This window comes from Streptomyces sp. H27-C3, from assembly GCF_030063415.1.
In the GTDB taxonomy this organism is placed as follows: Bacteria; Actinomycetota; Actinomycetes; order Streptomycetales; family Streptomycetaceae; genus Streptomyces.
In genome coordinates, this window is record NZ_JASITA010000005.1 from 169,498 (window position 1) to 266,302 (window position 96,805).

83 protein-coding genes and 2 pseudogenes (1 of these 85 cut by a window edge) are annotated in these 96,805 nt (G+C 70.4%); 43 read left to right on the forward strand and 42 right to left on the reverse strand.

Features of this window, described 5'->3' with window-relative positions:
* From QMK30_RS06875 to ctaC, 4 genes are all read right to left on the reverse strand, one after another.
* Nucleotides 1-314, reverse strand: partial view of a L,D-transpeptidase gene (locus tag QMK30_RS06875; RefSeq protein WP_283516267.1) — the 5' end (the start) only. The gene continues 940 nt to the left of window position 1, outside the view; only the first 314 of its 1,254 coding nucleotides appear in the window; the start codon lies at nt 312-314; its stop codon lies beyond the left edge, outside the window.
* 111 nt (nt 315-425) lie between these two features.
* Nucleotides 426-824 (reverse strand): cytochrome c oxidase subunit 4, encoded by a 399-nt coding sequence (locus QMK30_RS06880; RefSeq protein WP_283516268.1) that lies wholly within the window; start codon nt 822-824, stop codon nt 426-428.
* Nucleotides 821-2,557 carry an aa3-type cytochrome oxidase subunit I gene (gene ctaD / locus QMK30_RS06885; protein WP_283516269.1) on the reverse strand — a complete coding sequence of 579 codons (1,737 nt, stop codon included), beginning with the start codon at nt 2,555-2,557 and terminating at the stop codon, nt 821-823. Before ctaD ends, QMK30_RS06880 begins: the two co-directional genes overlap by 4 nt.
* A complete protein-coding gene (gene ctaC / locus QMK30_RS06890; RefSeq protein WP_283516270.1) occupies nt 2,554-3,522 on the reverse strand; it encodes an aa3-type cytochrome oxidase subunit II in 969 nt (322 codons plus the stop codon). Before ctaC ends, ctaD begins: the two co-directional genes overlap by 4 nt.
* A 274-nt stretch (nt 3,523-3,796) precedes the next feature.
* Between ctaC and QMK30_RS06895 the strand changes: the two genes are divergently transcribed.
* Entirely contained in the window at nt 3,797-5,188 is a 1,392-nt protein-coding gene (locus QMK30_RS06895; RefSeq protein ID WP_283516271.1) for a cysteine desulfurase/sulfurtransferase TusA family protein, read from the forward strand.
* Between the two features lie 17 nt (nt 5,189-5,205).
* Here the strand turns inward: QMK30_RS06895 and QMK30_RS06900 are convergent, their stop codons facing one another.
* Nucleotides 5,206-6,180, reverse strand: a complete 975-nt coding sequence (locus QMK30_RS06900) for a carbohydrate kinase family protein (protein ID WP_283516272.1) — start codon at nt 6,178-6,180, stop codon at nt 5,206-5,208.
* 180 nt (nt 6,181-6,360) lie between these two features.
* Between QMK30_RS06900 and QMK30_RS06905 the strand changes: the two genes are divergently transcribed.
* Both QMK30_RS06905 and QMK30_RS06910 read left to right on the forward strand, forming a co-directional pair.
* Nucleotides 6,361-6,570 (forward strand): hypothetical protein, encoded by a 210-nt coding sequence (locus QMK30_RS06905; protein ID WP_283516273.1) that lies wholly within the window; start codon nt 6,361-6,363, stop codon nt 6,568-6,570.
* 109 nt (nt 6,571-6,679) lie between these two features.
* Nucleotides 6,680-8,149 (forward strand): hypothetical protein, encoded by a 1,470-nt coding sequence (locus QMK30_RS06910; protein ID WP_283516274.1) that lies wholly within the window; start codon nt 6,680-6,682, stop codon nt 8,147-8,149.
* Nucleotides 8,150-8,287: 138 nt separating this feature from the next.
* On the opposite strand, the gene QMK30_RS06915 is transcribed toward QMK30_RS06910, so the two are convergent.
* A complete protein-coding gene (locus QMK30_RS06915; protein ID WP_283516275.1) occupies nt 8,288-8,644 on the reverse strand; it encodes a HesB/IscA family protein in 357 nt (118 codons plus the stop codon).
* A 243-nt stretch (nt 8,645-8,887) separates the two neighbouring features.
* Between QMK30_RS06915 and nadA the strand changes: the two genes are divergently transcribed.
* Complete coding sequence (nadA, locus tag QMK30_RS06920; RefSeq protein ID WP_283516276.1) at nt 8,888-10,075, forward strand: quinolinate synthase NadA; 1,188 nt, start codon at nt 8,888-8,890, stop codon at nt 10,073-10,075.
* 168 nt (nt 10,076-10,243) lie between these two features.
* Entirely contained in the window at nt 10,244-10,636 is a 393-nt protein-coding gene (locus QMK30_RS06925) for a YciI family protein (RefSeq protein ID WP_283516277.1), read from the forward strand.
* Nucleotides 10,637-10,716: 80 nt separating this feature from the next.
* On the opposite strand, the gene QMK30_RS06930 is transcribed toward QMK30_RS06925, so the two are convergent.
* From QMK30_RS06930 to QMK30_RS06950, 5 genes are all read right to left on the reverse strand, one after another.
* The gene (locus QMK30_RS06930) at nt 10,717-13,878 is read right to left on the reverse strand and encodes an efflux RND transporter permease subunit (protein ID WP_283516278.1); all 3,162 of its coding nucleotides are present in this window, start codon (nt 13,876-13,878) and stop codon (nt 10,717-10,719) included.
* A 147-nt stretch (nt 13,879-14,025) separates the two neighbouring features.
* Nucleotides 14,026-14,724, reverse strand: a complete 699-nt coding sequence (locus QMK30_RS06935) for a response regulator (RefSeq protein ID WP_283516279.1) — start codon at nt 14,722-14,724, stop codon at nt 14,026-14,028.
* Complete coding sequence (locus QMK30_RS06940) at nt 14,721-15,950, reverse strand: sensor histidine kinase (protein WP_283516280.1); 1,230 nt, start codon at nt 15,948-15,950, stop codon at nt 14,721-14,723. The genes QMK30_RS06935 and QMK30_RS06940 overlap by 4 nt, the downstream gene beginning before the upstream one ends.
* A gap of 132 nt (nt 15,951-16,082) precedes the next feature.
* The gene (pspAA, locus tag QMK30_RS06945; protein WP_283516281.1) at nt 16,083-16,361 is read right to left on the reverse strand and encodes a PspA-associated protein PspAA; all 279 of its coding nucleotides are present in this window, start codon (nt 16,359-16,361) and stop codon (nt 16,083-16,085) included.
* A 24-nt stretch (nt 16,362-16,385) separates the two neighbouring features.
* Nucleotides 16,386-17,162 (reverse strand): PspA/IM30 family protein, encoded by a 777-nt coding sequence (locus tag QMK30_RS06950; RefSeq protein ID WP_283516282.1) that lies wholly within the window; start codon nt 17,160-17,162, stop codon nt 16,386-16,388.
* Between the two features lie 267 nt (nt 17,163-17,429).
* Here QMK30_RS06950 and QMK30_RS06955 point away from each other — a divergent pair, with 267 nt between their 5' ends.
* A complete protein-coding gene (locus QMK30_RS06955) occupies nt 17,430-18,023 on the forward strand; it encodes a DUF3043 domain-containing protein (protein ID WP_283516283.1) in 594 nt (197 codons plus the stop codon).
* Nucleotides 18,024-18,247: 224 nt separating this feature from the next.
* A complete protein-coding gene (locus tag QMK30_RS06960) occupies nt 18,248-19,006 on the forward strand; it encodes a class I SAM-dependent methyltransferase (RefSeq protein WP_283516353.1) in 759 nt (252 codons plus the stop codon).
* Between the two features lie 296 nt (nt 19,007-19,302).
* On the opposite strand, the gene QMK30_RS06965 is transcribed toward QMK30_RS06960, so the two are convergent.
* Nucleotides 19,303-19,512 carry a hypothetical protein gene (locus QMK30_RS06965; protein ID WP_283516284.1) on the reverse strand — a complete coding sequence of 70 codons (210 nt, stop codon included), beginning with the start codon at nt 19,510-19,512 and terminating at the stop codon, nt 19,303-19,305.
* Between the two features lie 99 nt (nt 19,513-19,611).
* Between QMK30_RS06965 and QMK30_RS06970 the strand changes: the two genes are divergently transcribed.
* From QMK30_RS06970 to QMK30_RS06985, 4 genes are all read left to right on the forward strand, one after another.
* Nucleotides 19,612-20,808: a bifunctional adenosylcobinamide kinase/adenosylcobinamide-phosphate guanylyltransferase gene (locus QMK30_RS06970; RefSeq protein WP_283516285.1), complete on the forward strand. Its 1,197-nt coding sequence runs from the start codon at nt 19,612-19,614 to the stop codon at nt 20,806-20,808.
* 223 nt (nt 20,809-21,031) lie between these two features.
* Nucleotides 21,032-22,132: a nicotinate-nucleotide--dimethylbenzimidazole phosphoribosyltransferase gene (cobT, locus tag QMK30_RS06975; RefSeq protein WP_283516286.1), complete on the forward strand. Its 1,101-nt coding sequence runs from the start codon at nt 21,032-21,034 to the stop codon at nt 22,130-22,132.
* Nucleotides 22,133-22,247: 115 nt separating this feature from the next.
* Nucleotides 22,248-24,014: a phosphatidylglycerol lysyltransferase domain-containing protein gene (locus QMK30_RS06980; RefSeq protein WP_283516287.1), complete on the forward strand. Its 1,767-nt coding sequence runs from the start codon at nt 22,248-22,250 to the stop codon at nt 24,012-24,014.
* Nucleotides 24,011-24,715 carry a hypothetical protein gene (locus tag QMK30_RS06985; RefSeq protein ID WP_283516288.1) on the forward strand — a complete coding sequence of 235 codons (705 nt, stop codon included), beginning with the start codon at nt 24,011-24,013 and terminating at the stop codon, nt 24,713-24,715. Before QMK30_RS06980 ends, QMK30_RS06985 begins: the two co-directional genes overlap by 4 nt.
* Here the strand turns inward: QMK30_RS06985 and QMK30_RS06990 are convergent.
* Nucleotides 24,664-25,419 (reverse strand): hypothetical protein, encoded by a 756-nt coding sequence (locus QMK30_RS06990; protein ID WP_283516289.1) that lies wholly within the window; start codon nt 25,417-25,419, stop codon nt 24,664-24,666. The genes QMK30_RS06985 and QMK30_RS06990 overlap by 52 nt on opposite strands.
* Nucleotides 25,420-25,487: 68 nt before the next feature.
* Between QMK30_RS06990 and QMK30_RS06995 the strand changes: the two genes are divergently transcribed.
* Entirely contained in the window at nt 25,488-26,270 is a 783-nt protein-coding gene (locus QMK30_RS06995; protein WP_283516290.1) for an adenosylcobinamide-GDP ribazoletransferase, read from the forward strand.
* Nucleotides 26,271-26,392: 122 nt separating this feature from the next.
* The gene (locus QMK30_RS07000) at nt 26,393-26,569 is read left to right on the forward strand and encodes a hypothetical protein (RefSeq protein WP_283516291.1); all 177 of its coding nucleotides are present in this window, start codon (nt 26,393-26,395) and stop codon (nt 26,567-26,569) included.
* Nucleotides 26,570-26,709: 140 nt separating this feature from the next.
* Here the strand turns inward: QMK30_RS07000 and QMK30_RS07005 are convergent, their stop codons facing one another.
* The gene (locus QMK30_RS07005) at nt 26,710-28,734 is read right to left on the reverse strand and encodes a hypothetical protein (RefSeq protein WP_502963082.1); all 2,025 of its coding nucleotides are present in this window, start codon (nt 28,732-28,734) and stop codon (nt 26,710-26,712) included.
* Nucleotides 28,735-29,056: 322 nt separating this feature from the next.
* Here QMK30_RS07005 and QMK30_RS07010 point away from each other — a divergent pair, with 322 nt between their 5' ends.
* From QMK30_RS07010 to QMK30_RS07035, 6 genes are all read left to right on the forward strand, one after another.
* Nucleotides 29,057-30,595 (forward strand): leucyl aminopeptidase, encoded by a 1,539-nt coding sequence (locus QMK30_RS07010; RefSeq protein WP_283516292.1) that lies wholly within the window; start codon nt 29,057-29,059, stop codon nt 30,593-30,595.
* A 309-nt stretch (nt 30,596-30,904) separates the two neighbouring features.
* Nucleotides 30,905-32,293 carry a dihydrolipoyl dehydrogenase gene (lpdA, locus tag QMK30_RS07015; RefSeq protein ID WP_283516293.1) on the forward strand — a complete coding sequence of 463 codons (1,389 nt, stop codon included), beginning with the start codon at nt 30,905-30,907 and terminating at the stop codon, nt 32,291-32,293.
* 51 nt (nt 32,294-32,344) lie between these two features.
* Nucleotides 32,345-34,228, forward strand: coding sequence for a 2-oxoglutarate dehydrogenase, E2 component, dihydrolipoamide succinyltransferase (gene sucB, locus QMK30_RS07020; protein ID WP_283516294.1), 1,884 nt, complete (start codon nt 32,345-32,347; stop codon nt 34,226-34,228).
* A 130-nt stretch (nt 34,229-34,358) separates the two neighbouring features.
* Nucleotides 34,359-34,982, forward strand: a complete 624-nt coding sequence (locus tag QMK30_RS07025; protein WP_283516295.1) for a GntR family transcriptional regulator — start codon at nt 34,359-34,361, stop codon at nt 34,980-34,982.
* Between the two features lie 209 nt (nt 34,983-35,191).
* Nucleotides 35,192-37,867 carry a pyruvate dehydrogenase (acetyl-transferring), homodimeric type gene (gene aceE / locus QMK30_RS07030; protein WP_283516296.1) on the forward strand — a complete coding sequence of 892 codons (2,676 nt, stop codon included), beginning with the start codon at nt 35,192-35,194 and terminating at the stop codon, nt 37,865-37,867.
* Between the two features lie 102 nt (nt 37,868-37,969).
* Nucleotides 37,970-38,935, forward strand: coding sequence for a helix-turn-helix transcriptional regulator (locus tag QMK30_RS07035; RefSeq protein WP_283516297.1), 966 nt, complete (start codon nt 37,970-37,972; stop codon nt 38,933-38,935).
* A gap of 30 nt (nt 38,936-38,965) precedes the next feature.
* Here QMK30_RS07035 and QMK30_RS07040 read toward each other — a convergent pair whose 3' ends face one another.
* Genes QMK30_RS07040 through QMK30_RS38435 form a run of 3 tightly spaced genes read right to left on the reverse strand, consistent with a single transcriptional unit; the run spans nt 38,966 to nt 40,867 of the window.
* Nucleotides 38,966-39,889: an SDR family oxidoreductase gene (locus QMK30_RS07040; RefSeq protein WP_283516298.1), complete on the reverse strand. Its 924-nt coding sequence runs from the start codon at nt 39,887-39,889 to the stop codon at nt 38,966-38,968.
* Complete coding sequence (locus QMK30_RS38430; protein WP_349362046.1) at nt 39,886-40,422, reverse strand: hypothetical protein; 537 nt, start codon at nt 40,420-40,422, stop codon at nt 39,886-39,888. Before QMK30_RS38430 ends, QMK30_RS07040 begins: the two co-directional genes overlap by 4 nt.
* On the reverse strand, nt 40,406-40,867 hold the full coding sequence (locus QMK30_RS38435; protein ID WP_349362047.1) for a hypothetical protein: 462 nt from the start codon (nt 40,865-40,867) through the stop codon (nt 40,406-40,408). Before QMK30_RS38435 ends, QMK30_RS38430 begins: the two co-directional genes overlap by 17 nt.
* A 282-nt stretch (nt 40,868-41,149) precedes the next feature.
* Between QMK30_RS38435 and QMK30_RS07050 the strand changes: the two genes are divergently transcribed.
* Nucleotides 41,150-41,668 carry a DUF4240 domain-containing protein gene (locus tag QMK30_RS07050; RefSeq protein WP_283516355.1) on the forward strand — a complete coding sequence of 173 codons (519 nt, stop codon included), beginning with the start codon at nt 41,150-41,152 and terminating at the stop codon, nt 41,666-41,668.
* Nucleotides 41,669-41,862: 194 nt separating this feature from the next.
* On the opposite strand, the gene QMK30_RS07055 is transcribed toward QMK30_RS07050, so the two are convergent.
* Nucleotides 41,863-43,011, reverse strand: coding sequence for a PP2C family protein-serine/threonine phosphatase (locus tag QMK30_RS07055; protein ID WP_283516299.1), 1,149 nt, complete (start codon nt 43,009-43,011; stop codon nt 41,863-41,865).
* A gap of 136 nt (nt 43,012-43,147) precedes the next feature.
* Nucleotides 43,148-43,675 (reverse strand): GNAT family N-acetyltransferase, encoded by a 528-nt coding sequence (locus tag QMK30_RS07060; RefSeq protein ID WP_283516300.1) that lies wholly within the window; start codon nt 43,673-43,675, stop codon nt 43,148-43,150.
* A 56-nt stretch (nt 43,676-43,731) separates the two neighbouring features.
* Here QMK30_RS07060 and QMK30_RS07065 point away from each other — a divergent pair, with 56 nt between their 5' ends.
* Nucleotides 43,732-44,622, forward strand: a complete 891-nt coding sequence (locus QMK30_RS07065; RefSeq protein WP_283516301.1) for a TIGR01777 family oxidoreductase — start codon at nt 43,732-43,734, stop codon at nt 44,620-44,622.
* A gap of 228 nt (nt 44,623-44,850) precedes the next feature.
* On the forward strand, nt 44,851-46,155 hold the full coding sequence (locus tag QMK30_RS07070; RefSeq protein WP_283516302.1) for an NAD(P)/FAD-dependent oxidoreductase: 1,305 nt from the start codon (nt 44,851-44,853) through the stop codon (nt 46,153-46,155).
* 168 nt (nt 46,156-46,323) lie between these two features.
* On the opposite strand, the gene QMK30_RS07075 is transcribed toward QMK30_RS07070, so the two are convergent.
* Complete coding sequence (locus tag QMK30_RS07075; RefSeq protein WP_283516303.1) at nt 46,324-47,763, reverse strand: NsdA family TPR-like regulatory protein; 1,440 nt, start codon at nt 47,761-47,763, stop codon at nt 46,324-46,326.
* A gap of 232 nt (nt 47,764-47,995) precedes the next feature.
* Here QMK30_RS07075 and lipB point away from each other — a divergent pair, with 232 nt between their 5' ends.
* From lipB to QMK30_RS07095, 4 genes are all read left to right on the forward strand, one after another.
* Nucleotides 47,996-48,850 carry a lipoyl(octanoyl) transferase LipB gene (gene lipB / locus QMK30_RS07080; protein WP_283516304.1) on the forward strand — a complete coding sequence of 285 codons (855 nt, stop codon included), beginning with the start codon at nt 47,996-47,998 and terminating at the stop codon, nt 48,848-48,850.
* Nucleotides 48,851-48,961: 111 nt separating this feature from the next.
* Nucleotides 48,962-49,927 carry a lipoyl synthase gene (locus tag QMK30_RS07085; RefSeq protein WP_283516305.1) on the forward strand — a complete coding sequence of 322 codons (966 nt, stop codon included), beginning with the start codon at nt 48,962-48,964 and terminating at the stop codon, nt 49,925-49,927.
* Nucleotides 49,928-50,168: 241 nt separating this feature from the next.
* A complete protein-coding gene (locus QMK30_RS07090; RefSeq protein WP_283516306.1) occupies nt 50,169-50,372 on the forward strand; it encodes an SCO2195 family GlnR-regulated protein in 204 nt (67 codons plus the stop codon).
* A gap of 19 nt (nt 50,373-50,391) precedes the next feature.
* A complete protein-coding gene (locus QMK30_RS07095) occupies nt 50,392-51,087 on the forward strand; it encodes a DUF4191 domain-containing protein (protein ID WP_283516307.1) in 696 nt (231 codons plus the stop codon).
* 76 nt (nt 51,088-51,163) lie between these two features.
* On the opposite strand, the gene QMK30_RS07100 is transcribed toward QMK30_RS07095, so the two are convergent.
* Nucleotides 51,164-51,631, reverse strand: coding sequence for an RDD family protein (locus QMK30_RS07100; protein WP_283516308.1), 468 nt, complete (start codon nt 51,629-51,631; stop codon nt 51,164-51,166).
* Between the two features lie 198 nt (nt 51,632-51,829).
* Here QMK30_RS07100 and glnA point away from each other — a divergent pair, with 198 nt between their 5' ends.
* On the forward strand, nt 51,830-53,239 hold the full coding sequence (gene glnA / locus QMK30_RS07105; RefSeq protein ID WP_283516309.1) for a type I glutamate--ammonia ligase: 1,410 nt from the start codon (nt 51,830-51,832) through the stop codon (nt 53,237-53,239).
* A 78-nt stretch (nt 53,240-53,317) separates the two neighbouring features.
* Here the strand turns inward: glnA and QMK30_RS07110 are convergent, their stop codons facing one another.
* From QMK30_RS07110 to QMK30_RS07120, 3 genes are all read right to left on the reverse strand, one after another.
* Nucleotides 53,318-55,144 (reverse strand): choline/carnitine O-acyltransferase, encoded by a 1,827-nt coding sequence (locus QMK30_RS07110; protein WP_283516310.1) that lies wholly within the window; start codon nt 55,142-55,144, stop codon nt 53,318-53,320.
* Nucleotides 55,141-56,004 (reverse strand): class I SAM-dependent methyltransferase, encoded by an 864-nt coding sequence (locus QMK30_RS07115; protein WP_283516311.1) that lies wholly within the window; start codon nt 56,002-56,004, stop codon nt 55,141-55,143. Before QMK30_RS07115 ends, QMK30_RS07110 begins: the two co-directional genes overlap by 4 nt.
* A gap of 117 nt (nt 56,005-56,121) precedes the next feature.
* Nucleotides 56,122-56,991 carry a HalD/BesD family halogenase gene (locus QMK30_RS07120; RefSeq protein ID WP_283516312.1) on the reverse strand — a complete coding sequence of 290 codons (870 nt, stop codon included), beginning with the start codon at nt 56,989-56,991 and terminating at the stop codon, nt 56,122-56,124.
* A gap of 401 nt (nt 56,992-57,392) precedes the next feature.
* On the opposite strand from QMK30_RS07120, the gene QMK30_RS07125 reads away from it, so the two are divergent.
* Nucleotides 57,393-57,863 (forward strand): alpha/beta fold hydrolase, encoded by a 471-nt coding sequence (locus QMK30_RS07125; protein WP_283516313.1) that lies wholly within the window; start codon nt 57,393-57,395, stop codon nt 57,861-57,863.
* On the opposite strand, the gene QMK30_RS07130 is transcribed toward QMK30_RS07125, so the two are convergent.
* Nucleotides 57,785-58,432, reverse strand: a complete 648-nt coding sequence (locus QMK30_RS07130; protein WP_283516314.1) for a hypothetical protein — start codon at nt 58,430-58,432, stop codon at nt 57,785-57,787. The two genes, QMK30_RS07125 and QMK30_RS07130, sit on opposite strands and share 79 nt — an antisense overlap.
* A gap of 191 nt (nt 58,433-58,623) precedes the next feature.
* Nucleotides 58,624-58,905, reverse strand: coding sequence for a hypothetical protein (locus tag QMK30_RS07135; RefSeq protein ID WP_283516315.1), 282 nt, complete (start codon nt 58,903-58,905; stop codon nt 58,624-58,626).
* A 120-nt stretch (nt 58,906-59,025) separates the two neighbouring features.
* On the opposite strand from QMK30_RS07135, the gene QMK30_RS07140 reads away from it, so the two are divergent.
* Both QMK30_RS07140 and QMK30_RS07145 read left to right on the forward strand, forming a co-directional pair.
* Nucleotides 59,026-59,385, forward strand: coding sequence for an arsenate reductase family protein (locus QMK30_RS07140; protein WP_283516316.1), 360 nt, complete (start codon nt 59,026-59,028; stop codon nt 59,383-59,385).
* A 141-nt stretch (nt 59,386-59,526) separates the two neighbouring features.
* Nucleotides 59,527-60,201 carry an SCO2207 family protein gene (locus tag QMK30_RS07145; protein ID WP_283516356.1) on the forward strand — a complete coding sequence of 225 codons (675 nt, stop codon included), beginning with the start codon at nt 59,527-59,529 and terminating at the stop codon, nt 60,199-60,201.
* Nucleotides 60,202-60,317: 116 nt separating this feature from the next.
* Here QMK30_RS07145 and QMK30_RS07150 read toward each other — a convergent pair whose 3' ends face one another.
* Both QMK30_RS07150 and QMK30_RS07155 read right to left on the reverse strand, forming a co-directional pair.
* Nucleotides 60,318-61,211 (reverse strand): DUF1963 domain-containing protein, encoded by an 894-nt coding sequence (locus QMK30_RS07150; RefSeq protein ID WP_283516317.1) that lies wholly within the window; start codon nt 61,209-61,211, stop codon nt 60,318-60,320.
* Between the two features lie 177 nt (nt 61,212-61,388).
* Nucleotides 61,389-62,297 (reverse strand): Gfo/Idh/MocA family protein, encoded by a 909-nt coding sequence (locus QMK30_RS07155; protein ID WP_283516318.1) that lies wholly within the window; start codon nt 62,295-62,297, stop codon nt 61,389-61,391.
* 337 nt (nt 62,298-62,634) lie between these two features.
* Here QMK30_RS07155 and glnII point away from each other — a divergent pair, with 337 nt between their 5' ends.
* A complete protein-coding gene (gene glnII, locus QMK30_RS07160) occupies nt 62,635-63,672 on the forward strand; it encodes a glutamine synthetase (RefSeq protein WP_283516319.1) in 1,038 nt (345 codons plus the stop codon).
* 332 nt (nt 63,673-64,004) lie between these two features.
* Nucleotides 64,005-64,622: a winged helix-turn-helix domain-containing protein gene (locus QMK30_RS07165; protein WP_283516320.1), complete on the forward strand. Its 618-nt coding sequence runs from the start codon at nt 64,005-64,007 to the stop codon at nt 64,620-64,622.
* Nucleotides 64,623-64,681: 59 nt separating this feature from the next.
* Here the strand turns inward: QMK30_RS07165 and QMK30_RS07170 are convergent, their stop codons facing one another.
* Together QMK30_RS07170 and QMK30_RS07175 are read right to left on the reverse strand one after the other, a co-directional pair.
* Entirely contained in the window at nt 64,682-66,130 is a 1,449-nt protein-coding gene (locus tag QMK30_RS07170; RefSeq protein WP_283516321.1) for a PepSY-associated TM helix domain-containing protein, read from the reverse strand.
* Between the two features lie 49 nt (nt 66,131-66,179).
* Nucleotides 66,180-66,878: a hypothetical protein gene (locus QMK30_RS07175; RefSeq protein WP_283516322.1), complete on the reverse strand. Its 699-nt coding sequence runs from the start codon at nt 66,876-66,878 to the stop codon at nt 66,180-66,182.
* A gap of 204 nt (nt 66,879-67,082) precedes the next feature.
* Between QMK30_RS07175 and QMK30_RS07180 the strand changes: the two genes are divergently transcribed.
* Entirely contained in the window at nt 67,083-68,348 is a 1,266-nt protein-coding gene (locus tag QMK30_RS07180) for a sensor histidine kinase (protein ID WP_283516357.1), read from the forward strand.
* Nucleotides 68,349-68,498: 150 nt separating this feature from the next.
* Nucleotides 68,499-69,161 (forward strand): response regulator transcription factor, encoded by a 663-nt coding sequence (locus QMK30_RS07185; protein WP_283516323.1) that lies wholly within the window; start codon nt 68,499-68,501, stop codon nt 69,159-69,161.
* A gap of 355 nt (nt 69,162-69,516) precedes the next feature.
* On the opposite strand, the gene QMK30_RS07190 is transcribed toward QMK30_RS07185, so the two are convergent.
* The gene (locus QMK30_RS07190) at nt 69,517-69,756 is read right to left on the reverse strand and encodes a winged helix DNA-binding protein (RefSeq protein ID WP_502963080.1); all 240 of its coding nucleotides are present in this window, start codon (nt 69,754-69,756) and stop codon (nt 69,517-69,519) included.
* 143 nt (nt 69,757-69,899) lie between these two features.
* Between QMK30_RS07190 and QMK30_RS07195 the strand changes: the two genes are divergently transcribed.
* Nucleotides 69,900-71,450, forward strand: a complete 1,551-nt coding sequence (locus tag QMK30_RS07195) for a DUF1996 domain-containing protein (protein ID WP_283516324.1) — start codon at nt 69,900-69,902, stop codon at nt 71,448-71,450.
* 75 nt (nt 71,451-71,525) lie between these two features.
* On the opposite strand, the gene QMK30_RS07200 is transcribed toward QMK30_RS07195, so the two are convergent.
* Complete coding sequence (locus QMK30_RS07200; protein ID WP_283516325.1) at nt 71,526-71,984, reverse strand: hypothetical protein; 459 nt, start codon at nt 71,982-71,984, stop codon at nt 71,526-71,528.
* A 566-nt stretch (nt 71,985-72,550) separates the two neighbouring features.
* On the opposite strand from QMK30_RS07200, the gene QMK30_RS07205 reads away from it, so the two are divergent.
* From QMK30_RS07205 to QMK30_RS07220, 4 genes are all read left to right on the forward strand, one after another.
* Entirely contained in the window at nt 72,551-74,500 is a 1,950-nt protein-coding gene (locus QMK30_RS07205) for a hypothetical protein (protein ID WP_283516358.1), read from the forward strand.
* 381 nt (nt 74,501-74,881) lie between these two features.
* The gene (locus tag QMK30_RS07210; protein WP_283516326.1) at nt 74,882-75,790 is read left to right on the forward strand and encodes a metal-dependent hydrolase; all 909 of its coding nucleotides are present in this window, start codon (nt 74,882-74,884) and stop codon (nt 75,788-75,790) included.
* 1 nt (nt 75,791) lies between these two features.
* Nucleotides 75,792-76,871 (forward strand): PDR/VanB family oxidoreductase, encoded by a 1,080-nt coding sequence (locus QMK30_RS07215; protein ID WP_283516327.1) that lies wholly within the window; start codon nt 75,792-75,794, stop codon nt 76,869-76,871.
* Between the two features lie 35 nt (nt 76,872-76,906).
* Nucleotides 76,907-77,626, forward strand: coding sequence for a TetR/AcrR family transcriptional regulator (locus tag QMK30_RS07220; protein ID WP_283516328.1), 720 nt, complete (start codon nt 76,907-76,909; stop codon nt 77,624-77,626).
* Here the strand turns inward: QMK30_RS07220 and QMK30_RS07225 are convergent.
* The 9 genes and pseudogenes from QMK30_RS07225 to QMK30_RS07265 all read right to left on the reverse strand — a co-directional run bounded on the left by QMK30_RS07225 (nt 77,605) and on the right by QMK30_RS07265 (nt 92,000).
* The gene (locus QMK30_RS07225) at nt 77,605-78,291 is read right to left on the reverse strand and encodes a DUF4230 domain-containing protein (protein WP_283516329.1); all 687 of its coding nucleotides are present in this window, start codon (nt 78,289-78,291) and stop codon (nt 77,605-77,607) included. The two genes, QMK30_RS07220 and QMK30_RS07225, sit on opposite strands and share 22 nt — an antisense overlap.
* Nucleotides 78,292-78,349: 58 nt before the next feature.
* A complete protein-coding gene (locus QMK30_RS07230) occupies nt 78,350-78,700 on the reverse strand; it encodes a 5-carboxymethyl-2-hydroxymuconate Delta-isomerase (protein WP_283516330.1) in 351 nt (116 codons plus the stop codon).
* Between the two features lie 158 nt (nt 78,701-78,858).
* Complete coding sequence (gene pulA, locus QMK30_RS07235; RefSeq protein ID WP_283516331.1) at nt 78,859-84,156, reverse strand: pullulanase-type alpha-1,6-glucosidase; 5,298 nt, start codon at nt 84,154-84,156, stop codon at nt 78,859-78,861.
* Nucleotides 84,157-84,230: 74 nt separating this feature from the next.
* Nucleotides 84,231-85,610, reverse strand: a pseudogene (locus QMK30_RS07240) (alpha-amylase); the annotation flags it as partial.
* Nucleotides 85,611-85,994: 384 nt separating this feature from the next.
* On the reverse strand, nt 85,995-87,053 hold the full coding sequence (locus tag QMK30_RS07245; RefSeq protein WP_283516332.1) for a LacI family DNA-binding transcriptional regulator: 1,059 nt from the start codon (nt 87,051-87,053) through the stop codon (nt 85,995-85,997).
* Nucleotides 87,038-88,717, reverse strand: a complete 1,680-nt coding sequence (locus tag QMK30_RS07250; RefSeq protein ID WP_283516333.1) for a glycoside hydrolase family 13 protein — start codon at nt 88,715-88,717, stop codon at nt 87,038-87,040. The genes QMK30_RS07245 and QMK30_RS07250 overlap by 16 nt, the downstream gene beginning before the upstream one ends.
* A gap of 80 nt (nt 88,718-88,797) precedes the next feature.
* On the reverse strand, nt 88,798-89,604 hold the full coding sequence (locus tag QMK30_RS07255; RefSeq protein ID WP_502963083.1) for a sugar ABC transporter permease: 807 nt from the start codon (nt 89,602-89,604) through the stop codon (nt 88,798-88,800).
* Nucleotides 89,605-89,687: 83 nt separating this feature from the next.
* Nucleotides 89,688-90,698, reverse strand: a complete 1,011-nt coding sequence (locus QMK30_RS07260) for a carbohydrate ABC transporter permease (protein WP_283516334.1) — start codon at nt 90,696-90,698, stop codon at nt 89,688-89,690.
* A 24-nt stretch (nt 90,699-90,722) separates the two neighbouring features.
* Nucleotides 90,723-92,000, reverse strand: a complete 1,278-nt coding sequence (locus tag QMK30_RS07265; protein ID WP_283516335.1) for an extracellular solute-binding protein — start codon at nt 91,998-92,000, stop codon at nt 90,723-90,725.
* 336 nt (nt 92,001-92,336) lie between these two features.
* Here QMK30_RS07265 and QMK30_RS07270 point away from each other — a divergent pair, with 336 nt between their 5' ends.
* From QMK30_RS07270 to QMK30_RS07285, 4 genes are all read left to right on the forward strand, one after another.
* Nucleotides 92,337-93,938 carry a glycoside hydrolase family 13 protein gene (locus QMK30_RS07270; RefSeq protein ID WP_283516336.1) on the forward strand — a complete coding sequence of 534 codons (1,602 nt, stop codon included), beginning with the start codon at nt 92,337-92,339 and terminating at the stop codon, nt 93,936-93,938.
* Nucleotides 93,939-93,963: 25 nt separating this feature from the next.
* Entirely contained in the window at nt 93,964-94,983 is a 1,020-nt protein-coding gene (locus tag QMK30_RS07275) for a LacI family DNA-binding transcriptional regulator (RefSeq protein ID WP_283516337.1), read from the forward strand.
* Between the two features lie 103 nt (nt 94,984-95,086).
* Entirely contained in the window at nt 95,087-95,983 is an 897-nt protein-coding gene (locus QMK30_RS07280; protein ID WP_283516338.1) for a phosphatase PAP2 family protein, read from the forward strand.
* Nucleotides 95,984-96,053: 70 nt separating this feature from the next.
* Entirely contained in the window at nt 96,054-96,215 is a 162-nt protein-coding gene (locus QMK30_RS07285; RefSeq protein ID WP_283516339.1) for a carbohydrate-binding protein, read from the forward strand.
* Nucleotides 96,216-96,491: 276 nt separating this feature from the next.
* Here QMK30_RS07285 and QMK30_RS07290 read toward each other — a convergent pair.
* Nucleotides 96,492-96,701: pseudogene (locus QMK30_RS07290) on the reverse strand (amidohydrolase); the annotation flags it as partial.
* Nucleotides 96,702-96,805 lie beyond the last annotated feature (104 nt).

A 96,805-nucleotide genomic window follows, 5' to 3' on the forward strand; every position in this document is an offset into this window, starting at 1 on the left:
GCCAGCGGGGCGGTGCTGTGCCAGCGGGCCCCGTCGACGGAGAGTTCACCCGCCAGATAGCGTCCTGCGGCGTCGGTGGCCGTCACGTCGGTGATCCGGCCGTCCTTGCTCTTGGCCATGACCTCAAGGGGCTTGTCCGGGTCGACCTTCGCCTTGCCCGCGGCTCCGTTGAAGGAGATCTGGCTCGCCGCGTCGTAGGGCTTCGCCGAGAGCGGATGACTGTCGGACTCGCCGCAAGCGGTGACTCCCGCCCCGAGGGACGCGACCAGCAGGGAGCAGCTCAGGACCGTCCGGATTCGGGGTGAATTGGTCATGATGACACGTTATGAACATAAGCCGGATCCGGCGCGCCGGGAGAGTGCAAACGAGGGGCCCGGCCACCTGAAGTACAGGTGGCCGGACCCCTCGCGAATGCCGCGGTGGTGCTACTGGTTCTGGTCTTCGCCTCGGTAGTACTCGAAGACCCAGCCGAAGAGGCCGATCAGGAGCAGCGGCGCCGAGAAGTACAGCAGCCACCACCCCATGGCGACGGCGAGGAACGCGAACGCCCCACCGATGGCCAGCGCGAGCGGCTGCCAGCTGTGCGGGGCGAAGAACCCCACCTCACCGGCCTCGTCCGCGACGTCGGCCTGCTTGTCGTCCTGAGCCATCGAGTCGGCACGCTTGGCCGTGAAGGCCAGGTAGAAACCGATCATGATGCTCAGGCCGAAGGCGAGCACGAGGGCCGTGGTGCCCGCGGGCTCCTTCGACCACACGCCGTAGGTGATCGCCATGGCCGCGATGAAGACGCTCAGCCAGATGAAAAGCTGTCCCTGGACCTTCACTTGCCGACCTCCTTGCCGCCGAACAGCGCGGTGTCCTTCTGCCCGTGATTCTCGAGCTGGTCGAGAGCCGCGATCTCCGGGTGGTGCAGGTCGAACGCCGGGGATTCGGAACGGATCCGCGGCAGCGTGAGGAAGTTGTGCCGCGGGGGCGGGCAGGACGTTGCCCATTCGAGCGAACGGCCGTAGCCCCAGGGGTCGTCGACCTCGATCTTCTTGCCGTACTTCGCGGTCTTCCAGACGTTGTAGAAGAACGGCAGCACCGACAGACCCAGCAGGAACGAGCTGATCGTCGAGATGGTGTTCAGCGCGGTGAAGCCGTCGGCGGCGAGGTAGTCCGCGTAACGCCGCGGCATGCCCTCCGCACCGAGCCAGTGCTGGACCAGGAACGTGCCGTGGAAGCCCACGAACAGCGTCCAGAAGGTGATCTTGCCGAGCCGCTCGTCCAGCATCTTGCCGGTGAACTTCGGCCACCAGAAGTGGAAGCCGGAGAACATCGCGAAGACCACGGTGCCGAAGATGACGTAGTGGAAGTGCGCGACGACGAAGTACGAGTCGGAGACGTGGAAGTCCATCGGGGGCGAAGCCAGGATGACGCCGGTCAGACCACCGAAGGCGAAGGTGATCAGGAAGCCGACGGCCCAGAGCATCGGTGTCTCGAAGGACAGTGAGCCCTTCCACATCGTGCCGATCCAGTTGAAGAACTTCACACCGGTCGGCACCGCGATCAAGAAGGTCATGAACGAGAAGAACGGCAGTAGGACGCCGCCAGTGACGTACATGTGGTGTGCCCACACCGTGACCGAGAGGCCGGCGATCGCGATCGTCGCGCCGATGAGGCCGATGTAACCGAACATCGGCTTGCGGCTGAAGACCGGGATCACTTCGGAAATGATCCCGAAGAATGGCAAAGCGATGATGTACACCTCTGGATGGCCGAAGAACCAGAAGAGGTGTTGCCAGAGAATCGCCCCGCCGTTGGCCGAGTCGAAGATATGCGCACCGAATTTCCGATCCGCCTCCAGCGCGAACAGCGCGGCGGCCAGTACCGGGAAGGCGAGCAGGACCAGCACACCGGTCAGCAGCACGTTCCAGGTGAAGATCGGCATCCGGAACATCGTCATGCCGGGCGCGCGCATGCAGATGATCGTGGTGATGAAGTTGACCGAACCGAGGATCGTACCGAAGCCGGAGAAGGCCAGACCCATGATCCACATATCGGCGCCGACACCCGGCGAGCGGACCGCGTCCGACAGCGGGGAATAGGCGAACCACCCGAAGTCGGCCGCACCGTTCGGGGTGATGAAGCCGGCCACCGCGATGATCGAGCCGAGCAGGTACAGCCAGTACGCGAACATGTTCAGCCGCGGGAACGCCACATCGGGCGCGCCGATCTGCAACGGCATGATCCAGTTCGCGAACCCTGCGAACAGCGGCGTCGCGAACATCAGCAGCATGATCGTGCCGTGCATCGTGAACGCCTGGTTGAACTGCTCGTTCGACATGATCTGCGTGCCGGGACGGGCGAGCTCGGCGCGCATGAAGAGTGCCATCACGCCGCCGACACAGAAGAACACGAACGACGTGATCAGGTAGAGCGAGCCGATCGTCTTGTGGTCAGTGGTGGTGAGCCACTTCACCACCACGTTCCCCGGCTCCTTGCGCCGTACCGGCAGCTCGTTCTCGTACGAGTCGTCTGCTGCCTCGGCACCCTGGGGTTGGTTGAGGATGCTCACAGTTTGTTCGTCTCCGCATTCCTGGCCGGGTCCGTCTGCTCGATACCGGCCGGGATGTAGCCGGTCTGGCCCTTCTCCGCCAGCTCCTTGAGGTGCTGCTGGTAGCGCTCCGGAGAGACGACCTTCACATTGAAGAGCATCCGGGAGTGGTCGGCACCGCAGAGCTCGGCGCACTTGCCCATGAAGGTGCCCTCACGGGTGGGGGTCACCTCGAAGGCATTGGTGTGGCCCGGGACCACGTCCTGCTTCATCAGGAACGGCACCACCCAGAAGGAGTGGATGACGTCGCGCGAAGTAAGAACGAAGCGGACCTTCTCGCCCTTCGGCAGCCACAGGGTCGGACCCGGGTTGCCGTTCTGCGGGTTCTCCTCGCCCGGGGTACCGAAGGCGTAGACGCCCTCGGCCCCTTCGGGGAACTGCTTGGTGAACTTGTTCGGGATCGCGTCGAGCTCCTTGGGGAGCTTCCCGCCCGTGGCGGCATTGCCGTCCACGTTCTCCACGTAGTTGAAGCCCCAGCTCCACTGGAAGCCGACCACATTGATGGTGTGGGCCGGCTTGTCGTCGAGCTTGAGAAGCTTCGACTCGTCGCGGGCGGTGAAGTAGAAGAGCACCGAGACGATGATGAGGGGGACCACGGTGTACAGCGCCTCAATGGGCATGTTGTACCGGGTCTGCGGAGGTACCTCGACCTTGGTGCGGCTACGCCGGTGGAAGATGACGCTCCACAGGATCAGACCCCATACCAGCACACCCGTGATGAGCGCTGCCGCCCACGAGCCCTGCCAGAGGGAAAGAATGATCGGAGCCTCTTCGGTGACCGGGGTAGGCATCCCGAGGCGGGGGAAGTCCTCCCATGTGTACGAGCAACCAGAGGCGGTCGCCAGGACCACGCCCACGGTCAGCACCTGGAGCAGCTTCCGCCGCATCGGGCGCCGCGACGAGCGGTCGGAGCCGTTGGGACTCACGTAGCGCCTTCCCGAGAGTCTCGCCCGCGCGGTCGGTTGTGCGGCCGCCTCGCTGGTCGGTCGCCGGCCCTGACGCGGGCAGGGGTTTGGATGTTTATGCGGACCAAACCCTACTGGACGCTATTTGGGGTCGCGCGGGGAGGGTGCCCAACGCGCCGCAGCGCTCCCCGAAGGGATGGAATCTCGGCGGAATACGGGCCTCCGGGGCTTTCCTGACGGCCCCTCCCCTGTCGGCGGGACGCCGGTCCGCCGGGGTGGGGACTAGCGTGGCGGCGTGCCCTACTTCGACGCCGCCTCCTCCACCCCCCTGCACCCCGTCGCCCGACAGGCCCTGGTGGCCTCGCTGGACGAGGGATGGGCCGATCCCGCCCGGCTCTACCGCGAGGGGCGGCGGGCCAGGCTGCTGCTCGACGCCGCGCGGGAAGCCGCGGCCGACGCGGCGGGATGCCGCCCCGACGAGCTGGTTTTCACCTCTTCGGGCACCCGCGCGGTGCACTCCGCGATCTCCGGCGCCCTCGCCGCCCGTCGGCGAGTCGGCGGCCATCTGGTGGTGTCGGCCGTCGAGCACTCCTCGGTGCTCCATTCGGCGGCAGCACATGAGGCCGCAGGCGGTACGTCGACCGAGGTGGCGGTGGACCGGACCGGCGCCGTGTCCCCCGATACGTACGCCCGCGCCCTGCGGGCGGACACCGCGCTGGCCTGTCTGCAGTCCGCCAATCACGAGGTCGGCACCGAGCAGCCGGTGGCCGAAATCGCACAGCAGTGCCGGGCAGCGGGTGTGCCCCTGCTGGTGGACGCGGCGCAGTCGCTGGGCTGGGGAAGGGTGGCGGGCGAATGGTCGCTACTCGCCGCGAGTGCCCACAAATGGGGCGGTCCGGCCGGAGTCGGGCTGCTGGTCGTCCGTAAGGGCGTGCGATTCGCGCCTCAAGGCCCGGCCGACGAGCGCGAGTCGGGGCGGGCGGCCGGCTTCGAGAATCTGCCCGCGATCGTGGCGGCGGCGGCCTCCCTGCGCGCCGTACGGGCCGAGGCGGACCGGGAGGCGGTGCGGCTGCGGGCGCTGGTCGACCGGATCAGGACCCGGGTACCCGAGCTCGTACCTGATGTCGAGGTGGTCGGTGATCCGGTGCGGCGGCTGCCGCATCTGGTCACCTTCTCCTGTCTCTATGTCGACGGGGAGACACTGCTGCACGAGCTGGACCGGGCCGGTTTCTCCGTTTCCTCCGGGTCCTCCTGCACGAGCAGCACCCTGACGCCCAGCCATGTGCTGCGGGCGATGGGAGTGCTGTCGGAGGGCAATGTCCGGGTGTCGCTCCCGCTCGGGACCAGCGCGGAGGACGTCGAGCGTTTCCTCGATGTCCTGCCCGGCGCGGTGAGCGGGGTGCGCGAGCGGCTGGGCGCGCCGGTGAACGTCGCCCCTGTCCGGACCGAAGAGAAAGCTGACGTGTCGCTCGTCGTGGACGCGCTCGGCAGGCGGTGCCCGATCCCGGTGATCGAGCTGGCGAAGGTGATCGGCGACGTCCCGGTCGGCGGGACCGTGACGGTCCTGGCGGACGACGAGGCCGCGCGGCTCGACATCCCGGCGTGGTGCGTGATGCGCGACCAGGAGTACGTGGGTGAGCAGCCGGCGGACCGTGGCTCCGCCTATGTGGTCCGCCGGCGCTCATGACACCCGTGCCGCGCTGATCAGCCGAGGTGCGCCGCGACCTCGTCGCCGGCCTTGTCGCCGTACGCCTTGACGAAGCGCTCCATGAAGCGGGCGCGGCTCAGCGTGTACTCCTGCGTGCCGAGGGTCTCGATGACCAGGGTCGCCAGCATGCAGCCGACCTGCGCGGCGCGCTCCAGGCCGACGCCCCAGGCGAGGCCGGAGAGGAAGCCCGCGCGGAAGGCGTCGCCGACGCCGGTCGGGTCGACCTTCGCGTCCTCCTCCGCGCAGCCCACCAGGATCGGCTCGGCGCCGACGCTCTCGATGCGCACTCCGCGCGAGCCGAGGGTGGTGACGCGGTGACCGACCTTGGCGAGGATCTCCGCGTCGGTCCAGCCGGTCTTGGACTCGATGAGCCCCTTCTCGTACTCGTTGGAGAAGAGGTACGTCGCGCCGTCGAGCAGGGTGCGGATGTCGTCGCCGCTCATCCGCGCGATCTGCTGCGAGAAGTCCGCGGCGAACGGGATGGACCGGGCCTTGCACTCCTCGGTGTGGCGGAGCATCGCCTCGGGGTCGTCCGCGCCGATCAGCACCAGGTCGAGGCCGCCGACCCGGTCGGCCACCTTCTTGAGCTCGATCTGGCGGGCCTCGCTCATGGCGCCCGTGTAGAAGGAGCCGATCTGGTTGTGGTCGGCGTCGGTGGTGCACACGAAGCGGGCGGTGTGCAGGACCTCGGAGATGCGCACCGATTCGGTGTCGACACCGTGCCGGTCGAGCCAGGCGCGGTACTCGTCGAAGTCGGAGCCCGCGGCACCGACCAGGATCGGTCCGGTGCCGAGCTGGCCCATCCCGAAGCAGATGTTGGCGCCCACACCGCCCCGGCGTACGTCGAGGTTGTCGACGAGGAACGAGAGGGAGACCGTGTGCAGCTGATCCGCGACCAGCTGGTCGGCGAAGCGGCCGGGGAAGGTCATGAGGTGGTCGGTGGCGATGGAGCCGGTGACTGCGATACGCACGGCGTGGCTGCTCCTGCGGAGGGCGACGGGGGGACAGTTCACGCTATCGGGTCACCGGCCCTCACACGAAGAGGCAAAACTACCCGATAGTAGGGCTTTTTTCCTGCAACCCTGCCTGCATACGGTGCCAGCACGAGGGTTCGCGTCGATGCGGCCCCGAAAGCCACGGGAGCAGCCCGCATGCAAAAGCACAGCGTCACGGTCCCCGCACCGGTCGAGCTGGACGGCGGCATGGAGGAACTGCGCGGCGACTGCGCCCGCATGGTTCCGCACTGGGCGGTACCCGCGGCGGCGGCGCCCGCTCCCGTGCCGGCCTCCCTGATCCACGGCGTCACCGTGCCGCCGGCGTCCGCCCGGCTGGTGGGCGGGATGTCGGAGTACGGCGGCTGAGCCCGGCGCTCGCGGGGAACCGTGCGCTCCTCCGCTCCGTCCCACCGGTGTCCCCCGTAAATGGGGTGACGGCATACGGCACGGGCCGAGCAGGCGAAGGAGCGATGCGGTGAGCACCGAGCGACCGGACAAGGACGCGGTCAACGCCCCGAGGCGGCGGTCCCCGCTGATCGCCGCCTCGGTGGCCGCAGCGGTGCTGCTGGCCGGGGGCGGCGGCGCGTACTGGGCATCGACCGCCGGGGACGGCGCGGAGGGCGCGAAGAACACCAGCGCGCCCGGCGGTGACGGCGATCCGCCCCCGCTGGCCCTCGACGGCCATACGGAGGGCGACGCACCGGGCATCGCGCCCGGCGAGCCCGACCCGAACGGGGTGACCTACCGGGCCGACGGCGAGCTGCCCGACGGGCCCGACTCCGCTTCCGTGTACCGGGTTTCGGGCGCGGTCACCGAGTCCGACGTGGCGCGGCTGGCCGAGGCACTCGGTGTGGCGGGCGAGCCGCGCATCGAGAGCGGGGCCTGGAAGGTCGGGGTCAGCAAGGACGGCTCCGGGCCGGTGCTGCGGGTCAACAAGGAGGCGCCCGGCACCTGGACCTTCGCGCAGTACGGTCCCGGTCGCGGCGACAACTGCGCCAAGGGCGAGAAGTGCGGCGGCACTTCGGTGGCGCCCGGCGGCCAGGGGAAGCCGGTGAGCGAGGAGGCCGCGAAGGAGACCGCCGCTCCGGTGCTGAAGGCGCTGGGGCAGGGCGACGCCGAGCTCGACGCGGGCCAACTGATGGGCGCCGTACGGGTGGTGAACGCCGACCCGGAAATCGGCGGGCTGCCGACGTACGGCTGGGCGACCGGGCTGCAGATCGGCTCCGACGGGAAACTGGTCGGCGGCAGCGGGCAGTTGAAGGAGCTCAAGAAGGGCGCCGAGTATCCGGTGATCGGCGCCGACGAGGCCCTCAAGGAACTGAACAGGGCCGGCTCGGCGGGCAATGGCCGGATCGGCATCGGCGGCTGCGCCACGCCCGTACCGCACGGGGACAAGGCCGAGGGAGAGATCAAGCCCGAGGCCCCCTGCGAGCCGGACGGCAGGAAGGTACCCGCCTCCCCCGAGCCGGTGGCCGTGGACGGCGCCGCCTTCGGCCTCGCGGCGCAGTACGTCGACGGGCGGCAGGCACTCGTGCCGTCGTGGCTCTTCGAGGTCGATCCGGCGGGTGACACGAAGCCCTTCACCGTCACGCATCCCGCGGTGGACCCGAAGTACCTGGCCAAGCCGCCGGCCGCGCCCCGGGAGAGCGCCACCCCGGCCCCGCCGAAGGGCGAGGCCCCCGCGCGGGAGCAGCACATCGAGTCGTACACCGTCGACGGGCGCAAGCTCAAGGTGCACTTCTGGGGCGGCGTGTGCAGCGACTACGCCGCGAAGGCGTCCGAGGTGGACGGCATGGTGGAGGTGCGGGTCACCGAGCCGAAGCCGGACCCGAAGAAGGCCTGCATCATGATCGCCAAGGAGCTGACCGAGACGGTGACGCTGGACAAGCCGCTGGCGGACCGCAAGGTCGTGGACGAGCAGGGCAAGGCGGTGCCGCGGGCCTGACTCCCGCGCACGCGAACCGGACATCACACAAAACTCCCGCGCACGCGAACCGTTCATCACACGAACCGGCACGCGAACGGCGCGTGCGAAAGCAGGCGACCCCCACCAGGGGCCGCCGTCTTCGCCGTGCCTTGGGGCTTAGTTGAACGAGTCGCCGCAGGCGCACGAGCCAGAGGCGTTCGGGTTGTCGATCGTGAAGCCCTGCTTCTCGATGGTGTCGACGAAGTCGATGGAGGCGCCGCCCAGGTACGGGGCGCTCATGCGGTCGGTGACGACCTTGACGCCGTCGAAGTCCTTGAGGACATCGCCGTCGAGCGAACGCTCGTCGAAGAAGAGCTGGTAGCGCAGGCCGGAGCAGCCACCGGGCTGAACGGCGACGCGCAGTGCCAGATCTTCCCGGCCTTCTTGGTCCAGCAGGGCCTTGACCTTGGCCGCGGCGGCGTCGGACAGGAGAATGCCGTCGCTCACGGTGGTCTTTTCGTCCTGAACGGACATCTACATCTCTCCCGGGTTGTACGGACTGCTTGCCGACGGTTACAACCCGCCGACCCGCGGATTCATTCCGGGCCCGGGGGCTTGTCTTCCCATTCATGCTCGCACACCGAGCCCGCCGGAGGCACGGGAAGGCGACCCCGGGAATTCGTCACATCGACGAAATCGCCATCGTCAACGTGACATGAAGGGGTTATGATAGATAACGTCAAATCGACGAAAAGGCTTGTCCGCAAAGAAGAAAGGGTGCGTGTCGTGACCACCGCCCAGCCACTGGACGTCCAGCCGACGCCCCTCGCCCTGCTCATGCTCGGCCGTGAGGCCGACACCGGGAGCGAGCGCGGTGTGGACTGTCCCGGCGACCTGCCATCCCCCTCGGACCCGGACCTGGTGGAGCGCGCCCGCGCCGCCAAGGAGAAGCTCGGGGACAAGGTCTTCATCCTCGGCCACCACTACCAGCGTGACGAGGTCATCCAGTTCGCCGACGTGACCGGTGACTCCTTCAAGCTGGCCAAGGACGCGGCCGCCAGGCCGGGGGCCGAGTACATCGTCTTCTGCGGTGTGCACTTCATGGCCGAGTCCGCGGACATCCTGACCTCCGACGACCAGGCGGTCGTGCTGCCGGACCTGGCGGCGGGCTGCTCGATGGCCGACATGGCCACCGCCGAGCAGGTCGCGGAGTGCTGGGACGTGCTGACCGACGCCGGCATCGCCGAGCAGGTCGTGCCCGTCTCGTACATGAACTCGTCCGCCGACATCAAGGCCTTCACCGGCAAGTACGGCGGCACGATCTGCACCTCGTCCAACGCGAAGAAGGCTCTGGAGTGGGCCTTCGAGCAGGGCGAGAAGGTGCTCTTCCTCCCCGACCAGCACCTGGGGCGCAACACCGCGGTGCGTGACATGGGTCTGACGCTGGAGGATTGCGTCCTCTACAACCCGCACAAGCCGAACGGCGGCCTGACCGTCGAGGAACTGCGCGCCGCCAAGATGATCCTGTGGCGCGGGCACTGCTCGGTGCACGGGCGCTTCTCCGTCGAGTCCGTCAATGACGTACGCGCCCGCATACCCGGCGTCAATGTGCTGGTGCACCCCGAGTGCAAGAACGAGGTCGTGTCGGCGGCGGACTTCGTCGGCTCGACGGAGTACATCATCAACATGCTCGAAGCGGCCCCGGCCGGTTCGAAGTGGGCGATCGGCACCGAGCTGAACCTGGTGCAGCGGCTCGCCAACCGGTTCGCCGACCAGGACAAGGAGGTCGTCTTCCTCGACAAGACGGTCTGCTTCTGCTCGACCATGAACCGGATCGACCTGCCGCACCTGGTGTGGACGCTGGAGTCGCTGGCCGAGGGCAATCTGGTCAACCGCATCGAGGTCGAGCGCGAGACCGAGCAGTTCGCGAAGCTGGCGCTGGAGCGGATGCTGTCGCTGCCGTAGCCACGGACCGCCGCTGTCCACGTCCGTACGTCCCTGAGGGGCGCCCCCGGCCACCGGGGGCGCCCCTCAGGCGTTCCCGGGGCGAATGCGCCGCCATCGATGACTTCCCGGAGCCCCGGGGGTCTACTTCTTCACAGGAGCAGTCAGCCGTCCGAAGGGATGAGGAACATGCAGTACATGATCCAGATGAACGTGCCCGCCGATCAGTGGGACGTGATGATGTCGTCCTTCTCCCCCGACGACATGCAGCTGATGTTCGCCTACATGGAGACGCTCAACCAGGAGCTCAGCTCGGCGGGCGAACTGGTCGAGGCACGTGGTCTCGGCGGGCCCGGCCTGGTCAAGACGGTACGGGCGGCGGACGACCGACAGCCGCGGGTGACCGAGGGACCCGCCGAGCGGGGCCGCATCCTGGCCGGCTACTGGGTGGTCGAGGTCAAGAACGAGGAGCGCGCCGTGGAGATCGCCGCGCGCGCGTCGGCCTGTCCCGGCCCCGGCGGCAAGCCCGGCAACGACCCGGTCGAGGTGCACGCCGTACCGACAGTGCCGCCGGAGGCCTGAGCGGCCGAAGGCCGTGACCGGGGCGCGCCCCGGTCCCCTCCGCGGGGGCCGGGGCGCGCTGTTGTACTCCGTACCGTGAATCAGACCTTCGCGGGCTCCTGCTCACCGGCGACCGCGTCCGGCTCGGACTGGACCGGGATGCCCGCCTTCGCCGCGCGCTTGGCCGACTTCTTCTTGGCGCGGCGCTCCTTGCGGAGCTCGACCATCGCGTACAGCGTCGGTACGAGCAGCAGGGTGAGCAGCGTCGACGTGATCAGGCCGCCGATCACCACGATCGCCAGCGGCTTCGAGATGAAGCCGCCCTCGCCGGTGATGCCCAGCGCCATCGGCAGCAGCGCGAAGATGGTCGCCAGGGCGGTCATGAGGATCGGGCGCAGCCGGTGCCGCCCGCCCTCCAGGACCGCCTCGACGACACCCAGGCCCTGAATGCGGTACTGGTTGATCAGGTCGATCAGCACGATCGCGTTGGTGACCACGATGCCGATGAGCATCAGCATGCCGATCATCGCCGGTACGCCCATCGGGGTGCCGGTGAGGAGCAGCAGGCCGATCGCGCCGGTCGCCGCGAACGGGATGGAGACCAGCAGGATCAGTGGCTGGATGAGCGAGCGGAACGTCGCCACCAGCAGCATGAAGACGATCGCGATGGCAGCCAGCATGGCCAGGCCGAGCTGGACGAACGCCTCGTCCTGGTCCGAGGAGACACCGCCGATCTCGACGCTCGCGCCCTCGGGCAGCTTCTTCTCCAGCTCAGTGATCTTCGTCTGGAGCGCGGTGGTCACCGAGCCCGTGTCGTCGGCGTCGGGCTTGGCCGTGATCGTCGCCGCGGTGGCGCCGTCGATCCTGGTCTTGGAGACCGGGCCCGGCACCAGCGCCACGTCCGCGATGTCGCCGAGCTTGACCGGGCCGAGGGCCAGGTTCTTCAGCTCGGCCATCGTCTTCGCGGGCTTGGCGGACTTCACGACGACATCGCGCTCGGTGTCGCCGAGGATGGCCTTGCCGGACGTGGTGCCGCGCACCGCCTGGGTGACGGCCGCGCCGAGCGTGGTCTGGTTGAAGCCCGCGTCGGCGGCCTTCTCATTGGCCTTCACGGAGATCCGCGGCACGCTCGTGGCCAGGTCGCTCTGGACGTCGCTGACGTTGTCGAGCTTCGCGACCGCGTCCCTGACCTGCTCGGAGGCCTTCTTGAGGGTGTCCGCGTCACCGGCCTTGACCACGACGCTCAGGTCCTGGCTGCCGAAGCCGCCGCCCGCGCCGACCGAGGTCTCACCGATGCCGTCGAGCTTGGCGAGCTCCTCGTCGAGCCGGTCCTGGGTGGACTCGGCGTCGGAGGCGCTCTTGAGGGTCAGCTGGTACGAGGCCTGGTTGGCCCCCGTACCACCGCCGAAGGCGGCCGCGAAGCCGGACGAGCCGACCGTGACCTGGTAGTCCTTGATCGTGTCGATGGAGCCGAGCACCTTCTCGACCTTCAGAGCCGCCTCGTCGGCGGCCTGCAGGCTGGTGCCGGGCTTCAGCTCCTGGGTGAGTGTCAGGGTGTCCTGCTCGCCCTGGTCGAAGAAGTTGGTCTTCAGCAGCGGCGCCATCGCGAACGTACCGATGAGCACGACGACCGCGATGGCCAGGCTGGTGAAGCGGCGGCGGGTCGCGAAGCGCAGGACCGGCACGTACATCCGCTGGAGCCTGCTGCGGCGCTCCTTCTCCTCGGCCTTGCGGCGCAGGTCGTCCGGGTCGACGCCCTCGGAGCCCCTGGGGGCGCGCAGGAACCAGTACGAGAACACCGGGACGACGGTGAGGGACACCAGCAGCGAGGCGAGCAGCGCCGCCGTGACGGTGATGGAGAACGAGCCGAACAGCTGGCCCACCATGCCGCCGACCAGGCCGATCGGCAGGAACACCGCGACCGTGGTGAGGGTCGACGAGGTGACCGCGCCTGCCACCTCCTTGACCGCGGCGATGATGGCGGAGCCGCGCTCCTCGCCATAACCGAGGTGACGCTTGATGTTCTCCAGGACCACGATCGAGTCGTCGACGACCCGGCCGATGGCGATGGTCAGCGCGCCCAGGGTGAGCACGTTGAGCGACAGGTCCCGGGTCCACAGCACGATCAGCGCGAGAAGCACCGACAGTGGGATGGAGATCGCGGTCACCAGCGTCGAGCGGATCGACCCCAGGAAGACCAGGATCACCAGGACGGCGAAGACCAGGCCGAGCGCGCCCTCGGTGGTCAGGCCCGAGATCGACTTGGAGACGGCCGGGCCCTGGTCGAAGACGACCGTCAGCCCACTGCCGACGCCGAGGCTCTCGCGCAGGTCGGGAAGCTTGTCCTTGACCGCGTCGGAGATGGCGACGGCGCTGCCGTCCTGGTCCATGGTCAGGGACAGCGACAGGCTGGGCTTGCCGTTGGTCCGGGTGATGGACACCGAGGTGGAGGGCTGCTCGTCGACGGTGGCGACGTCACCGAGGCGCACCGGCTTCGGGGGCTTGCCCTGGCCGGTGGGGGCGGCGCTGACGCGCAGGTCCTCGATCTGCTTCAGCGACGTGTAGCCGCCGCCGACCTGGACCGTGCGGCTCTTGCCGTCCTCGGCGAAGGAACCGGCCGGGAGGGTGGCCCCGCCCGCCTGGAGGGCCTGGCCGAGGGCGCCGGCGTCGAGCCCGGCGGTGGCCAGCTTCCTGTCGTCGGGAGTGACGGCGACCTGGAGTTCCTGTACGCCGTCGATGCTGACCTGGCCGACGCCGTCGATGTCCTCCAGTTCGGGGACGACGCTGCGCTCCAGCCGGTCGGCGAGCGCCTGCTGGTCCTTGCCGGAGCTGGCGGCGAGCAGAACGGTCGGGATGTCGTCCGTCGAGCCGGCCACGACCTGCGGGTCGACGTCCTCGGGGAGCTGCGAGCGGGCGCGGTTCACGGCCTGCTGGACATCGGCGACGAGCTGCTTGGAGCCGCTGTCCCCGTAGTCGAACTGCGCCATGATGACGGCGCTGCCCTCGCTCGCCGTGGAGGTGACACCGGTGATGCCGTCCACGGCCTTGATGGTGCTTTCGAGCGGTTCGACGACCTGCTTCTCGACCACGTCGGGGGACGCACCCTGGTAGGGCGCCAGTACGGACACCATCGGGAACTCGATCGTGGGCATCAGCTGCTGCTTGAGCTGAGGGATCGCGATGGCCCCGAAGACGATCGCAACGATCGAAATCAGGCCTGTCAAGGCCCGCTGAGCGAGGCTGAATTTGGACAGCCAGGACATGGGTGGGTCTCTCTTCTGTGGCGTGCGAGGCAGGTGGACGCGGTGGTCCGTCTCTACGATCTGCCATGCGGGCAGAGGCAGCCGTCGCTCGCAGGTGCCCTTCCTTATGCGCCGCATACCGCAGGTGGAGTAGTCGCGGCTACACCCTCACTCCACCCTCGGCCGCACCAGTCCCGATTCGTACGCGATTACCACCAATTGGGCGCGGTCGCGGGCGCCGAGCTTCGCCATCGCCCGGTTCACATGGGTCTTGACCGTGAGGGGGCTGACGACCAACTGCTCGGCGATCTCGTCGTTGGAGTGGCCGCCGGCGACCTGGACGAGTACCTCGCGCTCCCGCACGGTCAGCGCGGAGAGCCGCTCGGTGCGGGCGGCGGCGTCCTCGTCGTCCTGCGAACTGCCGCCCTGGGCTAGGAACTTGGCGATCAGCCCCTTGGTCGCCACCGGGGAGAGCAGCGCCTCGCCCGCCGCGGCGATCCGGATGGCGTTGAGCAGCTCCTCCGGTTCCGCGCCCTTGCCGAGGAAGCCGGAGGCGCCCGCGCGCAGCGACTGCACGACGTACTCGTCGACCTCGAAGGTCGTCAGCATCACCACGCGCACGGCGGCCAGTTGCGGGTCCTCGCTGATCATGCGGGTGGCGGCGAGGCCGTCGACGCCCGGCATCCGAATGTCCATCAGGACCACGTCGGCGCGCAGTGTGCGGGCCAGCTCCACGGCCTCGGCGCCGTCCGCCGCCTCCCCGACGACCTCCATGTCGGGTTCCGAGTCCACCAGGACCCGGAACGCGCTGCGCAGCAGCGCCTGGTCGTCCACCAGCAGCACCCTGATGACCTCGGCCGTCGTCATGTGTTCTCCCCCGTACCCGCCTTGACCGGCAGGATCGCATGCACGCGGTAACCGCCGCCGTAGCGGGGGCCCGCCGTGAGGACACCGCCGAGTGCGCCGACGCGCTCCCGCATGCCGATGAGGCCGTGGCCGCTGCCCTCGGTGGGGCCCTCCCCCACCCCCCCGCCGTTGTCCAGCACGGTGACCTCGGCGGACGAACCCACCCTCACCACGCTGACCTCGGCCTTCGCACCGGGGCCCGCGTGCTTGCGGACATTGGTCAGGGCCTCCTGGATGATCCGGTACACGGCGAGGTCGACGGCGGCGGGCAGCGGAGCGGCCACTCCCCTGTCGGGCCTGGCCACCTCCACGGGGAGGCCCGCGTTGCGGAAGGTCTCCAGGAGTTCGTCGAGTACGGCGAGCCCGGGGGCCGGCGCGGTCGGGGCCTGGGGGTCACCGGACTGGCGGAGCAGGCCGACGGTGGCGCGCAGCTCGTTCAGCGCCGAGCGGCTGGCCTCCCGTACGTGCGCCAGCGCCTCCTTGGCCTGGTCGGGCCGCTTGTCCATGACATGCGCCGCCACGCCCGCCTGGACGTTGACCAGGGCGATGTGATGGGCCACGACGTCATGCAGGTCGCGCGCGATGCGCAGGCGCTCCTCGGCGACCCGGCGGCGCGCCTCCACCTCCCGGGTGCGCTCGGCGCGCTCGGCCCGCTCACGGATGGCGTCGACGAAGGCGCGGCGGCTGCGTACGGCGTCGCCCGCGCTCGCTCCGATGCCGGTCCAGGCGAAGATCCCGATGTTCTCCTGGGAGTACCAGGGGCCCGGGCCGAAGCACATGGCGCCGGCGGTCAGGCCGGTCATCGTGAGCAGGCCGACCCGCCAGGTGGTGGGGCGGTCGGTGCGTGAGGCGACGGTGTAGAGCGCGATGACCGCGCTCATCGCGACGGGGGCCGGCGGGTCGCCCACGACGAGTTCGACGAGCGCGACGGCGCCGGTGAAGGCGAGGACGGCCATGGGGTCGCGGCGCCTGAGGACAAGAGCCGACGCGCTGAGCACGATCAGGACGACGCTGCGGACCTCGGGGGTGCGGGTGCCGAAGGTCGGGCCGTTGGGGCCGTGCGGGTCGGCGAAAGAGCTGACGAGGATCATCACCAGTACGGCGAACGCCAGCGCACCGTCCAGCGCGAGCGGGTGCGCGCACAGCCAGCGCCGGAAGCGGGAGAGGCCCGTACCGAGGGCAGTCATGTCACGCAACGGTACGTCGTGCGGACACCCGCTCGCGCCGGGGACGGGCACGTCGGCCGGGCAGCACGACGCCCCGCCACCCGGGTGAACCCGGTGGGCGGGGCGTCGTGGCTGCTGGAGGGGTGGCGCGTGTCAGCCGGGGATGAGCCCGTCGTCGCTGAGCATCTCGCGGACCTCGTCGAGCGTGGCGTCGGGAGGCGGCAGGATCAGCTCGGACGGCTCAAGGGCGTCGTCCGCCAGCGGCTCCCCGAGGCGGCGTACCGCGTCGAGAAGCGCACCGAGCGTCCGCCGGAAGCCTTCCTCGTCGCCGCTCTCCATTTCGGCGAGCAGCTCGTCGTCCAGCTTGTTCAGTTCGGTGAAGTGGCTGTCGGCCAGCTTCAGCTGCCCCTCCCCCATGATCCGTACGATCACGACGCTCTCCTTCGGGAGTGGGGACTACTGCTTGTCGAACTTGTGCTGCGTCGGCGAAGGCTGCTGGGCGTCCTGGGGACCGCCCTCGATGGCCGGCTTCGACGGCGAACCGCCCGCCAGCTCGGCCTTCATCCGCTGCAGTTCCAGCTCTACATCTGTACCACCGGAGAGCCGGTCCAGCTCGGCGGCGATGTCGTCCTTCGCCAGCCCGGAGTGGTCGTCCAGTGCGCCGGAGGCCAGCAACTCGTCGATCGCGCCGGCCCGCGCCTGCAGCTGTGCGGTCTTGTCCTCGGCACGCTGGATCGCCTGGCCGACGTCGCCCATCTCCTCGGAGATGCCCGAGAAGGCCTCCCCGATCCGGGTCTGTGCCTGCGCGGCGGTGTACGTGGCCTTGATCGTTTCCTTCTTCGTGCGGAAGGCGTCGACCTTGGCCTGGAGGCGCTGTGCGGCGAGAGTGAGCTTCTCCTCCTCGCCCTGGAGCGTGTGGTGCTGCGTCTCCAGGTCGGTGACCTGCTGCTGCAACGCGGCACGACGGGACAGCGCCTCACGGGCGAGGTCCTCCCGGCCGAGCGCGAGCGCCTTGCGTCCCTGGTCCTCCAACTTGGAGGACTGCCCCTGCAGCTGGTTGAGCTGCAGCTCCAGGCGCTTGCGTGAAGTCGCCACGTCGGCGACCCCACGGCGTACCTTCTGAAGCAGCTCAAGCTGCTTCTGGTACGAATAATCGAGAGTCTCGCGCGGGTCCTCGGCCCTGTCGAGGGCCTTGTTGGCCTTCGCGCGGAAGATCATTCCCATACGCTTCATGACACCGCTCATGGGCTTCGCGCGCCCCCTTCTGACGGACTCCAGCTCCAGCACTTGAACCCACAGTACGGGCCCCGCATCCATTACCGCACTGTTCCAGCGCGGATGTGCTCCTCCTCCAGAACGACTGTGGCCCGCCGGACTCAGGCGTACGGAGTAGGGAAAAGTCGGGGGAGGAGTGGGGAACCGGTCCGGGCGGGTGACCGTTGCCGGATCGTTCCCCGCCGGGCTGTGGCCCCCGCGTCGCACCCCGTACCCTTGGGTTTTGTGTTCCGTAGCCGCTCCAAAGAAGAGAAGGCCCCCACCGACAAGGTGCAGGCGGACCTCTCCCAGCAGACCCGTGACCCGCAGGCCCCGAAGGGCCGCGCCACTCCGAAGCGCGCTGTCGCACAGTCGCAGCGCCGGAGCGTCGCAGCCCCGACGAACCGCAAGGAGGCGATGAAGCGCCAGCGTGAAGCCCGGCGCGTGGACCTGGCTAAGCAGCGGGAGGCACTGGCGAGCGGGGACGAGCGCTATCTGCCGGCCCGCGACAAGGGGCCTGTGCGCCGTTTCGTGCGCGACTTCGTCGACTCCCGTTTCTGTGTCGCCGAGTACTTCCTGCCGCTCGCGGTGATCATCCTGGTGCTCAGCATGATCCGCGTCGGCAACGTGCAGAACATCTCGCTGCTGCTGTGGCTCGGTGTCATCGTGATGATCGTCGTCGACTCGGTCGGCCTCGTCATCAGGCTCAAGAAGCAGCTCAAGGAGCGCTTCCCGAACGAGCCCAAGCGCGGCGCTGTCGCCTACGGCCTGATGCGCACGCTCCAGATGCGCCGACTGCGGCTACCGAAGCCCCAGGTCAAGCGTGGGGAACGGCCCTGAGCGCGGATGTCTCGGACGCGGCGGGCATAGCTGACGCGGACGCTTCCGGGGCGGACTCTTCCGAGGCGCCCGTGTTCGCGGCGGATGCCACGGACGCGGGCGTTCCCGGGCCCCGCACATCCGGCTCGGACGTTTCCGGGCCCGACGCCCCGGGACCCGGTGACTCGGGACCCGACGTCTCCGGGCCACGCGTCTCCGGGTTCGAAGGCGCTTCGGCCACCTGGCTGAAGGGTCTCGGCGGGCTGCGCAACGCGGTCCGTCAGGAGTTGGTCGCCCGCCAGCTCGACGAGCAGATATCGGCCCGCTTCCCGGTGGGCCGGCGGCTCGCCGTTCTCGACGTCGGCATGGGCCAGGGCACCCAGGCGCTGCGCCTGGCCCGGGCCGGGCACAAGGTGACCGGCCTGGAGTCCGACTCGAAGATGCTTCTCGCCGCGCGCGAGGCACTCGACGGCGAGCCCGCGGGCATCCGCGACCGGGTGCGCCTGATCGAGGGCGACGGTCGCGACACCGGAGTGCACTTCCTGCCCGGCAGCTTCGACGTGGTGCTGTGCCACGGCGTGCTGATGTACGTCCAGGAGCCCGACGCGCTGGTGGCGGGCCTGGCCCGGATGCTGGCCCCCGGCGGCCTGCTCTCCCTGCTCGTACGCAACGCCGACGCGCTCGCGATGCGCCCCGGGCTCGCCGGGGACTGGTCGGGGGCGCTGACGGCCTTCGAGACCGACACGTACACCAACCGGCTCGGTCTCCAGGTGCGCGCCGACCGACTCGACGCCCTGACGGCGACCCTCGCCGGAATCGCCGCTCCCCTGCACGCCTGGTACGGCGTGCGGGTCTTCACCGACAACGTCGAGGGTGACGCCAACGAGGCGGAGCCGACGGCGGAGGAGCTGGAGCGGGTGCTGGCGCTGGAGGACCGAGGCGGGCGCACAGATCCGTACCGACGGGTCGCGGCGCTGCTGCACCTGTGCGGCGTGCGCGGCTGATCCGGCAGGTCTGCCAGGTGCAGCGGATCCAGCGGATCCGCCAGGTGGAACAGGGCGTGTGCGCGTCCTCTCCGTCGTGAGCAGCGCGGAGAAAACCACCGAGATGCCGCCGACGCCGACAAGCAGACCGCGGAAGTCACGCTCGGCGAGATCTGAGCCGGGTACGCGGCGATCCCGCCCTGCCGCCCGAGCGGTACGCCCGTATGCGCGATACGCACCCATGCGCACGGCGCCCGCGCACGGGTGCGCCCGCGAACCCGGTCGGGGTCCGCGGGCGCAATTGCCGCTCTCGTGCGTCAGGCCTCGTCGGCGTGCAGGTTCATGGGGCCGTAGATCTTGGTGTTGTCCTCGGACAGAACCACCTGGTCGGCGCCGCCCTCAATGAGCTCTTTCCACACCTCGCCGATCCAGGACTCCGCATCGCCCTGCGTGGTGAACTCCTCAGGCACCACCGCAGGCTGGACCTCCGTACCGTCGGACTTCTCGAACCGCCACGTCCACGCCATGTTCGCCTCCCGGGTCCTACCCGTGCTTTTGTCCAGCACAGCCTGCCCGCACACTAGCCGGGCGCGCGTCACCGGCGGGGAAGCGGGAGGATCATCATCGTGGAACTGACTCTTCTCGGCACCGGAGCCCCGGCCGGCCTGCCCCGCCCCGACTGCCCCTGCGCCTCGTGCGCCACCGCCCGCGGCGAGCTGGCGCGCGCCGCGACCGCGTTGCTCGTGGACGGTGCGCTGCTGCTCGATCTCACTCCCGGGGCCGCGTTCGCCGCGGCCCGTGCCGGGCACTCGCTGGCCGCGGTGCGGCAGGTGCTGCTGACGCATCCGCACGACGGGCCGCCCGTCGAACTCCCCGTGGGACTGCCGACGGCGGGGCGCGTGGCGGACGGACGGACGTTGACGCTGCTCAGCGGGCATCGGGTGCGTGCCGTGCCGATGGACGCTCCCGGTACGGGGTACGAGGTGACCTCGCCGGAGGGCGAGCGACTGCTGTACCTGCCGCCGGGCGGCGCCCCCGCCGGGGAGAGCACCGGGCGCAGGTACGACATGGTGGTCGCCGATGCCGTGGGCCGGCCGGACGCGCTCGCCCGGCTGCGGGCGCTCGGCGCGATCGGCGTCACGACGGATGTCATCGCCGTACACCTCGATCACGATGTGCCGCCGGGGCCCGAGTTGGTCAGGCGGCTGGCTGCGGCGGGGGCACGGACCGTGCCCGACGGGACGACCCTGATCGTCGGCGACTACCACGCGGTACCGGACGTGCCGCGCCGCACGCTGGTGCTCGGCGGGGCGCGTTCGGGCAAGTCGGTGGAGGCGGAGCGCCGACTCAAGGCCTCTCCCGAGGTGCTGTACGTCGCGACCGGCGGCACCCGGGAGGGCGACTCGGAGTGGGCGGCGCGGGTGGGGCTGCACCGGGAGCGCCGGCCGGGGTCCTGGCGTACCGAGGAGACCTGCGAGCTGGCGCCGCTGCTGACCGGCGAGGGCCCGCCGCTGCTGATCGACTGCCTCGCGCTGTGGCTCACCGACGCGATGGACCGGGTCGGTGCGTGGGACGACGCGAAGTGGGCGGCGGACGGCCGGTGGGCGCTGCACGAGCGCACGGCGGAGCTGGTGGCGGCGGTACGCGCGACCCGGCGCACGGTCGTCGCGGTGAGCAACGAGGTGGGTTCGGGAATCGTGCCGGCGACGGCGAGCGGGCGGCGTTTCCGCGACGAGCTGGGGCGGCTGAACGCGACGATCGCGGCGGAGTGCGAACACGTCCTGCTGGTGGTGGCGGGCCAGGCGATGCCGCTGCGCGGGTGAGGGCGGCCGGGGCGGGACTGCGCGTCCCCCGACGGGCAGCGCGGGCAGCGCGGGCAGCGCGGGCAGCGCGGGCAGCGCGGGCAGCGCGGGCAGCGCGGGCAGCGCGGGCAGCGCGGGCAGCGCGGGCAGCGCGGGCAGCACGGGCAGCGCCGAGCCGTCCCCGCCGACGGCCCCGGACCGTCGGGAAGGTCCGGATTCCGGGCCTCCCGGTACTGTTCGCCGCATGAGCCCGCTTAACCTGGACGACTTCTCCGACCTGATAGAACGCCCCGACGGCGGCGTCCGGCGCGATGCCGAAGAGCGCCGGGAGCGGCTGATCCTGCCGCCCGGTGCGCTCGGCCGTCTCGACGAGCTGGGCGAGTGGCTCTCGGCCGCTCAGGCCTCCTCCCGGGTCAAGCCCGTGGAACGCCCCCGCGTGATCCTCTTCGCGGGTGACCACGGCGTGGCGCAGCTGGGTGTCTCGGCCCGGCCCGCCGGGGGCGCGCACGAGCTGGTGCGCGCCGTGCTGGACGGCGCGAGCCCCGTCGCCGTACTGGCCCGCCGGAACGGCGCGTCGGTGCGGATCGTCGACGCCGGGCTGGACTGCGACCCCGAGTTGCTGCCCGAGGACGTCGTGCGCCACCGGGTGCGACGCGGCTCAGGCCGTATCGACGTCGAGGACGCCCTGACCCTCGAAGAGGCCGAGCAGGCGGTGCGGCTGGGCATGGCGATCGCCGATGAGGAGGCCGACGCGGGCACCGATCTGGTCGTCCTGGGCGATCTGAGCGTCGGCGGCACGACCGCAGCGGCCGTCCTGATCGCCGCCCTGTGCGGCACGGACGCCTCGGTGGTCACCGGGCGCGGCGGCGCCGACATCGACGACCTGGCCTGGATGCGCAAGTGCGCGACCGTCCGGGACGCGCTGCGCCGGGCCAGGCCGGTCCTGGGCGACCAGCTGGAGCTGCTGGCGGCCGTCGGCGGCGCCGACCTCGCCGCGACGACCGGTTTCCTGCTCCAGTGCGCCGTGCGACGCACCCCGGTGATCCTCGACGGCGTGGTGTCGGCGGCCTGCGCGCTGGTGGGCCAGCGGGCCGCCTTCCGGGCGCCCGACTGGTGGCTGGCGGGCCATGTGAGCGGCGAACCGGCCCAGGCGAAGGCGCTGGACCGGATGGCACTCAACCCATTGCTCGATCAAGGCGTCACTGTCGGGGAAGGAACCGGGGCATTGCTCGCACTTCCGCTCGTCCAAGCCGCGGCCGCCCTGGCCGCGGAGCTGCCCGAGCGGCCGGAGGAGACGAAAGAGACCGAAGCGGCCGAAGCGGCCGAGGCGGACAGCGCAACGTAGCTGAACCGGGTGCGGCCGTCGACCACCGGCCGCACTCACCACTTGTCGCGTTCGCACCGTAATCGGGCTCTTTCGCGCTCTCTTGATGGGTTATGCCCCCATATCATCACCTTTCATGGGAGAAGTCCGCTTGGCCACCGAAGGAACGACCCGGGGCGCTGTCCGGTCGCGACACAGCGCGGCATTCGCCGTCTGGTATCTGCGTGCCGTCGCGTTCATCAACTTCCTGAGCGCCGTCTGGGTCTCCCTCGGCCAGGACCTGCGACGTCACAACACCGAGAACTACTTCACGCCGTACATGCTGACGGCGGGCTTCGCCTCGGGCCTCTTCACTCTCTTCCTGGCGATCACCATGCGGCGCCGCAAGCGTGCCGCCTGGATCCTCAACGTCGTGCTCAGCGGGCTGTTCCTGCTGCTCTTCGCCCTCGTGATGTTCTTCCCCGAGGTGCGGCAGTACTGGCAGAACTGGATCTCGCTGGGCCTGACCGCCGCCTTCTTCGTGTCGCTGCTCCTCGGCCGACGCGTGTTCAGCGCGAAGGGCGACCGCTCCAACCCGAAGCTGGCCGCGGCCGTCGCGGTCGGCGGGCTGCTGGTCACCTCGCTGATCGCCGCACTGCTGGTCACCCTCACCAACACGGCGCGCGGCGCGGCGCACTCGACGTTCCTGGACCGGTGGCGCTACGGCGTGATGCGGCTGGTGTCCCTGGCCGCCGACGACTCGCGGTTCGCGGGCATCACCACCCCCGGGTGGGTCAACGTCAGTATCAACATCCTCAGCACTCTGCTGCTCCTCGGCGTCCTGTACGCCGCCTTCCGCTCCCGCAGGACCATCGACCCCCTCACCGAGGAGGACGAGGCGAAACTGCGCGTCCTGCTCGACCAGCACGGCGAACGCGACTCCCTGGGCTACTTCGCCCTGCGCCGGGAGAAGAGCGCCGTCTGGTCCCCCACCGGCAAGGCCGCCGTCACCTACCGGGTCGTCGGCGGCGTGTCCCTGGCGTCCGGCGACCCGATCGGCGACCCCGAGGCCTGGCCCGGCGCGATCGAGCCGTGGCTGGCCGAGGCGCGTGAACACGGCTGGGCACCCGCCGTGATGGGCGCAAGCGAGGAGGCCGGCACGATCTACGCCCGGCACGGCCTGGACGCCCTGGAGCTCGGCGACGAGGCCCTCGTGGAGATCGCCGAATTCACCCTGGAGGGGCGCGCGATGCGGACCGTGCGCCAGGCGTACAACCGGGTCAAGCGCGCCGGGTACGAGGTCCGGATCCGCCGCCACGAGGACATCCCCGACGACGAGATGGCCGAGCTGCTGCGCAAGGCCGACGACTGGCGCGACGGCGCGACCGAGCGCGGCTTCTCGATGGCGCTCGGCAGGCTCGGCGACCCGGGCGACGGGCGCTGCGTGATGCTGGAGTGCACGGACGGCGAGGGCGAGCTGCGGGCGGTGCTGAGCTTCGTGCCGTGGGGTCCCGGCGGTCTGTCCCTGGACCTGATGCGCCGTGACCGCGACGCCGAGAACGGCCTGATGGAGTTCATGGTCATCGAACTCCTCCAGCGCGCCGGGGAGATCAGGATCACCCAGGTCTCGCTGAACTTCGCGATGTTCAGGTCGGTCTTCGAACGTGGCTCGCGGCTCGGAGCGGGACCGGTGCTGAGGCTGTGGCGTTCGCTGCTGAGCTTCTTCTCGCGCTGGTGGCAGATCGAGTCGCTGTACCGGGCCAACGCCAAGTACCGACCGATCTGGGAGCCCCGGTTCATGCTCTTCGAGAAGAGCTCCGACCTGCTGCGCATCGGCATCGCCGCGGCCCGCGCGGAGGGCTTCCTGGAAGCGCCGGGACTGCCCAAGTGGATGCACCGCAAGCACCTGGAGACAGGACGTTGAGAACGGCTCTGCGCCGCGCGGGGCGCCGCGAATGGGGGCCGCTGTACGCGACTCTGCGCGGCGCCCTGCTCACCCACAAGTGGCGGGCCGTGCGCATGACGCTCGCGGCGGTCGCCCTGACGGCGCTCTTCCAGATCGTGCAGAACCAGCCCTGGGGCTACCAGCCCGTACAGAACGTCGGCGCCGTACGGGCCGAGGACCCGCTGTGGCTCGCGCTGCTGCGCACCCCCCTGTCGCTGTTCGTGCCCGCGCTCGACCTGCCGGTCTGGGGCGCGCTCGCGCAGGTCCTGCTGGTCTTCGGCATCGCGGAGATCTGCCTGGGCCGGCTGCGGACCCTGACCATCGCGTACGTGGCGACACTCGCCGGGACCCTCTATGCGCGCGTCGGCATCGCGCTGGGCCCCGACAAGCCGCTGGGCCTGGAGGCCTCCGACGCCCTGGTCGTCGACACCGGCCCCTCGGCGGCCGTCGTCGGCCTCGCCGTCTATGTGGGCTGGCGCTACCGGGCGTACTGGACCGCGGCCCTGGTGGTGGTGGTGATGGTGGTCGAGGTGCTCGTCAAGAACAACCTCGCGGGCAAGGAGCACCTGGCCGCGATCGCGGGGGTGCTGGCGCTGTGCGCGGCGTCCGTGGTGCGCGGGCACTCCGTTCAGCCGTCCCTTCCCTCCGCCCGGTCCGGGGCACCGCCGAGCCAGTCCTGAAGCCTGCGGCCCGTGGCCGCCCAGCGGCGGTCGTGCCGGTAGGCACGCCGGATCGCCCTTGCGCGGGCCTTCGGGCGTCTGCGGTAGACGCTTTTCGCCCACGGGGAGCCCGGCTTGGCCAGCCGGATCGCGCCGAACAGGGCCACGAAGGGCACCACCGAGCCGAACAGCGCGGTGCGCAGCTTTCCCTTGGACAGCGCGATCAGCGCGAGGAAGAAATTGAACGACACATTCGAGGCGAGCAGGCCGCGGCTCTGCCGCTCGTCCACCGTCACCTCGTTGACCCCGAACGGGACGGAGCCGCTGAGCACCAGCATCACGAGCGCCGCGGTCAGCACCACGATCTCCACGCTCTTGCGGCCCTGTTCACTCCAGTAGACGTCGTCGAGGTGCAGGATCAGCGCGAACTCGTCCAGGACCAGGCCGGCCCCGAGACCGAAGAGCACCGCGCAGACCGCAGCGCCGAACCCGTGCCGGCCGCTCGCCACCGCCCCGAAGCCACCGATCGTCGTCAGGATCACCCCGGGCACGACGTGGTGGATGTGCATGCCGCCGGGCGAGATGTTCCTGAAGGGGCCCTTGCCCGCCCGGATGAGGCGGGTGATGGTCCGCGTCACCAGGAAGGACAGCACGAAGGAGCCCAGCGCGAGCAGCAGCGGCAGCTTCCCCGGCTCGACGATGTTCCGGTACAACCAGTGACTCATGCCACTCGCTCCCTATTTGCGCGTTATGCGCAACCTACCGGGCGGCGGCACCGGCTAGCGTGCGCGCGATGACCTCCCTCCACAGCGACGGCATTCGCTTCGCCTTCGGCACCCTCACCGTGCTCCCCGTGCGCGTGACCCGCTGGGACCGCGACGCGGCGCGCGCCGGGATGCTGTACGCCCCCCTGGCCGGGCTCGTCGTCGGCCTGTGCGCGGCGGCGCCGGCCGCCCTCCTGCTGCTCCTGGGCTCGGGCCCGCTGCTCGCCGCCGTGGCGTCGACGGCCGTGCCCGCGGCGCTCACCCGGGGCCTCCATCTCGACGGCCTCGCCGACACGGCCGACGGTCTGGGCAGCGGCAGGCCGGCCGACGACGCGCTGCGGATCATGAAGCAGTCGGACATCGGTCCTTTCGGCGTCGTCACGCTGCTGTTCGTGCTGCTCACGCAGGTCGCGGCGGGCTACGAGCTGTACGCGGCGGGCTGGGCGTACGGCGCCGGGGCGACTGTCGTCTCGGCGGTCGCGGCCCGGCTCGCGCTGACCCTCGCCGCCAGGACCGGGGTGCCCACGGCCCGGCCCGACGGCCTGGGCGCCGTGGTCGCCGGCTCGGTCGGGGGGCGCACGGCGGCGCTGGTGGCGGGCGTGGTGATCGCGGTCTGCGCGGGCGTGTCGGGCGCGCTCTTCGGCCCGTACGCCGCGCTGCACCACGCCGCGGCGGTCCTGCTCGCCCTGGGTGCGGCCCAACTCCTGCTGCGCCACTGCGTCCGGCGCTTCGGCGGGGTGACGGGGGACGTCTTCGGCGGGCTGGCCGAGACGGCGGCGACCGTCGCGGCCGTCGTCCTGGTGCTGGGCTGACGGATGCGCGAGCGGGTCGCCTGCCGGACGAATGGCTGGTTCCTGACGGGGCACCTGGTTGCTGGAACCGACGCAGTCACCCCGACTGGGGCGTGACGCGTCCTCGACCAGTGGGAGCAGAAATGCTGGCCTTTGTAGCAGCCGCGCTCTTCTTCATCGCGTTCATCCTCCATGCGACCGAGACGTCGACCGAGGTGCTCTTCGCGCCGATGAGCCTCTTGCTGTTCGGGCTCACGATCCTGGCCGTGCATCTGGCCGGAGTGGGAGCGAACTGGACCGGCCGCGGACGCCGGCGCTGACGCCGGGCAGGACACCGCACCACTGTGGCCCGGGGCTTTTGCCCCGGGCCACAGGCGCGCCCCGGTTCGTACTTCTTCAGGCGGCGAGATATACGCCGAGGCACGCTCACGGCCTGACAGTCGGCCGGGCCGTGCGGCTGTCAGAGCGCGTGCCGCGGCCGGGCCGTGGGCAGCTTCAGCGTCGCGGCCCGCCGAGGCGTGTCGGGGCCGGTCCACGCCGAGCGCGACCCGGCGTAGGCGCTGCCGAACTTGTCGGCGCCGAGGCGCAGTTGCCGGCGGGTGCCCTCCGGGACGGTGAGGGGGGCTGCGACCCCCGGCGGTCCCTTGACCGTCACCGTCGTGCCGACGCGGTACGCCGTGACCTGGCCGGCGGCGAGCGCCTTGTCCCAGGCGGCGCGGCGGGCCAGCTCCCGCCCGACGTCGCGCTGACGCGGAGTGACGAGCGGGGCGTTGTCGGCGAACAGGCCGCGGTAGTCGGCGAGAACCCGGTCCACCACGGGGTAGAGAAGGCGGTCCTCCGCCAGATTCGACTGATGGACGTAGTGCGGGCGCGGGTCGTTGGCGATGACGTGGCCCAGCGCGGTACGGGCCTCCTTCGGCACGATGTGCGTGGCGTAGCCGGTGGCCGGGTCGAGCGGCGCGGCCAGGCAGGTGGAGCCGGGGTTGGTCTCGCAGACACCACTGCCGCCGTCGGCCGCACTGCTGTAGATCCAGTTGTACTCGTCGACCATCTCGGCGGCAGTGCCGACGTTGTAGAACACGTTCATCGGGTGACGCGGCACGGTGGACGCCTGGCCGACGGCGCGCTGCCCAGGATCGCGCGAGTTGTCGCCAGCGATCCACCGCACCCCGTTGTCATCGAGCGCGGGTCCAAGATTCGGATTGTCCACCGGCTGGTGCGGCAGGGTCCTGAGCCCCGAGTGCTCACCAGTGACCAGCTCGGTGCTGTCGAGCGTGAGGCCCTTGCCCACACCCCAGTCGTGGTTGTCGCGGATCTGCGCGGAAATGTCGGCGCGGCTCATCCACCGCGTGGCTCCGGCGGCGTCCTTCGCGCACTGCCACGGCACGGTCGAGGTGTCCTGGACGCAGCCGAGGAAGGGGTGGGTGTAGGTGTGGTTCACCCAGCGGTACTCCGCCCGGTCCGCGAGGAGTTGCGTGGTGAGCGGGTCGCTGCCGCCGTTCTGCCTCTTCCACACCTCGCCGGAGCCCCCGTTGTAGACCATGTCGAGGGTGAGGCCGCTGCTCTGCTGCCACTGGGCCGCGTACCGCGCGTCCGCGGCGTTCATCCGGATCGTGGGGGCCCCATCGCTCGCGCAGCCGAAACCGCCGGGGGTGCAGTTGCGTTCGGTGTCCCAGCGACTGTCGGGCGCGAAGATGTCATCGACGTGCACGGAGAAGTAGTTGCGGCTCTGCCCCAGATGAACGCCCCGGGTGAGCCATTCGACGACGCCGCGGGCGAGCAGCCGGAACTGCCTCTGGCGATGGTTGTACGCGAAGGTGACGACCAGCTCACTGCGCCCGTCGTGGGTGTACTCGCCGACCAGACTGGCCCGTCCGCCGCCTTCGACCGGCATGTCCAGGTAGCTGGTGTACCCCGCGCGGGGCCGCCCTGCGTACCCGTAACTCTCGCCGATCGCAGGGGAGTTGTCCTCGAACTGCACCTGCCCGTCGAGATAGCCGAAGGGCCCGGCCCGGCCGGCCGGTGTGACGGCCGCTTCGACGCCGTCGAGCGGGCCCGCATACCCGCCGTCGCTGGTGTGGTCGAGCCCGACGCCGGGATGCGCCCAGGTGTACGCGTCGACCTGCCGGATGCCGAAGGTCCTCTCGTACGCGGTCAGCGCGGCGCCCTCCGCGGAGCCCGCGCCGAACGGGTCGGCGTTCGGCAGGACGACGCCCTGGTACTTCGCGCGGGGCGTCCCGTTCAGCGTGTCGCCGAGGAACGCCTCATTGATCACCGGGCGGCCCGGCTCGTGGAGGTCCACCACGGTGTACGGCACGCCGGTCGCCTTCAGCTCCGCCGCGATCGCGCCGACCGAGGCGCCGCCGTCGTTCACGACCAGCACCCGCAGATCGATCCGCGGCGCGGGCGCCGCCCCCGCGCCCGCCGACGGCACCACGGCCACCATCAGCCCCGCCGCCAGCAGCGCCGCCCCGGCCCTGCCCATGCGTGTTCTGTACGCCACGGCGCACCCTCCCCCTCGGGGATCTTTCCACGAATGAACGCGCGGAAAGATCTGCGGAAATCATGCAAGGCAATGCCTTGCCGACTTGCGCGATTGCCCCGAGTGTGGCCGAGACCTCAGCTGCCTCGTCCCAAACATGGCTGAGACACCTCTGCTGAGGGAACTGCTCGCTGCTGTGATCGAACGACCGAACCGCGCGTAGGCTCACAGGTGGCGCTCACCCGGCCCGGACGGCGGTGCGTCGGGTACGGCCGACCCCACCCCCTCGGCCCACAGAACTCAACGGAAGCGAGATTTCACCACCGTGACTGCTCTCACTCTCAGCACTTCCGGCGCGGCGACGCTGCGCGCCGACGCCATCGTCGTCGGCGTCGCGAAGGGCGCCAAAGGCCCGGTCGTCGCACCGGGCGCCGAGGCCGTGGACAAGGCGTTCGACGGCAAGCTCGCCTCCGTTCTTGAGCTTCTCGGCGCCTCGGGTGCCGAGGGCGAGGTGACCAAGCTGCCCGCCCCGTCGGGCTTCAAGTCCCCGATCGTGCTGGCGGTCGGGCTCGGTGCGGTGCCGGACAAGGACGACTCGTACGGCGCGGAGTCGCTGCGCCGCGCCGCCGGCGCCGCCGCCCGCGCCCTGACCGGCTCGAAGAAGGCCGGCTTCGCGCTGCCCGCCGAGTCCGTCGAGGACGCCGAGGCCATCGCCGAGGGCGCCCTGCTCGGCGCGTACGCCTTCCTCGCCTACCAGGGCATCGAGAAGGACGGCACGAGCAAGAAGGACCAGAACGGCGCCAAGCTGCCGCTCGGCGAGGTCACCCTGCTCGGCACCAAGCCGCGCGACAAGGGGGTCAAGGCCGCCGCCGAACGTGCCGTGGCCCTGGCCGAGGAGATCAACCGCGCCCGGGACCTGATCAACACCCCGCCGAACGACCTCTACCCCGAGTCCTTCGCCGCCGTGGCCACCGCCGCCGGTAAGGAGCACGGCATCAAGGTCCAGGTGCTCGACGAGAAGGCGCTGCTCAAGGGCGGCTTCGGCGGCATCATCGGCGTCGGCCAGGGCTCCTCGCACGGCCCGCGCCTGGTGAAGCTCACCTACACGCACCCCAAGGCACTGAAGACCCTGGCCTACATCGGCAAGGGCATCACCTACGACTCGGGCGGCATCTCGCTCAAGCCGGCCGGCCACAACGAGACGATGAAGTGCGACATGAGCGGCGCGGCCGCCGTGTTCGCCGCCGTCGTGGCCTCGGCCCGCCTGGGCCTCCAGGTGAACGTCACCGGCTGGCTCGCACTCGCCGAGAACATGCCGTCCGGCAACGCGACGCGCCCCGGCGACGTCCTGCGCATGTACAGCGGCAAGACCGTCGAGGTACTCAACACCGACGCCGAGGGCCGTCTGGTCCTGGGCGACGCGCTGGCCCGCGCCTCCGAGGAGCACCCGGACGCGATCGTCGACGTGGCGACGCTGACCGGCGCGATGGTGGTGGCCCTCGGCAACCGCACCTTCGGCATCATGGGCAACGACGAGTCGTTCCGTACCGCGATCCACGAGATCGCGGAGGAGGTCGGCGAGCAGTCCTGGCCGATGCCGATGCCCGTGGAGCTGCTCAAGGGCATGGACTCCCCGACCGCCGACATGGCGAACATCGGCGAGCGCGCGGGTGGCGGCCTGGTGGCCGGTCTGTTCCTCCAGGAGTTCGTCGGCGAGGACATCGCCTGGGCGCACCTGGACATCGCGGGCCCGGCCTACAACGAGGGCAGCCCCTTCGGCTACACCCCCAAGGGCGGCACCGGCACCTCGGTCCGCACCCTGGTGCGGCTGGCCGAGCGCACCGCTGCGGGCGACCTGGGCTGACTCCCGCCGCCGCACGCGGGCCCCGGCACAGATCCGGGGTCCTGCGTGCGTCTGCGGGAGCACGACGATTTCGCCCTCGACGAAACTGGCGAAAACCGTACGCCCGTACACATGAGTAATTCCGAGAAGAGCGGTCCATGACCGTCTCGGACTCCGGCCCCGCGTCCCGCCTCCCGTCAACAAGTGCGAAGATGGGTTCTCGGCAGGACAGGGCCCCCACCACAGGGCCGAATAAAAAAGCGGCCGAACACCAGCCGCCGCCCGGTCTTCGACGACCGGCGACCGGCGCACATGCATGGAGGACGTGACGTGGCGAACGACGCCGGCACCGTTTTCGACCTAGTGATCCTCGGCGGTGGCAGTGGCGGTTACGCCGCGGCCCTGCGCGGAGCGCAGCTGGGCCTGGACGTCGCACTGATCGAGAAGAACAAGCTCGGCGGCACCTGCCTGCACAACGGCTGCATTCCGACCAAGGCCCTGCTGCACGCGGGCGAGATCGCCGACCAGGCGCGCGAGTCCGAGCAGTTCGGCATCAAGGCCACCTTCGACGGCGTCGACATGGCGGGCGTCCACAAGTACAAGGACGACGTCATCGCCGGCCTGTACAAGGGGCTGCAGGGCCTGTTCGCCTCGCGCAAGGTGACGTACATCGAGGGAGAGGGCAAGCTCTCCTCCCCCACCTCCGTCGACGTGAACGGCCAGCGTGTCCAGGGCCGCCATGTCCTGCTGGCGACCGGCTCCGTGCCGAAGTCGCTGCCGGGCCTGGAGATCGACGGCAACCGCATCATCTCCTCGGACCACGCGCTGACGCTGGACCGGGTCCCGAAGTCCGCGATCGTGCTGGGCGGCGGCGTCATCGGCGTCGAGTTCGCCTCCGCGTGGAAGTCCTTCGGCACCGACGTCACGATCGTCGAGGGCCTGAAGCACCTCGTGCCGGTCGAGGACGAGAACAGCTCGAAGCTGCTTGAGCGCGCGTTCCGCAAGCGCGGCATCGGCTTCTCGCTCGGCGCCTTCTTCGAGAAGGCCGAGTACACCAACGACGGCGTCAAGGTCACCCTCGCCAACGGCAAGGAGTTCGAGGCCGAGCTGCTGCTCGTCGCGATCGGCCGCGGCCCGGTGTCGCAGGGCCTCGGCTACGAGGAGCAGGGCGTCGCGATGGACCGCGGCTATGTACTCGTCGACGAGTACATGCAGACCAACGTGGCCACCATCTCGGCGGTCGGCGACCTCGTCCCCACGCTCCAGCTCGCGCACGTCGGCTTCGCGGAGGGCATGCTGGTCGCAGAACGGCTGGCCGGTCTGAAGACCGTGCCGGTCGACTACGACGGTGTGCCGCGCGTGACGTACTGCCACCCCGAGGTCGCTTCCGTCGGTATCACCGAGGCGAAGGCCAAAGAGGTGTACGGCGCGGACAAGGTCGTCGCTCTGAAGTACAACCTCGCGGGCAACGGCAAGAGCAAGATCCTCAAGACCGCGGGCGAGATCAAGCTCGTCCAGGTCAAGGATGGTGCCGTGGTCGGCGTCCACATGGTCGGTGACCGTATGGGCGAGCAGGTCGGCGAGGCTCAGCTGATCTACAACTGGGAGGCGCTGCCGGCCGAGGTCGCGCAGCTCATCCACGCCCACCCGACGCAGAACGAGGCGATGGGCGAGGCCCACCTGGCGCTGGCCGGTAAGCCTCTGCACTCCCACGACTAGTCATCCCGGGCGCAACCACTTCACGCACTTTCGTAAGGAGCAACTGAAACCATGTCGGTTTCCGTAACCCTTCCGGCGCTCGGCGAGAGCGTCACTGAGGGCACTGTCACCCGTTGGCTGAAGGCCGAGGGCGAGCACGTCGAGGTCGACGAGCCGCTGCTCGAGGTATCGACCGACAAGGTCGACACCGAGATTCCGGCCCCCGTTTCCGGCATCCTCGCGTCCATCAAGGTCGCCGAGGACGAGACGGTGGAGGTCGGCGCGGAGCTGGCCCTCATCGACGACGGCTCGGGCGCGCCCGCTGCCGAGGCCGAGTCCGCCCCGGCTGCCGCCGAGGCCCCCGCCGCCGAGCCCGAGGCTCCGGCCGCCCAGCCCGAGGCCGCTCCGGCGGCAGAGGCGCCGGCCCAGGCCGAAGCTCCGGCCGAGGCCCCGTCCGGCGGCGCCTCGGGTACCGACGTCACGCTGCCCGCACTGGGCGAGTCGGTCACCGAGGGCACCGTCACCCGCTGGCTGAAGGAGGTCGGCGACGAGGTCGCGGAGGACGAGCCGCTGCTTGAGGTCTCGACCGACAAGGTCGACACCGAGATCCCCTCCCCGGTCGCCGGCACCCTGCTGGAGATCCTGGTCGCCGAGGACGAGAGCGCCGAGGTCGGCGCGAAGCTCGCCGTCATCGGTGCCAAGGGCGCGGCCCCGGCCGCCGCCCAGGCTCCGGCCGCCCCGGCCCCGGCTCCCGCGGAGGAGGCTCCGAAGCAGGAAGCCCCCAAGCAGGAGGCCCCGGCTCCGGCCGCCGCCCCCGCTCCGAAGGCCCCCTCGGCTCCGGCTCCGGCTCCGCAGCAGGCTCCGGCCCCTGCCGCACCCGCTCCGGCCCCGGCTCCGGCCGCCGCCCCCGCTCCGAAGGCCCCCTCGGCTCCGGCTCCGGCTCCGCAGCAGGCTCCGGCCCCTGCCGCACCCGCTCCGGCTCGCGCCGCCGCTCCGGCAGCCCCGGCGCCCGCCGCCTCCGGCGGTGACGCCGACGGCGCCTACGTGACCCCCCTGGTCCGCAAGCTCGCCGCCGAGAACAGCGTCGACCTGTCCGCGGTCAAGGGCACCGGCGTCGGTGGCCGTATCCGCAAGCAGGACGTCATCACCGCCGCGGAGGCCGCCGCTGCCGCCCCGGCCCCTGCCGCCGCCGCTCCGGCCGCCTCGAAGGCTCCGGCCCTTGAGGTGTCCCCGCTGCGCGGCCAGACGGTCAAGATGACCCGCATGCGCAAGCTCATCGGCGACAACATGATGAAGGCGCTGCACACGCAGGCCCAGCTGACCACGGTCGTCGAGGTCGACATCACCAAGCTGATGCGCCTGCGCGCCCAGGCCAAAGAGACGTTCGCCGCCCGTGAGGGCGTCAAGCTGTCCCCGATGCCGTTCTTCGTCAAGGCCGCTGCCCAGGCACTGAAGGCCTACCCGGTCGTCAACGCCCGGATCAACGAGGACGAGGGCACGATCACCTACTTCGACACCGAGAACATCGGTATCGCGGTGGACTCCGAGAAGGGCCTGATGACCCCGGTCATCAAGGGTGCGGGCGACCTCAACCTGGCCGGTATCTCCAAGAAGACCGCGGAGCTGGCCGGCAAGGTCCGCGGCAACAAGATCACTCCGGACGAGCTGTCCGGCGCGACCTTCACGATCAGCAACACCGGCTCGCGCGGTGCGCTGTTCGACACGGTCATCGTGCCCCCCAACCAGGTCGCCATCCTGGGCATCGGCGCGACCGTCAAGCGCCCGGTGGTCATCAACCACCCGGACCTCGGCGAGACCATCGCGGTGCGCGACATGACGTACCTGGCACTGTCCTACGACCACCGCCTGGTCGACGGCGCCGACGCGGCCCGCTACCTGACGGCCGTCAAGGCCATCCTGGAAGCCGGCGAGTTCGAGGTCGAGCTCGGCCTGTAGGCCCCAGCAGGACCGTACGCGTGCTGTCGGCGCCCCCGCCCGGAACATCCGGGCGGGGGCGCCGTCGTATTGTCTAGAACCTCCATCCGTCCAGAGCCTCCCCGCCCACCTCCCGCGCCAAGGAGCCTTCATGACCCCGCCCGTCGTCCACTCGCTGCGCGAGCAGATCCGCGAGCACATCGTGGAGGGCATCGTCAGCGGACGCTGGAAGCCGGGGGAGCGGATCGTGGAGCGGCGGATCGCGGTCGAGATGGAGGTCAGCCAGACGCCCGTGCGCGAGGCGCTGCGGGAGCTGGAGACGCTGCGGCTGATCGAGTCGGCCCCCAACAAGGGCGTACGGGTGCGGAACCTGTCGGCGGCCGACCTGGAGGAGAGCTATCCGGTACGGGCGGGTCTTGAGCAGATCGCCGCGGAGCTGGCGGCCGAGCGGCTGGCCGAGGACTGCTCGGCGCTGGAGCCCCATGTGGCGGCGCTGTACGCGGCAGACCGGACGGCCGACGGGACGGCCCAGGTGCGGCACACGGTCGGCTTCCACCGGGAGCTGGTGCGGGCGGCCCACAACGGCGTACTTCTGCACACCTGGGAGGGCCTGGGCATCGAGGTCTTCACCGCACTGGCCATCCGCTGGCTCGGGACCGTGCAGAAGTCGTACGCCGAGGAGCACCAGGACCTGGTCGAGGCCTTCCGCCGACGCGATCCGCAGATCGGCGCTCTGGTGAAGGAGCACGTGCTCGGGTGTGCTCCGCGTGCCTGATTTGAACCGATTCGCGAGGGCACAGCGTGCCCTGTTTCGTGGCACGGAATGCCACTTTTGGGATGCGGAGAAGTTTTTCCCTTCAACCCTTTGATCGATCATCGATCAGCGCTCTACAGTCGACGACGGACTCACCAGTCCACAGCCCTGTCCTGCCAGCCAGGGCCCCCCTTTTTTCTCCACCCCCCTCCTTCACGGAAGGCGGCGTCATGACCGACCCCGTACGCAAGCTTCCGAGCGAGCTCGACCAGCTCCCGGACCGCGACCCCGAGGAGACCGCCGAATGGGCGGACTCCCTCGATGCCGTCACCAAGGCGGCGGGTCCGCACCGTGCCGCGTATCTGATGCGTCGCTCCCTCCAGCACGCCGAGGGCGCGGGAATCGCGCTGCCCAAGCTGCTGGAGACCGACTACGTCAACACCATCCCCACCGGCGCGGAGCCCCAGTTCCCCGGTGACGAGGCGATGGAACAGCGCATCACCGCGTGGAACCGCTGGAACGCGGCCGCCATGGTGACCCGCGGCTCGCGCTTCGGCGTCGGCGGCCACATAGCCACCTTCGCCTCGGCGGCGTGGCTGTACGAGACCGGCTTCCAGCACTTCTTCCGCGGCAAGGAGGGAGGGTCGGGCGACCAGCTCTACATCCAGGGCCACGCCTCCCCCGGCATCTACGCCCGTGCCTTCCTGGACGGCCGTATCAGCGAGCAGCAGCTCGACAACTTCCGGCAGGAGGCGGGCGGCCAGGGCCTCCCCTCCTACCCGCACCCGCGCCGGCTGCCCTGGCTGTGGGAGTTCCCCACCGTCTCCATGGGCCTGGGCCCGCTCTCCGCGATCTACCAGGCGCGGTTCAACCGCTACCTGACCGGCCGCGGCATCAAGGACACCACCGACTCGCACGTCTGGGCGTTCCTGGGCGACGGTGAGATGGACGAGCCCGAGTCGACCGCCGCCCTCGCGCTGGCCGGTCGCGAGCAGCTCGACAACCTGACCTTCGTCATCAACTGCAATCTGCAGCGCCTCGACGGTCCGGTCCGCGCGAACTTCAAGATCGTGCAGGAGCTGGAGGCACAGTTCCGCGCCGCAGGCTGGAACGTCGTCAAGTCCCTGTGGGGCTCCGCCTGGGACGAACTGCTCCAGCTCGACACCACGGGCGCGCTGGTGCGCCGCCTGCGCGAGGTGCCCGACGCGCAGTTCCAGACGTACGCCACGCGTGATGTCGCGTACATCCGCGAGCACTTCTTCGGCGCCGACCCCGCGCTGGTGCGGCTGGCCGGCGTCCTCACCGACGCGAAGATCGCCGAGTGTTTCCACACCTCGCGCGGCGGCCACGAGCCGCGCAAGGTGTACGCCGCCTACCGCGCCGCCGTCGAGTTCAAGGGCGCGCCGACCGTGATCCTCGCGCAGACGGTGAAGGGCTACACGCTCGGCGCCGGCTTCGAGTCGCGCAACGCCAACCACCAGATGAAGAAGCTCTCGGGCAAGGAGTTCCGCACGATGCGGGACCTGCTCGACCTCCCCATCCCGGACGCCAAGCTGGACGAGGACCTGGTGCCTTACGGCCACCCGGGCGCCGACTCCCCCGAGGTCCGTTATCTGCACGAGCGCCGCGCGGCGCTCGGCGGCCCCGCCCCCGCGCGCAAGGTGCACCCGGTGGCGCTGCCCGAGCCCTCCGAGAAGGCGTTCAAGGCGGTACTGAAGGGCTCGGGGACGCAGGAGATGGCCACCACCATGGCCTTCGTGCGGCTGATGAAGGACCTGATGCGGGAGAAGGAAACCGGCAAGCGCTGGGTTCCGATCGTCCCCGACGAGGCCCGCACCTTCGGCCTGGAGTCGCTCTTCCCTTCGGTCGGCATCTACTCGCCGCTCGGCCAGACGTACGACCCGGTCGACCGCGACCAGCTCATGTACTACAAGGAAGCCAAGGACGGTCAGGTCCTCAACGAGGGCATCACCGAGGCCGGTTCCATGGCCGACTTCATCGCCGCGTCGACGTCGTACGCGACGCACGGCGAGCCGATGATCCCGTTCTACATCTTCTACTCGATGTTCGGCTGGCAGCGCACCGCCGACCAGATGTGGCAGCTCGCCGACCAGCTCGGCCGCGGCTTCATCGTCGGCGCGACGGCGGGCCGCACCACGCTCACCGGTGAGGGCCTGCAGCACGCGGACGGTCACTCGCATCTGATCGCCGCGACCAACCCGGCGTCGCTCAACTACGACCCGGCGTTCGCGTACGAGATCGGCATCATCGTCAAGGACGGGCTGCGCCGCATGTACGGCCCGGACCCGGAGAAGAACGAGAACGTCTTCTACTACCTGACGGTCTACAACGAGCCCAAGCGCCAGCCCGCGATGCCCGAGGGCGTCGAGGAGGGCATCGTCAAGGGGCTGTACCGCTTCAACCAGGGCGAGGCGCCGGCCGCGGACTCGCCGCGGATCCAGCTGCTCGCCTCGGGCACGGCGATCCACTGGACCCTGGAGGCCCAGCAGCTGCTGGCCGCCGACTGGGGCGTGGCCTCCGACATCTGGTCGGCCACCTCCTGGAGCGAGCTGCGCCGCGACGCGCTGGCCTGCGACGAGGCGCTGCTCCAGGGCGAGCAGCGCACGCCGTACATCACCCGCGCCCTGGCCGGGGCCCCCGGCCCGGTGCTTGCGGTCAGCGACTGGATGCGGCAGGTCCCGGACCAGATCAGCCAGTGGGTCGAGCAGGACTACACCTCGCTCGGCACGGACGGCTTCGGTCTGTCCGACACCCGCGAGGCGGCGCGCCGGCACTTCGGAGTGGATGCCCAGTCGGTCGTGGTCGCGGCCCTCGCGGCGCTGGCCCGGCGCGGCGAGGTCAAGCCGGAGACGGTCAAGGAAGCGCGGGAGCGGTACGGGCTGTAGTCGGCCCCGCGCTCCTGCGGCAGCCCCTCGTCGCGACGCGGTGGGGGGCTGCCGCGCTTCACGCTCCGGGCCGCGCGCGGGATCGCGCGGCACAATGCCTCCATGCGCGCTGCCCGGCTCATCAAGATGGTGCTCCTCCTCCAGTCCCGGCCCTCCATGACCGGGGCCGAGCTGGCGCACGAGCTGGAGGTGTCCGAGCGGACCGTCACGCGGGACGCGCAGGCCCTGTCGGAGGCAGGTGTCCCGGTGTACGCGGACCGGGGCCGGACCGGCGGGTACCGGCTGATCGGCGGCTACCGGACCCGGCTGACCGGGCTCGGCCGCAGCGAGGCCGAGGCGCTCTTCCTGTCCGGGCTGCCGGGCGCGCTGCGCGAGATGGGGCTGGAGGACGCCGCCTCAGCCGCCAGGCTGAAGGTTTCGGCAGCCCTCCTGCCCTCCCTCCGGGGCGCCCCGGACTCGGCGGCGCAGCGCTTCCATCTGGACGCGCCCGGCTGGTACCAGGAAACCCGGGTGCCCAAGGCGTTGCCCGCCGTCGCCGAGGCGGTCTGGGACGACCGGCTGCTGACCGCCCGCTACGGACGGGCCGACCGGGTGGTGGAGCGGGAGCTGGCGCCGCACGGGCTCGTCCTCAAGGCCGGCGTCTGGTACCTGTGTGCCCGCGCCGAGGGCGACTTCCGGGTCTACCGACTGGACAGATTCACCGCGGTGGCCGTCTCGCAGGACCGGTTCGAACGGGACGAGAGCTTCGATCTGCCGGGCTTCTGGGCGGAGCGGGCCGCCCAGTTCAGCCGGTCGCTGCTGCGTGCGGAGGTCGTCGTCCGCCTCTCCGAGGAGGGCGTGCGCATCCTGCCCCACGTCACGGACCGGGCCGCCGCCGAGGAGGCCCTGGAGGCGGCGGGCCCACCGGACGACCGGGGCCTGACCACGGTCACGCTCCCCGTGGAATCGGCGGACGTGGCGCACTCCCAGCTGCTGGCCCTGGGCCCGGAGGTCGAGGTGCTCGAACCCGCGGAGCTGCGGGCCCGGTTCGCGGACGCGGCGGCCAGGATGCGGGAACTGTACGGCTGAGGGCGGCCCCCGGCCGCACACAGCGGCCGGTCAGCGGTAGTCGCTCGCCGGCGCGTCCTTGCCGCCCATCGCGACCTCCGAGATGTACGCCCAGGCGTCCGGCCTGCTGCCGTCCGCGTCCGTGAACCCGTACACCTTGGCGAGCTCTCCGCTGGAGAGGGACTGGCCGGTCCAGCGGGCCCGCTCAGGGTCGGCCGCGACGGCCGCGACCGCCCGTCCGACGAACACCGGTGATTCGGCGATGGCGAAGTGCGGGTCCTTCGCGATCCCGTCCCGCCAGTTCTCCTCGGTGACGCCGAAGTGATCCAGCATCTGCTCGGAGCGCAGGAACCCCGGGGTGACGGAGACCGCCGTACCGCCGAGGTCCTTGAGGTCCTCACTCAGGTTGTACGCCATCCGGATCGGGCCGTTCTTGGCGAGGTCGTAGTAGAAGTTCTCGCGGAAGTTCCGGTTGGACTCCGCCGTGCCGTCGGTGACCTCGACGACGAGACCACCCCGGTTCCTGATCAGCAGCGGAAGGGCGATGCTGCTGGTGATGATGTGGCTCTTCACGCTGAGTTCCAGCATGCGCAGGCCCTGGTCGAGGTCGGTCTCCCACATCTTCTTGCCGAACACGACCAGGTGCTCACCGCCCCAGAGGTTGTTGACGAGGATGTCGAGGCGCCCGTGGTCGCGCTCGATGCGCGCGACGACCTCCCCGACCTGATCCCGGTCCAGATGGTCCGCGGGCAAGGCGATGCCGAAGCCGCCCGCCGCCGTGACGAGCTCGGCGGTCTCCTCGATGGTCTCCGTCGACCTGCCGACCTCGCTGAGCCGCTCGCGGGTGGTGCGCCCGGTCGCGTACACCGTCGCGCCCGCCGCCCCGAGCTGCACCGCGATCTGCCGCCCCGCTCCCCGGGTGGCCCCCGCGACCAGTGCGATCCGGCCCGCCAGTGGTGCGTTCTGCTCGCTCATGTCTGCTCCTCCGTGTGAATACGCCGTGTGCTTGGGCGTCGATACGCGCGCCGCTGCTGTGCTTGCGCATCGACACTGCCACCGAAAGCAGACACCTTCTGTCGGGTATTCGCGTTCAGCGCCCGCCCCGCCGCGGAGCGGTCGACGGGCCCGGCGGCCACGACGGGGGCGCGCGCGTCCTCGCGCTCGTCCCCGGCTCCGGCCAGCGCGGGCAGCGTCACGGCGGCCAGCGCGACCACCGCGGCGGCGGCGACGGCGACGGCCGCGCGGCCCCGCTGCCGCCTGCGCAGCAGATCCGTGGGGCGGGTGTGCACGAAGCAGGGGTCGAACTCGCCGGAGAGCAGCAGCGCCCCGGAGCCCCCGCCCGGCTCCTCCCCGGCCGTGCGGGCCAGCCGCTCCGCGGTGCGCGGGCTGAGGCCCGCCTCCACCACGCCCGCTTCGGTGAGCAGGGTGCGGGTCTGCGACTCGGAGAGCCCTTCGAGCCGGCGCAGGGCGAGCGCGGCCCTGGTCGGCGCGTCAGCCCCGGACAGCACCTGCTCCAGCGCCAGCTCGTCGGCGCCAACCCGCCGCCGGGAAGAGCCGCAGCCCCCAGACGGCGGGCAGGACGTGGCGCAGCGGCGTGGGCGCCGGGAGGCGGGCGGGCCACCAGCCGGGGCGCCGCGCGCGGGCCAGCGCGTGGTGCAGCACCCGGGCGCGGACCAGGGCGTACCCGGGGCTGGTGGCCGGGGCTCCGCGCTGGGCCGGGACTCTGGGCGCCGTGGGCGGTTCGGTACGGGCCCTGGGCAGGGCGCGCTGCACGGTGGCGTGGGCGGCGAGCACCCGCCGGTGGCGGCCCAGAGCGGGCGGCAAGGTGATAAAGGCGAGCCGGACAAGTCGCGGATAGTGCTCGACGAGTGCGGCTTCGGCCTGCTCCACGCTCAGCGGTGCCCCCATGGCTCCGGTGAGCTCCGACGGCTCCGGCTGGTCTGCGATTCGCATGACGAGGGCAACCCCTTACGACCTCACCCACGATTGGCAGCGGCGTCGCGGCGCCTGGGACCTCCGCCTCCCACTGTCAATCGCGGGTGAGGTCGTTAGAGGGTGAGTAATCGTGCTTCGCTTGCCCTTCAAACGAGTGAATCATGGGACGGTCACACCGGATGCGCCCCCGATTGGCTCACCGCACCATGCGGACAGGCGCTCGAACGTGAGTAACAAGACATCCGTATACGGTGCGCTCCGCGTGCGCCTGCCCGTCTAAACCCCGATGCTTGACCCGTGATGGACGAGACGGACTTCTGGGAGATCATCGACCGCACCCGCGTGGCCGCCGAGGGCGACCCCGAGGATCATGCCGACCTGCTTGTCGAGCGCCTGCTCCAGCGCGACCCCGATTCCGTGCTCGACTTCGCCAGACATTTCGAGGTGCGCTACAACCGCGCGTACCGCTGGGATCTGTGGGGCGCGGCGGCCGTGCTCCTCGGCGGCGCGAGCGACGACGCCTTCGACTACTTCCGCTGCTGGCTGATCGGCCAGGGCCGGGAGGTCTTCGAGGGCTCGCTGCACGACCCGGACAACCTGGCCGAGCTGCTCGACGAGTTCGACGACGAGATCGACGGCGACGGCGAGGAGCTGGGGTTCGCGGCGGACGAGGCGTACGAGCAGCTCACCGGCGCGGTCGCGCCCGACCTGGGTGTCCCGGCGCAGGCGCCCGAACCGGAGGGCTCGCCCTTCGACTTCGAGAACAACGACGTACTGGCCGACCGCTACCCGCGGCTCTGGGAGCGGTTCGGCGCGTAACGACCTCCCCTGCGGTAGAGAGTGGATCGGTGAGCGGCGTCCGGTGGCTGCGATTGCGGGGCGGAGGAGGGAATCGACGCGGAGCGTCGTTGACCGACGACAACGCCGCGAGCGGAGTCGCGGGACGCCGGGAGCCCGCTCCGTATCGCGGGGGAGGTCGTCACACTCCACCTGCCGCAGCCGCCCGCCCGCCTTCATCGGTGGCGGGCGGCTGCTGTCTGCGCGCGGTCGTGGGCGCCGGGCGCCAGGGCCAGCAGGGCGACGTCGTCGTGCACGTCGTCCGCGCGGCCCAGGAAGCGCACCAGGTCCTTGCGTACGGCCTCGGTGAGGCCAAGCAGATCGTCGGCGGGCACCGACTCGGCCAGGGCGGCCAGCCGCCGCTCCAGCGGGTAGAAGGTTCCCGCCGCGTCCCGCGCCTCCGTCACGCCGTCCGTATGGACCAGGATCCGGTCCCCCGGCTCCAGCGGCACCGAGACCACCTTGGGCGGCGCCGCTCCCGCCAGGCCCATGCCCAGCGGCGGCGAAGGGTCGACGGGCAGCTCGCGTGCGGCCCCGCCCCGCAGCAGCAACGGCGCCGGGTGGCCGCAGCAGATGATCCGTACGACGGCTTCGTCGGCAGGGAACTCCAGCGCGAGCACGGTCGCGAAGAGCTCCGCGTGCTCCTCCGGGCCCGCGTCGACGACCAGCCGCCGGTCGAGCCGCGCCGCGATCCCCGCCAGGTCCGCCTCGTCCAGCACGGCTTCCCGGAAGGCGCCGAGGAGCGCGGCGACCGTGGACACCGCCGCCATCCCGTGCCCCTGCACGTCGGCCACCACGGCCCGTACGCCCTGCGGCCCTTCGCGTACGTCGTACAGGTCCCCGCCCACCAGCGCCCCGCGCTGCGCGGACCGGTACAGCCCGGCGCAGCGCACCCGCCCCACCGCGGCAGGCAGCGGCGGGAGCACCGCGAGCTGGGCGGCCTCTGCGACGGTGCGGACCGTCACCAGCTGCTCGTCGCGTCGGGTGCGCACCCACGCGATGACCACGCTGAGCAGGGTCACCATGAGCACGGCGAGCAGGTCGCCGGCCTCGACATACCAGACATGACGGCTGTACGGCAGGGACAGCACCAACAGGGTGAGGACGCCCAGCACCGTGACGCTGACCGGGCCGTACGCGAGGGCCGCGACCGGCGGCAGGGCCACGAGGAAGAAGCCCAGCTGCACGCTCTCGGGGGTGGCCAGCTGAGCCAGACAGAGCAGCACCAGGATCGCTACGGGCAGCAGCTTGAACCAGCGCGGCTGCGGCGCGCCGGTCAGCCACTTGGGGGCCTCGTCCGCGCCCCTGGCCCGTGTCGAGCTCATCGGGCGGCGCGCCCCGGCGGGGGTCCGGCGGCCCGCTGAGGCGTTGCGGAGCCCGGCACAGCCCCTGGGCCCAGGGTGCGGGGGGCTGCTGCGGGCGGCGGCGTCAGGTGATCGGTCATGGCTCGCCCACTATCGCTCAGGGAGCGAGCGTCCGCCCCATGAGCACATCGTCGACGTACTTCCCTTCCAGCAGGAACTCGCCCGGCAGCACACCCTCGACTTTGAAGCCCTCCGACGCGTACAGCGCGCGGGCGGGCTCGTTGTGCCCGAGTACCCGCAGCGTGATGCGCACCGCGCCCAGCCGCCGCGCCTCGTCCATCGCCGCCCGCAGCAGCGCACGCGCGACGCCGTGTCCCCGGGCCCACCGCGCCACGGCGAGGCCCTGGATGAGCCGCACGTGCGCGTTGGCGGCAAGGGAGCTGGGCGCAAGGAGCCGGAGGAAGCCGGCGATCCGGCCGTCCACCTCCGCCACCAGGATTTCTTCCGGCGGGTGCTTGGCGTCGAAGAAGGGGGGATACGGCGGCTCGGCCCTCGGCAGTACCGCGTGCAGCGTCGACCAGGTGTCGCGGTCGAGCTCGGAGAGGTCCTTGCCGTCCGCCCGGTCGGCGGGCCGTATGAGGGGCTTCGCGGCGTGGGAAGTACTCGGAATCATCGGCTCGGACATGCCCGCCACTGTGCCACGGGCGCCCAACGGGCCCGGATGGGGGGCAGGATGGGCCCATGCGGATCGCGGTTACCGGCTCGACCGGTCTCATCGGAACGGCGCTCGTGCGCTCCCTGCTCGCCGACGGGCACGAGGTGGTGCGCCTGGTGCGGCGCCCCTCGCGCACGAAGGGCGAGGTGACGTGGGACCCGAAGCGGCAGTACGTCGACGTCGACGGCCTCGCCGGGTGCGGGGCGGTGGTCCATCTCGCCGGGGCGGGCGTCGGCGACCACCGGTGGACCGAGGCGTACAAGAAGGAGATCCGTGACAGCCGGGTGCTGGGCACGGCCGCCATCGCCGAGGCCGTCGCCTCGCTCGACGTGAAGCCCTCGGTGCTCGTGAGCGGTTCCGCCATCGGTTTCTACGGGGACACCGGGGACCGCGCGGTGGACGAGGAAGCGCCCCCGGGCGAGGGTTTCCTGCCGTCCGTCTGTGTGGAGTGGGAGGAGGCCGCGGCGCCGGCCGAGGAGGCCGGCGTACGGACCGTGTTCGCCCGCACCGGTCTGGTGGTCTCGCGGGACGGAGGGGCCTGGGGGAAGCTCTTCCCCCTTTTCAAGGCGGGCCTCGGCGGCCGGATGGGATCGGGCCGCCAGTACTGGAGCTACATCGCCCTGCACGATCATGTGGCCGCGCTGCGCCACATGATCGACACCGAGTCGCTCTCGGGCCCGGTGAACCTCACCGCGCCCCAGCCGGTCACCAACCGGGAGGTGACCGAGGCGATGGGGCGGGTGCTGAAGCGGCCGACGCTCTTCACCGTGCCCGCGCCCGCGCTGCGGATCGCGCTGGGCGACTTCGCCGGGGACGTGCTGGGCAGTCAGCGGGTCGTGCCGCGGCGGCTGCTGGAGTCGGGCTTCTCGTTCGCGTTCCCGGGGATCGACGAAGCGGTGCGGTCGGCTCTCCACTGACAGCCCTCCACTGACCCCTGCTGACCGAATTTTATCAATTTCCGTTCGTTGCACGGCCGTTGCGCACCGGTTGCGCTCCGTTCGTGCCCCTCTTGTGCTCCGATGCCCGGTCGGTGCGCGACTGTGCGCGGCGCTGTCCGCTCCTACGCTGCAATCCGGATTCCGGTATTCCGTGGCGAACGGGGGCATGAGAACCCCGTCCACCACGTCGGCCTCGGGGAGGGGCACGTGCCCAGCAGCGCTCACCATGCGGACGTTGTCATCGTGGGAGCCGGCGTCGCCGGACTCTCTGCCGCGCACCAGCTGACCAGCGCGGGTGTAACAGTCAGCGTCCTAGAGGCAGCCCCTTACCCGGGCGGGCGAATGTCCACCGAAGAGGTGGACGGATTCCGGCTCGACCGGATCGGCCAAGTCCTCAGCACCGCCTACCCGGAACTGCAGCGCACGCCGGGGCTGGAGGGGCTCACCCTGCGCCCGTTCACCCCCGGCGTCCTGGTGCACAGCGAAGGTCGCCGCTACCGGGCCGGAGTGGCCGGGAGCGCACGGGGCGCACTCTCCGCCGCGCGCACCAGGAAAAGCGCCCCTCGGCCGCCGTTCGGCGGCGCGCTCGACCAGGCGCGCCTGGGCGCGGCGCTCGCACGGTTCGCGGCCACGCCGGCGCACCGGCTGGCGGCCCGCCCCGAACTGACCGCGCTCGAAGCCTTGTCCGGCCGGGGGCTGCCGCCTCGTACGGTCGACGGCTTTCTGCGCCCGCTGCTCTCCGCACTGCTCTGCGACCCGGAGCTGACCACCTCCAGCCGGTACGCCGACCTCGCGCTGCGCGGCTTCGCGCGCGGCAGGCTCTGCGTGCCCGAGGGGGGCGCGTCGGCGCTGCCGGAGCTGCTGGCCGCCGCCCTGCCGCCGGGCACGGTCCGTACCGGCATCCGCGTCACCGCCGCGTCCACCACGTCCGTGACCACCGAGGAGAACGGCGAACTCTCCTGCCGCTCCCTGCTGCTGGCCACCGGCGCCCGCGCCGCCGCCGGGCTGCTGCCCGGGCTGCGGGTGCCGTCCTTCCATCCGGTGACGGTCCTGCACCACGCGGCCCCCGTGTCCCCGCTGAAGGAGGCCGCGCTGCTGCTCGACGCCGACCGGAGCGGCCCCGTCTCGCACACCGCCGTGCTCAGCGAGGTCGACCCCACCCGCGCCCCAGGAGGCAGGGCGCTGATCTCCTCGACGGTGCTCGCCGCTCCCCCGCCGGACGCCGACCGCGTCGTACGGGCCCACCTGGCCAGGCTGTACGGCGCCCCGACGGACGACTGGGAGCTCCTCGCCGTCCACCACGACCGCGATGCGGTCCCCGCCATGCCGGCCCCGCACGACCTGCGCCGCCCCGTACGGCTGCTGTCGGGCCTGTACGTGTGCGGCGACCACCGCGACACGAGCACGGTCCAGGGCGCCCTCTACTCGGGCCGACGGGCCGCGCACGCGATCCTGCACGACTTCGGCATCCGGCCGGGATACGCGACGGAGCCGCTGCGCGACGCCGCCTGAAGTCGCCGGGGCGCACACCGCGGAGCCCTCGAACCAGGCCTGGTAGCAGGTCGACCTCTGGCGTCGTCGAGGCCCGGGTAAGAGGCGCACGGGCCCCGTAGCGCGCCCGCCGGACGGGCCCGAACGCATCGAGCCCGTCCGGCGGACGGCCCCCGCGGCCCACCGCTGTCACCCCAGCGCCGCGACCCGCTCCCGGTAGTTCCGTGCCGCCGCGGACTCCCGGTACGGCTCCAGCCGCTTCTCGAAGTCCCGTACGTACTCCAGCGCCCGCGCCGACCGCATCTCGCCCGCCTGCTGCGCCGACTCGGCGCCCAACGCGCACGCCTGGTCCAGCTCCCCGAGCCCGAGCCGTGCCGTGGCCAGCACCACCCGGCAGAAGAGCCGGCTGCGCGCAAACCCGGGCGCCCTCAGCTGCAAGGACCGCTCGGCGTGCTGCGCCGCCGCCCGGTACTGCTGGAGGTCCCGGTGGCAGTGCCCGAACTCGTCCGCCAGCTGCGCCTCGTCGAAGAAGCGCGCCCAGTGCGGCACCTCGTCGCCGGGCCGCGCCGTCTCCATCGCCCGCTCCGCCCGCACCAGCGACGCCGTGCACGCCCGTACCTCGCCGAGCACACCGTGCCCGCGCGCCTCGACGGAGTGCAGCATCGCCTGGACCACGGCCGGCGCCGAACTGCCGACCCCCTGCTGGGCGACCCGGGCCAGCTGCACCGCCTCCCGGCCGTGCCCCAGATAGACCGCCTGCCTGCTCATGGTGACCAGCACGTACGACCCGTAGGACCGGTCACCGGCCGCCTGTGCCAGGCGCAGCGCCTGCACGAAGTACCGCTGGGCGAGGCCGTGCGCCGCGATGTCGTACGATGTCCAGCCCGCGAGCCGGGTCAGATCGGCGGCGGCGGCGAACAGCCGCCGCCCCGTCGCCTCCCCGTACGTACCGCGCAGCATCGGCTCCGCCTCGTGCTCCAGATAACGCACCAGGGCCTGCCGGGCGTGCCCGCCGCCGTAGGCGTGGTCGAGCGTGCGGAACAGCTCGCCGACCGAGCGCAGCGCCGCGATGTCGCCCGAGGTGACACGCTGCCCGGGACCACGGTCGGTCTGCCGCTGCCGGGGCACCGCGGGGCGGCCCTGCACGGGCACCCGCACACCGTTCGACGGCTCTCCGCGCCCCACCCGGTCGTCGGGCCTGCCGATCAGCCAGTCCCGGCTCGGAACCACCAGGCCGGCCGGGGTGAACGCGATCTTTCTCAACTCGGCATGGCTGCCGGAGTCCTTGCGCCAGAGCCCGCTGACGATGTCGATCGCCTCGTCCGGGGTGGCCGCGAACTCCAGCCCCGCGTACACGGGCGCACACGCGTCGAGCCCCAGGTCCTGGGCGGTCAGCCGTCTGCCGAGCCGCCGGGTGAACACCTCGGCGATCAGGGCGGGCGTGGTGCCGCGCGGCTGCTGGCCGCGCAGCCAGCGGGTCACCGATGTCTTGTCGTACCGAAGATCCAGACCGTGCTCCAGGCCGAGCTGATCCACCCGTCGGGCAAGGCCTGCATTGGAGAATCCAGCTTCTGCGACGAGCGTGGCGAGCTGGCGGTTGGGGGTGCGCTGCGGAGGTCGTTCCGTCATCAGCTGTGCGGTCTCCTGCCTTCTGGGCTCCTGGAGCAGCCCTCATGGAACGGCGCGAATTTAGCGGCCCTGGGCGCCCGCACTGCCGCCTTCGCCCCGCATTCATCCGATCGTGTGAGGACTTCTGGAGACGCTGACGAAAACCACCTGCCGGGGGGTCACGCTCCGCGCGGTCGTACAGTGGCGGAGGGCGCGCAAACGTGCACGGTGAAGGTTCTAGGGAGGCGTTGCCGTGAGTGAGCTGCGGTTTGTCCGACTTGGGTTCGGCGAGGAAGCCGTCGAATACCAGGAGGCCTGGCAGAAGCAGCGTGAGGTGCATGCGGCGCGGTTCGCGGACGAGGTCCCGGACACCTGCCTGCTCCTTGAGCACCCGCCCGTCTATACGGCGGGACGGCGCACCGCCGACAGCGAGCGCCCGCTGGACGGCACGCCCGTGGTGGACGTGGACCGCGGCGGAAAGATCACCTGGCACGGCCCCGGCCAGCTCGTCGGCTACCCGATCATGAAGCTGCCGCGCCCGGTGGACGTCGTGGCGCATGTGCGCCGCCTGGAGGACGCCTTGATCCGCACCTGTGCGGAGTTCGGCGTACAGACCTCCCGGGTCGAGGGCCGCAGCGGTGTCTGGGTGCTCGGCGACCCGGTGGAGGAGCGTCCGTCCTTCGGTGGCCTCTCCCTGGACTTCGGCCCGCGGCTCCAGGACGAGGAGTTCGACCCACGGATGAACGGGCCGGAGTACGCCCCGTCCAACGCGGGCCAGCGCCGCGAGGACCGCAAGCTCGCCGCCATCGGCATCCGCGTCGCCAAGGGCGTGACGATGCACGGCTTCGCGCTGAATGTGAACCCGGACAACACCTGGTTCGACAGGATCGTGCCGTGCGGCATCCGCGACGCCGGGGTCGCCTCGCTGGCGAGCGAGACGGACACCCCCGTCACCATTGACGACGTCCTGCCGGTCGTCGAGAAACACCTGCGCGACGTCCTGGAGCAGGCGGAGCTCGCGCCCCGCGTCGTGGAACGGGTCGCGGAAGCGCCGGAAGCCACCGAAGCCCCCGAAGCCTCGAAGGCCGGAGAAAAGGCATCCGCCTAGGGAAACCGGGGAATGCGCCCCTCCGGCCACGGGTTGCCCAGTCGTAAAGCCATACAAATATCGGGCGTACCCTGGTGTTCGCCGAAGAATCGAAGTCGTAGGGAGCCCGACGTGTCCGCTGTCGCACCCGACGGACGCAAGATGCTGCGCCTGGAAGTCCGGAACGCCCAGACCCCCATCGAGCGCAAGCCCGAATGGATCAAGACCCGGGCGAAGATGGGTCCCGAGTACACGAAGATGCAGGCCCTCGTGAAGAGCGAAGGCCTGCACACCGTGTGCCAGGAGGCCGGCTGTCCGAACATTTACGAATGCTGGGAGGACCGCGAGGCGACCTTCCTCATCGGTGGCGACCAGTGCACCCGACGCTGTGACTTCTGCCAGATCGACACGGGCAAGCCCGACGCCCTCGACCTGGACGAGCCGCGCCGCGTGGGCGAGTCCGTCGTCACGATGGACCTGAACTACGCCACCATCACCGGCGTCGCACGCGACGACCTGGAGGACGGCGGTTCCTGGCTGTACGCCGAGACGGTGCGCCGGATCCACGCGATGACCGCGGAGCGCGCCGAGGGCCACACCAAGGTCGAGCTGCTGATCCCCGACTTCAACGCGGTGCCCGAGCAGCTGGCCGAGGTCTTCTCGTCCCGCCCCGAGGTACTCGGGCACAACGTCGAGACGGTGCCGCGCATCTTCAAGCGGATCCGTCCCGGCTTCCGTTACGAGCGCTCCCTCGAAGTGATCACCAGGGCCCGCGAGGCCGGTCTGATCACCAAGTCCAACCTCATCCTGGGCATGGGCGAGGAGCGCTCCGAAGTCACCCAGGCGCTGCAGGACCTGCACAACGCGGGCTGCGAGCTCATCACGATCACCCAGTACCTGCGCCCCACCCCACGACACCACCCCGTCGAGCGCTGGGTGAAGCCGCACGAGTTCGTGGAGCTTCAGAAGGAAGCCGAGGACATCGGCTACTCGGGTGTCATGTCCGGCCCGCTGGTCCGTTCCTCGTACCGCGCGGGCAGGCTGTTCAAGCAGGCGATGGAGCGACGCGGCGAGGTGGCTGCGGCTCCGACTGTGTGAATCCGAGCACAAGTGGTTACTGGTCAGTAATGGCCGAGATGACGCGGCTCGTACCGTCCCCGCAGGTGGGGGGCGCGTACGGGCCGCGTCAACGTGTGCGCCCGGCGCATCAAGGCTTCATCCGTGTTTGACCGGCCGGTCATGCGCTGGTAACACCAATCAGTGACCCTAGGTTTACGCACAGCTGCACTCCCGCACGCGTCCGTTCCTTAAGTCACCCGCTCCGAGAGGGACACCCACCATGCAGGCCGCGACGCCCGTACGCGCCACCGCCATCCCGTCCGTCACCGACGCTCTCCGCGCCGTCGAGTCGCTGCTGATGGGCAGCCCGCAGCGCACCGCGCGCAGGAACGCCTGGACTTCCGTGCTCGAAGACCGTCGCAGGGCAAAGGACAGGGTCGAGGCTCAGCACGTACTCGAGGCCGTGGCTAGCCGCACTTCGTAGGCAACGTAAACTTCCCGGCATGGCGAGGAAGGAAAGCGCAGACAACGCGGACACTGCGAACCCCGGGCGACTCAAGCAGATTGCCCTGACCTACAAGATGACCCGGCGAGCCGACTCGAAGGTCGGCCTTGTCGTCGCGGGTGTGGGAATCGTCACCTTCGGTGTGTTCCTCGCCATCGGCTTCTTGATCGATCACCCCGTCTATCTGGGCATCCTCGGTTTCCTGCTGGCATTCCTCGCGATGGCGATCGTCTTCGGACGCCGCGCCGAGCGGGCTGCCTTCGGGCAGATGGAGGGCCAGCCGGGCGCTGCGGCCGCTGTGCTGGAGAACGTGGGCCGTGGCTGGACGACGACTCCGGCGATTGCGATGAACCGCAACCAGGACGTCGTGCACCGGGCCATCGGCAAGGCCGGCATTGTGCTGGTGGCCGAGGGCAACCCGAACCGGCTCAAGACGCTGCTGGCGGCCGAGAAGAAGAAGATGGCGCGCATCGTCGTGGACGTTCCGGTCCACGACATCATGGTGGGCAACGGCGAGGGCCAGGTGCCGCTGAAGAAGCTGCGCACCACGATGCTCAAGCTCCCGCGCGTGCTGAGCGGACCCCAGGTGACGGCGGCGAGCGACCGGCTGCGGGCGATGGGCGACCTGATGTCGAACATGCCGCTGCCGAAGGGGCCCATGCCCGGGCGTGGCATGCGGGGACCGCGGCAGTAACTACATCCATCCAGACATTGGCGGCCCGGACCATCAGGTCCGGGCCGCCTTTTACTGCGTTCTGTACCGCGTTCTCTCAGATCCGTACCTGCACCGCGCGGGCGAGGCGGTCGTGCAGGCCTCGGCCGTCGCGGTCCCAGACCAGGGGCGGGATCACCAGGCAGAGCAGCACGCTCCGCACAACCACCATGAAGAAACCGAGCCGGCCGCCGTCCTCGCGCACGACCCGCAGGCCGAAGAGGCGCTTGCCCGGTGTGGAGCCGACCGTGCCCACCGTCAGGACGTGCAGGACGAGGAAGATGACCAGCGCCCAGTTGCCCGCCGCCTGCTGGTCGCCCCGGGCGAAGAGCCCGTACGCGATGATCAGGCACAGCGCCCAGTCGACGAAGAGGGCGCCGAAGCGCCGCCCGAGCGGGGCGATCGATCCCGGCCCGTTTTCCGGCAGCCCGAGCCGTTTGCCCCGGTATCCGAAGTCGACGCCCATTTCCTCGGCCGCCGCGCGCGGCCCCGAGAGCCACGATCCGATTACTTGCCTGTTGTCCACCCGCCCACGGTACTGCGCGCGGTTTCACAGCCTGCCGGTCGGGGCCTTCCGGACCCAGTCCGGTTAACTTGGGCGAAACAAATGGGTCATGCTGGAGAAATCCTGGCTACCTATGGTCAGGTCCAGCGTGTGCCACCGCACTGGCTGCACGAAAAGCTGCAACCCCACCCCGCCCCGGGTGGGAGTAGGAGGAGTTGGATGTTCCAGAACGCCGCCGACTGTAAGAAGTACATCGCGGACGAGGACGTCAAGTTTGTCGATGTCCGCTTCTGCGACCTGCCGGGCGTGATGCAGCACTTCACGATTCCTGCTCAGGCGTTCGACCCGGACGAGGAGCTGGCCTTCGACGGATCTTCGATCCGCGGCTTCCAGGCCATCCACGAGTCCGACATGGCCCTCCGGGCCGACCTGTCCACGGCGCGCGTCGACGCGTTCCGCAAGGACAAGACGATCAACATCAACTTCTTCATCCACGACCCGATCACGGGTGAGCAGTACAGCCGCGACCCGCGCAACATCGCCAAGAAGGCCGAGGCGTACCTCGCCTCCACCGGCTTCGCGGACACCGCGTACTTCGGCCCCGAGGCCGAGTTCTACGTGTTCGACAGCGTGCGCTTCCAGACCTCGGCGAACGAGTCGTTCTACCACATCGACTCCGAGGCAGGCGCCTGGAACACCGGTGCGGTCGACAACAACCGTGGCTACAAGGTCCGCTACAAGGGCGGGTACTTCCCGACCCCGCCGGTCGACCACTTCGCCGACCTCCGTGCCGAGATCTCCCTGGAGCTGGACAGGAACGGCCTCCAGGTCGAGCGCCAGCACCACGAGGTGGGCACCGCCGGCCAGGCCGAGATCAACTACAAGTTCAACACGCTGCTCGCCGCGGCCGACGACCTGATGCTCTTCAAGTACGTCGTGAAGAACGTCGCCTGGCGCAACGGCAAGACCGCGACCTTCATGCCGAAGCCGATCTTCGGCGACAACGGCTCGGGCATGCACGTCCACCAGTCGCTGTGGCAGAACGGCATCCCGCTCTTCTACGACGAGCAGGGCTACGCGGGCCTCTCGGACATGGCGCGCTACTACATCGGCGGCATCCTCAAGCACGCCCCGTCGCTCCTGGCCTTCACGAACCCGACGGTGAACTCGTACCACCGCCTGGTCCCCGGCTTCGAGGCCCCGGTCAACATGGTCTACTCGCAGCGCAACCGCTCGGCCGCGATGCGTATCCCGATCACGGGCTCGAACCCGAAGGCCAAGCGCGTCGAGTTCCGCGCGCCCGACCCGTCCTCGAACCCGTACCTGGCGTTCTCGGCGCTCCTGATGGCCGGCCTGGACGGCGTGAAGAACAAGATCGAGCCGCCGGAGCCGATCGACAAGGACCTCTACGAACTGGCCCCCGAGGAGCACGCGGGCGTCCAGCAGGTCCCGACCTCGCTCCCGGCCGTCCTGGACGCCCTTGAGGCGGACCACGAGTACCTGCTGGCCGGCGGTGTCTTCACCCCCGACCTGATCGAGACGTGGATCGACTTCAAGCGCACGCACGAGATCGCCCCGATCCAGCTGCGACCGCACCCGCACGAGTTCGAGCTCTACTTCGACATTTAAATCGTCGCCCGAACCGCCGGCCGAGGGCCGTCACCCCGCGTTTCGCGAGGTGACGGCCCTCGGTCGTCTCCTACGGCGCTACGGCGCCAGCAGCTCCCTCAACTCCGCCACAGCCTCCCTCAGCCGGCCGGCGAAGGTGAGCATCTGGGCCGCCACCGGCTTCGGTGTGCTCAGGTAGAGGTTGAAGCGGTCCGGCAGCAGGACGTAGGCGATGCCGATGCACTTGGTGCTGGTCGCGCCGAAGCCGAAGTACTGGATGTTGGCGGACGGGGCCGAGCTGGTGCTCAGGTAGTCGTCTCGCATCTTCAGCCAGCCCGGGGTGCGGTACAGGGCGGGCTGTTGCGTCACGCCGAGTTCCGTGCCGCGGCGGCGCTGGATCAGCTCCAGTTCCCACAGGTGCTGCTCGGGGGCCTGGCCGATCTGGCACTCCTTCGCGCGTGCCACGTGCTGCTCGGCGGCTGCCAGGAATGCGGTGCGGCGGGTGTCCGGGTCCGTTGCCTGGTCTTCCATCGTTGTGACGAAGCGTTGCGCCTCGGGAGTGACGACCCGCATGGCCTCGGTCCGGCCGCTGCGGTATTGGCGGGTGGCGATCGACTCGTACGTGGCGCCCAGGTGGCCCTTGGCACGCTGGTGGGCCAGTTGGTAGGCGAGCTGGACGAACGCGTCCGGTGAGACGCCCAGTGCCTTGATGGTGTTCGCGCCGAAGTCCTCGAAGGAGACGGTGCTGGTCGCGGTGGCCTCGCCGTACGCCGTGAACGCGTCCGCCGCGGAGCGGATCTGCGCGCGGAGCGCGGAGTCCACGTCGAAGGTGAGCGGGTGCGGCACCGGCGGGCCCTGGGTGCGGGCCCCGGACTGCTCGGCGTGCTCCTCGGGGGACGTGGTGAGGAGGGCGTCGACGAAGCTGAGGATGGTGGTGCCGTCCAGCTCGCAGTGTTCGACGTTGATGCCCGCCCGGCCGTCGGCGAAGACGATCAGGGACACGGCCTTGTCGAACCAGCGGTTGCCCCGGTCGCCGTACAGCAGTTGGTCGCAGGTGTCCTGGGTGTCCGCGGGTGCGAAGTCCTCCAGACAGACGCAGAACAGGGCGGTCTCGATGTCGTCCAGCGCGTCCGCGTTGCGGGGGTGGCGGGCGATGAGGGAGTCGCGGGCGGCGGCCCACTCCGCGCGGGCCATGGTGGTGAGGTGGCCCACCGAGGTGTCGGGAGCGGGCGGTTCGGCGCCGGCCTTCATGACCGCGTCAAGGCCCGCCTCCAGGTCGTCCAGGCTGTGCGGGACGCCGTCCGCGCCGAGCACGTCCAGCCGGCACATCGCGCCGCGGAAGAACACCACGATGTGCCGGGCCGTCGACGGGCCCGGCCATTGTTCGCTGTACGGGCTGCGTACGGTGTCCAGCCGGGCGCCGGGGATCCGGGTGGCGGAGAACAGGAACGTGTTCTGCACCATCGACTGGGGGCGCCCGCGCTGCACCACCGGCGGGATGAGTTCGTCGTCGAGCTGCCGCTTGTAGTTGACGGCCCCCGCGATGAGCCCGGCGGCCCGCTCCACCTGCGGCCGGCCGGTGTCCTGGAACAGGAAGAAGAAGTTGGCGTTGAGCGCGATGCGGTCCCGACGGCCCAGGTAGCGGTACGGCCAGAAGGTGTCGAGCCAGCTGTGCACGCCCGGGGTCGCGTCGTACTCCTCAAGCGCCGTGTGCAGAGCCCGGCCGGGGCCTTCGGGCCGGAGGAAGGCGGCTACTTCCGCCTCGGTCTGCGCCCGCTCGTCCGCGGTCAGCAGCGGCGCGGACCAGGCGAGGAACCTCTCGCAGCTGACCTCCAGGGTGGGCAGCGGCACGCGCGGCAGGCCGTCCTCCTGGGAGTAGGTCCCGGAGGAGGTCTCCGTGGCCGGCGCTTTCTGACTGGTGTTCAATTCTGCTCTCGATTCAGGTCATGGGGTTCTGAGGTTCCGTACGGCCGGGAGAGGTAGAGCTGTGCGTACAGCCAGCCTTCCGCCTCCAGGCCCCGTGCATCCACACCGGCGGCCGACATCTTGTCCAGTACGAGCGCCTGCTCCTGCGGGGAGGCGAACCGGCGCTGTTTGAAGACCTCGTCGACACGGGTGGTCCGGTATCCGAGTCCGGTCAGCTCGCGTTCGACGGCGTCGAAGGGGAACATCCGCAGGACGAAGTGCGCCATCCAGGGCCGCCGTTCGCCCTGCGCCCGGACGACGCGGGTGAGGGTGCGCTCGGTGACGTAGCCGAGGCAGCCCGTGGAGATGACCAGGTCCGTCCCGGCGAGCTGGGCGCGCTGCCGCGGGGTCGGCTCGTGGCCCTCCAGGTCGGCGTGGACCGCGTCGTCCAGGAACCCGGCCTCGCGCGCGTAGGCCAGCGCGCTGCCCGAGGTGTCCAGGCCGACGAAGCGAATGCCGTGCGCGGGCCCGCGGGAGCGGGACAGCTCCTGGTCGCGGGCCAGCACGGCGCCGCGGGTTCGCGGGTCGGCCCCGGTGTCCGGGCCGTCCTCGTCGCCGCAGTAGCGCGTGTAGAGCTCGTCCATGGTCGCGTCGTACTTCAGCAGGGCCGCGTTGATCCCGTACGAACAGCCGATGTCCAGCACCTGCGGTACCGCGACGCGCCTGGACTCCCGGTACTCCTTTATGAGCTTGGCGAAGTAGGGCTTGGCCTGTTGTGGAACGCAGTAGCCGAGCGGGCGCAGCACGCTGAAATAGGCGCGCGGGTCGGGCTGGGTGTAAATGTGGTCGAGCGAGACTTTTCCGGTCGTGTCGAAACGCACAGGGGGTGCTCCTCCGTGGAACGCAGGACGTGATCGCGAGGCTTGGAACGCGGGACGTGGAACGCGGCGCGGAAAATGCCCGGACCGCCTACGAAGACTGCGCGTTGTCGCCGCTCGCTAATCCAGCAGTCGGTCCCCGCGGACCACCCGGCCCTCCGCGGCCAGGTGTTCGGGCAGCGCCCGGCCGAAAAGTTGTCTGGTGCGTGCCACGCTCCCGACGACGCCGGGGCGCTCGCTGTAGGCGAATATCGCGGAATGGCGGGCGACTTCGCCCTGCACGGGGCTGACCCGGTGCAGCGCGTAGCGGCCCTTGAACAGCTGCAGGTCACCGGATTGCAGGGGCAGTCGCCGGGTCAGCCGCTCGCCCCGGCCGTCCAGTACGTCCCGGACGTCGCCGAAGCGTTCGTCGTGCGCGGACCTGATGTGGGGGCAGTACTCGAAGATGCCGCCGGCCTGCGCCTGGCGGGTCAGCATGCTCACGGTGAACTCATTGGTGTCGAAGTGCCAGGGGTGTTCCATGCCCGGCTCCACGACGTTGAGCACCAGCCCGGAAAGCGGGTCGGCCAGCTCGTGCAGTCGCGGAAGTCCGAAGCAGCGGGCGATGAAGCGCTGGAAGACCTGGTCGCCGTAGAGCCTGCTGATCAGGGAGTCGGTGGGGATGCGGTCCCAGGCGACGAACGCGTTGCCCCGCTGGAAGGTTCTGCGGCCGGGGTGGTCCGCGGGCAGCGCCGAGTCGACCGCGATGTTGTAGACGTTGACCGTCTCCACGTCGAAGTGCGCCCTGGGGGCGATGGCCGAGCACTCCCGGCTCAGGGTTTCCCGGAGCGAGGGCCGGATGAAGTCCGGGAGCACGGTGCAGCCGAGGGTGGACAGTTCGTGCCGGGCGCGGGAGACCACCGCCTGTCCCCCGGCGCTCTCGATTTCCGACAGGGGGTACCTGGCCGTGTCGACCAGCTGGTCCAGCGGTGGGGCTTCCGAGGTGCTCATGCGATCCTTCGATCCTTCCGCAAGTCTACTGACTGGTAACCTAGTTGAACCGTTCATCGCACCGCCAGACCACTCGCGGAAGAAGTGGAAACCACCGGCCGACGACCGATGAGTCCGGGGGCTCCGTGAGGTCTACTTGGCGGGCGTCGCGCCGTACCGGCCGCCGCTTACCGCTGAATATCTTCCGAGCGGCGACGCACTGAGCTGCGCGAGCGTGAACGGCCTGTCCCTGTCACGAACTGGGGGCAATGGGGCGTGGATCAGCGAGTGGCGTCATGCGGCTTCGCGTCCAAGGCGGAGGAGGGAGGCGACGCGGAGCGTCGTCGACCGACGACAACGCCGGAGGCGGAGTCGCATGACGCCGGGAGCCCGCGCACTATTGCCACCGAGGTCGTAAGGCGGTGCGCCGCCTGGTACTGGTCTCCGTGCCCTTCAAGCGGGACGGCTGGTTTCCCGAAGTCCCGGCGAATATGGACCAGATGGGGCCCGTCCATGCCGAGCCGATGAAGCAGTCCCCGGTGTACGAGCTCTACGCGTGCGTGGCACCACGGGTGGAGGACTGGCCGGTACTGCTCACCAAGATCGGGGACCTGCTGCGGCGGGAGTACGACTGGGCGGCCGAGGCGGCGGAGGTCACGGCGCCCACCCTGCTGGTCGTGGGTGACGGCGACGCCGTACGCCCGGAGCATGTGGTGGAGTTCTTCGGGCTGCTGGGCGGCGGCCTGCGCGATGCGGGATGGGACGGCGCACAGCGCACCGCCGCGCGGCTGGCGGTCCTGCCGGGCTTCACGCACTACGACGTCCTCACGTCCCCCGCACCGGCGCCCGCGGTCACCCCGTTCCTGGACGCGCCCGCCCCGCCATCGGCGTAACTCCGAGGGCAGCGCGGCTTCGTCACGCGCCAGGGGCTCGCACTCTCAGGGGCACGCACTCTTGAATATCTCCTCGTGGGTGCGGTACAGCCGCAGGGGCCTTTCGGCGGGTCGGCGACCGGCGGCACCGGGTACTCGATGACTGGTACGGGCTTGCAGACCGGCCACTTCTCGGTGCCCCGGGAGTCGTCGTAGCCGAACGTACCGCTCGCTCCGTGGATGCGGTTCACGCGGCGGGCGCCGTCGCTGGTGCCGAGGATGCTCATGTCGATCATGGTGTTGTAGACGTCTTCCTTCGACGGCATGACCGGGGCGTCCGAACCTCGCTCCTCGATGTCGTTGACGTCGTCGAACGTCTGATCGACGGCCTGCGAGACCACGTTGAGGGCGTCGTCATACATGATCGCGTAGTCGTCGTCCAACGGCTGCGCGCCCAGCTGGTGTTCCAGCTCCAGGATCCGGAACTCCGCGAGGAAGGAGGGGAGTCCGACGGGCGCCTGCCGGTTCTGCTCCCGCCACTGCGGATCGACCGAGGCGGCCGACACCGGGGTGATATTGACGTACTTCATCTGCTCGGTGAGGTCCGGCGTGGTCAGCGGGGGATCTGTCCCGATGCCGACCTTGATGATGCGGATCGGCTTGGCGTGATCGCGGGAGGCGGGTCCCGGGGCCGGGTCACGCCTCCGGCTTGCCGAAGACGTGACCCACGCTCGATCGGTGCCGGCCGGGCCGCGCGGCCCGGCCGGTGCCTGGATTCCGGTCAGCGGCCGTAGCGGATCAGGGCCCGGACCATGCGGCAGGTGATGTCGGACGGCGGATGGATCCCTATGCGCTCGGCGGTCGCTCGTATCGTGCGGTTGTCGGCATGCGCCGGGTGGTAGACGCCCGTGTCGAGCAGGGCTATGGCCAGGCGCATGGCCTTGAGGCGGCGATTGTGGGAGACGTACCACTCGCGGGGCTGGCCCGCGGGCAGCGGCTTCTTCGGCAAGGGCTGCTCGAACTGCAGCGGAAGGGTCATCGTCGTCATTGCGGCAACGGCCATCGGCAACCTCCTGGTGCGGTGGTGGAACCCTTGGGAACTGTCTCCATTTTACGGCCTACCACTGACAATCGGCCCTGGCCAGGCGGGCTTTGCGGACGCGGCTGCCGTACCGTTGGCGGTATGGAGATCTGGATCAATCCCGCGTGTTCGAAGTGCCGCGGCGCGGTGGATCTGCTCGATGCGCGGGGCGCCGAGTACACCGTCCGCCGCTACCTCGACGACCCGCCGTCGCCGGACGAGATCCGTGCGGTGCTCGGCCGCCTCGGGCTCGAACCGTGGGACATCACACGCACCCAGGAGACGGACGCGAAGGCGCTCGGCCTGAAGGACTGGCCGCGCGAGGCGGGTTCGCGCGACCGCTGGATCACGGCGCTGGCCGAGCACCCCCGGCTGATCCAGCGGCCGATCATCACCGCCGACGACGGGACGGCCGTGGTGGGGCGCACGGACGAGGCGGTACGGGACGCGATGTCACGCTGACCCGGCAGGCCGAACTCCCGGGAGCTCGTGAAGGGACTCGTCGGCGCCCCTGGTAGGGAAGTTGTTGCTGTGGCAGCTGAGACGAACGTGCCCGCGGCCCGTAGTTCATGGCACACCGCCCCCGAGGACTGGAGTCGCACCGTGTCGCGCAAGAAGACCCTCAGCCGGAAGAAGAAGGTCGCCCTGTTGCTGGGCGCCGCCGTACTGGTCGGCGGTACCGCCGTGGTCATGACGGGCACCAGCCAGGCTTCGGTGGCCTGCGACGGGCTGACGACCGCACTGAGCAACAACAAGCAGTTCATCGCGGGGCAGCGCGCCAATCCCGACGCCCAGTCGGAGGCGCGGATCGCCAACCGGGAAGCGGTCATCAAGCAGATCAAGGTCCAGCGGCAGGCTTCGGGCTGCGAGGTCGGTGGCGCGGAAGGCGGTGGCGCGGAAGCCGCTCAGCCACCGGCCGAGGCGCAGCCGCCCGCCGAGGAGGAGCCGTCCGCGCCGCCCGCCGAGGAGGAGCCGTCCGCGCCGCCCGCCGAGGGTGACGCCGGGGGCGGGGACGAGGCCGGGGGCGGCGGCGAGGTCGTGTGTGCCGGATCGACCGTGACCCTCTCCGGTGAGGCCGGTGCCCCCGCCGCTTCCAGCAACCAGTTCCCCGTGGGGACCCAGTTGAAAGTCACCAACCTGGACAACAACAAGTCCACGACGGTGGAGGTCACCGCGACGTCCGGCAGCTGCGCCCTGCTGAACAACGCCGCCTTCGAGCAGGTCCGTGAGCCCGGCAAGTTCCTGATCCGAAAGGCCCGTATCGAGCGGGTGGGCTGACCCGGGAGCAGCGAACCGCCCCCGGCTTCACGCGCTCTGCCTCACGAGCAGTCGCAGCCTCGCGGGCAGTAGAAGTCTCACAGGTGGTCGCGGTCCCACAAACGACGACCAAAGTCTCAAGAGCAGTCGAAGCGGTACGCACTCGGTCTGTCGGGACAGTGCAGGCACTCGAATATGTAGATCCCGCCCATGTCCCCCAGCATCAGCCCGGGTGCGCACTGCACCGCCATCCGCTCCTCGAAGGGCAGGTCGAGGACCGTCCCCTCCTTGGGCCGGTCCTCCTCGGGCAGCCAGCTCCGCCAGGACGCGCCGTCGAACTCCACACTGCCCACGGTCAGCAGATGCTCCATACGCCGATCGCACCCCGCGCAGTCGGGCCAGTCCGCCTCCTGCGTCCAGTCCGGGTACCCACCCGTCTTGATGCCGCCGGCCACGGACAGGTGGTGCTGGTATGCCCAACCGGTCTGGCCCTCCAGCTGGTCGAAGCGCTCGCGCAGCGTCTCGGACAGCTCGGGCGGCAGGTCCCAGCTCGGATATTCGGTGATCCGCTCGGGGTGCACCACGCACGCGTCGGGCACATGGTCGTCCGGAGCGCCGACCGGCCGGGGCGCGTCCAACAGCACCGGCGTGTCCACCGCCGACGAGCGCCAGCGGAGCCGGGGACGCGGGGCGTACTGGGGCTCGTGCTCGAACGGGCACCACAGCACCTGGAGCACATCGCTGCCCGCCGGATACGGCAGGTCCGGGACATCGGCGGCGTACAGCTGAAGGACCGGCACCAGCGGCACCGGCTCGGACTCCGGGGTGTCGAACGCGACCGGCAGATGCCCCTCGTCGCAGCGCGGCCAGGCCTCGTCCTCGGGCCACAGCAGGGGGCCGCCCACCGAGCTGTCCCTGATCCCCGGGTCGCCCGCCCGCGGATGCAGACGCACCGCGTCCCGGCGCAGCGCGGCCAGCTCGGGAAAGAACGCTTCGACGTCGACGGGACGTGGTGGTGTGGTGCGCGTCATCGCGGCCTCCGGACAGTCTCGAACACTGATCGAAGAGTAACGACCTCGGGGGCAATAGTGCGCGGGCTCCCGGCGTCATGCGACTCCGCCTCCGGCGTTGTCGTCGGTCGACGACGCTCGCTGATCCACGCTCCATTGCCCCCGAGGTCGTAAGCGCGGGCGCTGACAACGTCCCACTCAGCGGCCCAGTTGTGCCTCGGCCTCGGCGAGAATTTCCGTGACCCGCAGCCCGAAGTGCACGTCGCACGGGTGCGCCGCCCCGGTGCGCATGCCGCGCAGCAGCGCGTCGACGGCCGCGCCGAACGCTTCGACGCCGCCGCCCCACGCGGGGAGTTCGGCCACCCCGGGCTCACCCCGCAGCTCGATGCCTGCCCCGCCGGTGCCCAGCGCCGCCGCCGGGGCGCTCAGGCTCAGCGTCGCCGAGCTCGATGCCCCCGACGCGTGCCCCAGTACAAGATGGACGGTGTCTCCGGGCCCGGGCGCCGCGGTCACCGCCGTGACATCGCCGAGCACCGGCAGCAGCACGGACAGCACATGCGGCCCCACGTCCCACAGCGCGCCCTTCTGACCGCGCCACGGCGAGGCGGCGTACGGGCTGTTCGAGTCCGGCGAGAAGAGCGACCCGAGCCACCGGGCGTGCGCCGTGAACCAGCCGTCCAGTTCGGCCTGTTCGCCGATCCAGTGCGCCGTGTCCGGCGCGAAGCGCAGCGTGAAGAAGACCACGCTCGACACTCCCGCCTTGTCCACTGCCTCGGCGACCTCGCGGGCCCCCGCCACCGTCGTCGCGACGGGCTTGTCGAGCAGCACATGGCATCCGGCGGCGGCGGCCCGTACCACCAGCGGCGCCTGGACATCGGGCGGCAGCGCGATGGCGACGGCGTCGCACGCGGCGAACAGCGCGTCGATGTCGTCGTACGCCGTGACCCCGTGCGCGGCGGCGAGCTCACCGGCGGCCTCGGGCCTGCGGCCCCACACCCCCACGAAGTCGACGTCCGGGTGCGCGGCCAGCGCGGGCGCCTGGGTGCGCGACGCCCAGGGGCCGGTGCCGAGGAGTCCGATGCGCGGTTTGATCAACGATTCGCTCATGTCGGCCAGTCTGCCCGCCCGGCTGTCCGGCGTCGAAAACTCGGCGGCACGACCCGCAGCGGCCGGTGATCGTGTCGGGGGCCGGGACCGGCGGGCGAGGCACCCCGCGGAGGGCGCACCCGGCCCGATCCGGACGACCGGTGAACCAGCGTGGTCCACAGAAGCATTTCCGTATACGACGTGCCCGGGTTCGACGTGCGCCGGCCGACGCCCGGCGTGCCCACTCGGACCACGCCTGTAACACGGGGTTCACAGTCGGGCAACGGCCGGGAAATCGCGGGTTGCGAAGCTGCCCCCACAAACGTCGGTACCCGTAGCACCCCAAAGGATGGCGTCCGTGACCTTCAAGGCCGAGTACATCTGGATCGACGGCACCGAACCGACCGCCAAGCTTCGCTCGAAGACGAAGATCATGGCGGGCTCTGCCGCAGGCGTCGATGACCTGCCCATCTGGGGCTTCGACGGATCCAGCACCAACCAGGCCGTGGGTCACGCGTCCGACCGTGTGCTCAAGCCGGTCTTCGCCTGCCCGGACCCGATCCGCAGCCCCGAAAACGGCGATGTGCTCGTCATGTGCGAGGTCCTGAACATCGACATGACGCCGCACGAGTCCAACACGCGTGCGCTGCTGCGTCCGGTCGCCGAGCAGTTCGCGGGGCAGGAGCCGATCTTCGGCATCGAGCAGGAGTACACCTTCTTCGACGGCGACCGCCCGCTCGGCTTCCCGGTGGGCGGCTTCCCGGCCGCGCAGGGCGGTTACTACTGCGGTGTCGGCTCCGACGAGATCTTCGGGCGCGAGATCGTCGAGAAGCACCTCGACCACTGTCTCACCGCGGGTCTCGCGATCTCCGGCATCAACGCCGAGGTCATGCCCGGACAGTGGGAGTTCCAGGTCGGCCCGGTGTCGCCGCTGGACGTCGCCGACCAGCTGTGGATCGCGCGCTGGCTGCTGTACCGCACCGCCGAGGACTTCAACGTCTCCGCGACGCTCGACCCGAAGCCGGTGAAGGGCGACTGGAACGGCGCGGGCGCGCACACCAACTTCTCAACGAAGGCGATGCGCGAAGGGTACGACGCGATCATCACCGCCTGTGAGTCGCTGGGCGAGGGCTCGAAGCCGATGGACCACGTCAAGCACTACGGCGCGGGCATCGACGACCGGCTGACCGGGCTGCACGAGACCGCCCCGTGGAACGAGTACAGCTACGGCGTCTCGGACCGCGGCGCCTCGGTCCGTATCCCGTGGCAGGTCGGGCAGGACCAGAAGGGCTACATCGAGGACCGCCGCCCCAACGCGAACGTCGACCCGTACGTCGTGACGCGGCTGATCGTCGACACCTGCTGCACCGCGCTGGAGAAGGCGGACCAGCTCTGATCCGGGCCCACAGCACGCAGGGGGCGCCCGCCCGGTCGGCGGGCGCCCCCTGCGTGCTCCCTGTCCCCCGCTGTGCTGCCGGGCACCTTCACTGCTGTCGGCGCCGTTCATCTGCTTCAATGGTCCCCATGGCCAGCTTCCAGAACACCGCGACGGGTCGCAGCGACCTTGAGCCCTTCTGGCCCTCCCGTCAGCATCACGACTTCGACCGAGTGTGTTGTCGCGCGACAATCGCGCAGGCCCTCTAAAGCCGCTCAACACCGGCCTTCGGTCCGCGCGCACGACGTAGTACGTCCCTCGACGACTCCTCCGCGCGAAAGAGCTGACCTCTCATGGCGAATACCCGTACCTTCTCCGCTGCGACCGCCGCCACCGCTCCGTCCGTCAATCAGCGCCTGGCCCGGCCCCCGATCCCCGTCGGCCGTCACCGGCTGAGGGCGGTCGACCGGGACGAGGCGGTCCGCGCCGACCGGCCCTTCGATGTGGCGGACTTCCTGCCGCCCGGCGCCACTTGGCTGCCCGCACCGCAGCACACACTGCCCACCCTGCCGGGCCGGCCTCCGATGATCGGCTACCTGGTGCTCGTACCGGCCGATCAGTACTCCGTCCCCGGTCAGCTCCCCGGCGCCGAGCCCCTTCCCGGTCCCGGCCCGGACGAGTCCGCTCTCTCCGGGCCCGTACGGATCGACGGGGTCGACCGCACCGCCGCCGTGGACGGGCAGCCAATGGATCTGACGTACCTCGAATTCGAGCTGCTCGCCCATCTGGTGGCGCATCCCCACCGGGTGCACACCCGCGACCAGTTGGTGACCACCGTGTGGGGCTACGGGCATGTGGGCGACGGCCGGACCGTCGATGTCCATATCGCGCGGCTGCGTCGCAAGCTGGGCGCCGAGCACCGGCACACGATCCAGACGGTGCGCCGGGTCGGTTACAAGTACGCCCCGTAAGGCCCGTAGAACGAGGAGCGGGGAGGCTGTACGTACGCGTGCGTACAGCCTCCCCGAGGTCAGGCCGCCGCGCGGGAGCGGGCGCGGGACACCAGTCCCAGGACCCCGTCCACGGCCAGGAACACCAGCAGGCTGATACCGAGCAGCGGCACGAACCAGCCCGCAAACGCGGTGACCGCGGCCAGCGGCAGCAGCGCGGTGACCGGCACCTTCCGCCAGGCGCCGCGCGGCATCGGCCGACCCGCGCCGATCCCGCGCTCCTTGGTCGGCCTGCGCAGCCACCACATCCGGTAGCCCCAGACGATCATCAGGACCAATGAGAGCGCCAGGGCGGCCAGGGCGAGCTGGTTGGCCAGGCCCAGGAAGACGCCCATGTGGGCGTCGATGCCGAAGCGGGTCAGCTTGGCGAGCATCGGGTAGTCGGCGAAGCGCACCTCGTCGATCACCAGGCCGTTGGCCGGGTCGACGGCGACCGAGTCCAGGTGGACGGGGAAGTGGGTGTCCGTCTCCTTGACGACGTAGCCGGTGCCCTCGGTCGGCAGGATCACCGACATCTGCCCGTCCACGCCCGCCTGGCGCGCCGCCGCCAGCGCGTTGTCGATGCCTACGTCCATCCCCTTCATGCCCTTGTGCTCGCCGCCTCCGCCGTGGCCCTCGTGCTCGCCGCCGCCGGTCGCGCCGCCCTCGGTGAGCGCCGCCGAGACGACCGGGGTGGCGCCGCCGAGCTGGTCCTGCACCGCGCCGATGTTCTCGCCCGCGTACCGCGACCAGGTCAGTCCGGTCGCCGAGAGCAGTACGAGCCCGATCACCGCCCACAGTCCGACCGAGCCGTGCCAGGAGAGGGTTTTGCGCCGCCCGGTCGCGCCGCGCTCGGGCACAAGCAGCCCACGGGCCCCGCCGCGCTGCGAGCGCCTGCGTCCGAGCCAAAGGAGCAGGCCGCCCAGCGCGACCACCCAGAGCCAGCTGGCTGCCAGTTCGCTGTAGTGGCGGCCGAAGTCGCCCAGGTGCAGATCGCGATGGAGCTCGTCGAGCCAGGTCCGCAGCGGCAGGGCGCCCGAGCTGCCGTAGCTGGGCAGCTCCCCGCGCACCTCCGCGGTGTACGGGTTGACGAAGACGGCGAGCGACTTGCCCTCCTCGACCTCGGGCGTCGTCATCAGTACCCGGGACGTCGCGCCCTCCTCGGAGGACGGCCAGACCGCGGTCACCGTGCCCTTGGGGTGGGCTTCGCGGGCGGCTTCGAGCTGCTCGCCGAGCGGCAGGGACCGTTCACCGACCGGCACCTGGAGCTCGTGGCTGTAGAGGAGCTTCTCCGCCTGGAAGGAGAGCGAGTAGAGCAGCCCGCTGGCGGCGGCGACCAGCAGGAGGGGGGCTATCAGCAGGCCCGCGTAGAAGTGCATGCGCAGGACGAGGGGGCGCAGCGCGCTCCAGGTGGTCCGGGGTTGTTCGGAGGCCGGCGCGGGGGCGGTGTCCGCCCCCTGTACCGGCTGTACGGGGTCGTCGATGGCCATGGATGTCCTCGGAATCGTCGAAAGGTGGCAGGGGGAAGCGGCCCCCCGGTCACGCGGTCGGACAGACTCGCGGTCGGACGGTGAGGGGTGCGGGGGCCGTGGCGCGGGGTACGGGCGCCCGCGGCGGCCCGCGCCGCGACAGGGTGTGAGCGAGGACGGCTCCACGGCCGTGGCGGCGCGGCGCACGCCGGCCCCGAGGCAGTCGGGACCGTGCAAGTCCGGGGACCCGGACGACGGCGAGCAGCAGCCGCAGCGGGGTGAAGGCCAGCGTGCCGAGGGCGTACGCCAGCCGGAAGAAGGCGGCTTCGCCACGGGCCAGCCACAGCCCGCAGATCAGCGCGGCGGCGAGGTGGGCGGCGGTCATCGACAGCGACGACCCGAGCGGCTGGGTGAGCGCCGCGACGGTCGCCCCGTGATCCATGGCCGCCTGGTCCGTCGCCAGTTGGTCCATCGCCGCGGCGTGCGGCGCGGGCCCGGTGTGGTGACCGCCCGAGCCCTGCGCCGTGCCGTAGATCAGGTGCAGCGCTCCCTGCACGGCGAGGAGCCCGCCGCCGATGGTGAGGAGTCCACGCTGCCGGTGGCCCGCGGCCCAGGCGACGCCTGCCGTGATCGCGAAGGCGACCAGCAGTCCAGGAACCGAAACTTCACGCCCGGATGTGAACGAATGCCCCATCGCCGCCGCCATGACGCACACCGCCGCAAAAAGTGCGGCTCGCAGGGCGCGCACGGGCGACCGGGAGTCCGTCATGGTCCGCACATACTGCCATCCCCGGGCCGCCTGCGGGGGCATAGGTGCAGGACACAGCTGTGCCGATGGTGGCGGCGGAGGCGCGGGGCGCGGCCTCCGTTTCACCCGTTTCGCGGGGCGAATATCCAATGCCCCTGACGGGCCGGAACGGCGAGACTGGGGCCGTGCCCGGGGGACGGGCCGCCGATGAGAGGGCAGACCACGATGGACGCGTCAAAAATGCGGGGCTCGCTGCTGGCCGGAGTACGAGGTCTGGCACTGACGCTCATGACGCTTGTCGGCTCGATCGTGCTCTTCGTGTTCGCGGTCGTGTCGATCGCGTTGATCGTGATCGGGGTCGGCGTCTTCACCACCCCCGGCGTCCTGGCCGCGGTCCGCGCGCACGCCAACCACCGGCGGCTGCTGGCCGCGGAGTGGTCGGGCGTACGGATCCCCGCCCCGTACCGCCCCTTCCCCGCCGACCTGCGCACCGGCGTGACCGGCCGGGTCGAACGGTGCACGCTGCTGCTGAAGGACCCGGCGACCTGGCGGGACCTGCTGTGGCTGCTGGTCGACATGACGGCCGGCTGTGTCACGGCGATCCTGCCCGCCGCGCTGATCGTGTACGCCGCGCAGAGTGTCGTGCTGGCCGCGGGTCTGTGGCGGGTCTTCACCGAGGACGGTCCGCACTGGTACGGATTCGTCCCCGTCGACAGCCAGCCGACCGCCCTGGCCGCCCTCGCCCTGGGCCTGGGGTTCTTCACCGCGGCCATGCGCTACGATCCCGCGCTCCTGCGGGCCCATTTCACCCTCGCCAAGTCGCTGCTCGCTCCCACCGAGCGGCGGTCGCTCGCGCAGCGCATCGACCACCTCACCGAGACGCGGCACAACGCCGTGGACGCCTCGGCCAGTGAGCTGCGGCGCATCGAGCGGGACCTGCACGACGGCGCGCAGGCGCGGCTGGTCGCGATGGGCATGAACCTCTCCACCGTCGAGGCGCTCATCGAGAAGGACCCTGCGCAGGCCAAGAAGCTGATCGCGATGGCCCGCGCGTCCTCGGCGGAGGCCCTGACCGAGCTGCGTGATCTGGTACGGGGTATTCACCCTCCGGTGCTCGCGGAGCGCGGACTGGGCGACGCGGTACGGGCATTGGCGCTGCGGCTGCCCATCGAGTCCGAGGTGGGGGTGCGGATGGCCGGGCGGACAGAGGCGCCGGTGGAGTCGGCGGCGTACTTCGCGGTCAGTGAGGTGCTCACCAACGCGGTGAAGCATTCGGGAGCCGACCGTGTGCGGGTCGACATCCATCACGCGGACGGCATGCTGCGGATCTCCGTGGGCGACGACGGGCGGGGCGGGGCCGCCGTCGGGGCGGGGTCGGGCCTGGGCGGCATCGAGCGACGGCTGGGGGCATTCGACGGGGTGCTGGCCGTCAGCAGCCCCGTCGGCGGGCCGACCCTGGTGACGATGGAGATCCCGTGCACGCTGCTCTGAGCGCGGCTCCGGAGGCCGGCGTGACCGGTGGGACCTCCGTGACCAGTGGGGCCTTTGAGTCACTGCCGTACACATGCCCGAGCTAAAGTGACACAACAGGTCGCTACTGCCGCCGCCTACGCCGAGCCACCGCGGATAAGGAGCCATCCCTTGCGCGTCGTCCTGGCCGAAGATCTCTTCCTGCTCCGCGACGGCCTGGTGCGCATGCTGGAAGCCTTCGACTTCGAGATTCTGGCCGCCGTGGAGACCGGGCCCGAACTGGCCCGTGCACTGGCCGAGTTGGAGCCGGATGTCGCGGTGGTCGATGTCCGGCTGCCGCCGTCCCATACGGACGAGGGGCTCCAGTGCGCCCTGGCGGCGCGCCGCGCGCGGCCGGGGCTCCCGGTGCTGGTGCTGTCCCAGCACGTGGAGCAGTTGTACGCGCGCGAGCTGCTGGCCGACGGCAACGGTGGCATCGGGTACCTGCTCAAGGACCGGGTCTTCGACGCGGAGCAGTTCATCGACGCGGTACGGCGGGTGGCGGCCGGCGGCACGGCGATGGATCCCCAGGTGATCTCCCAGCTGCTTTCCCGGCGGGCCCAGGACAAGCCGCTGGGCGGCCTGACCCCACGGGAGCGTGAGGTCATGGAGCTGATGGCACAGGGGCGCTCCAACGCGGCCATCGCGGGGCAGCTCTTCGTCACGGAGCGGGCGGTGGCGAAGCACACGTCGAACATCTTCGGAAGGCTCGGGCTTCCGGTGTCCGACGACGACAATCGGCGGGTGCTCGCGGTACTGGCGTATTTGGACACGGGTGGCGGCGGCCAGGGGTAGGGCGCGCGTCGGTGATGGGCGGGCGCGGCGTGCGGGCGCCGGGCCGCGGGTGGGCGGAGGCCGGGCGCGGGCACCTGGCGCGAGTGCGGGGTACCGGGCCGCGGGCGCGGGGTACCGGGCCGCGGGCGCGGGGTACCGGGCCGCGGGCGCGGGGTACCGGGCCGCGGGCGCGGGGTACCGGGCCGCGGGCGCCGCCGACGGCGCTTTCCCCTACCCGCCCCTTCCCGAAACCGGGGCAGGCCCCGGACCCCCGGGACGCCCATCGGGCCCGGGGCAAAGCCCCCACGCGGCGGCAGCCGCACCATGTCACAGCGGGAAGGGGCGGGGTGGGGGACAAGCCCGCCGCAGGCGCTCCTCACGCCCCGCCCAGCCAACCCGCCACGTCCAGGCGGAAGTTCGCCGGGGCCACCATCTCGCGCAGATCCGCTTCGAGCGCGGCCATCCGGTCGGCCCCCAGCTTCTCGGCCCACTCCTCCCGCAGCCGGTCGAAGATCGCGGCCGAGCGCCGCAGCACGTCGACGCCGCGCGGTGTAAGCCTGACCAGTTTGCGGCGGCCGTCCTGCGGGTCGTCGACGGCACTGATCCACGTACCCACGCATCCGCCCCATTTGCGAATGGAGATTTCTACGAATTCAGAAGAGGTTTGAACACCCTGAGAACGGCATCCGTATGGGACGGAGCGCTTCTCCCCCTGCCGGGACCCCCTTACACCCACCGGCATCGAAGCAGAGGAGTTCCATGCGACGCGCAACGAGAAAACGTTCCAAACTGGCGAACAGGGCGATTGCCGCCTCGGCCGCTTTGATTCTGGGCGGGGGTGGACTGCTTGCGGTCAACGTCTATGCCTCCGCAGGAGAAGGACACTCCGGCTGGAAATCCGGCCAATCACGCCCATCAGGTCAGATCAAGAACGCGGCCCAGCAAATGTCGACCATCGACTGTCCGGAGGTGGTGAACGGGCTGCCGAAGGTGCCCCGTTCGGTCCGCCGGGAGGTCGACCGGGAGCTGGCTGCCATCGACTCCCAGATCACGGACGCGTACAAGAAGTTCGCCGATTCGAGGCAGCAGATCGCCCAGGATCCGAACTACGTACAGAACACTGTTCTGGGACCGCTGAAGAGCAAGCGTGCGGCCTCCATCAAGCGGATCGCCTCCACGCTCGACCGTAAGAAGGTCCGCCCCCGGGGCCTGGAAGGGCTCGCTCCCTGCGCGATGCGCGCCGATGACAACGCGCCGAAGGGCGACGAGAGCCAGGGCGACGGCGGCCAGGACAACGGCGGCCAGAGCGACGGAAACCAGGGCGACGGCCAGGACGGCGGTCAGAACGGCGGCCAGGACAACGGCGACAACGCCGGGCAGGGCGACGGCGGCCAGAACAATGGCGGCAACGGCGGGCAGGCCGGGAACGGCCCCAACGACGGCGACTTCGTCGACATCCAGTCCGTCCAGCCGAATGTCCAGCCACCGCAGCAGCAGGGCGGCGCCTCGGACGGTGAATTCACCACCGATTGCGGTGTGAATGAAAACAAGAAGCTCAATTCGGACAACGTCATCGCTGCCCCTGGTGTGAGCAACGGCGCGCACCATATGCACGATTACATCGGCAACCAGGCCAATGACGCCTTCGCCAGCGACGACGACTTCGCCAACGGCGACACGACGTGCCAGAACCAGGGCGACAAGTCGACGTACTACTGGCCCGTACTGCGTCTACAGAACGGCCAGCAGGAAGCCGACGCGAACGTCGACGGCGGCGGCAAGGACAGCAACGTCGGCCAGATACGGCAGCCTTCCGAGGTCGAGCTGAAATTCGTCGGAAGCCCGGTCGGCCAGGTCACCGAAATGCCCCGCTTCTTGCGCATCATCACCGGTGACGCCAAGGCGTTCACCAACGGTGACGCCAACGCCAATGCCTCCTGGAGCTGCACCGGGTTCGAGGACAGGCAGCTCAAGGACAAGTACCCGATCTGCCCCGACGGCAGCCAGGTCGTCCGTACCTTCAACTTCCAGAGTTGCTGGGACGGGCAGAACACCGACAGCGCCAACCACCGCACCCACGTGGCGTTCGCGGACAACAACGGCGCCTGCCCCAATGGCTTCCAGGCCATTCCGCAGCTGACCCAGCGGATCGTGTACGACGTCCCGCCGGGCCCCGGCTTCGCGGTCGACTCCTTCCCGGAGCAGCTGCACAAGCCGGGCACCGACCACGGCGACTTCATCAACGTCTTCGACGAGGGCCTGATGGAAGAGGTGGTCTCCTGCATCAACGAGGGCCGGCAGTGCAACTAGTGCGCACCAGCCAAGAAACCTGACCAACGGCCCCGGGATCGAAGCCCGGGGCCGTTGGTCCCTCAACCTGCGCGGTCAGCTCCCGTGGTGACCCGAGTGGTCTTCCTCCTTGTTCCCCCCACCACCACCGTCACCGGAGTGGTGCGAGGAGGTCTCCACTTCCCCACCGAGCTGGCCGCGCAGCGCCGTGACCACCTTCTGGTCGCCCACCGCGACCCATTTCCTGCCGACCAGGTAATTGCCGCCGTAGTTCTTGGCCTCGTTGATCCATTCGCGCTGTCCGCGATCGGTGTCGAAGGTGGCCAGCACATAACGGCCGTCGCCGGTCTTGCAGTTGGCCTGGCGCAGCTCCTCCGCATCCGTCTGGATGTTCGGCTTGCACTCCACCTTTTCTGCCAGCTGCTCCAGGCTGCCGCTGGCCGTATCGGGCACGGGCTTCCCGCCGTCGTCACCCGAGCCGCAGCCCGTGACGACAAGGGCCAGAACGGCCAGGGCGGAAGCGGCAGCTGAGGGACGTCGGGCTTGATTGCGCATACCCCCCATCGTGCCGTCTTCGGCCATTCGGTGGGGCGCGAAGTGCTACATCCCACGCCCCACTGGTGCGCCCCTCCGCCGTGCCTGGCGTGCGCTCCGTACGCACCTGTCGCCACCCCCGCACATCGATCACGGAGGAGCGCCCATGACCGAGGACCCGTCGCGACGAACGCTGCTGGGCACCGCGGGCGCGATCGGCGTCGGAGCCGCGCTCACCGAGCACACCGGTCATGGCCCAGGAATTGCCCGCACTCGGCGCGGCGGAGAACGCCACGGCGACGACGCGCGCCGCGCTGGTACGGCTGGTACGGCTGGTACCTCAAGTACCTCTGCGGCGCGCACATCTCCTGGTCGGGTACGCAGCTCGACCTGCCCCGCGGCAGCGGGGCGCGCGGCACGGGCGGGTTCAGCGGCTGGCGGGTGGACTGAACCGGAAGGTGTCCAGTGGCCTGCGGCCGTCCTGACCGGTGATCGAAGGGCTCTGAACCGCCTTGCGGGCAGGGCGGGTTCGGGAGCCTGCGGGTCTCGCGAGGTGACCATCCGACGATTCGCTCGTTCTGTTGAACGTGCGCCCACAGGATGTCATCAACCGCCCTGCTTCCGAGCCCATCGATGTCGAGCAGGCCGAGGCCGCGCTCGTCGAACACTATCCGCGGCTCGTGCGGCTGGCGTACCTGGTGCTGCCGCCGAACCTCGGCCGCAACCGCCGGGTGCTCACCGCGCACGCACTCGCGCAGCGCTCGCTGCCGCGCGGCCGGACCCCGGGCTCCGCCGCCGTCCCGCCGCCGCGGCGCCGCGAGGGCGGCCCGGTCGATCCGGGGTACGTGTATCTGCGCCGGCAGGTGCTGCGCCAGGCCCTGGAGGCCGGGCTGCCGCTGCGCCGCAGGGCCTGGCCCAAGCGGTCCCAGCTGCCGCCGCTGCTGCCCCAGGTGTGGGGCCTGCGGCTGTTCCCGCGCTCCGGCGGAGCCGATGAACTCGCCCTGGACCAGCGGCTGTCCGCGCTCTCCGGGCCCGGCCGCGCCGCGTACGTGCTGCGTGGCCTTGAGCGGTTGCCCGACCCTGAGGTGACGCGGACCCTCACCGCTGCCGGGGTCGCCGATCCGGGCGCCGCGCTCGCCGAGGCGGACGGCGTCGGCGCGTCCGACGCGGAGGGCGCCGAGAACGCGGCGGCGCTGCTGAAGTCCCCGGAGTTCGACCCGTGTTCGCTGCAGGCCAGGCCGACCGACCTGATGCGGCGCAGACAGCACGCGAAGGCCGCGCTCGCCGCGACGGCGGCCGTCGTGGTGTGCGGCGCGCTACTGGGGCTGCCGGGCGAGGGCTGGGGGCCGGACGGCGCCGCCGCGCCCGCCTACGCCCGCAATCCGGCGGCGGAGCAGGCCCTGGACCCGGCGAAGACGGTCCGGGTCGCCCCTGCGGTGTGGAAGCGGTCCTCCCGCAGCGACTTCTCCGTGTGGCCCACCCGCGGCAACCGGGCCGACGACCGCGCCCTGCTGCGCCGCGCCCTCGCCGTCTGGGCAAGACCGGGCCCCTCCGTGCAGGCGTCCGCGACCCCCGGCACCCCGGTCGGGCCCCCGATGGGCGCGCCCCAGCTCCTGTTCGCGGGCGATGTCGACAGGGTGCGGGTCGTGCTGCTGTACGACGGCCTGCGCATCGTCCGTTACGCGGAGCCGAGGGCCTCCACGACGGGCGCGGCGATCGACTTCGCGCGCGTCGACAGCGCGGACGCGGCCGCCGCGAACGCCCTGGTGGTTGGCCGCACCGACGGCAACGTCCGTTATCTGACGGCCCCCTGGGTGCGCAAGGCGTCCGTACGGGACCTGCTCGTGCCGGCCGGGAACCCGGCGCCGCTGGCCCGTACCCCGGACGGCGTGACCGACCCGGTGCTCAGCCCCGCGCAGGCGCGCGACTGCCGGTCCTGGGACGCCCTGGAGCTGCGGGACGACGTGGGCGCGCGGCTGATGACCGACCTCGGCGAGCTGACCCCGGCCCGGCTGACGTCGGGGCCTCCGTCGGCGCCGCGCGATGTGTCGGGGCCGGTCGAGCGGGCGCGCTGGGCCCGTACGGCCTGTCTGCTGCCGACGGTGCGGTCGCACGGCGTGCGCAGCGTGAACTCCTGGGCGTTCGCCGAGCAGACCCTGCCCGAGGGCAACGGCAAAGCCAACTGGCTCTGCACGCGTGCGGAGACCTGGCGGGGACCCGGCAGCCGGGTCCTCGTGCAGTTCCAGGCGCCGTCCGCGAAGCCGGATACGTCGGGTGCGGTCGCCGCGCGCGCCGAGCACTCGCCCGCGTGCGGGCAGCGGGATCCGCGGGTGCTCGCGGGTGTGCTGTGGAAGTCGCGGGGCGGCAACTGGTACGTCCTGGCGGCCGGCAGCAAGCAGTTCGCCTCGATCACCACCTCGGGCGGGGTGGAGGGCACGGGCCGGGGCAATCTGCTCGCGGTGCGGGCGAAGGCGGGGGCGCAGGCGGAGCTGGACGGGCGGCTGGCGGACGGGACGCGGGTGGGGGCGCTGCGGTAACGACCTCGGGGGCAATGGAGCGTGGATCGGCGAGCGGCGTCCTGCGGCTTCGCGTCCAAGGCGGAGGAGGGAGGCGACGCGGAGCGTCGTCGACCGACGACAACGCCGGAGGCGGAGTCGCAGGACGCCGGGAGCCCGCGCGCCCTTGCCCCCGAGGTCGTAAGCGGGGCCTGCGGGTAGGCGGGCCCCGCCGGGCCCGCGGGGCCCGCCTACCCACCCCTTCCCGAAGCCGGGGCAAGCTTCGGACCTCGGGAAGCCCTACGGGCGTGTCCTCAAACGCCGGAGGGGCTGGAGATGCTCAGCATCCGGAGAGCTCCGCCGGACCAGAAAAGCCGTGCACAGACCTGTTGCCAAGCGTCTACCGGTCAGTACATTGACGCCATGTCTAATACGCAGGGGCCGGCCCCGGTCGTTTCGGAGTGGGCTCCCCTCAAGGCCCGCAACGTCTCCTTCGACTGGGACGCCACCCCGCTCCACTGGCTCCCCGGCGACCCGGCCACCACCCACACCATCAATGTGCTGCACCTGCTCCTCCCGGCGGGCGAGCGCTGGTTCGTGCACGTCTACCAGCAGGTGCTGCCGTACATCCGTGACGAGCGGCTGCGCGAGGACGTCATCGGCTTCATCGGCCAGGAGGCCATGCACTCCCAGGCCCACGACGACGTACTGCCGCACCTGAAGAAGCAGGGCCTCGACCCGACGCCGTACACCGCGCAGGTCGACTGGCTCTTCGAGAAGCTGCTCGGCGACCGCACACTGCCGCCGGGCAGGGCGCGCGAGTGGTGGCTGATGGAGCGGGTCGCGACCATCGCGGCGATCGAGCACTACACCGCGTTCCTCGGCGACTGGGTGCTCAACGCCGATGAGCTCGACCGGCGCGGCGCCGATCCGACCATGCTCGATCTGCTGCGCTGGCACGGCGCGGAGGAGGTCGAGCACCGGTCCGTCGCCTTCGAGCTGTTCATGCATGTCGACGGCAGCTACCGGCGGCGGGCCAGGACCTGGGCGACCGCGTTCACCGCGCTGGCCTTCCTGTGGCAGCGCGGCATGCGGTTCTTCATGGCGAACGACCCGACGATCCTCGACGGGAAGGCCAGCTTCCGGGACTTCCTGCGCGGCGGACGCCAGGGGGTGCTGCCGACCACGGGCGCGGTGATCCGGTCCGTGCCGCGCTACCTCAGTCGTACGTACCACCCCTCCCAGGAGGGCAGCACCGCCCAGGCCGTGGCGTACCTCGCGAGCTCACCCGCCGCGACCGCCGCCGAGACGACCGTCCCCGGAGGCTCCTGACATGCCCCGCGCCCGCACGCTCGTTGTCGCCACCGGCGTCGCGCTGCTCGCCCGGCGCGCCCTGCGCCGCCGCATAGGCCGCTCACCGCTGTGGCCGCTGCCGGCCCTGGAAATACCGGTGTCGGGCGCCCGCGCCACCCCCGCCCCGCGGTGCTCCGCCGTGCGGCTGCTGGTCGCCGCGCGCAGCGAACCCGCCGAAGGCGTGGTCGAGTTGCGGCTGGAGGCGCTGGACACGGGCGATCTGCCCGCCTGGCAGCCCGGCGCGCATGTCGATCTGGTGCTGCCGTCCGGCCAGGTGCGCCAGTACTCGCTGTGCGGCGACCCGGCCGACCGCAGTACGTACACCCTGGCGACGCGCCTCGTCGCGGACGGCAGGGGCGGTTCGCGGGAGGTCCACGAGCAGATCCACGAGGGCACGGAGCTCGAAGTCCGCGGCCCGCGCAACCGCTTCCCGCTGATCCCCGCCCCCGCCTATGTCTTCGTCGCGGGCGGCATCGGCGTCACCCCCGTCCTGCCGATGCTGCGGGCCGCGGAGGCGGCGGGCGCCGAGTGGCGGCTGCTCTACGGGGGCCGCACCCGCGCCTCGATGCCCTACCTCGAAGAGATCGAGAAGCTGGCGGGCCCCGGACGCGCCCTGGTGGTGGCCGAGGACGAGGACGGCCTGCCCGACCTGCCGGGGTTCCTCGCGCGCGCCCCGCAGGGGGCGGCGGTCTACTGCTGCGGCCCCGAGCCTCTGATGGTCGCGGTCACCGCCTGTCTCCCGGCGGGCGGCACCCTGCACCTGGAGCGCTTCGCACCCGGCACACCCGCAGGTGCGGGAGGGGCCTTCGAGCTCGAACTGCGCCGCAGCGGACGCACGCTGAGCGTCGCGCCCGGCACCACCGTGCTCGCCGCGGTCCGCGCGGAGCTGCCCAACGTCTCGTACTCCTGTGAGCAGGGTTTCTGTGGTACCTGCCAACAGCGCGTCCTGGAGGGCGAGATCGATCATCGTGACGAGTTGCTGACCGACGCGGAGCGCGACGACTCGATGCTGATCTGTGTCTCGCGCGCCCGCGGCGAGCGGCTGGTTCTCGATCTGTAGGAGGCAGCCGCGACCCCGGCGGTTACGCTGTTCGTATGACGACCGGGGTACGCCGCAGAATGGGCGTCGAGGAGCGCAGGCAGCAGCTGATCAGCGTCGCGCTGGAGCTGTTCAGCCACCGCTCGCCCGACGAGGTGTCGATCGACGAGATAGCGGCCGCCGCGGGCATTTCGCGACCGCTGGTCTATCACTACTTCCCCGGCAAGCAGAGCCTGTACGAGGCGGCGCTGCGAAGGGCCGCCGACGAGCTGGCCACGCGGTTCGTCGAACCGCGCGAAGGGCCCCTCGGGGCACGGCTGCTGCGGGTCATGGGGCGGTTCTTCGACTTCGTCGACGAGCACGGTCCGGGCTTCTTCGCGCTGATGCGCGGCGGCCCCGCCGTCGGCTCCTCCACGACCAACGCGATGATCGACGAGGTGCGGCAGGCCGCGTACGAGCAGATCCTCTCGCACCTCGACGTCAGCGAACCGCCGGCCCGCCTCGCGATGGTCGTGCGGTCCTGGGTGTCGCTGGCCGAGTCGACGGCGCTGATCTGGCTGGACGGGCGGCGGATTCCGCGCGGTGAGCTGGAGTTGCAGCTGGTGCACGACTTCGCGGCGCTGGCCGCGGTGAGCGCCGCATACAACGACGAGATGGCCGGGATCGTACTGGGGATCTTCGTGGACGAGCCGGCCGACGGTCCCTTCGGGGATCTCGCCGCCCGGCTCCTCGCACTGGCGTCGCGGGTGCCCGCTCAGCGCTTGGCGTCGCCGTAGAGGACGGTGACGTCCTTGAAGCCGAGCGAGTGCAGCAGGCCCTGGAGCATGCTGGTGGTGTTCTTCTCGGCGCGTCCGGTCAGTTCGCTGTCCTTGGCGGCCTCGCCGATGTGCTGGGCGGCGAGGCGGTTCACGGCGCGCTCGTCGGCGGGGTTGTCCGAGAAGAAGTCGCCGAGCCGGTCGAGCAGCCCGCGCTGCTTGGACACGGCGTACGAACGCTCCGCGTCCATCGCGGGCTTACCGAGCTGCGCGTGCGGCAGCCGGAGTGTCGCCTCGGTGCGCTCCTTGTTGACGGTGATCTGCCGGTCGCCGACCTTGCCGAGGTCGACGTACGCGCCGACCGTGCCCGCGCCGACGTAGAGCGTACGTGAACCGCGGACCGAGTCGGGGAGGAACTTGGCGTCCTTCTCCAGGTCGACGACGACCTGGAAGTTGCCCGACGTCGCCTCGTAGCGGCTCATGTCCTGGATGGACTTCAGGAGGGTGGGCCCGGACCGGTCGTGCGTCTCCTCGCCGAAGATGTCGTCCAGTCCCGGCAGCAGGCTGAGCCTGGTGCCGAGAAGGACCAGTGCCACCACGAGCGCGATCACCCCGGGCACTTTGATCCACCACGGGATGCGGGCGCGCGGCCGGTCCTGCTTCACCTGCTGGTCGGTGAGAGTCATGCGATACAGGTTCCCCCGGACCGCGCGCCTACGCGTTTCGGCCACGCGGGGCCGGGGCTCAGCGCTTGCGGTAGGACGCCTCCAAGTCGCGTACCTCGACGGAGGTGTGCAGCTCCACGCCGTCGGCGGGCTTGACGTACTGGCCCACCAGGTCGAGCACCGCCGCGGAGAGTTCCGCCTTCACCTCGGCCGTCCGGCCGGGGAGCAACGCGATTGCGATGTGCAGGACGGCACGGCCGGTGGCCGCGTCGCCCACCACAGTCTCCTCGATCCGGCGGAACCGGGTCTTGCAGGAGGCCAGTTGGGTGTTCACGGTGGCGACGACGAGCGGGTGCAGGACCAGGGCGAAGCCGCGGCGGTCGAAGGTGTCGTCCAGCGGCTCGGAATAGTCGACGGTGATCTGCGGCATGGGCACACTCCAGGTCAGGGGCTGTCCCGGTCACCCTTACGGTGATCCGTACGACGACGCAAGAGCGCTTCCGCATCGCGGACGGCAGCGGCCCTTTCGCCCGGGCCACTGCCGCCCTGCCGCTGCCGAGGTCGACCCGACACGGCAGCGGACGCCCCCTAAGGACGGGAGAAGACCGCGACCGTGCGACCCGGAACGGTGAACGTACCCGATGCGCTGCTGTACGAAGCCCCCTTGACGGCTTCGTCCGCGCCCCTCGCCTGTACCGGGTGCAGTCCGTACGCCGTCCCTGCGAGCGTGTCGATCTTCTGGGTCCGCGCCTCTGGCGTCGCGTTGAAGATCACGACCAGGTCCCCGACGCGCATGGTGATGACGCCGGGTGTCTCGTCCTTGCCGGACAGCGGGAAGGCGAGTGCGGACTGCACCTGATCCTTGGAGGTGTGGCTGAAGGCCTTCTCCGTCGTACGGATCCTGAGCAGGTCGCGGTAGGCGGCGGACGCGCCGTCGATTTCCGGGCAGCCGGGCGTCAGGCCCGGGGCCGTCAACAGGGATGTGGCGAAAGGCCACTTGTCCCTGTTGTCGGCGGCCGGGGGCAGCCCGCGCCCGAAGCCGTTGCCGTCCCGGCAGTCCCAGTGGATCGCGTTGAACCAGTCGCCGCTGTCGTAGGAGTTGCGGTCGAGGGACTTCGAACGCAACAGGTCGGTGCCGGACTGGGAGAGCGCCGGGCCCTGCGACAGGGCCGCGGTGGCCATCGCGAGGACCTGCATACGGGCCCGTTCGGCAGCCGGTGTCCTCGCGGGCAGCTTGAACGCGAGGGCGTCGTACAGCGTCTCGTTGTCGTGGGCGTCGGCGTACGCGAGGGCGTCGCCGGGGGCCGTCGCGTATCCGGCGGGGGCTCCGTTGTAGTCGACGTCGGAGCCCTTGACCGTGCGGCCCGCGCTGTCGGTGAAGGTGTAGGCCGCGAGGTTACCGGTCAGGCCGACCTTGATGAGGTCCTGGTAGTGCAGCAGCCTGGCCTTCTGCTCGGCCTCGGTGCCGTTGGCGGGCGACGAATTGGGGTCGGTGTAGAGGCCGGAGGCGAACCCCTGCACGCCAGGGTCCTCGTCGAAGGGGCCGCCGCCGCGCACCGCGTCGCGCGCACGGTCGGAGAAGGTCGCGATGCCGGTGCCGGCCATGTTCTTCTGACTGGCCTGCTCGAAGCGGGCGTCGTCGGCGATCTCTCCGAAGTTCCAGCCCTCCCCGTACAGGATGATCTTCTTGCCGTCGACGCCGTCGCGCTCCGGCGTCAGCGCGTCGAGTGCCTTGCGGACGGCCAGGATGTTGGCCTTCGGGTGGTGGCCCATGAGGTCGAAGCGGAAGCCGTCGACCTTGTACTCACGGGCCCAGGTGACGATCGAGTCGACCACCAGCTTGCCCATCATGGCGTTCTCGGGCGCGGTGTTCGCGCAGCAGGTGGAGGTGGCCACAGTGCCGTCGGCGAGCAGCCGCTGGTAGTAACCGGGGACGACCTTGTCGAGGACCGACTTGTCTGCCTGCCCGGACGCGACGGTGTGGTTGTAGACGACGTCCATGACGGTGCGCAGCCCGGAGCCGTTGATGCCCTGGACCATCTGCCGGAACTCGACGGTGCGCCGGGTCCCTTCCGGGTCACTGGCGTACGAGCCCTCGGGGACGGTGTAGTGCAGCGGGTCGTATCCCCAGTTGTACGCGTCCTTCGCGGCGGTCTTGGTGACGCACGCCTGCTGCTCCTCGGAGTCGGGGGCGTAGCGGGTCAGGTCGCAGGCGGGCCGCTGCTGGTCGGCCTTCTTCTCGGGGATGGTGCCGATGTCGAAGACGGGCAGCAGGTGGACGTACGACGTACCGGAATCGGCCAGTTCGCTCAGGTGCTTCATGCCCTGGGAGCCGCGGTCGGTGAAGGCCAGATACTCACCCGGGTGGCGGGCGCTGCTGTCGTCGACGGAGAAGTCCCGTACGTGCAGCTCCTGGATCTGCGCGTCGCGCAGGAGCGTGGCGGCCGGTTTCCTCAGCGTGGACCAGCCCTTGGGTGCGAGCTTGGGGTCGGTGAGGTCGACGACCAGGGAGCGCGCGGAGTCGGTGGTGAGCGCCGTCGAGTAGGGGTCCGTGACCTTGTTGGTGACGACCTTCTGGACGCTGGGCGCCCAGACCTTCACGACGTAGCGGTACGGCTTGCCCGCCCAGCTCCTACGGCCGGTGACGGACCAGGTGCCGGACGCGTCGTCGCGCTTCATCCTGACCGTTCTGCCGTCGAGTTCCAGGGCGACGGAGTGCGCGGTGGGGGCCCAGACGGAGAGCGTGGGCCTGCCCTTGCGGTCGAAGACCGGGCCGAGCGAGGCCTTGGTCGCGGAGGCGCCGTAGGTGGCGTCGAGCACCCCCTGGGTCTGGACGCCGGTGGCCGCGAGGAGTGCGCCGTTGGCGGCGCGCTGGGTGGCGATCAGCTGGCCGCGCAGCGACTCGCGGCCCCTGTCCCGGTCGCGCGGGTCGACGGTGAACGCCGGATAGTCCTTGAGGTGCGGGTACGTGGACTTCTGCGCGTCGGTGAGCGCGACCGGGCCGAGCCGCAGCCACTGCCCCTCGTCCGAGAGCGCGCCGTCGACGACCGTGATGCCTCCGTCGGGGGCGTACACCAGCTGCTGGCTGGTGGCGTTGGTGGCCTTGACCTTCCAGACGACGGTGTCGGCGTCGATCCACTGGGCCTCGGCCTTGCCCAGGTCGAGCGAGGGCGCGGCGCCGGTCTGCGGCAGCAGGTACTTGGGCTGCCCGGCAAGCATCCAGACCTCGTGGCCGTACGTCGCCAGGTCCAGCGACTGGTCGGTGGGGAGGTCCTTCTCGTCGCCCTTGTGCAGGATGTAGCTGAGGCTGCTCGCGCCGGCGGCGAGCGGCACCTCGTAGGTCACGCCGTACGCGTCCTTCTTCACCGGCAGGAGCGGCTTGGCCCAGTCGGTGGGGTCCTTGGCGCCGGCCCAGGTGTGCAGTCCCCAGCCCTCATAGTCGCCGTCGGCGCGCTGGTAGTGCAGGACGGCCTTGGTCTTGTCCTGCGGCGGGTAGGCGCCGTCGGGGGCCTTGTCGGCCTGTCCGTCCTTGCCCTGCTCGATCCAGACCTCGCCGGTGGCGCCGAGGTCGACGGTGCGCTGCGGGCCGTCCGCCGTACCGCTCTTCTCGACGGTGTACGGGAAGGACGTGGCGCCCTCGGGGAGCTTGATCCAGGCGAACGCGCCGTACGCGTCACGGCCGGTGAAGGCGCCGCTCCTGTCGCCGGACTTCAGCTGCCGGCCGTCGTAGTCGTCGTCGGCGCGCTTGTAGTGGACCACCGCGTAGTCGCGCTCGACGGCGGTGGGCCGGTCGGGCGCGGGTGCGGCGCCCGCCGTCGTCGAGGCGAGCGCGCTCACGGTGCGTCCCCTGCTGTCCACCACAACTGCCTTGTACCGCAATGCCGTTCCGGCACTCACCTCGCGGCCCAGGAATTGGGTGACCTTGTACGGGGCGTGGTCGGCGGAGCCGAGCGTGCGCCACTTGCCGTTGCCCACCTGGGCGGCGAAGACAACACGGTTCAGCTGCCCGCCACCGGCGTCCGCGGTGATCTCGACGGTGCCGGTGGCGCCGGCCTCGGGGGCCTTGAGGGTGACGGTGGGTGCGGCGGCCGGCGGGGCCAGGGGCTTGTCCGCGCGCAGGACGACGCTGGACAGGGCGGGCACGGTGACCTCGACGGTGCGGTCGGCGTCACTGCGCACGGTGTCCGAACCGCCGTACAGCGTGTGGAAGTTCATATTCGCCGAAGCGGTGGGAAGGGACACGGTCTTCGGCCCGGAGCCGTTGTTCGTGGCGACCAGGTACTCCTGCTTACGCCTGGCGTCCGTACGCGAGAAGGCGTACACGGAAGCCTGCGCGTAGCGCTCCTCCTGTACGCCGTCGCGCAGCGCCGGGTGGTCCTTGGTGAGCTTGGAGAGTGCGGCGATCGACCGGTAGACGGGGTGCGTGGTGTCGTAGGCGTCGCTCGCGTGCGTGCGGTCCGTGCCGAGCTGGTCGTCGTCGAGGTAGTCGGCGGTCTTCGACGCGAACATCGTCTGGCGGGCGTCCTTGTCGCCGCCCGCGCCCGTGAAGCCCTGCTCGTCGCCGTAGTAGACGACGGGGTTGCCGCGGGCGAGGAACATCAGCTCGTTGGCGAGCCGGGCCCGCTTCAGCAGCTCGGCGTCGTCGGCCTTCGGGTTGTCCTGCTTGAGGAAGGTACCGATGCGGCCCATGTCGTGGTTGCCGGTGAAGGACACCTGCTCATAGGCGTTGGCCTTGCCGGTGGTGTAGCGGTAGTCCGCCCCGAAGACCGATACGAGCTTCTCGGCCGCCGCGCCCCGGGACGTGTACGCGCGCGTCGCGTCCTGGAGCGGGAAGTCGAGCGTCGAGTCGAGGCGGCCCCGGGTGACGTACGGGGAGGTGACGGCCGGGTCCGCCGAGTAGACCTCGCCGAACATGAAGAAGTCGTCGCGGCCACGCTTCTCGGCGTAGCTGTCGAGCGCGGTCGCCCACTGGGTCCAGAAGTCCAGGTCGACGTGTTTGACGGTGTCGATGCGGAAGCCGTCGATGCCGAAGTCGCGGACCCACTTCTGGTAGATCTCCGCCATGCCGCGCACGACCTCGGGGCGCTCGGTCCACAGGTCGTCGAGGCCGGAGAAGTCGCCGTACTCGGAGCTCTCGCCCGCGAAGGTCGAGTCGCCCCGATTGTGGTACATCGTTGGGTCGTTGAGCCAGGCGGGGACCTTTTCGCCCGGTGTGGCGGGCGTCGTGACCGGCGTGTACGGGAAGGAGTCGCCGTCGGTACTCCCGACGCCCTCGCGGTCGTCGAAGGGCCGCCCGGTCCTGTCCAGGTACGGGTAGGCGCCCTTGGGCCGGTAGCCGTACTTCTTCTCGGCGTAGTCCACGGTGTCCGCGGTGTGGTTGGTGATGACGTCGAAGAAGACCTTCATGCCCTTGTCGTGGGCCTTGTCGATCAGCTTCTCCAGGTCGGCGTTGGTGCCGAAGTGCGGGTCGACCTGGGTGAAGTCGGTGATCCAGTAGCCGTGGTAACCGGCCGAGGCGTTCTGCCCCTCGCCCTGCACGGGCTTGTTCTTGAAGATCGGTGCCATCCAGATGGAGGTGGTGCCGAGCTCCTTGATGTAGTCCAGCTTCTGCGTGAGGCCCTTGAGGTCACCGCCCTGGTAGAAGCCCTTGTCGGAAGGGTCGAAGCCGGTCTTCAGGCGTGACCCGGTGAGCCCGCCCCTGTCGTTGGCCGGGTCGCCGTTCGCGAACCGGTCGGGCAGGACGAAGTAGAACTGCTCGCGGTTCAGGTCGTGCCGGGCCGGCTCCGCCGCGAGTTTCGCGTCGGACGGCGGGGCGGGCGGCGGCTTCGGCCTGGCGGCCGCGGCCGGGACGGCGGGCGCGAGCGCGGCGCACAGGGCCACGCTCACGACACCGATGGCCGCTCTTCGCAGGGGCGGGCGTATCACTGGGGTTCCCTTCAGGGGGTGCAGGAAGCTCAGGGGGTGCAGGAACGGGCGTTGACGTGCAGCGCGACCGCCGTATTGGCGCCGAGGGACGCGGTGAAGCGGCCGGAGCCGTCCACGTTCACGCCCCTGCCGCTCTGGACGTCGCAGTAGGCGCCCGCGGGCAGCGAGGTCTGGAAGGCGCGGTTGAGCGTCGAGCCCTCGTGGTTGATGGCGACGTACGCCTTGTCGCCGCGGCCGAAGGCGATCTGGTCGCCGCCGTTGTCCCACCAGTTGGTGGCGGACTGGCCGCGGGAGGCGTTGCGGAAGGCCACCATGGAGGAGATCTCGCGCCAGTTGTGCTGGCACTTCCAGCCGTCGTTGTAACAGGCTTTCACCGTACCGCCGTTGGGCGGTCCGGCGTCCCGGTCGGAGAACTCGTAACCCGAGTGCACGTCCGGGGAGCCGTACGGCCAGGCCAGCATGAAGACGTTGGCCAAGGTGTAGTTGGCGCCGTCCTTGTAGCTGAGGGTGTCGCCGCCGCGCTCGGTGTCGTGGTTGTCGACGAGGACGGCGGACTTCCCGCCCTCCATGAAGCCCCAGCCCTCGCCGTAGTTCTTGAGATAGGCGAGGTTCTCGTTGTTGAAGACCTGCTTGAGGCTGCGGGCATAACGGAACTCCTGGACGTCACCGGTGCCGAGGTACTCGGTGGGCGAGACCGCCTCGCCAGCGCCGAAGATCGCCTCCTGCTTCCAGTAGACGCCGGAGTTGGTCAACCTGCCCTTGATGGCGGCCAGATCACCGGCGGGGATGTGCTTGGCCCCGTCGATCCGGAAACCGTCGACGCCCAGCGACAGCAGGTCGTTGAGGTACGCGGCGATCCTGCCGCGGACGTACTCCTCGCCGGTGTCGAGGTCGGCGAGGCCGACGAGTTCGCAGTTCTGGACGTTGCCGCGGTCGCCGTAGTTGGTGATCTGCGACCGGCAGTCGTCCAGGTCGGCGCCCGAGTAGGTGCCGGGATAGGTGTATTTCTCGTACGAGGAGCCGCCGGTGCCCGTTCCGTTGCCGGCCGCCATGTGGTTGATCACGGCGTCGGCGACGACCTTGACGCCGGCGGCGTGGCAGGTGTCGACCATGTTCTTGAAGGCGGCGCGGTCGCCGAGCCGGCCGGCGATCTTGTAGCTGACGGGCTGGTACGACGTCCACCACTGGCCGCCCTGGATGTGCTCCTGGGGTGGCGACGCCTGGACGTAGCCGTAGCCGGCCGGGCCCAGGGTGTCCGTACAGGCCTTCGCTATGGAGGCGAACTTCCACTCGAACATGACGGCGGTGACGTCCTTGGCGCCGGGCGGAGCCGCTTGTGCGGATCCGGCGGGGACGACGAGGGCGGCGGCGCCGGCGGTGAGAGCGAGCGCGGTGGACAGGAGTCTGCGAGCCATGGGGTGTTCCTCCTGCATGGGGGGAGGTGCGGGTGGCGGGTGACGGTGAGGCCTCGCGTGGCAACGCGCCCTGCCCTCAAGGCTCCTGAATGTTCTTGCTGCAAGAAATGAAAAGCTTGCCGCGGAGCAGACCGTACGAGCCCTCACCAGCGGGGTCAACCCTCTGGACACGGTCCGTCAACACCCCGGAAATCTGCGGGATTTCTTGCTGCAAGGTCTTTCGCAAGCAATTGCGGTCCTGTTACGTTCTTCTCGACTCCGGCTCGGCCGGCCGGGGGTCCCGGCAGGCCCGGGTCCCACGCGCCCGACCGGCCGGGCCGGGCCGACAGGGAGACCCCGGGGCCAAGAAACACCCCGCCGCCCAGCCGCAGGCAACCCGTCCCCCTACCCCCGCACCTGCGCCGTAGACCCCCGCACCACCAGCTCCGGCTGAAACACGTACTCCGTGCGCCGCACCGGGCTCCCCCCGATCTCCTCAAGCAGCGCCCCCACCGCCGCCGTGGCCATCGCCTGCACCGGCTGTCGCACCGTGGTCATCGGCGGATCGGTGAAGGCGATCAGCTGTGAGTCGTCGAAGCCCACCACCGAGACATTCCCCGGCACATCAAGACCGCGCCCCCGCGCGGCCCGCACCACCCCGAGCGCCATCATGTCGCTGCCGCAGACGATGCCCGTGCACCCCCGGTCGAGCAGCGCCCCCGCCGCCACCTGCCCGCCCTCGACGCTGAACAGCGTGTGCTGCACGGCAGGTTCGGCCTCCTCGCGCGGGCGCCCGAGCACCGCGGCGAGCGCGTCGACGAAGCCCTCACGCTTACGGCGCGAGGGCACGTACCTCCGCGGCCCGAGCGCGAGCCCGATCCGCTCGTGGCCCAGCTCGGCGAGGTGGCCGACCGCCATCCGCATCGCCGCGTGGTCGTCGGGCGACACGAAGGGCGCGCTGATCGCCTCGTTGAAGCCGTTGATGAGGACGAACGGCACCCCCCGCGCCGCCAGCGCCGCGTACCGCGCGGGATCCGCCGACAGGTCCGCGTGCAGCCCGGACAGGAAGACGATGCCGCCCACCCCGCGCTCCACGAGCTGCTCGACCAGTTCGTCCTCCGTCGCCCCGCCTGGCAGCTGGGTGCACAGCACGGGCGTGTAGCCGTGCCCGGCCAGCACCTGTTCGATGACCTGTGCGAAGGCCGGGAAGATCGGGTTGGTCAGCTCGGGCGTGACCAGCCCGATCAGGCCCGCGCTGCGCCGCCGCAGCCGTACGGGCCGCTCGTAGCCCAGCACGTCGAGCGCCGCGAGCACCCGCTGGCGCGTGGTGTCGGCGACGCCCGGCTTGCCGTTCAGCACCCGGCTGACGGTGGCCTCGCTGACGGAGGCCTGCGCCGCGATGTGCACCAGCCGCGGGGAGGCGAGGCCGCTCCGCGGCGCGGGAACGGTCACACCGTCCACCACACGGCGGTGTCGCCGGGCAGCTCGAAGTCGCCTTTCCCCGGGGTGACTTCGCCGCTGGCGAGCAGCATTCGGCCTGGCGCCGGCAGAGTGACGGCCGCCCGCGTCGTATTGACCGTGCAGACGAACCCGTCGCGGGCGAAGGCCAGCACCCCATGGGGCGCGGCCAGCCACTCCACAGCGGTCCCGGCGCCAAGACCCGGATGCTCGCGGCGCACGGCGAGTGCGCGGCGGTACAGCTCCAGCGTCGATTCCGGGTCGCCGGTCTGCGTCTCCACGCTCAGCGCGCCCCAGCCCTCGGGCTGCGGGAGCCAGCTGCCGCCCGCGCCGAAGCCGTACGAAGACCCTCCGGCCGTCCACGGGATCGGCACCCGGCAGCCGTCGCGGAAGCCGTCCTGGCCGTCGGCCCGGAAGAAGGACGGGTCCTGGCGGGCCTCGTCGGGCAGGTCGGTGACGTCCGGCAGGCCGAGCTCCTCGCCCTGGTAGACGTACGCGGATCCGGGGAGCGCCAGCATCAGCACGGTCGCGGCGCGGGCCCGGCGCAGGCCGAGTTCGCGGTCGCCGGCCTCGCGGAGCTGGGTACCGAGGCCCGGCGGGTTGGCGAAGCGGGTGGTGTGCCGGGTGACGTCGTGGTTGGACAGCACCCAGGTGGCGGGGGCGCCCACGGGGTGCATCGCGGCGAGCGAGGTGGTGATGACCTCGCGCAGCGCGGTCGCGTCCCATGCGGTGCCCAGGTACTGGAAGTTGAAGGCCTGGTGCATCTCGTCGGGGCGTACGTAGTTGGCCGTGCGTTCCACGGTCGGCGTCCACGCCTCGGCGACGGCGATGCGCTCACCCGGGTACTCGTCGAGGATCTGCCGCCAGGAACGGTAGATCTCGTGGACACCGTCCTGGTCGAAGAAGGGCATCACGTCGTTGCCGAGCAGCTTGAGCTGGTCGTGCGCGCCCAGGTCGGGCAGGCCCTCGGCCTTCACCAGGCCGTGGGCGACGTCGACGCGGAAACCGTCGACGCCCATGTCCAGCCAGAACCGCAGGATCGAGCGGAACTCGTCCGCGACGGCGGGGTGTTCCCAGTTGAAGTCGGGCTGCTCGGGGGCGAAGAGGTGCAGGTACCAGTCGCCGGGTGTGCCGTCCGGGTTGACCGTCCTGGTCCAGGCGGGCCCGCCGAAGATGGACTCCCAGTCGTTGGGGGCCAGTTCACCGCTCTCGCCCTTGCCGGGCAGGAAGTGGTAGCGGTCGCGCAGCGCGGATCCGGGACCCTCCGCAATCGCCCGCTTGAACCACTCGTGCTGGTCGGAGGAGTGGTTGGGCACCAGGTCGACGATGATGCGCAGACCCAGCGCGTGGGCGTCGCGGATCAGCGCGTCGGCGTCCAGGAGTGTCCCGAACATGGGGTCGATGGCCCGGTAGTCGGCGACGTCGTACCCGGCGTCGGCCTGCGGCGACGCGTAGAAGGGGCTGAGCCAGACGGCGTCGACGCCGAGCTCCTTGAGGTACGGAAGCCGTCCGCGTACCCCGTCGAGGTCGCCCATGCCGTCGCCGTTGCCGTCGGCGAAACTGCGCGGATAGACCTGGTAGATCACCGCGTCCCGCCACCAGCCGGTGCGCCGGTTTCCCGTGGTGTGGGCGCTGGTGAGGGCGGTGGGAGCAGCGAGGTGCTGGGTCATGTCGTCCCTGGTTGTGAGGCGTGGGGGCGGCCGGCCCGCCGGGGCGGGAGCCGCCGCAGGAGTACGTAGGAGCAGGCCCGTCAGGACTTCGTCGCTCCGGCGGTCAGTCCGGACACGAGGTGGCGCTGGGCGAGCGCGAAGACCACCGCGGCGGGTACCGCGACGATCACGGCTGCCGCGGTGAGCGAACCCCAGTCGCTGGTGTACTGGTTGACGAAGGTCTGCAGGCCGCCGGCGAGGGTGAGGTTCTCCTCGCCCGTCATGAACGCGGAAGCATAGGCGACCTCGGCCCAGCCGGTGATGAAGCTGTAGAAGCCCGTCACCACGAGCCCCGGCTTGGCGAGCGGCAGGATCAGCCGCCAGAAGACGCCGAAGGGGTTGAGTCCGTCGACCCGGCCCGCTTCGTCGATCTCCACCGGGATGGTATCGAAGTACCCCTTCATCATCCAGGAGCAGAAGGGCACGGCAATCGTCAGATAGGTGACGACCAGGCCGACGGGCTGGTTGAGCAGACCGAGGTCGGCCATCAGGTTGTACAGCGGCACGATCAGCACCGCGACGGGGAACATCTGGGTGATCAGCAGCAGCCACATCAGGGGCCGCATGCCGGGGAACCTGAAGCGGCTGACGGCGTAGCCGGTGGTGGCGGAGATGAGGACGGCGAGCACGGTGGTCATGCCGACGACCAGCACGGAGTTGCCGAACCAGCTGAGGAACTCGGTGTCGTTGAGGACGTGGTCGTAGTTGCTGAAGGTGAAGTCCTTCACCAGGTCGGTGGAGAACGCCTCGCTCTTGGGCTTGAACGAGGTGACCAGCAGCCACAGCGGCGGGAAGACGGCGGCGACGGTGGCGATCACCAGGGTCGCGTGCAGGCCGAAGGAGGCCAACGGGCTGCGCTCGCCCCGGTTGCGGACCTTCTTGCGCGGGGCCGGCTTACCCGGGGCGTTCTTCGTGGTGTTCACGGTGTCGGTCACCACACTTCTCCCTGCTTGCGGAGCGCACGGCGGTAGACCACCGCGAAGAGCGACAGGAGCAGCAGAATCAGCACGCCCCAGGCCGCGGAATTGGCGAAGTCGCGGGGGCTGACGACGAAGGACAGCCGGTACGCGTAGGTCACGAGGATCTCGGTGGAGTCCCCGGGCCCGCCCCGGGTGAGCAGATAGATCACCGGGAACATGTTGAATGTCCAGATGCTGCTGAGCAGGACCACGGTGCTGCTGACGGCGCGCAGCCCCGGCAGGGTGATGTGGCGGAAGCGCTGCCAGGGGCTCGCGCCGTCGATCTCCGCGGCCTCGTACAGCTCACCGGGGATGGACTGGAGCCCGCCGAGCATGGCGACCAGCATGAACGGCACACCGAGCCACACGTTCACCGCGATCACGGAGAACTTCGCCCAGGTAGGGTCGTTCAGCCACGGCACGGCGTCGATGCCGCCGCCGGACAGCAGCGAGTTGAGCAGGCCGTTCTGCTCGTTGAAGAGCAGCCGCCAGGTGAAGACGGAGATGAACGCCGGTACGGCCCAGGGCAGGATCAGCGCGATCCGGTAGAACGAGCGCCCGGCCATCTTGCGGTTGAGCATGTTGGCCAGGGTGAGGCCGAGCGCGAAGGTGACGGCGACGCAGCAGACGGTCCAGCTGACCGTCCAGCTGAGCCGGTCCCAGAACACCCCGTCCCGCAGGATGGCCGTGAAGTTGTCGAGACCGACGGACTCGTACGTCGCCGGGATGTGGTTGACGCCGATGGAGCGTTCGACGTTCGCCTCGTTGGCGTTCGTCGTCGACAGATAGATGCCGCGCGCCAGCGGGTAGCCGATGATCACGCCGATCACGATCACCACGGGGGCGATCATGCTCCAGGCGTACCAGTGGGTGGACAGCGACCTGCGCAGCCGCCCGGGTGTCTTGTCGGTCCCGCGGCCACGGCCGCGGGCGCTGTGTGCGCCCGCGGCCGTGGCTGCCGACCGGCCGGTCTCGACAGCCATGGATCGGTCAGCCTCTCCCGTGAATTACTTGTAGTCCTTGAGCAGCTTGCGGTAGGCGTCGCCGACACCCTTCGCACCCTGCTCGGGGGTGGCCTTGCCGCTGAGGACCTTGCCCATTTCCAGCCGGATGGGCTCGAAGAGCGCGTTGGCCTCGGGGATCCAGGGCCGCTGCACGGACTTCTCGACTGCGGGGCGGAAGAACTGCACCATCTGGTTGTTCTCGACGGTCGGCGCCGAGTAGACCGAGGTGCGGGTCGGCAGCAGGCTGAGCTTCTCGGTGGTCTGCTGCTGCACCTTGGCGGAACTCATGTACTTGATGAACTCGTAGCTGGCGTCGAGGTTGCCGGACCCGGCGTAGGCGGCGAGGTTCCAGCCGCCCTGCGGGGAGGCCTGGCGGGCGGTGCCGGCCGGGACCGCGGCGACGCCGAGGTTGTCCTCGTCGTCCTTGAACTGCTTGCCGGCGAGCGCGCCCTCGATGGACCAGGGGCCGTCGAGCATCATCGCGACGTCGCCGTCCTTGAACGCGTTCAGCTGGTTGTTGTATCCGTCGCTGGCGTCGGTGACGGCGGCCTCGGAGTCGACCAGGTCCTTCATCACCTTGAACGCCGCGGCGCCCTCGGCGTCGTCGACCAGGATCTCCTTCGACTTGGTGTCGAGGAGGTCGCCGCCTTCGCCGTAGAGGTAGGGGAGGTAGAAGTACGGGTCGTCGCCGCGCAGGTACAGGCCGGTCTTGCCGCTCTTCGACTTGACCTTCTTGGCGGCTTCCTTCACATCGGCGAAGGATGCGGGCAGGTCCGCGCCGGCTTCCTTGAGCATTTTCTTGTTGTAGAAGAGCGCGAGGCTGTCGATGGTCTGCGGGGCGGCGTACGTCTTGCCCTTGAACTTGGTGCTGGCCGCCGCCTGCTTCAGGTAGTCCGCCTCCCTGTCGAGCGCGGAGGTGCCGTCCAGCGGTGCGAGGTAGCCGAGGTTGGCGAAGTCCGCGACCCAGGCGACCTCGGTGCGCATCACGTCGGGGGCGCCGGAGTTGCCGCCCGCGGCGTTCTTGAACTTCGCGTTGGCCTCACCGAAGGGCACGCTGACGTACTTGACGTCGACCTTCTTGTGCTCCTTCTCGAAGCTCTCGGCGATCGCCTTGTACGTCGCCTTCTCGGCGTCGTTCGAGGTGTCCCAGAAGGTGACCGTGCCGGAGAGCTCTCCGCCGGAGCTCTTCTTGCCGCTCTCGTTGTCGCTGTCCCCGCCGCACGCTGTCGCCGCCAGTGCCAGGGCCGAGACCAGCGCGGTGGCCGCTATGCCACGCCGCATGTGAACTCCTTCAACAGATGCCCGAGATGACAGATGCCGGGTGCAGCTCCTGCCGACCGCTCCCTCGCGGCGCCGGGTCGTCGAGGAACGTAACAAGGATGAAAGAAGTCCGAAAGACCTTGCGAAGATTTTCCGCAAGAGCAGCCGATCGTTACATCCACGTGTCCTCAAGGTTGCCGCATTACCCCTTGCCAAGCAGGCTGTGTACGAGTTGACGACCTTGCTGCCGCTCCTGCAATCACTACCGCAAGGACTTGCAGGACTGTTACTTTCGGAGGGCGTCAGCGTTGATCTCGTAGTTGCCGATCCATCCGCTCGCACGAGAGGGACCCCTTCATGGCGCAGGAGCTCACGACCCCGCAGACCGCACCGCGCGGCTGGTGGCGCGACGCCGTCATCTATCAGGTGTACGTGCGGTCCTTCGCCGACAGCAATGGCGACGGCATCGGGGATCTGCGCGGAATTCGCGAGCGTCTGCCGTACGTCGCACAGCTGGGTGCCGACGCGGTGTGGCTCACGCCGTTCTACGCCTCGCCGCAGGCGGACGGCGGCTACGACGTCGCCGACTACCGCGCCGTCGACCCGCTCTTCGGCAGCCTCGACGACGCCCGCGAGCTGATCACCACCGCGCACACGCTGGGCCTGCGGGTGATCACCGACATCGTCCCGAACCACACCTCCGACCAGCACGTCTGGTTCCGAGCGGCGCTCGCGGAGCGGCAGGGGGGCCCGGCCCGCGAGCGTTACCACTTCCGGCCCGGACGGGGCGCGGGCGGCCAACTGCCGCCCAACGACTGGGAGTCCGTCTTCGGCGGGTCCGCCTGGACGCGCACCGCCGACGGCGACTGGTATCTGCATCTGTTCGCGCCCGAGCAGCCCGACCTCAACTGGGACAGCCCCGAAGTCCACGAGGAGTTCGACTCGATCCTGCGCTTCTGGCTGGACCTGGGCGTGGACGGATTCCGTATCGACGTGGCCCACGGCATGGTCAAGGCCGAGGGCCTGCCCGACATCGGCGCCCGCGAGCAGGCCAGGATGATCGGCTCGCAGGTCCTGCCGTTCTTCGACCAGGACGGTGTGCACGAGATCCACCGCGGCTGGCGCAGGCTCCTTGACTCGTACGACGGTGAACGCGTCGGCGTCGCGGAGGCCTGGGCGCCCTCCCCCGAGCGGCTCGCCCTGTACGTACGCCCCGACGAGCTGCACCAGGCCTTCAACTTCCAGTTCCTCAACTGCCCTTGGGACGCGTCGGCGATGCACGCGGTCATCGATGTATCGCTCGCCGCCACCGGCTCCGTGGGCGCTCCCACCACCTGGGTGCTGTCCAACCACGACGTGGCCCGCCATGTCACCCGCTACGGCGGCGACGACTACGCGCTGGGCCTGCGCCGCGCCCGCGCCGCCGCGCTGTTGATGCTGGCGCTGCCCGGGTCGACGTACATCTACCAGGGCGAGGAGCTCGGCCTGCCCGAGGTCACCGACCTGCCCGACGAGGCCCGCCAGGACCCGTCCTTCTTCCGCAGCGACGGGCAGGAGGGGCTGCGCGACGGGTGTCGGGTCCCACTCCCCTGGTCCGGTGACCAGGCCCCGTACGGCTTCGGATCCGGCGGGAGTTGGCTCCCGCAGCCCGACGGCTTCAAGGGCCTGACGGTCGAGGCCCAGACCGGCGACCCCCGTTCCACCCTGGAGCTCTACCGAGCCGCGCTCGCCCTGCGCCGCGAGCTGCCGGGCCTGGGCGACGGTCCGATGAGCTGGCTGCCGGCCCCGGACGGCGTGCTGGTCCTGGGCAGGCCCGGCGTCGTCTGCACGCTCAACACCACCGGTCGCGCGGTCGAAATCGGGACCCCGGGAAGGCTCCTGATCGCCTCCGCGCCACCCGCCGTTTCCAGTGCCACAACTACCCTATCGGCTGATTCCTGCGCATGGTGGGCAATCTGACATGCGACCGGTACAGTCCATTCCCATGACCGCACGGCTTGCCGACATCGCAGCCCAGGCGGGGGTCAGTGAAGCGACGGTCAGCCGCGTGCTCAACGGCAAGCCAGGGGTTGCCTCGGCCACCCGTGAATCCGTACTTGCCGCACTCGACGTCCTTGGATACGAGCGCCCCGTCCGGCTGCGCAGGCGCAGCGCCGGACTGGTCGGCCTGATAACCCCCGAGCTCGACAACCCGATCTTCCCGGCGCTGGCCCAGGTCATCGGCCAGGCCCTGACCCGCCAGGGCTACACGCCGGTCCTCGCCACCCAGACACCCGGCGGCTCCACCGAGGACGAGCTCACCGAGATGCTCGTCGACCGCGGTGTCTCCGGCATCATCTTCGTCTCCGGGCTGCACGCGGACACCACGGCCGACATGCGGCGCTATGAGCAGCTGCGCGCCCAGGGTGTCCCCTTCGTCCTGGTCAACGGCTTCTCACCCAAGGTCCAGGCACCCTTCATCTCCCCCGACGACCGGGCCGCGATGCGGCTGGCCGTCACACACCTGGCGGCCCTGGGGCACACCAGGATCGGCCTGGCCGTCGGCCCCAAGCGGTTCGTCCCGGTGCTGCGCAAGATCGAGGGCTTCCGGGCGGGCATGCAGGAACAGCTCGGCCTGGCCGCGGAGGAGACGGAGGAGCTGATCCAGCACTCCCTGTACACCCTGGAGGGCGGCCAGGCGGCCGCCTCCGCCCTCATCGAGCGGGGCTGCACCGCGGTGGTGTGCGCCAGCGACATGATGGCGCTCGGCGCGATCCGGGCCGCCCGCCGGCTGGGTCTCGACGTACCGCGTGATGTCTCCGTCGTGGGATTCGACGATTCCCCACTGATAGCGTTCACCGACCCGCCACTGACGACCATCCGCCAGCCGGTGACGGCGATGGGACAGGCCTCGGTCCGGGCGCTCCTCGAAGAGGTCGGCGGAACGCCTGCGCCGCACAGCGAATTCGTCTTCATGCCGGAATTGGTCGTACGCGGTTCAACAGCTTCGGGGCCCAGGCCCTAGGGACTCCCACGGTGTGTCTAGTCCTTGAGCCGTAGAGCATGCGTGCGAGATCCGACCGGGGGATGATCGGTCTGGGGACGCTCATCTGGCAAACTCTCTCTCCATGGGTGACGTGACCGTGAAGACTCTGGAAGGCCGGACGGCCACCACTCCCTCACCCGAACGGGACGGGGAGCGGAAGCAGCCGTCGGCGCGGCTCACCGCGCTGACGGGGCTGAAGAGACTGCGTTCGCCCGGCCGCCCCCGGATCTGGTTCGAGATCCTGCTGATCGCGGTGAGTTACTGGACGTACTCGCTGATCCGCAATGCCGTCCCGGAGCAGAAGGCCGCGGCGCTGCGCAACGCGGACTGGATCTGGCAGGCCGAGAAGACGCTCGGCATCGCCGTCGAGCAGTCGGTCAACCACGCCGTGGACTCGGTGACATGGCTGATCGTGTCGATGAACTACTACTACGCGACGCTGCACTTCGTGGTGACGATCGGTGTCCTGGTCTGGCTCTTCCGCAGCCATCCCGGCCGTTACGCCGCGACCCGCACCGTACTTTTCGCCACTACGGGTGTCGCCCTGCTCGGTTACTTCCTGTATCCGCTGGCGCCTCCCCGACTGATGAACGGGCAGAACTTCATCGACACGGTCCTGGTGCACCACACCTGGGGTTCGATGGCGTCGGGCGACCTCAAGCACATGTCGAACCAGTACGCCGCGATGCCGTCGATGCACATCGGCTGGTCGCTCTGGTGCGGCCTGACGATCTTCGTGCTGGCCTCCGCGCCCTGGGCCAAGATCCTCGGTCTGCTCTACCCGACGGCCACCCTGGTGGTGATCGTCGCGACCGCAAACCACTTCTGGCTGGACGCGGTGGGCGGCATGCTCTGTCTGGCCTTCGGCCTCGCCGTCAGCCGCGCCTGGTACGGCGCGCTGCCGCACCGGCTGCCCAGGGTGGTCGCCGACGAGCGGCCCCGCCCGCGCCGCGGCCTGCGCAGCCGCCTCCGGGGCTGACCCCGCGTACGGCCGTGGGAAGATTCCTCCGGGGCGGCAGCGGGCCGCCCCAGCGGAGAGGCGTCATCACATGGCAGCGGGATTCTCGGACTGGAAAGTCAACAAGCAGTACTCGGAGAGCGACCGTGTCGCCTACCGGGGCAAGCAGTACCGCTGCGTGGCGCCGCACAAGTCGAACTCCGCGAACAACCCGAAAACGGCCGTCACCCTGTGGAAGAAGGACACGCCCTAGTAACGACCTCGGGGGTAATAGGGCGTGGATCAGCGAGCGGCGTCATGCGGCTTCGCGTCCAAGGCGGAGGAGGGAGGCGACGCGGAGCGTCGTCGACCGACGACAACGCCGGAGGCGGAGTCACAGGGCGTCGGGAGCCCACGCGCCATCGCCCCCGAGGTCGTAAGGCCGTCAGATCGGCGTGGAGGCCGGGGGCGATACGCCCCGAGACGCTTTGCTCGCCGGAGGCGACCGCCGCGTGCGTCGTGCGGCCCTCCAGGGACATGAGGCCGGTCAGCGCACGCCCGCCGCATGGAGGTGGCGTACAGCTTCGGTGTACGCCGCCGGGTCCGGCCAGAACGCTTCGGCGTCCTGGCCGTGGCAGTCCGCGTGCCCCAGCCAGGCGGTGCCACCCTCGACCGTGCGGTCCATGAAGAACTTGACGCCGCCCACGCGCCAGAGGCGGCCTGATTCCTTCTGGAGTGCGACGAGTCCGGCGAGGGCGGCGGCGTCCGTGCTGAACGGGCACGGCGATCGCGGCGAGCAGTCTCAGCGCCATCAGGCCGATCATTCCGGGGGTGTTCACCCACAGCAGGAGCTCGGTGTACGGG

Coding starts and splice junctions, on each gene's coding strand:
- QMK30_RS06905 (WP_283516273.1), top strand. CDS start 6,361: ATGCAAAAGCACAGCGTCACGGTCCCCGCACCGGTCGAGCTGGACGGC.
- QMK30_RS06915 (WP_283516275.1), bottom strand. CDS start 8,644: ATGTCCGTTCAGGACGAAAAGACCACCGTGAGCGACGGCATTCTCCTG.
- QMK30_RS06925 (WP_283516277.1), top strand. CDS start 10,244: ATGCAGTACATGATCCAGATGAACGTGCCCGCCGATCAGTGGGACGTG.
- QMK30_RS06930 (WP_283516278.1), bottom strand. CDS start 13,878: ATGTCCTGGCTGTCCAAATTCAGCCTCGCTCAGCGGGCCTTGACAGGC.
- QMK30_RS06935 (WP_283516279.1), bottom strand. CDS start 14,724: ATGACGACGGCCGAGGTCATCAGGGTGCTGCTGGTGGACGACCAGGCG.
- QMK30_RS06940 (WP_283516280.1), bottom strand. CDS start 15,950: ATGACTGCCCTCGGTACGGGCCTCTCCCGCTTCCGGCGCTGGCTGTGC.
- QMK30_RS06950 (WP_283516282.1), bottom strand. CDS start 17,162: ATGAAGCGTATGGGAATGATCTTCCGCGCGAAGGCCAACAAGGCCCTC.
- QMK30_RS06965 (WP_283516284.1), bottom strand. CDS start 19,512: ATGGCGTGGACGTGGCGGTTCGAGAAGTCCGACGGTACGGAGGTCCAG.
- cobT (WP_283516286.1), top strand. CDS start 21,032: ATGAGCCCGCTTAACCTGGACGACTTCTCCGACCTGATAGAACGCCCC.
- QMK30_RS06980 (WP_283516287.1), top strand. CDS start 22,248: ATGGGAGAAGTCCGCTTGGCCACCGAAGGAACGACCCGGGGCGCTGTC.
- QMK30_RS06990 (WP_283516289.1), bottom strand. CDS start 25,419: ATGAGTCACTGGTTGTACCGGAACATCGTCGAGCCGGGGAAGCTGCCG.
- QMK30_RS06995 (WP_283516290.1), top strand. CDS start 25,488: ATGACCTCCCTCCACAGCGACGGCATTCGCTTCGCCTTCGGCACCCTC.
- QMK30_RS07000 (WP_283516291.1), top strand. CDS start 26,393: ATGCTGGCCTTTGTAGCAGCCGCGCTCTTCTTCATCGCGTTCATCCTC.
- QMK30_RS07005 (WP_502963082.1), bottom strand. CDS start 28,734: ATGGGCAGGGCCGGGGCGGCGCTGCTGGCGGCGGGGCTGATGGTGGCC.
- sucB (WP_283516294.1), top strand. CDS start 32,345: ATGTCGGTTTCCGTAACCCTTCCGGCGCTCGGCGAGAGCGTCACTGAG.
- QMK30_RS07025 (WP_283516295.1), top strand. CDS start 34,359: ATGACCCCGCCCGTCGTCCACTCGCTGCGCGAGCAGATCCGCGAGCAC.
- aceE (WP_283516296.1), top strand. CDS start 35,192: ATGACCGACCCCGTACGCAAGCTTCCGAGCGAGCTCGACCAGCTCCCG.
- QMK30_RS07035 (WP_283516297.1), top strand. CDS start 37,970: ATGCGCGCTGCCCGGCTCATCAAGATGGTGCTCCTCCTCCAGTCCCGG.
- QMK30_RS07040 (WP_283516298.1), bottom strand. CDS start 39,889: ATGAGCGAGCAGAACGCACCACTGGCGGGCCGGATCGCACTGGTCGCG.
- QMK30_RS38435 (WP_349362047.1), bottom strand. CDS start 40,867: ATGCGAATCGCAGACCAGCCGGAGCCGTCGGAGCTCACCGGAGCCATG.
- QMK30_RS07050 (WP_283516355.1), top strand. CDS start 41,150: ATGGACGAGACGGACTTCTGGGAGATCATCGACCGCACCCGCGTGGCC.
- QMK30_RS07055 (WP_283516299.1), bottom strand. CDS start 43,011: ATGAGCTCGACACGGGCCAGGGGCGCGGACGAGGCCCCCAAGTGGCTG.
- QMK30_RS07060 (WP_283516300.1), bottom strand. CDS start 43,675: ATGTCCGAGCCGATGATTCCGAGTACTTCCCACGCCGCGAAGCCCCTC.
- QMK30_RS07065 (WP_283516301.1), top strand. CDS start 43,732: ATGCGGATCGCGGTTACCGGCTCGACCGGTCTCATCGGAACGGCGCTC.
- QMK30_RS07075 (WP_283516303.1), bottom strand. CDS start 47,763: ATGACGGAACGACCTCCGCAGCGCACCCCCAACCGCCAGCTCGCCACG.
- QMK30_RS07090 (WP_283516306.1), top strand. CDS start 50,169: ATGCAGGCCGCGACGCCCGTACGCGCCACCGCCATCCCGTCCGTCACC.
- QMK30_RS07095 (WP_283516307.1), top strand. CDS start 50,392: ATGGCGAGGAAGGAAAGCGCAGACAACGCGGACACTGCGAACCCCGGG.
- glnA (WP_283516309.1), top strand. CDS start 51,830: ATGTTCCAGAACGCCGCCGACTGTAAGAAGTACATCGCGGACGAGGAC.
- QMK30_RS07120 (WP_283516312.1), bottom strand. CDS start 56,991: ATGAGCACCTCGGAAGCCCCACCGCTGGACCAGCTGGTCGACACGGCC.
- QMK30_RS07130 (WP_283516314.1), bottom strand. CDS start 58,432: ATGAAGTACGTCAATATCACCCCGGTGTCGGCCGCCTCGGTCGATCCG.
- QMK30_RS07135 (WP_283516315.1), bottom strand. CDS start 58,905: ATGGCCGTTGCCGCAATGACGACGATGACCCTTCCGCTGCAGTTCGAG.
- QMK30_RS07140 (WP_283516316.1), top strand. CDS start 59,026: ATGGAGATCTGGATCAATCCCGCGTGTTCGAAGTGCCGCGGCGCGGTG.
- QMK30_RS07150 (WP_283516317.1), bottom strand. CDS start 61,211: ATGACGCGCACCACACCACCACGTCCCGTCGACGTCGAAGCGTTCTTT.
- QMK30_RS07155 (WP_283516318.1), bottom strand. CDS start 62,297: ATGAGCGAATCGTTGATCAAACCGCGCATCGGACTCCTCGGCACCGGC.
- QMK30_RS07165 (WP_283516320.1), top strand. CDS start 64,005: ATGGCGAATACCCGTACCTTCTCCGCTGCGACCGCCGCCACCGCTCCG.
- QMK30_RS07170 (WP_283516321.1), bottom strand. CDS start 66,130: ATGGCCATCGACGACCCCGTACAGCCGGTACAGGGGGCGGACACCGCC.
- QMK30_RS07175 (WP_283516322.1), bottom strand. CDS start 66,878: ATGACGGACTCCCGGTCGCCCGTGCGCGCCCTGCGAGCCGCACTTTTT.
- QMK30_RS07180 (WP_283516357.1), top strand. CDS start 67,083: ATGGACGCGTCAAAAATGCGGGGCTCGCTGCTGGCCGGAGTACGAGGT.
- QMK30_RS07195 (WP_283516324.1), top strand. CDS start 69,900: ATGCGACGCGCAACGAGAAAACGTTCCAAACTGGCGAACAGGGCGATT.
- QMK30_RS07200 (WP_283516325.1), bottom strand. CDS start 71,984: ATGCGCAATCAAGCCCGACGTCCCTCAGCTGCCGCTTCCGCCCTGGCC.
- QMK30_RS07210 (WP_283516326.1), top strand. CDS start 74,882: ATGTCTAATACGCAGGGGCCGGCCCCGGTCGTTTCGGAGTGGGCTCCC.
- QMK30_RS07215 (WP_283516327.1), top strand. CDS start 75,792: ATGCCCCGCGCCCGCACGCTCGTTGTCGCCACCGGCGTCGCGCTGCTC.
- QMK30_RS07220 (WP_283516328.1), top strand. CDS start 76,907: ATGACGACCGGGGTACGCCGCAGAATGGGCGTCGAGGAGCGCAGGCAG.
- QMK30_RS07225 (WP_283516329.1), bottom strand. CDS start 78,291: ATGACTCTCACCGACCAGCAGGTGAAGCAGGACCGGCCGCGCGCCCGC.
- QMK30_RS07230 (WP_283516330.1), bottom strand. CDS start 78,700: ATGCCGCAGATCACCGTCGACTATTCCGAGCCGCTGGACGACACCTTC.
- QMK30_RS07250 (WP_283516333.1), bottom strand. CDS start 88,717: ATGACCCAGCACCTCGCTGCTCCCACCGCCCTCACCAGCGCCCACACC.
- QMK30_RS07260 (WP_283516334.1), bottom strand. CDS start 90,698: ATGGCTGTCGAGACCGGCCGGTCGGCAGCCACGGCCGCGGGCGCACAC.
- QMK30_RS07265 (WP_283516335.1), bottom strand. CDS start 92,000: ATGCGGCGTGGCATAGCGGCCACCGCGCTGGTCTCGGCCCTGGCACTG.
- QMK30_RS07270 (WP_283516336.1), top strand. CDS start 92,337: ATGGCGCAGGAGCTCACGACCCCGCAGACCGCACCGCGCGGCTGGTGG.
- QMK30_RS07275 (WP_283516337.1), top strand. CDS start 93,964: ATGACCGCACGGCTTGCCGACATCGCAGCCCAGGCGGGGGTCAGTGAA.
- QMK30_RS07280 (WP_283516338.1), top strand. CDS start 95,087: ATGGGTGACGTGACCGTGAAGACTCTGGAAGGCCGGACGGCCACCACT.
- QMK30_RS07285 (WP_283516339.1), top strand. CDS start 96,054: ATGGCAGCGGGATTCTCGGACTGGAAAGTCAACAAGCAGTACTCGGAG.